General features: G+C 72.5%; 93 protein-coding genes, 2 pseudogenes and 1 riboswitch (1 of these 96 only partly in view). Of the genes and pseudogenes, 42 read left to right on the top strand and 53 right to left on the bottom strand.

The features are described 5' to 3' along the window. The 3 genes from ACZ6BG_RS25115 to ptsP form a co-directional block, all read left to right on the top strand. A partial coding sequence (locus ACZ6BG_RS25115) for a hypothetical protein (protein WP_469005301.1) occupies nt 1-195 on the top strand: 195 nt, incomplete at its 5' end. Between the two features lie 216 nt (nt 196-411). Further along, nucleotides 412-861: a PTS sugar transporter subunit IIA gene (locus tag ACZ6BG_RS25120; RefSeq protein ID WP_469005303.1), complete on the top strand. Its 450-nt coding sequence runs from the start codon at nt 412-414 to the stop codon at nt 859-861. 81 nt (nt 862-942) lie between these two features. Next, on the top strand, nt 943-2613 hold the full coding sequence (gene ptsP, locus ACZ6BG_RS25125; protein WP_468453461.1) for a phosphoenolpyruvate--protein phosphotransferase: 1671 nt from the start codon (nt 943-945) through the stop codon (nt 2611-2613). 103 nt (nt 2614-2716) lie between these two features. Here the strand turns inward: ptsP and ACZ6BG_RS25130 are convergent, their stop codons facing one another. Then, nucleotides 2717-3610 carry a hypothetical protein gene (locus ACZ6BG_RS25130; RefSeq protein ID WP_469005305.1) on the bottom strand — a complete coding sequence of 298 codons (894 nt, stop codon included), beginning with the start codon at nt 3608-3610 and terminating at the stop codon, nt 2717-2719. A gap of 79 nt (nt 3611-3689) precedes the next feature. Beyond that, nucleotides 3690-5672, bottom strand: coding sequence for an acetoacetate--CoA ligase (locus tag ACZ6BG_RS25135; RefSeq protein WP_469005307.1), 1983 nt, complete (start codon nt 5670-5672; stop codon nt 3690-3692). 341 nt (nt 5673-6013) lie between these two features. Here ACZ6BG_RS25135 and ACZ6BG_RS25140 point away from each other — a divergent pair, with 341 nt between their 5' ends. Beyond that, the gene (locus tag ACZ6BG_RS25140; RefSeq protein ID WP_469005309.1) at nt 6014-8371 is read left to right on the top strand and encodes a glycoside hydrolase family 31 protein; all 2358 of its coding nucleotides are present in this window, start codon (nt 6014-6016) and stop codon (nt 8369-8371) included. 91 nt (nt 8372-8462) lie between these two features. On the opposite strand, the gene ACZ6BG_RS25145 is transcribed toward ACZ6BG_RS25140, so the two are convergent. Continuing rightward, a complete protein-coding gene (locus tag ACZ6BG_RS25145; RefSeq protein WP_469005311.1) occupies nt 8463-8996 on the bottom strand; it encodes an NUDIX domain-containing protein in 534 nt (177 codons plus the stop codon). Between the two features lie 71 nt (nt 8997-9067). On the opposite strand from ACZ6BG_RS25145, the gene ACZ6BG_RS25150 reads away from it, so the two are divergent. The 5 genes from ACZ6BG_RS25150 (at nt 9068) to glpK (ending at nt 14269) form a co-directional block, all read left to right on the top strand. Further along, the gene (locus tag ACZ6BG_RS25150) at nt 9068-9880 is read left to right on the top strand and encodes a M15 family metallopeptidase (protein WP_469005313.1); all 813 of its coding nucleotides are present in this window, start codon (nt 9068-9070) and stop codon (nt 9878-9880) included. A gap of 32 nt (nt 9881-9912) precedes the next feature. Then, entirely contained in the window at nt 9913-10368 is a 456-nt protein-coding gene (locus ACZ6BG_RS25155; RefSeq protein ID WP_469005315.1) for a Zn-ribbon domain-containing OB-fold protein, read from the top strand. After that, a complete protein-coding gene (locus ACZ6BG_RS25160; protein ID WP_469006176.1) occupies nt 10365-11555 on the top strand; it encodes a lipid-transfer protein in 1191 nt (396 codons plus the stop codon). The genes ACZ6BG_RS25155 and ACZ6BG_RS25160 overlap by 4 nt, the downstream gene beginning before the upstream one ends. Nucleotides 11556-11971: 416 nt before the next feature. Further along, entirely contained in the window at nt 11972-12724 is a 753-nt protein-coding gene (locus tag ACZ6BG_RS25165) for an MIP/aquaporin family protein (protein WP_469005317.1), read from the top strand. Between the two features lie 24 nt (nt 12725-12748). Further along, a complete protein-coding gene (gene glpK, locus ACZ6BG_RS25170) occupies nt 12749-14269 on the top strand; it encodes a glycerol kinase GlpK (RefSeq protein ID WP_469005320.1) in 1521 nt (506 codons plus the stop codon). A 115-nt stretch (nt 14270-14384) separates the two neighbouring features. On the opposite strand, the gene ACZ6BG_RS25175 is transcribed toward glpK, so the two are convergent. The 5 genes from ACZ6BG_RS25175 to ACZ6BG_RS25195 are packed head-to-tail and all read right to left on the bottom strand — an operon-like array spanning nt 14385 to nt 22709. Continuing rightward, on the bottom strand, nt 14385-14990 hold the full coding sequence (locus ACZ6BG_RS25175; RefSeq protein WP_468453445.1) for a GTP-binding protein: 606 nt from the start codon (nt 14988-14990) through the stop codon (nt 14385-14387). A 42-nt stretch (nt 14991-15032) separates the two neighbouring features. Further along, a complete protein-coding gene (locus tag ACZ6BG_RS25180) occupies nt 15033-18683 on the bottom strand; it encodes a hydantoinase B/oxoprolinase family protein (RefSeq protein WP_469005322.1) in 3651 nt (1216 codons plus the stop codon). 25 nt (nt 18684-18708) lie between these two features. Then, entirely contained in the window at nt 18709-19110 is a 402-nt protein-coding gene (locus ACZ6BG_RS25185) for a DUF742 domain-containing protein (RefSeq protein ID WP_030360376.1), read from the bottom strand. Between the two features lie 9 nt (nt 19111-19119). Beyond that, nucleotides 19120-19560, bottom strand: a complete 441-nt coding sequence (locus tag ACZ6BG_RS25190; protein ID WP_469005326.1) for a roadblock/LC7 domain-containing protein — start codon at nt 19558-19560, stop codon at nt 19120-19122. Further along, nucleotides 19557-22709 carry a sensor histidine kinase gene (locus ACZ6BG_RS25195; RefSeq protein ID WP_469005329.1) on the bottom strand — a complete coding sequence of 1051 codons (3153 nt, stop codon included), beginning with the start codon at nt 22707-22709 and terminating at the stop codon, nt 19557-19559. The genes ACZ6BG_RS25190 and ACZ6BG_RS25195 overlap by 4 nt, the downstream gene beginning before the upstream one ends. 770 nt (nt 22710-23479) lie before the next feature. Between ACZ6BG_RS25195 and ACZ6BG_RS25200 the strand changes: the two genes are divergently transcribed. Next, nucleotides 23480-24103: a hypothetical protein gene (locus tag ACZ6BG_RS25200; protein WP_469006178.1), complete on the top strand. Its 624-nt coding sequence runs from the start codon at nt 23480-23482 to the stop codon at nt 24101-24103. Nucleotides 24104-24239: 136 nt separating this feature from the next. Here the strand turns inward: ACZ6BG_RS25200 and ACZ6BG_RS25205 are convergent, their stop codons facing one another. Together ACZ6BG_RS25205 and ACZ6BG_RS25210 are read right to left on the bottom strand one after the other, a co-directional pair. Continuing rightward, complete coding sequence (locus ACZ6BG_RS25205) at nt 24240-25679, bottom strand: NAD(P)/FAD-dependent oxidoreductase (RefSeq protein ID WP_469005331.1); 1440 nt, start codon at nt 25677-25679, stop codon at nt 24240-24242. Beyond that, nucleotides 25676-26101, bottom strand: a complete 426-nt coding sequence (locus ACZ6BG_RS25210; protein WP_469005334.1) for a bifunctional 3-phenylpropionate/cinnamic acid dioxygenase ferredoxin subunit — start codon at nt 26099-26101, stop codon at nt 25676-25678. Before ACZ6BG_RS25210 ends, ACZ6BG_RS25205 begins: the two co-directional genes overlap by 4 nt. A 330-nt stretch (nt 26102-26431) precedes the next feature. Between ACZ6BG_RS25210 and ACZ6BG_RS25215 the strand changes: the two genes are divergently transcribed. From ACZ6BG_RS25215 to ACZ6BG_RS25235, 5 genes are all read left to right on the top strand, one after another. Beyond that, a complete protein-coding gene (locus tag ACZ6BG_RS25215; protein ID WP_469006180.1) occupies nt 26432-27175 on the top strand; it encodes an IclR family transcriptional regulator in 744 nt (247 codons plus the stop codon). A gap of 603 nt (nt 27176-27778) precedes the next feature. Further along, nucleotides 27779-28864, top strand: a complete 1086-nt coding sequence (locus ACZ6BG_RS25220) for an S-(hydroxymethyl)mycothiol dehydrogenase (RefSeq protein ID WP_469005337.1) — start codon at nt 27779-27781, stop codon at nt 28862-28864. Between the two features lie 167 nt (nt 28865-29031). Further along, complete coding sequence (locus ACZ6BG_RS25225; protein WP_469006182.1) at nt 29032-31461, top strand: GcvT family protein; 2430 nt, start codon at nt 29032-29034, stop codon at nt 31459-31461. 5 nt (nt 31462-31466) lie between these two features. Then, nucleotides 31467-32654 carry an N-methyl-L-tryptophan oxidase gene (solA, locus tag ACZ6BG_RS25230; protein ID WP_469005339.1) on the top strand — a complete coding sequence of 396 codons (1188 nt, stop codon included), beginning with the start codon at nt 31467-31469 and terminating at the stop codon, nt 32652-32654. Nucleotides 32655-32738: 84 nt separating this feature from the next. Next, on the top strand, nt 32739-33857 hold the full coding sequence (locus ACZ6BG_RS25235) for an aromatic ring-hydroxylating oxygenase subunit alpha (RefSeq protein ID WP_469005342.1): 1119 nt from the start codon (nt 32739-32741) through the stop codon (nt 33855-33857). Here ACZ6BG_RS25235 and ACZ6BG_RS25240 read toward each other — a convergent pair. The 5 genes from ACZ6BG_RS25240 to ACZ6BG_RS25260 all read right to left on the bottom strand — a co-directional run bounded on the left by ACZ6BG_RS25240 (nt 33835) and on the right by ACZ6BG_RS25260 (nt 42117). Continuing rightward, complete coding sequence (locus tag ACZ6BG_RS25240) at nt 33835-38604, bottom strand: hypothetical protein (RefSeq protein WP_469005344.1); 4770 nt, start codon at nt 38602-38604, stop codon at nt 33835-33837. The two genes, ACZ6BG_RS25235 and ACZ6BG_RS25240, sit on opposite strands and share 23 nt — an antisense overlap. A 100-nt stretch (nt 38605-38704) precedes the next feature. Continuing rightward, nucleotides 38705-39607, bottom strand: a complete 903-nt coding sequence (locus ACZ6BG_RS25245) for a hypothetical protein (RefSeq protein ID WP_469005347.1) — start codon at nt 39605-39607, stop codon at nt 38705-38707. Further along, on the bottom strand, nt 39604-39738 hold the full coding sequence (locus ACZ6BG_RS25250) for a hypothetical protein (RefSeq protein ID WP_469005349.1): 135 nt from the start codon (nt 39736-39738) through the stop codon (nt 39604-39606). Before ACZ6BG_RS25250 ends, ACZ6BG_RS25245 begins: the two co-directional genes overlap by 4 nt. Continuing rightward, nucleotides 39738-41264, bottom strand: coding sequence for a hypothetical protein (locus tag ACZ6BG_RS25255; protein WP_469005351.1), 1527 nt, complete (start codon nt 41262-41264; stop codon nt 39738-39740). Before ACZ6BG_RS25255 ends, ACZ6BG_RS25250 begins: the two co-directional genes overlap by 1 nt. A gap of 148 nt (nt 41265-41412) precedes the next feature. After that, a complete protein-coding gene (locus ACZ6BG_RS25260; protein ID WP_469005354.1) occupies nt 41413-42117 on the bottom strand; it encodes a GntR family transcriptional regulator in 705 nt (234 codons plus the stop codon). A gap of 212 nt (nt 42118-42329) precedes the next feature. On the opposite strand from ACZ6BG_RS25260, the gene ACZ6BG_RS25265 reads away from it, so the two are divergent. From ACZ6BG_RS25265 to ACZ6BG_RS25285, 5 genes are all read left to right on the top strand, one after another. Beyond that, complete coding sequence (locus ACZ6BG_RS25265) at nt 42330-43631, top strand: MFS transporter (protein ID WP_469005356.1); 1302 nt, start codon at nt 42330-42332, stop codon at nt 43629-43631. Beyond that, a complete protein-coding gene (locus ACZ6BG_RS25270) occupies nt 43628-44410 on the top strand; it encodes a putative hydro-lyase (RefSeq protein ID WP_469005360.1) in 783 nt (260 codons plus the stop codon). Before ACZ6BG_RS25265 ends, ACZ6BG_RS25270 begins: the two co-directional genes overlap by 4 nt. A 114-nt stretch (nt 44411-44524) precedes the next feature. Continuing rightward, nucleotides 44525-45289, top strand: coding sequence for a LamB/YcsF family protein (locus ACZ6BG_RS25275; RefSeq protein ID WP_469005363.1), 765 nt, complete (start codon nt 44525-44527; stop codon nt 45287-45289). 53 nt (nt 45290-45342) lie between these two features. After that, on the top strand, nt 45343-45975 hold the full coding sequence (locus ACZ6BG_RS25280; RefSeq protein WP_469006184.1) for a 5-oxoprolinase subunit B family protein: 633 nt from the start codon (nt 45343-45345) through the stop codon (nt 45973-45975). Continuing rightward, nucleotides 45972-46859, top strand: coding sequence for a 5-oxoprolinase subunit C family protein (locus ACZ6BG_RS25285; protein WP_469005365.1), 888 nt, complete (start codon nt 45972-45974; stop codon nt 46857-46859). The genes ACZ6BG_RS25280 and ACZ6BG_RS25285 overlap by 4 nt, the downstream gene beginning before the upstream one ends. 85 nt (nt 46860-46944) lie before the next feature. Here the strand turns inward: ACZ6BG_RS25285 and ACZ6BG_RS25290 are convergent, their stop codons facing one another. The 5 genes and pseudogenes from ACZ6BG_RS25290 to ACZ6BG_RS25310 all read right to left on the bottom strand — a co-directional run bounded on the left by ACZ6BG_RS25290 (nt 46945) and on the right by ACZ6BG_RS25310 (nt 53120). Then, nucleotides 46945-47802, bottom strand: coding sequence for an SGNH/GDSL hydrolase family protein (locus ACZ6BG_RS25290; RefSeq protein ID WP_469005367.1), 858 nt, complete (start codon nt 47800-47802; stop codon nt 46945-46947). 362 nt (nt 47803-48164) lie between these two features. Further along, a pseudogene (locus ACZ6BG_RS25295) lies at nt 48165-49322 on the bottom strand (glycosyltransferase); the annotation flags it as partial. 14 nt (nt 49323-49336) lie between these two features. Further along, nucleotides 49337-50467 carry a glycosyltransferase family 4 protein gene (locus ACZ6BG_RS25300; RefSeq protein ID WP_469005369.1) on the bottom strand — a complete coding sequence of 377 codons (1131 nt, stop codon included), beginning with the start codon at nt 50465-50467 and terminating at the stop codon, nt 49337-49339. A gap of 515 nt (nt 50468-50982) precedes the next feature. Continuing rightward, nucleotides 50983-52401 carry a HEAT repeat domain-containing protein gene (locus tag ACZ6BG_RS25305; RefSeq protein ID WP_469005371.1) on the bottom strand — a complete coding sequence of 473 codons (1419 nt, stop codon included), beginning with the start codon at nt 52399-52401 and terminating at the stop codon, nt 50983-50985. Between the two features lie 299 nt (nt 52402-52700). Next, nucleotides 52701-53120, bottom strand: a complete 420-nt coding sequence (locus ACZ6BG_RS25310) for an ankyrin repeat domain-containing protein (protein WP_469005373.1) — start codon at nt 53118-53120, stop codon at nt 52701-52703. A 349-nt stretch (nt 53121-53469) separates the two neighbouring features. Between ACZ6BG_RS25310 and ACZ6BG_RS25315 the strand changes: the two genes are divergently transcribed. Both ACZ6BG_RS25315 and ACZ6BG_RS25320 read left to right on the top strand, forming a co-directional pair. Then, entirely contained in the window at nt 53470-53664 is a 195-nt protein-coding gene (locus ACZ6BG_RS25315; protein ID WP_030360399.1) for a hypothetical protein, read from the top strand. 46 nt (nt 53665-53710) lie between these two features. Further along, complete coding sequence (locus ACZ6BG_RS25320) at nt 53711-55282, top strand: P-loop NTPase family protein (RefSeq protein WP_469005376.1); 1572 nt, start codon at nt 53711-53713, stop codon at nt 55280-55282. A 21-nt stretch (nt 55283-55303) separates the two neighbouring features. Here the strand turns inward: ACZ6BG_RS25320 and ACZ6BG_RS25325 are convergent, their stop codons facing one another. Then, nucleotides 55304-56809, bottom strand: coding sequence for an SCO1417 family PLP biosynthesis transcription factor (locus ACZ6BG_RS25325; protein WP_469005378.1), 1506 nt, complete (start codon nt 56807-56809; stop codon nt 55304-55306). A gap of 97 nt (nt 56810-56906) precedes the next feature. On the opposite strand from ACZ6BG_RS25325, the gene yczE reads away from it, so the two are divergent. The 4 genes and pseudogenes from yczE to ACZ6BG_RS25345 all read left to right on the top strand — a co-directional run bounded on the left by yczE (nt 56907) and on the right by ACZ6BG_RS25345 (nt 59274). After that, nucleotides 56907-57596, top strand: a complete 690-nt coding sequence (gene yczE / locus ACZ6BG_RS25330; RefSeq protein WP_469005380.1) for a membrane protein YczE — start codon at nt 56907-56909, stop codon at nt 57594-57596. Continuing rightward, complete coding sequence (locus ACZ6BG_RS25335; RefSeq protein ID WP_469005382.1) at nt 57593-58360, top strand: glycerophosphodiester phosphodiesterase; 768 nt, start codon at nt 57593-57595, stop codon at nt 58358-58360. The genes yczE and ACZ6BG_RS25335 overlap by 4 nt, the downstream gene beginning before the upstream one ends. 82 nt (nt 58361-58442) lie before the next feature. Further along, a pseudogene (locus ACZ6BG_RS25340) lies at nt 58443-58643 on the top strand (MFS transporter); the annotation flags it as partial. Between the two features lie 256 nt (nt 58644-58899). Further along, entirely contained in the window at nt 58900-59274 is a 375-nt protein-coding gene (locus ACZ6BG_RS25345) for an RNA polymerase-binding protein RbpA (RefSeq protein ID WP_030360404.1), read from the top strand. 365 nt (nt 59275-59639) lie between these two features. On the opposite strand, the gene fxsA is transcribed toward ACZ6BG_RS25345, so the two are convergent. The 4 genes from fxsA to ACZ6BG_RS25365 all read right to left on the bottom strand — a co-directional run bounded on the left by fxsA (nt 59640) and on the right by ACZ6BG_RS25365 (nt 63815). Then, nucleotides 59640-60233 carry an FxsA family membrane protein gene (fxsA, locus tag ACZ6BG_RS25350; protein ID WP_469005385.1) on the bottom strand — a complete coding sequence of 198 codons (594 nt, stop codon included), beginning with the start codon at nt 60231-60233 and terminating at the stop codon, nt 59640-59642. A gap of 62 nt (nt 60234-60295) precedes the next feature. Then, complete coding sequence (locus tag ACZ6BG_RS25355; RefSeq protein ID WP_468453392.1) at nt 60296-61090, bottom strand: polyprenol monophosphomannose synthase; 795 nt, start codon at nt 61088-61090, stop codon at nt 60296-60298. A 591-nt stretch (nt 61091-61681) separates the two neighbouring features. Then, nucleotides 61682-63319, bottom strand: a complete 1638-nt coding sequence (locus tag ACZ6BG_RS25360; protein ID WP_469005389.1) for an amidohydrolase — start codon at nt 63317-63319, stop codon at nt 61682-61684. 55 nt (nt 63320-63374) lie between these two features. Further along, nucleotides 63375-63815, bottom strand: coding sequence for an Lrp/AsnC family transcriptional regulator (locus tag ACZ6BG_RS25365; protein ID WP_468453388.1), 441 nt, complete (start codon nt 63813-63815; stop codon nt 63375-63377). 320 nt (nt 63816-64135) lie between these two features. Here ACZ6BG_RS25365 and ACZ6BG_RS25370 point away from each other — a divergent pair, with 320 nt between their 5' ends. Then, a complete protein-coding gene (locus ACZ6BG_RS25370; RefSeq protein ID WP_469005391.1) occupies nt 64136-64591 on the top strand; it encodes a hypothetical protein in 456 nt (151 codons plus the stop codon). A gap of 51 nt (nt 64592-64642) precedes the next feature. Here ACZ6BG_RS25370 and ACZ6BG_RS25375 read toward each other — a convergent pair whose 3' ends face one another. After that, complete coding sequence (locus tag ACZ6BG_RS25375) at nt 64643-65743, bottom strand: phosphotransferase family protein (protein ID WP_469005393.1); 1101 nt, start codon at nt 65741-65743, stop codon at nt 64643-64645. Between the two features lie 32 nt (nt 65744-65775). Beyond that, nucleotides 65776-66903: an Rv3169 family protein gene (locus ACZ6BG_RS25380; RefSeq protein ID WP_469005395.1), complete on the bottom strand. Its 1128-nt coding sequence runs from the start codon at nt 66901-66903 to the stop codon at nt 65776-65778. Nucleotides 66904-67132: 229 nt separating this feature from the next. Here ACZ6BG_RS25380 and ACZ6BG_RS25385 point away from each other — a divergent pair, with 229 nt between their 5' ends. Next, nucleotides 67133-67765, top strand: coding sequence for a hypothetical protein (locus ACZ6BG_RS25385; RefSeq protein WP_469005397.1), 633 nt, complete (start codon nt 67133-67135; stop codon nt 67763-67765). On the opposite strand, the gene ACZ6BG_RS25390 is transcribed toward ACZ6BG_RS25385, so the two are convergent. Beyond that, a complete protein-coding gene (locus tag ACZ6BG_RS25390) occupies nt 67728-68900 on the bottom strand; it encodes an acyl-CoA dehydrogenase family protein (RefSeq protein WP_469005399.1) in 1173 nt (390 codons plus the stop codon). The genes ACZ6BG_RS25385 and ACZ6BG_RS25390 overlap by 38 nt on opposite strands. A gap of 455 nt (nt 68901-69355) precedes the next feature. On the opposite strand from ACZ6BG_RS25390, the gene ACZ6BG_RS25395 reads away from it, so the two are divergent. Beyond that, nucleotides 69356-70606: a glycoside hydrolase family 18 protein gene (locus tag ACZ6BG_RS25395; RefSeq protein WP_469005401.1), complete on the top strand. Its 1251-nt coding sequence runs from the start codon at nt 69356-69358 to the stop codon at nt 70604-70606. Between the two features lie 55 nt (nt 70607-70661). Here ACZ6BG_RS25395 and ACZ6BG_RS25400 read toward each other — a convergent pair whose 3' ends face one another. Beyond that, on the bottom strand, nt 70662-71330 hold the full coding sequence (locus ACZ6BG_RS25400; RefSeq protein ID WP_469005405.1) for a TetR/AcrR family transcriptional regulator: 669 nt from the start codon (nt 71328-71330) through the stop codon (nt 70662-70664). Between the two features lie 138 nt (nt 71331-71468). Here ACZ6BG_RS25400 and ACZ6BG_RS25405 point away from each other — a divergent pair, with 138 nt between their 5' ends. The 3 genes from ACZ6BG_RS25405 to ACZ6BG_RS25415 are packed head-to-tail and all read left to right on the top strand — an operon-like array spanning nt 71469 to nt 74077. After that, nucleotides 71469-72083, top strand: a complete 615-nt coding sequence (locus ACZ6BG_RS25405) for a DUF6230 family protein (RefSeq protein WP_469005407.1) — start codon at nt 71469-71471, stop codon at nt 72081-72083. Next, nucleotides 72074-73036: a DUF6114 domain-containing protein gene (locus ACZ6BG_RS25410; RefSeq protein WP_469005409.1), complete on the top strand. Its 963-nt coding sequence runs from the start codon at nt 72074-72076 to the stop codon at nt 73034-73036. Before ACZ6BG_RS25405 ends, ACZ6BG_RS25410 begins: the two co-directional genes overlap by 10 nt. 42 nt (nt 73037-73078) lie before the next feature. Further along, nucleotides 73079-74077 carry a hypothetical protein gene (locus ACZ6BG_RS25415; RefSeq protein ID WP_469005412.1) on the top strand — a complete coding sequence of 333 codons (999 nt, stop codon included), beginning with the start codon at nt 73079-73081 and terminating at the stop codon, nt 74075-74077. Here the strand turns inward: ACZ6BG_RS25415 and ACZ6BG_RS25420 are convergent. Continuing rightward, the gene (locus tag ACZ6BG_RS25420; RefSeq protein ID WP_469005414.1) at nt 74055-74198 is read right to left on the bottom strand and encodes an SCO1431 family membrane protein; all 144 of its coding nucleotides are present in this window, start codon (nt 74196-74198) and stop codon (nt 74055-74057) included. The two genes, ACZ6BG_RS25415 and ACZ6BG_RS25420, sit on opposite strands and share 23 nt — an antisense overlap. Nucleotides 74199-74404: 206 nt before the next feature. Between ACZ6BG_RS25420 and ACZ6BG_RS25425 the strand changes: the two genes are divergently transcribed. Then, nucleotides 74405-75892 carry a M1 family metallopeptidase gene (locus ACZ6BG_RS25425; RefSeq protein ID WP_469005418.1) on the top strand — a complete coding sequence of 496 codons (1488 nt, stop codon included), beginning with the start codon at nt 74405-74407 and terminating at the stop codon, nt 75890-75892. A gap of 50 nt (nt 75893-75942) precedes the next feature. Here the strand turns inward: ACZ6BG_RS25425 and ACZ6BG_RS25430 are convergent, their stop codons facing one another. Then, nucleotides 75943-77340 carry a peptidase C39 family protein gene (locus ACZ6BG_RS25430; protein WP_469005421.1) on the bottom strand — a complete coding sequence of 466 codons (1398 nt, stop codon included), beginning with the start codon at nt 77338-77340 and terminating at the stop codon, nt 75943-75945. 231 nt (nt 77341-77571) lie between these two features. On the opposite strand from ACZ6BG_RS25430, the gene ACZ6BG_RS25435 reads away from it, so the two are divergent. Beyond that, complete coding sequence (locus tag ACZ6BG_RS25435; protein ID WP_469005423.1) at nt 77572-78240, top strand: uridine kinase family protein; 669 nt, start codon at nt 77572-77574, stop codon at nt 78238-78240. 453 nt (nt 78241-78693) lie between these two features. Continuing rightward, nucleotides 78694-80565 carry an AAA family ATPase gene (locus tag ACZ6BG_RS25440; RefSeq protein WP_469005426.1) on the top strand — a complete coding sequence of 624 codons (1872 nt, stop codon included), beginning with the start codon at nt 78694-78696 and terminating at the stop codon, nt 80563-80565. Between the two features lie 82 nt (nt 80566-80647). Here ACZ6BG_RS25440 and ACZ6BG_RS25445 read toward each other — a convergent pair whose 3' ends face one another. The 10 genes from ACZ6BG_RS25445 to ribD form a co-directional block, all read right to left on the bottom strand. Beyond that, nucleotides 80648-81742 (bottom strand): hemolysin family protein, encoded by a 1095-nt coding sequence (locus tag ACZ6BG_RS25445; protein WP_469005428.1) that lies wholly within the window; start codon nt 81740-81742, stop codon nt 80648-80650. Beyond that, nucleotides 81739-83124 (bottom strand): hemolysin family protein, encoded by a 1386-nt coding sequence (locus ACZ6BG_RS25450; RefSeq protein ID WP_469005430.1) that lies wholly within the window; start codon nt 83122-83124, stop codon nt 81739-81741. The genes ACZ6BG_RS25445 and ACZ6BG_RS25450 overlap by 4 nt, the downstream gene beginning before the upstream one ends. Nucleotides 83125-83439: 315 nt before the next feature. Then, nucleotides 83440-83955: a PH domain-containing protein gene (locus ACZ6BG_RS25455; protein ID WP_469005432.1), complete on the bottom strand. Its 516-nt coding sequence runs from the start codon at nt 83953-83955 to the stop codon at nt 83440-83442. Between the two features lie 26 nt (nt 83956-83981). Next, nucleotides 83982-84830: an ATP phosphoribosyltransferase gene (gene hisG / locus ACZ6BG_RS25460; protein WP_468453350.1), complete on the bottom strand. Its 849-nt coding sequence runs from the start codon at nt 84828-84830 to the stop codon at nt 83982-83984. Between the two features lie 128 nt (nt 84831-84958). Continuing rightward, complete coding sequence (locus tag ACZ6BG_RS25465; protein WP_030360427.1) at nt 84959-85231, bottom strand: phosphoribosyl-ATP diphosphatase; 273 nt, start codon at nt 85229-85231, stop codon at nt 84959-84961. A gap of 13 nt (nt 85232-85244) precedes the next feature. After that, the gene (gene ribH, locus ACZ6BG_RS25470; protein WP_468453348.1) at nt 85245-85751 is read right to left on the bottom strand and encodes a 6,7-dimethyl-8-ribityllumazine synthase; all 507 of its coding nucleotides are present in this window, start codon (nt 85749-85751) and stop codon (nt 85245-85247) included. Between the two features lie 47 nt (nt 85752-85798). Then, nucleotides 85799-87124 carry a bifunctional 3,4-dihydroxy-2-butanone-4-phosphate synthase/GTP cyclohydrolase II gene (locus ACZ6BG_RS25475; protein ID WP_469005437.1) on the bottom strand — a complete coding sequence of 442 codons (1326 nt, stop codon included), beginning with the start codon at nt 87122-87124 and terminating at the stop codon, nt 85799-85801. Beyond that, on the bottom strand, nt 87121-87783 hold the full coding sequence (locus ACZ6BG_RS25480) for a nicotinamide mononucleotide transporter family protein (RefSeq protein WP_469005439.1): 663 nt from the start codon (nt 87781-87783) through the stop codon (nt 87121-87123). The genes ACZ6BG_RS25475 and ACZ6BG_RS25480 overlap by 4 nt, the downstream gene beginning before the upstream one ends. Continuing rightward, entirely contained in the window at nt 87780-88433 is a 654-nt protein-coding gene (locus ACZ6BG_RS25485; RefSeq protein WP_469005441.1) for a riboflavin synthase, read from the bottom strand. The genes ACZ6BG_RS25480 and ACZ6BG_RS25485 overlap by 4 nt, the downstream gene beginning before the upstream one ends. Beyond that, nucleotides 88434-89714, bottom strand: coding sequence for a bifunctional diaminohydroxyphosphoribosylaminopyrimidine deaminase/5-amino-6-(5-phosphoribosylamino)uracil reductase RibD (ribD, locus tag ACZ6BG_RS25490; protein ID WP_469005444.1), 1281 nt, complete (start codon nt 89712-89714; stop codon nt 88434-88436). A gap of 203 nt (nt 89715-89917) precedes the next feature. Further along, nucleotides 89918-90048, bottom strand: a riboswitch (FMN riboswitch). A gap of 279 nt (nt 90049-90327) precedes the next feature. Between ribD and ACZ6BG_RS25495 the strand changes: the two genes are divergently transcribed. Continuing rightward, a complete protein-coding gene (locus ACZ6BG_RS25495; RefSeq protein WP_469005446.1) occupies nt 90328-92652 on the top strand; it encodes a chitinase C-terminal domain-containing protein in 2325 nt (774 codons plus the stop codon). Between the two features lie 176 nt (nt 92653-92828). Here the strand turns inward: ACZ6BG_RS25495 and ACZ6BG_RS25500 are convergent, their stop codons facing one another. Beyond that, the gene (locus tag ACZ6BG_RS25500) at nt 92829-94001 is read right to left on the bottom strand and encodes an ROK family transcriptional regulator (protein ID WP_469005448.1); all 1173 of its coding nucleotides are present in this window, start codon (nt 93999-94001) and stop codon (nt 92829-92831) included. Between the two features lie 162 nt (nt 94002-94163). On the opposite strand from ACZ6BG_RS25500, the gene ACZ6BG_RS25505 reads away from it, so the two are divergent. Next, entirely contained in the window at nt 94164-95396 is a 1233-nt protein-coding gene (locus ACZ6BG_RS25505) for an MFS transporter (protein WP_469005450.1), read from the top strand. A 115-nt stretch (nt 95397-95511) separates the two neighbouring features. Here ACZ6BG_RS25505 and ACZ6BG_RS25510 read toward each other — a convergent pair whose 3' ends face one another. Then, nucleotides 95512-96810, bottom strand: coding sequence for an alginate lyase family protein (locus tag ACZ6BG_RS25510; RefSeq protein ID WP_469005452.1), 1299 nt, complete (start codon nt 96808-96810; stop codon nt 95512-95514). 182 nt (nt 96811-96992) lie between these two features. On the opposite strand from ACZ6BG_RS25510, the gene ACZ6BG_RS25515 reads away from it, so the two are divergent. From ACZ6BG_RS25515 to ACZ6BG_RS25525, 3 genes are all read left to right on the top strand, one after another. Next, nucleotides 96993-98408 carry a uracil-xanthine permease family protein gene (locus ACZ6BG_RS25515; protein WP_468453331.1) on the top strand — a complete coding sequence of 472 codons (1416 nt, stop codon included), beginning with the start codon at nt 96993-96995 and terminating at the stop codon, nt 98406-98408. A 51-nt stretch (nt 98409-98459) separates the two neighbouring features. Continuing rightward, nucleotides 98460-99197 (top strand): DUF5995 family protein, encoded by a 738-nt coding sequence (locus tag ACZ6BG_RS25520; protein WP_469005455.1) that lies wholly within the window; start codon nt 98460-98462, stop codon nt 99195-99197. Between the two features lie 89 nt (nt 99198-99286). Next, on the top strand, nt 99287-100192 hold the full coding sequence (locus tag ACZ6BG_RS25525; RefSeq protein WP_469006186.1) for an LLM class F420-dependent oxidoreductase: 906 nt from the start codon (nt 99287-99289) through the stop codon (nt 100190-100192). Between the two features lie 48 nt (nt 100193-100240). Here the strand turns inward: ACZ6BG_RS25525 and ACZ6BG_RS25530 are convergent, their stop codons facing one another. Together ACZ6BG_RS25530 and ACZ6BG_RS25535 are read right to left on the bottom strand one after the other, a co-directional pair. Beyond that, nucleotides 100241-101938: a flavin monoamine oxidase family protein gene (locus ACZ6BG_RS25530; RefSeq protein WP_469005457.1), complete on the bottom strand. Its 1698-nt coding sequence runs from the start codon at nt 101936-101938 to the stop codon at nt 100241-100243. Nucleotides 101939-102022: 84 nt separating this feature from the next. Next, nucleotides 102023-102817, bottom strand: coding sequence for a carbon-nitrogen hydrolase family protein (locus ACZ6BG_RS25535; RefSeq protein WP_469006188.1), 795 nt, complete (start codon nt 102815-102817; stop codon nt 102023-102025). 333 nt (nt 102818-103150) lie between these two features. On the opposite strand from ACZ6BG_RS25535, the gene ACZ6BG_RS25540 reads away from it, so the two are divergent. Beyond that, nucleotides 103151-103801, top strand: coding sequence for a Repetin (locus tag ACZ6BG_RS25540; protein WP_469005460.1), 651 nt, complete (start codon nt 103151-103153; stop codon nt 103799-103801). Nucleotides 103802-103913: 112 nt separating this feature from the next. On the opposite strand, the gene ACZ6BG_RS25545 is transcribed toward ACZ6BG_RS25540, so the two are convergent. The 7 genes from ACZ6BG_RS25545 to rpe all read right to left on the bottom strand — a co-directional run bounded on the left by ACZ6BG_RS25545 (nt 103914) and on the right by rpe (nt 110961). After that, a complete protein-coding gene (locus ACZ6BG_RS25545; RefSeq protein WP_030360443.1) occupies nt 103914-104369 on the bottom strand; it encodes an Lrp/AsnC family transcriptional regulator in 456 nt (151 codons plus the stop codon). A gap of 25 nt (nt 104370-104394) precedes the next feature. Continuing rightward, nucleotides 104395-105885: an amino acid permease gene (locus tag ACZ6BG_RS25550; protein WP_469005462.1), complete on the bottom strand. Its 1491-nt coding sequence runs from the start codon at nt 105883-105885 to the stop codon at nt 104395-104397. A 346-nt stretch (nt 105886-106231) separates the two neighbouring features. Next, nucleotides 106232-107674 carry a GuaB1 family IMP dehydrogenase-related protein gene (locus ACZ6BG_RS25555; protein WP_469005464.1) on the bottom strand — a complete coding sequence of 481 codons (1443 nt, stop codon included), beginning with the start codon at nt 107672-107674 and terminating at the stop codon, nt 106232-106234. A gap of 163 nt (nt 107675-107837) precedes the next feature. Further along, nucleotides 107838-108323, bottom strand: coding sequence for a barstar family protein (locus ACZ6BG_RS25560; protein WP_469005466.1), 486 nt, complete (start codon nt 108321-108323; stop codon nt 107838-107840). Nucleotides 108324-108458: 135 nt separating this feature from the next. Further along, nucleotides 108459-108914, bottom strand: coding sequence for a guanyl-specific ribonuclease (locus ACZ6BG_RS25565; protein WP_469005468.1), 456 nt, complete (start codon nt 108912-108914; stop codon nt 108459-108461). Nucleotides 108915-109088: 174 nt separating this feature from the next. Beyond that, nucleotides 109089-110141 carry a sugar-binding transcriptional regulator gene (locus tag ACZ6BG_RS25570; RefSeq protein WP_469006190.1) on the bottom strand — a complete coding sequence of 351 codons (1053 nt, stop codon included), beginning with the start codon at nt 110139-110141 and terminating at the stop codon, nt 109089-109091. 133 nt (nt 110142-110274) lie between these two features. Then, nucleotides 110275-110961, bottom strand: a complete 687-nt coding sequence (gene rpe / locus ACZ6BG_RS25575) for a ribulose-phosphate 3-epimerase (protein WP_469005471.1) — start codon at nt 110959-110961, stop codon at nt 110275-110277. A gap of 163 nt (nt 110962-111124) precedes the next feature. Between rpe and ACZ6BG_RS25580 the strand changes: the two genes are divergently transcribed. Then, the gene (locus ACZ6BG_RS25580) at nt 111125-113272 is read left to right on the top strand and encodes an MMPL family transporter (RefSeq protein ID WP_469005473.1); all 2148 of its coding nucleotides are present in this window, start codon (nt 111125-111127) and stop codon (nt 113270-113272) included. Nucleotides 113273-113302: 30 nt separating this feature from the next. On the opposite strand, the gene ACZ6BG_RS25585 is transcribed toward ACZ6BG_RS25580, so the two are convergent. Beyond that, a protein-coding gene (locus ACZ6BG_RS25585; RefSeq protein WP_469005475.1) for an RNA polymerase sigma factor crosses the window boundary here: on the bottom strand, nt 113303-114249 show its 3' portion. Its footprint extends 232 nt past the window's final position; 947 of the gene's 1179 nt are visible here — the last part of the coding sequence; its start codon lies beyond the right edge, outside the window — the gene reads right to left on this strand; its stop codon occupies nt 113303-113305.

The following is a 114249-nucleotide window of genomic DNA, read 5'->3' on the forward strand; positions in this document are numbered from 1 at the left end:
ACGCTGTTGAGTTCTCAAGGAACGGACGCTTCCTTTGTACTCACCCGCAGAACATTCTCTGGGGCTTTCCTCCGGGCGCTTCCCTTCGGTGTTTCCAAACTCTATCAGGTCTTTTTCGGCTCTCTGACCACGATGCTCTGTGGGCATGCAGAACCAAACCCCAAGATAGGATCTGACTCGATAGTTGCTGCCTGACCTCGACGCTGAGTGCGTCGTTCGGCGCTGGGCAGGAGTCCGACTCTACAACGACGTTCGGGTCGGCGCAAATCGTTTGTGCAGTGCTTCTACACCTGCCAACCGGGACCTCTCATGCGGAACCGGGACTTCCTATGACTTACCCTTCTGAACAGTGCGTCGTCCAGGACAGGTAGTGACGGCGGTAACGATTCTCCACCCCCTGGGAGGCTTGCCATGACCAGCGTTTCGTCCCCGCTTGCTGGACGCGCGATCGGACTCGCCGCGGTCCCTGACCCCGTCTTCTCAGGCGCGATGGTCGGCCCCGGCACGGCCATCGACCCGGTTCGTGAGCCCTCCGAGGCCGTCGCTCCCGTCGACGGCATCGTCGTATCTCTTCACCCGCACGCCTTCGTCGTCGTGGACGACCAGGGCCACGGCGTGCTGACGCACCTGGGCATCGACACCGTTCAGCTCAATGGAGAGGGCTTCGAGCTCCTCGTCAACAAGGGGGACACGGTGCAGCGCGGTCAGACCGTGGTGCGCTGGGACCCGGCCGCCGTCGAGGCCGCCGGCAAGTCCCCCATCTGCCCCATCGTGGCGCTCGAGGCGACGAGCGAGTCCCTGGGCGACCTCGTCGAGTCCGGCGATGTGAAGGCCGGCGACGCTCTCTTCAGCTGGAAGTGACGTCAGCGCCGTCGGCGACCGACGGCAGGTAGGACAACCACCGCGGCGGCTGGGCCCGTCGCACTAGCGGAGACGGGTGAAATGGAGACAACGCTGCGAGGCGTCGGCGTGAGCCACGGGGTGGCGATCGGCGAGGTTCGGCACATGGGCACGGCGGTCCTCGAGCCGCCGGCCAAGCAGATCCCGGCGGAGGACGCGGAGCGCGAACAGGGGCGCGCCCGCAAGGCCGTCGAGGCTGTGGCCGCCGACCTGATGGCGCGCGGCAACCTGGCAGGCGGCGAGGCCCAGGCGGTCCTCGAAGCCCAGGCGATGATCGCTCAGGACCCGGAGCTCATGGCCGACGTGGACCGACGCGTCGCCGTCGGCAGCACGGCCGAGCGCGGCATCTACGACGCGTTCTCCCACTACCGCGAGCTCCTCGCGGGCGCGGGTGAGTACATGGCCGGTCGCGTCGCGGACCTCGACGACGTGCGGAACCGCATCGTCGCGCGACTGCTGGGCGTTCCCATGCCGGGTGTGCCGGACAGCGACGAGCCGTACGTGCTCATCGCCCGTGACCTCGCGCCCGCGGACACCGCGCTGCTCGACCCGGCGCTCGTGCTCGGCTTCGTCACCGAGGAGGGCGGGCCGACCAGCCACAGCGCGATCCTGGCGCGGGCGCTCGGAGTGCCCGCCGTCGTCGCGCTGCCCGGCGCCGGTGAACTCGCCGAGGGCACGGTCGTGGCCGTGGACGGCAGCACCGGCGAGATCTTCGTCGACCCCAGCGCGGAGAAGCGTGCCGAGCTGGAGGCCGCCGCTGCCGCGCGCAAGGCCGCGCTCGCCGCGTCGACCGGTCCCGGCGCCACGTCGGACGGACACAAGGTGCCGCTCCTCGCGAACGTCGGCGGTCCCGCCGACGTACCCGCGGCAGTCGAGGCGGGTGCCGAGGGCGTCGGTCTGTTCCGTACGGAGTTCCTCTTCCTCGACGACAGCACCAAGGCGCCGACCGAGGAGAAGCAGGTCGAGGCCTACCGTCAGGTCCTCGAAGCCTTCCCCGAGGGCCGTGTCGTCGTGCGCGTGCTCGACGCCGGTGCGGACAAGCCGCTCGACTTCCTGACGCCGACCGACGAGCCGAACCCGGCGCTCGGTGTGCGCGGCCTGCGTTCGCTCCTCGACCACCCCGAAGTGCTGCGGACTCAGCTGACCGCGCTGGCCAAGGCCGCGGAGGGGCTCCCCGTCTACCTCGAGGTCATGGCTCCGATGGTCGCGGACCGTGCCGACGCCAAGGCGTTCGCCGACGCGTGCCGTGAGGCGGGGCTGCGGGCCAAGTTCGGTGCCATGGTGGAGATTCCGTCCGCCGCACTGCGGGCTCGCTCGATCCTGCAGGAGGTCGAGTTCCTTTCGCTCGGCACCAACGACCTCGCGCAGTACACCTTCGCCGCCGACCGGCAGGTCGGTGCCGTGTCCCGGCTCCAGGACCCGTGGCAGCCGGCGCTGCTCGACCTGGTCGCCCTGTCCGCCGAGTCGGCCAAGGCCGAGGGCAAGAGCTGCGGCGTGTGCGGCGAGGCCGCGTCCGACCCGTTGCTGGCCTGTGTGCTGACCGGTCTGGGTGTCACCTCCTTGTCGATGGGTGCGGCGTCGATTCCTTACGTCCGGGCGACGCTGGCCAAGTACACGCTGGCCCAGTGCGAGCGCGCCGCGGCTGCGGCCCGTGCCGCGGACAGCGCCGAAGAGGCTCGCAAGGCGGCGCAGGCGGTGCTGTCCGGCGAGTAGTCGGCTTCGGCTGTCTTGGGTTGCCGTTCGGCGGCTGTCCCGCGTCGGTCCGGCTCTGTGGAAGGGGCGCTCCACCCGCGTGGGTGGGGCGCCCCTTCGATGTTCAGTGGTGGTGTCCCCCTTCTTGCGTGGCCTCGCCGCCCAGGTCGGGTGCGGCGCAGTAGTCGACGCCGGACTCGGGGGCGATGAGGTCGCCGGAGAGCGCGTCGGTGCAGTAGGCGTCGAAGACTTCTGCGGCCGTGAGCGGGTGCAGGCGCTCGCCCTCCAGGCGCCAGCCTTGGACGCGGTCACGGGTGCCGTCGTTGGTGCGCATCACCAGGCCGCCCGCGCTTACGGTGGCGATGCCCACCGCCAGAACCGTGGTGAGCTCCAGGGCTTCCGTTTCGTCCAGTTGGGGATTGCCGTCGTCGTCGCACTCGACGTGCAGTGCGGCGAGGAGGGTCTGGCCCTCGCACGGGACGCTGCACACGAGGTGGCGGGCGACCGGGCCACCGCTGCTGATGGCGCGCATGAGCAGGTCGGAGGCCCTGGCGAAGGCGGCGCGTCCGATGTCGACACCGCAGTCCGCGCACGCGCCGATGCGGGCCAGGAGCATGGTCCCGTACTCCCAGGTGCTCTGCCGGACGGTCTCGTCGACGAGGTCGGGGACGATGTCGGCCAGGGCCTGGCCCTCGTACGGCATCGTCGGGCCCGTGGTCGCCAGTTCCGCGGTGAAGCGGGTGCGGCTCGCGGAGCTGTCCGGGGCGAGGCCCGTCTCGGCGCAGAACTCGATATACGCCTCCGGGTCGAAGAGGGCGACGCTGGTCAGCCTGCCCTGGGCGGACAAGGTCTTGAGCAGTGCCTCCACCTGCTGCAGATACGTCACGTGGTCGTCGAAGGTGAAGCTGCGATAGCGGCGCATCGCCGCGAAGTCCTCGGCGTCGGCCAGCAGGCCGATGGTGCCGGCGACTTCGCGGCGCAGGGCGCGTCGCATCGTGTCGTGCTGGGTGTGCCCCATGATTCCCCCTGCGGTCAGCCGATCAATGCTCACTCACCGTAACGGTAGGCACTGACAGTGACCGCTGAGAGTGCGGGTCTCAGTTTCGTTCGCGGGCCAGTTGCTCGTAGAAGCGGAGGAGTTCGGTGTTGTCGACGGAGCCCGCGTTGACCGCCTTCTCAAGCGGGGTGCCCTGGAGGAGGCGCTTGACCGGGACTTCGATGCGCTTGCCCGTGAGGGTGTGCGGGATGCCGGGGACTTCGATGATCTCGTCCGGGACGTGGCGGGGCGAGAGTTCCGCGCGGATGGTCTGCTTGATGCGGGCGCGCAGGTCGTCGTCGAGGGCGGCGCCCGGGGCGAGGTGGATGAACAGGGGCATCCAGTACCCGCCATCGGGCTGTTCGACGCCGATCACCAGGGATTCGCGGATTTCCGGGAGTCGCTCGACGGCTTCGTAGATGTCGGCCGAGCCCATGCGTACGCCCTGGCGGTTGAGCGTCGAGTCGGAGCGGCCGTGGATGACGACGGAGCCGCGTGACGTGAGGGTGATCCAGTCGCCGTGGCGCCAGACTCCGGGGTAGGTGTCGAAGTAGCTGTCGTGGTAGCGGCTGCCGTCGGGGTCGTTCCAGAAGCGGATCGGCATGGACGGCATGGGGTTGGTGACCACGAGTTCGCCGACCTCGTCGACGAGTGGCTTGCCCTGGGGGTCCCAGGCCTGCAGGTCGGTGCCGAGGCAGGGAGCCTGGAGTTCGCCGATGTGGACGGGCAGCGTCGGCACGGCTCCGGCGAAGCAGGAGCAGACGTCGGTACCTCCACTGACGGAGGCGATCCACACCTCCCCGGAGGCGTCGGCGAACTCGTCGTGCAGCCAGCGGAATCCGTCGGGCGGAAGGGGTGAGCCGGTGGTGGCGACGCACTGCACGCGCGAGAGGTCGAAGTCACGCGCGGGGTGCACGTCCGCCTTGCGGCAGGCCATGACGTACGCGGCCGACGTCCCGAAGAGTGTCGCTCCGGTGCGCTCGGCCACACGCCACTGGGCGGCCGTGTCGGGATAGCCGGGGCTGCCGTCGTACAGGACGATCGTCGTGCCCGTGAGCAGGCCGGAGACAAGGAAGTTCCACATCATCCAGCCGGTGGACGTGTACCAGAAGAACCGGTCGTCGGGGCCGAGGTCGCAGTGCAGGCCGACCTGCTTGAGGTGCTCGACGAGGATGCCGCCCTGGGACTGGACGATCGCCTTGGGCAGGCCGGTCGTGCCGGAGGAGTAGAGCACCCACAGGGGGTGGTCGAACGGCACGGCTTCGAAGACGGGGACCGTGTCGGCCGAGGTGAGCGCGGACCACTCCAGGGCGCCCTCGGGGGCCGGAGTGCCGAGTTGAGGGATGTGCACGACCGCGCGCACGGTGGGCAGTTCGCGGCGCAGTTCGGCGACGGTGTCGCGGCGGTCGTGCTCCTTGCCCCCGTAGCGGTAGCCGTCGACGGTGAAGAGCACGACCGGTTCCACCTGCTGGAAGCGGTCGAGGACGCTGCGGGCGCCGAAGTCGGGCGCGCAGGAGGTCCAGACGGCGCCGACGGCGGCGGTGGCGAGGAGGGCGACGACGGCCTCGGGGATGTTCGGCAGGTAGCCGCTGACACGGTCTCCGGGGCGCACGCCGAGACCGCGCAGCTCCGCGGCCAGGGAGCCCACTTGGCGGCGCAGTTCGGACCAGGTGAGCGGCGTCGGGCCGTGCGACTCGTCGACGTACAGGATGGCCGGGGTGTCGGCGCGCGCGGGGTCCTCGCCGGCGCGCAGGGCGTGCTCGGCGTAGTTGAGGGTGGCGCCCGGGAACCACTCGGCGCCCGGCATGGAGCGGTCGCCGAGCACGTGTGTGTAGGGCGTGGAGAAGCGCACGTCGAACCATTCGGTGACGGCTTTCCAGAAGGTGTCGAGTTCGTCGACGGACCAGCGGTGCAGGGCCTCGTATCCCCCTGCGGCGGGCGCTCCGTGGTGCTCGGCCGCCCATGCCTGGAAGCGCGTGACCTGTGCGCCGGCGATCCGCTGCTGGTCCGGCTGCCAGAGCGGCGAGGGGTTCGCTGAGGACATGGGGCTGCTCCTGGGCTGTGCGCGTCGTGGGCGGCTGTCGTGCGCACGGGCTGGGTGTGCGCGTGACACGGCTGACACGGACGATGCCATGTGATCGACTTCCGCACCAGGGTGTCCAGGCACAGAGGGGTCGGTGTCCGTGTGGGGCGGTGCACTACGGGGTGCACTACGACGTCTACGGAGAGGCGTGGTGGTGCGCTCCTGGGGACGCCGCGTGGGCTGTTTCCGGAGGGGCTTCACCGTGTGTCTACGGAGAGGGTTGGTAACGCTAGTCGGCGCTCGGGATGAACGGCAGTTGAACGCGGTCCTCCCGCTCCGCCTTCGATGGCAGGGTGAGCAGCATGAACGGTCGTGACCTGGTGCGTTCGGTGAAGACGGTCGGCCTGTCCGACACGGCCCAGAGGTTGCGCATGGTGCGCTCGGCGTGGCGGCGGCTCCGGACCGACGCCACGGGGCTGCCGCCCCGGGGCGCCGAGCGGGCCCGGACGCCCGGTCCCGTGACCCTCGTGGAGCCCGGTCCCGGCGGTGGCGTGGTCCGGTTCGCGCGGTCCGAGCTGCGGGTGCGGGTCACGTTGGGCGGGGCGGTGTTCTGGGGCTGGGACGGGGCCGAGCCCGAGCCGTCCTACGCCTTGGCGGGCGGCAGCCCCGAGGCGGATCCTCGCGCGGTGCTCGAGCCCGACAAGGCGGGTGGCTGGCGGGTGGTCTCGGAGCGGGCGACGGTGGTCGTCTCGCGGCACGGCGCGGTGGAGTTGCACACTCCGGGTGGGGTGATGCTGCGGCGCGATCTGCCGCCGCGCTGGTGGGAGCCGGTGGGCGGCGGGGCGGCCCGCTGGGTGCAGCGCTCCGAGGTGGCTCCGGACGCGCGGTTCTTCGGCCTCGGCGGCCGGGCGGCTGGGCCACGGCTGCGGAATGGGACGTACCGGTTGTGGAACACCGATCCCGGGGGCTCCTTCGAGCCCGGGGACGATCCGCTGTACATCACGATGCCGGTGCAGTGGGTGGTCGCCGACGTGGGGACCCACCTGGTCTTCCACGACAACACCTGGGACGGATCGGTGACCGTGCGCGAGGGCGAGGAGGGGGCCGGCTCCGGGCACGACAGGGCGGGATCGTGCGAGGTCCGTGTGGACGGCGGACCGCTGCGCTGCTGGGTCATGGTGGGCACCCCCGCGCGCGTGCTGCACTCCTGGGCGGCGCTCACCGGTGCGCCCGCGGTCCCGCCTGCGTGGGCGCTCGGCCACCATCACGCGCGGTGGGGATTCGGCAGTGAGCAAGAGGTGCGGCGGATCGTCGCGGGCTACCAGGAGCGTGGACTGCCCCTGGACGCAGTGCACTTGGACATCGACCACTTCGACGCCCACCAGGTGTTCACGGTGGACACGGAGCGCTTCCCGTCCCTGCCGAAGCTGGCCGGCGACCTGCGCGGCGACGGGATCCAGCTGGTGTCGATCGTGGACCCCGCGGTGAAGGCCGAGCCGGGCAACGCCGTGTACGACGGCGGAGTGGCCGCGGACGCGTTCGTGCGGGATGCGGCGGGGCGTACCGTTCGGGGCCTGGTGTGGCCCGGTGAGGCGGTGTTCCCGGACTTCACGGCCGGGCGGGTGCGCAAGTGGTGGGGCGGTCTCTACGACGAGCGTCTCACGCAGGGCTTCGCGGGGTTCTGGCACGACATGAACGAGCCGGTGTCGTTCGCGTCCTTCGGGGAGACCACCCTCCCCCGCTCGGCCCGGCACGCCCTGGAGGGCCACGGTGGCGATCACCAGGAAGCGCACAACGTGTACGCCCTGTGCATGGCTCGGGCGGGCTACGAAGGCATGCGCGAACTGCGCCCCGGTGAGAGGCCGTTCCTCTTCTCCCGCTCCGGCTGGGCGGGAATGCAGCGCTACGGAGGGACGTGGTCGGGCGATGTGGCCAGCACCTGGCCGGGGTTGCGGGCCTCGCTCGCGCTGGTGCTGGGGCTCGGCCTGTGCGGAGTGCCGTACTCGGGCCCCGACGTCGGCGGCTTCGACGGCAGTCCGTCGCCCGAGCTGTATCTGCGGTGGTTCCAACTCGGTGCGTATCTGCCGCTGTTCCGTACGCATGCGGCGCTGCACGCCGGTCGCAGGGAACCCTGGGAATTCGGCCCCGAGGCGTTGGAGCACGCGCGCGTGGCGCTCGTCGAGCGCGAACGGCTGCTGCCGTACTTCGTGACGCTCGCGCACTTGGCGCGGCTCACCGGTGCGCCGTACGCGCGTCCGTTGTGGTGGGGGTCCCCGGAGGACAGGGCTCTGCGGGACTGCGAGGACGCGTTCCTGCTCGGGGATTGTCTGCTGGTCGCGCCCGTGCTGCAGGAGGGGGCTACGCGGAGGGCCGTACGGCTCCCGCCGGGCCGGTGGTACGACACGGCCACCGAGAGGGCGTACGAGGGCCCTGGACGGGCCGTGCTCGACGCTCCGCTGTCCCGCATACCGGTGCTCGCGCGGGCGGGTGCGGTGCTCCCCGTCCGCGGCGAGGACGGGCAGCTCGCCCTGGAGGTGTGGGCGCCGGCGAAGGGACGTTCCGGCAGTGGTCTGCTGGTCGCGGACGCCGGTGACGGGTGGGAGGAGCCGGAGCTCCAGCGCTTCGGTGTGCGCTGGAGCGGTGAGCGGCTTGTGGTCGAGAAGGAGGGCGACGAGCAGGGGGCCGCCGTGGAGTACGCGGTGCGGGTGCGTGGCATGTGAGGCGAGGCCTCCTGTCACGCCACCGTGTGCCGCGCCCCCATCGGTCGTGGCGGAGCGCCCTGCGGGCGCGACCGGGCGGCGCCCCGCGGTCTCAGATGTAGCGCCCTTCGAACCATGCCCGCACCACCGACGTGTGCAGGGGGAAGGCGAGTTCGGCGGGCCGGTGCAGCAGTTCCCAGCCCTCGGTCTCGTCTGTCGGCGACGACTGCGGCAGGTCGGCCGCGGAGCGTTCCGGAAGCAGCCCGAAGAGGAGCACGTGGCCGTCGGGTGAGCTGAGCACCTCGACGATGCGCACGTCGTGGCTCGCCGCGCTGATGCCGGTCTCTTCCTTGAGCTCCCGGACGACGGCGTGCCGCCAGTCCTCCCGGTGGTCCACGTAGCCGCCGGGCAAGGCGGTGCCCCCGCGCGCGGGGGCGATGGACCGGGTCACGACGACGAGGCCGGTGCCCTTCGTGTCGTACACCGGTTGGAGGGCGATCGCGACGGGCAGCGGATTCCGGTAGGCCACTGTCTCGCAGTCCGGGCAGGTGCGGGGCCAGCCCGTGACGTGGTCTCCGTAGAGCGCGCCACAGCTCGAGCAGTGGGAGTCCGGGGCCGGGTCGGTGGGGTGCGGGGATGGGGACACGCGGCGGACTGTATCCGATCTCGACGCGGCGGTCTTCCGCGGAGTACCAACCTCCTGATAGATGCGGGTACATGACAGGATTCGCCCCAGCACTGCGGAACCTCACCGTTGCCGCCGCCACTCTGCTCGCCGTGGCCACAGCCCCGTCCCCCGCCCAGGCGGCCACCGGACCGCAGGCCCCGAGGGGCTTCGTGGCGTTGAGTGACGTCGACCCGACGATCATCCAAGAGATGCGTTACCTCACCCCGCACAACTTCGTGGGTGACCGCATCGACGGCTACCGCAAACCGATGTGCATCCTCACCGAACCCGCGGCGAAGGCCCTGCGCAAGGCTCAGCGCGGCCTCCTGCGCGCGGGCTACTCCCTGAAGGTGTACGACTGCTACCGGCCGCAGCGGGCGGTCGACCAGTTCGTGCGGTGGGGCGAGGATCTGCGCGACGAGCGCATGAAGGCCGAGTTCTACCCGAGGGTCGCCAAATCAAGGCTCTTCGAAGACGGCTACATCGCCAAGAAATCGGGGCACAGCAGGGGGTCGACGGTCGACCTCACGATCGTGCGACTGCCGGCCAAGCCGACACGGCCATACATCCCCGGAGAGCCACTCAAGCCCTGCTACGCGCCCCGTAGTGAGCGATTCCCCGACAACTCCGTGGACATGGGCACCGGATACGACTGCATGGACACGCTGTCGCACACCGACGACCCCCGCGTGACCGCCAAACAGCGCGCGAACCGGGACCGGCTGCGCGGCACCCTCGCGAAGACGGGCTTCGTCAACCTGCCCGAAGAGTGGTGGCACTTCACGTACAAGCCCGAGCCGTTCCCCGACACCTACTTCGACTTCCCGGTGTCGCGCCGGGCGCTGCCCATGGCACACTTCTGACGTTCCGTCAGATCCTGGGTGCGGGAGGGGACATGTCGCGAGTGCGTACGCCCGTGGTGGCGCGGTGGTTCGACGGCGAGGGGGAGGACTTCCGGCTGCTCGGCACGCGGTGCACACAGTGCGCGGCCGTCTTCTTCCCACGCGAGGACGGCCTGTGCCGCAATCCGGGCTGCGCCGGGGGCGAGCTGGTCGAGATGGCGCTGTCGCGGCACGGGCGGGTGTGGTCGTACACCGACGGGCGCTACCGCCCACCCGCGCCGTACCTCTCGGACCCGGAACTTCCCTGGGAGCCCTACACGTTGATCGCTGTGGAGCTCGCGGCGGAGCGCATGGTGGTGCTAGGGCAGGCGGCTCCCGGAGTGTCTGTCGCCGACCTGGAGGTCGGCATGGAGGTGGAGGTGGTGCCCGGCGTGCTCGGCGCGGACCCCGAGCATCCGTCGACGACGTGGACGACGTGGAACTGGCGACCGGTGGGGGTGACGACATGACCGGCGACGTGGCGGTGCTCGGTGTGGGCATGCATCCCTGGGGCAAGTGGGGACGCGGCTTCGTCGAGTACGGGACGGTGGCGGCACGAGCGGCGCTCGCCGACGCCGGAGTCGACTGGCGGGACGTGACATCCGTCGTCGGCGCGGACACCGTGCGGGGCGGCTATCCCGGGTATGTGGCGGGGGCGACCTTCGCGAAGGCCCTCGGCTGGCAGGGGGCGCGCGTGACGAGCGTGTACGCGGCCTGCGCCTCGGGGGCCCAGGCGATCGGCACGGCGCGCGCCCAGCTGCTCGCGGGTCTCGCCGACGTGGTCCTCGTGGTCGGCGCCGACGCCGCCCCGAAGGGGTTCTTCCGGCCCGCCGGAGGCGATCGGCCCGACGACCCCGACTGGCTGCGCTTCCGCGTCCTCGGCGCCACGAATCCCGCGTACTTCGCGCTGTACGCCCGCCGCCGCATGGCCGTGCACGGCGACACCCTGGAGGACTTCGCCCACGTCAAGGTGAAGAACGCGGCCCTGGGGGCGCTCAACCCGCACGCGCGTTACCGCAAGACCGTCACCCCCGAGGAGGTCGCCGGGTCCGCCGTCGTCGCCGATCCGCTGCGGTTGCTCGACATCTGCGCGACCTCGGACGGCGCCGCGGCGCTCGTGCTGTCCACCCTGAAGTTCGCCCGGCGGCACAGCACGGCCGCACCGGTGCGCATCCGGGCGGTGTCCACCGTCACGCCGACGTATCCGAACACGGTCCTGGACCTGCCGGACATCGCCACGGACTCCGCGGCGGCCGTGCGCCCCGCCGAGCACGCGTTCCGCGCGTCCGTCGCCCACGCCGCGTACGAGGAAGCGGGGATCGGCCCGGACGACCTCTCCCTGGCGGAGGTGTACGACCTGTCGACGGCCCTGGAGCTCCAGTGGTACGAGGACTTGGGGCTGTGCGGTGAGGGCGATGGGGCCAAGCTCCTGCGGGACGGGGCGACCGCGCCCGGCGGGCGCATACCCGTGAACACCAGCGGCGGCCTCGCCTCCTTCGGAGAGGCCGTCCCTGCCCAGGCCATCGCCCAGGTCTGCGAGCTGACCTGGCAGTTGCGGGGGGCTGCGGGCGTGCGGCAGGTCGAGGGGGCACGGGTGGGGATCACCGCGAACCAGGGGCTGTTCGGGCACGGCTCGTCGGTGGTGGCGGTGCGCTGACACCCGCGCGGGCACCGCGTCGGGGCATCGCGGGGCGCCCCGGGAGAGGCCGTACAGCGGCTCCCTGGGGCCTCCTGCTCGGAAGGCCTCACGCCGGTTAACCCGTGTCGTCCGCGACCTTGACGCTCCATCACCACCGGTGAACACTTCCCGGTGTCAGTCGGCATCGCCGCTCTTCGGCACTCCGCCGCTCAGGGCCCGTGCGCTCGATGGCTCCGCGCAACGAGCCAGTTCAACGGGCATCCCCCATGGGCGATTCGACTGTGACGGCACACTCGTCACCGAGGCCGGGCGGGGCGCGGGACTCCCCTGCCTTCGGCTGACGCGGCTGGCGATGGCCGGGCAGTAGTCGTGGGAAACGAACCCTGCACGGAGTACCGGGGCCCACCACCCCGGGCGAAGGCCTAGGAGCCGCCATGTACTCGAATGGGGACATCTTCGTCGGTGAGATCATCGGCACCGCGATTCTGATTCTCTTCGGCGCCGGCGTGTGTGCCGCCGTCACCCTCAACCACTCGAAGGCCAAGGCCTCCGGGTGGATCGTCATCGCGTTCGGCTGGGGCTTCGGCGTGATGGCGGGCGCGTACACCGCCGCGCCGCTGTCCGGCGGCCACCTCAACCCGGCCGTCACCCTCGGCATCGCCGTCGACACCGACAAGTGGGACAAGGTCTGGATCTATCTGGCAGGGCAGATGATCGGCGCCGTGCTGGGCGCCGTTCTCGCGTACCTGGCCTATCTCGCGCAGTTCAACGCCAACGTGACGCGCGGGACCAAGGACGCGCCGGGCACGGACAGCCCCACGCCGACCCTCGGCATCTTCTCCACCATCCCGGAGATCAGGAACCCGGTGGCGAACCTGCTGACCGAGATCATCGGGACCGTCGGCCTGGTCCTGCCCATCCTCGCCTTCGGGCTCACCAAGGGCCTCGGCACCTCCGGCACCCAGATCCTGATCGTCTCGTTCCTCGTCGTCGGCATCGGTCTCTCGCTCGGCGGGCCCACCGGCTACGCCATCAACCCCGCGCGTGACCTCGGCCCGCGCATCGTGCACCACTTCCTGCCGATCCCCAACAAGGGCACGTCCGACTGGAGTTACGCCTGGGTTCCGGTCGCCGGGCCGCTGATCGGCGGGCTCCTCGCGGGACTCATCTACAACGCAGCCTTCTGAGCAGCCTTCCTCCAAGGGGTAGCCATGACGGACAGCTCCGAGAAATTCGTCGCCGCAATCGACCAGGGCACCACCTCGAGCCGCTGCATCATCTTCAACAGGGACGGCGCGATCGTCGCCGTGGACCAGCGCGAGCACCGGCAGATCTTCCCCAAGCCCGGCTGGGTGGAGCACGACGCCACCGAGATCTGGTCCAAGGTGCAGGCGGTCGTCGCGGGCGCCATCGCCAAGGCCGGGCTGCGCGCGGACCAGCTGAGCGCGCTCGGCATCACCAACCAGCGCGAGACGACGGTCCTGTGGGACCGCTCCACGGGCAAGCCGGTCCACAACGCGATCGTCTGGCAGGACACCCGGACATCGGCGCTCTGCAACGAACTGGGGGGCACCGACGGCCAGGACCGCTTCCGGGAGCGGACGGGACTGCCGCTGGCGAGCTACTTCTCCGGGCCGAAGGCGGCCTGGCTGCTCGACAACGTCCCCGGGCTGCGGGCCCGCGCCGAGCGCGGCGACATCGCCTTCGGCACCATCGACTCCTGGCTCATCTGGAACCTCACCGGCGGCACCGACGGCGGTGTGCACGTCACCGACGTCACCAACGCCGGACGCACGATGCTGATGAACCTGGAGACCCTGCAGTGGGACTCCTCGATCCTGTCGGCGATGAACGTCCCCGAGGGGGTCCTGCCGGAGATCAGGTCGTCGGCCGAGTGCTACGGGACGGCCGTCGGGCAGCTCGCGGGCGTGCCCGTCGCCTCCGCGCTCGGCGACCAGCAGGCGGCGATCTTCGGACAGGCCTGCTACGACACCGGGACGGCCAAGAACACCTACGGGACAGGCAGCTTCCTGCTCCTCAACACCGGCAACCGACCCGTGCCGTCCAAGAGCGGCCTGCTCACGACCATGGGCTACAAGATCGGCTCCGAGGCTCCCGTGTACTGCCTGGAGGGCTCCATCGCGATCACCGGGGCCCTGGTGCAGTGGTTCCGCGACCAGCTCGGCATCATCCGCAGCGCCGACGAGATCGAGTCGCTGGCCGCGAGCGTGGACGACAACGGCGGCGCGTACATCGTGCCCGCGTTCTCCGGCCTCTTCGCGCCGTACTGGCGCTCCGACGCGCGCGGTGTCGTCACCGGCCTCACGCGCTACGTCACCAAGGCCCATCTGGCGCGTGCGGTCCTGGAGGCGACGAGCTGGCAGACCCGTGAAGTCGTCGACGCGATGTACCAGGACTCCGGGGTGCGCATCACCACCTTGAAGGTGGACGGCGGCATGACCAAGAACAATCTGCTGATGCAGCACCAGGCAGACGTCCTCGGTGTGCCCGTGATCCGGCCGCGGGTGTCCGAGACGACGTGCCTGGGCGCCGCGTACGCCGCCGGGCTCGCCACGGGCGTGTGGAACGACCTGGACGAGCTGAAGGCCCACTGGCAGCGCGACGCCGAGTGGACGCCGCAGATGGCGGACACGGAGCGCGAGCGCGAGTACCGCAACTGGCGCAAGGCGGTCGAGCGCAGCTTCGGGTGGCTCGACGACGGCGAGGGCTGAGCCGCTTGCCGCGCGGCCGAGGCCCTCGCCCCGGCCGAGGCACACGCGGCAGGCACGCGCGCGTGGAGCGCCGCACGGCCCTCCACGCGCGCGTGGCCGGTGCGCGGTCGTCGTATCAGGTCGCGACCGGCTGCCTGGCCGCCGCCCCGACCGCCATCGCGTGCTCCACCACGTCGATCAGGACATCCTTCACGGACTCCTTCTCGCGCGCGTCGCACAGCACCACGGGAGTGCTCTCGTCGAGGTCCAGGGCGTGGCGTACCGCGTCGGACGGGTAACGCGTCGCGCCTTCGAAGCAGTTGACGCCGACGACGAAGGGTATGGAGCGGCGCTCGAAGTAGTCGACGGCGGCGAAGCAGTCCTCCAGGCGGCGGGTGTCGGCGAGCACGACGGCCCCGAGCGCACCGGTCGCCAGCTCGTCCCACAGGAACCAGAAACGGTCCTGGCCCGGGGTGCCGAAGAGATACAGGACCAGGTCCTCGCGCAGGGTGATCCGGCCGAAGTCCATGGCCACGGTGGTGGTGTTCTTGCCCGGGACGCCGTTGGTGTCGTCGACGGGCCGGCCGGCCTCGCTGAGGGCTTCCTCCGTGCGCAGGGGCTTGATCTCGCTGACCGCGCCGACGAGGGTCGTCTTGCCGACGCCGAAACCGCCCGCGACCAGGATCTTCAGCGTGACCGGCTCGACAGGGGCCGTACCGCGCTCAGAACGCTTGAAGATCATTGCTCTCTTCTCCTGCATCAGTCATCAGTGGTGTCGCGTGCGTCAGTTGGGGTGAGGTGATTCGGGAGCGGCCGGTGGGCCGGACGGTGCGTGGGACGGCGAGCCGTACCCTCCGCCCCCGGGAGTTTCGATCACGAGTACGTCGCCGGGGCCCGCGTCGGCGGAGTCGCTGCCGGCGAGCCGTACGACGCTGCCGTCGGCGCGCTCCACGCGGCCCGCGCCGAGCGCGCCCGGCTCGCCGCCCGCCATCCCGTAGGGCGGCACCACGCGGTGCTGGGACAGCGTGGAGACGGTCATGGGCTCGCGGAAGCGGATGCGGCGTACGGCGCCGTTCCCGCCACGCCAGCGGCCGTCGCCTCCGCTGCCGGCACGCACCGCGAACTCCTCCAGGACGACGGGTAGACGCCATTCGAGGACTTCGGGGTCGGTGAGCCGGGAGTTGGTCATGTGGGTCTGCACGACGGACGCGCCGTGGAAACCGTCGCCCGCGCCGGAGCCTGAGGCCACGGTCTCGTAGTACTGGTACCGGTCGTTGCCGAAGGTGACGTTGTTCATGGTGCCGGAGCCCTCGGCCTGGACGCGCAGCGCTCCGTAGAGGGCGCCGGTGATCGCCTGTGAGGTCTCCACGTTGCCCGCGACGACGGCGGCGGGCGGTCGCGGCGACAGGAAGGTCCCCGTCGGCACGATGATGCGCAGCGGCCGCAGACAGCCGTCGTTGAGGGGGATGTCGTCGGCGACCAGGGTGCGGAAGACGTACAGGACGGCGGCGTTGACCACGGCGAAGGGGGCGTTGAAGTTGGTGGCCAGCTGGGGTGACGTGCCGGTGAAGTCGACGGCCGCCGTTCGTTGTTCGCGGTCTACGGAGACGCGCACCCGGATCACGGCACCGGAATCGGTCTCATAGGAGAACGCGCCTTCCTCCAGGGTGTCGATGACGCGGCGTACGGAGTCCTCGGCGTTGTCCTGGACGTGCCGCATGTAGGCCTGGACGACGTCGAGCCCGAAGTCGTCGATCATGCGGGCCACTTCGTCGACGCCCTTCTGGTTGGCCGCGATCTGGGCCCGCAGGTCGGCGAGGTTCGTGGCGGGGTTGCGGGAGGGGTAGCGGGTCTCCGTCAGCAGGGCCAGGGTCTCGGCCTCGCGGAAGCGTCCGGCCTCCACGAGCAGCCAGTTGTCGAAGAGGATGCCCTCCTCGTCGATGGTGCGGCTGTGCGCGGGCATGGAGCCGGGCGCGATGCCGCCGATCTCCGCGTGGTGGCCGCGCGAGGCCACGTAGAAGAGGATCCGCTCTCCGGGGGTGTCGAAGACGGGGGTGATGACGGTGACGTCCGGGAGGTGCGTCCCTCCGTGGTAAGGGTCGTTGACCGCGTAGGCGTCGCCCGGCCGCATGGTGGTGCCGCGGCGGCGGATGACCTCCTTGACGCTGGTGCCCATGGAGCCGAGGTGGACGGGGATGTGCGGGGCGTTGGCGACGAGATTGCCGTCCGGGTCGAACAGGGCGCAGGAGAAGTCGAGCCGCTCCTTGATGTTGACCGACTGGGCGGTGGACTCCAGGCGGGCGCCCATCTGCTCGGCGATGGACATGAAGAGGTTGTTGAAGACTTCGAGGAGGACCGGGTCGGCCTCCGTTCCGGCGTCGGAACTCGCGGGCGCCGCCACCCGTTCCATGACCAGGTGCCCGTCGTCGGTCATGGCCGCGCCCCAGCCCGCGTCGACGACCGTGGTGGCACTGGCCTCCGTGATGATCGCGGGTCCGGTGACCCGCTCGCCTGGAGGGAGTTCCTCGCGCCGGTGCAGGGGCACCTCGCGCCAGGAGCCGCCCGTGTGCAGGCGCACGGTCCGCGCGGGGCCGCGCACGGTGGTGGCGCCGAGCACCGACAGGTCCGGGGGTTCGGTGCGGCCGGTGGCCTCCACGGAGAGGGCTTCGACGACGACGGGACGGTCCAGGGTGAAGGAGTAGGTGGCGCGGTGCTGTTCCTCGAAAGCGCGGGTCATGGCGGCGGGGTCGGTCAGCTCGACAGTGAGAGCGGTGTCCGTGCCGTCGTAGCGCAGGTGGGCCCGGCGCCTGACGTGCACGCGGTCGGCCGGCACGTCCTCGGCGGTGAGCTGGGCGCGGGCGGCGGTCTCCAGGTCGTCGGCCGTCTTGTGGACCTGGGGCATCGCGGAGGCCTCCAGGGGCGCCTCCACGGACTGTTCACGCATGGCCGTCGTGTCGGCGAGGCCGATGCCGAGCGCGGACAGGACGCCCGCCATGGGAGGTACGAGGACGGTGCGGATGCCGAGCGAGTCGGCCACCATGCACGCGTGCTGGCCCCCCGCGCCGCCGAACGTCGTCAGGGCGTAGCGCGTGACGTCGTGGCCCTTCTGGACCGAGATGCGCTTGACGGCGGCGGCGATGTTGGCGACGGCGATCTGGAGGTAGCCCTCGGCGACCTGCTCCGGGGTGCGGTCGTCCCCGGTCCGCTCGGTGATCTCCCGCGCGAGTTCGGTGAACCTGCGGCGCACCAGCGCGTCGTCGAGCGGCTGGTCGCCGTCGGGGCCGAACACCCGGGGGAAGTGGGCCGCTTGGATGCGGCCGAGGGCGACGTTGGCGTCGGTGACGGTCAGCGGGCCGCCGCCGCGGTAGCTCGCGGGCCCCGGGTCCGCGCCCGCCGAGTCGGGGCCCACGCGGTAGCGGCTGCCGTCGAAGTGCAGCACGGAGCCGCCGCCCGCGGCGACGGTGTGGATGTCGAGCATGGGGGCACGCAGTCGTACGCCCGCGATCTGCGTCGTGAAGACCCGCTCGTACTCCCCGGCGTAGTGCGAGACGTCCGTCGACGTGCCGCCCATGTCGAAGCCGATGACCCGGTCGAACCCGGCGAGCTTCGACATGCGGGCCATCCCCACGATGCCGCCGGCGGGCCCGGAGAGGATGGCGTCCTTGCCGCGGAACTGTCCGGCGTCCGCGAGCCCGCCGTTGGACTGCATGAACATCAGCCGCACGCCCTGGAGTTCGGCGGCGACGTGCTGGACGTAGCGCCGCAGGACGGGCGACAGATAGGCGTCGACGACCGCGGTGTCGCCGCGCGGGACGAGCTTCATCAGGGGGCTGACCTCGCTGGAGAGCGAGACCTGCGGGAATCCGGTGCGGCGCGCGAGGTCACCGGCCGCCTGCTCGTGGGCCGGGTAGAGATGGCTGTGCACGCACACGACGGCGACGGCGCGGATGCCGTCGTCATGGGCCTGCCGCAGGGCTTCGGCGAGGCCGTCGAGGTCGGGGGCGCGCAGGACCTCGCCGTCGGCGCCGACCCGCTCGTCGTACTCGATGACGCGATCGTATAGCTCTTCGGGGAGAACGATGTCACGGGCAAAGATCTGCGGGCGGTTCTGGAAGGCGATGCGCAGCGCGTCGCGGAAGCCCCGGGTGATGACGAGGGCGGTGGGCTCGCCCTTGCGCTCCAGGAGGGCGTTGGTGGCGACGGTGGTGCCCATGCGGACGGCGTCGATGCGTACGTCGCCGACTCCGCGCGCGGTGTCGGCGGCCGGGACGCCCGCCTCGGCGAGGAGTTCACGGATGCCCGCGACCGCCGCGTCGGCATAGCGCGCCGGATTGTCCGACAGGAGCTTGTGGGTGAGCAGTCCGCCGTCCGGGCGGCGCGCGACGACGTCCGTGAACGTACCGCCCCTGTCGACCCAGAACTGCCAGCCTGTCACGTCTCAATCCCCGCTTTCGCGCTGTTCAGAGCGCCCGGAGGCCGTTGATCACGTCGCGCAGAATACTCTCGTCCGGCAGCTCGGCGGGGGGTACGGGGCGGGTCACGTGCACCAGTTGGTCGTCCACCAGATCACCGATGAGCACGCGGATCACGCCGATCGGAAGATCCAGTTCCGCCGCGAGTTCCGCGACGGACTGCGGGGTGTCGCGGCACAGGCCGACGATGTCCACATGCTCCGGGGACAGCGTCTGGTCGGCCTCCGTCTCCTCGGCGTGCGACTCCGCGATCACGACCGCGATCAGGTCGAGGCGGTGCTGGGCGGGGCTGGTGGTGCGGCCCCGAGTCATGGCATACGGGCGCACCACCGGACCGGCGTCGTCGTCGAACCAGTGAGGCATAGCGGCCTGACCGTCGTCGTCGCTCATGCCCTCCCACTACCCTCCCGTGGGCAGGTCGGTGCGTGGCGCCGAACCCAAGTGCACACCCACCCTCTTGACCAGCAGCGTCATCTCGTACGCCACCAGGCCGACGTCGGAATCGGCGTCCGCGAGGACGGCGAGACAGCTGCCGTCACCCGCCGCCGTGACGAAGAGGAAGGCGTCGTCCAGCTCGACCACCGTCTGGCGGACCCTGCCCGCGTCGAAGTGACGCCCCACGCCCTTGGCCAGGCTGTGGAATCCGGACGCGACGGCGGCAAGGTGCTCGCTGTCCTCTCGGGTCAGGTTCTTCGACACGCCCGTGGGCAGGCCGTCCCCGGAGAGCACGAGTGCTTTGCGGATGCTGGCGACGCGCTCCACCAAGTCGTCGAGGAGCCAGTTCAGCTCTCCCGATCCCCCGGTCGCGGTGGTGCGTGCGTCGGCCTTCGGTGCGGTCATCGACCGTCCCCCTCAGATGTCGTTCCTGGTGCTGCGCCGTCCGGGACGTCATCGCCCACGGCGTTCTCTTCACGGCCGCGCTGCCAGCCGCGCTGGAGCGAAGCCATCCGGCTGCGTACCTCGTCGGCGTCGCGCTCCTCCGCTCCGGCCCTCGCCGGGGTCGTGTCCAGCTCTGTGCGGCGGTCCGGGCTGTCCTTCAGCTGGGGGGCGAGATTCGCCTGCCTGACCCTGCGGGGCAGCCCGCCGAGGGCGGCCGCACTCTGATCGTTGCCCGCCGTCCGGGGCGGCGTGTCCGTGCTGCCTGCGGCCCGGTCCATGGGTCCTCTGTCCGTCCTTGCCGCCCGGTCCGCACCGGGCGCTGTCTCGGTGCGGGTGGTGGCGCGCGGCGCGCCCGTGATCGGGCGGCGCCGGGGCAGGAGCGGCTGCGGGTCGGCCGGGGTGTCCGGGCCGAGGGGGCGCGGCGGAGTGAGGTCGGGCCAGCCCGCGTCCGGCCTGGGGCGGCGCGGCAGGTCGACGCCCGTGCCGCCGGAGGGGTCCGTGGTGTCCCGGGGGGCGCGCGCCGGGGTGCCGAGCCCGTCCCTTACGCGCTTGTCTAGTGCCCCGCGCGCGGGGCCGACGTCGGACCGGGTGTCTGTGGGCGCCTGCCCCATGGGCCGGGAGTCCCGGGCGGGGCCGCGGCCGGGCCATCCGGCGCCGGTGTCGCGGCGGGCGCGGGCGCCGTCGCTGTCCGGGTCTGCGGTGTCGGTGTCGCGGGTGAGGGCGGGGCCGACGTCCGTGTCACGGGTGCGGGCCGGGCCCACACGGCGGCCGTGCGAGGAGACCAGCTTCGGTGTGCGGCGGCGCGCCAGGGGTACGGTGCCGCCCGGCGCGGGCTCGTCGTCCAGAGGCTCATCGGGGTGCAGGGCGTCGTGGCCGACGGAGTCGGCGACACGGACGGGCTCGCCGAGGTCGGGCTCGCGCGCGTCGCGGGCCTGCTGGTGCTGTTCCCCGGCGGTCTCGCCGACGCGGCGGCGCGGGCGGAACAGGCCGCCGCGCTCGCTGTCCTCGTCCTCCAGGGCGCCCGGGAAGCCGTCGAGTCCTGCCATGCCGACGGGCGCCTCCAGCTCGACCGGCCCGTCCAGGAGGGACGCGGGCAGGCCGGGCAGTTCGACGGGCGTCTGGGCGAGGGCGGCATCGCGGTCGTTCGCGGTGCCGCCGCCCACGGACTTCTGCGGCTGCGGCCGGTCGAGGCGGAAGCCGACGCCTCCGGTGTCGGGCACGTCGTCGGTGAGCAGCGACTCCGGTACGAACACGACGGCGGTGGTGCCGCCGTACGGGGAGGGCTGCAGCGAGACGCGGACGCGCTGGCGCTGGGCCAGGCGGCTGACCACGAAGAGGCCGAGGCGGTCGGTGTCGGACAGCTCGAACTCGGGGGTCTCGGCGAGGCGGAGGTTGGCGTCCAAGAGGGCTTCGGAGGCCATGCCGAGGCCGCGGTCGTGGATCTCCAGGGTGAAGCCGTTGGCGACGTGCTCCCCGAGGACCTGCACCGCGGTGTGCGGGGGCGAGAACACCGTGGCGTTCTCCAGGAGTTCGGCCAGCAGGTGCGTGAGGTCGGCGACCGCGGGGCCGGTGACGGCGATGCGCGGCAGGCGGCGCACCTCGATGCGTTCGTAGTCCTCGACCTCGGCGACGGCGGCGCGGACGACGTCCATGAGCTGGACGGGCTTGCGCCACTGCCGCGAGGGAGCGGCGCCGGAGAGGATCACGAGGCCCTCGGCGTGCCGCCGCATGCGGGTGGTGAGGTGGTCGAGGCGGAAGAGGTCGGCGAGCTCGTCGGTGTCCTCGGTGCGGCGCTCCATCGTGTCGAGGAGCGTGAGCTGCTTGTGCAGCAGGACCTGGCTGCGGCGGGCGAGGTTGACGAACACCTCGGAGACACCGCGGCGCAGGTCGGCCTGCTTGACGGTGGCCTCGACCGCGGCGCGCTGCAGGGTGTTGAGGGCCTGGCCGACCTGCCCGATCTCGTCCTTGTCGTAGGTCAGGCGCGGTGCTTCGGTCTCCACGTCGACCTGCTCGCCCGCCGCGAGACGGCGCAGCAGTCCGGGCAGCCGCACGCCGGACGCCTCGTGGGCCTCCAGGCGCAGCCGGCGAAGGTCGCGGATGAGGCTGCGGCCGATGCGTACGGAAAGGAAGATGGACAGGAGCACGGCGACCAGCCCGAGCACTCCGGCGATGGCCAGTTGCACGATGACGCTGATGGCCTGGGGGCGGGCGCGGTCGCGGAGCCGGTCGACCGCGTCGTCGGTCCGGTCGGCGAGGCCGGTGAGGACCTTGTCCGACTCGCGGTCCCAGTCGCTGGACGTGACCGCGCGAGGGGTGCCTCCGCCGGATTCCATCAGGGACTGCTCGGCGTCGCGCAGACGGCTCGTCTCGACGCCGTTCCAGTAGCGCTCGAAGCGGGCCCGCTCGCTGTCGGGGAGCTGGGTGAGGCTGTTGTCGAGGAGCAGACCGCGCTGCGCCACGAGGTCGGAGACCTGGCGGACCTCGCCCTTGGTGACGGTGCCCGCGACCAGGGCGGAACCGATCAACGCGTCCTCACGGGACAGCAGTTCACGAGCCTGGCCGACACCGACGAGCGCACGGCCCTCCGCGGTGACGCCCACGTCGTCCAGGGCGTTGAGCGTCATCAGGAAGCCGAAGCAGGGGTCGGTCAGGCGCGTGTACATCTTCAACGCCTTGTCCCGGCTGATCGTGCCTTCCTCGACCGTACGGCGCAGCGCGTCGAGCCCCTTGAAGGCGTCCAGGGCGACGCTCAGGCGCTCCTCGGACTGGCCGTCCAGGACCTCACGGGCGTCGGAGTTCCGGGCCTTGGACTCGATCTTGGCGACGAGCTTGTCGGTGGCCCCTCGGCTGCGGCGCAGCGCGGCGAGCGCGTCCGACGCACGGGGGTCGGCCAGATAGACGAGGGTCTGGCGCCGCTCCTCCTGCACCACTTCGACGGTGTCCTGGAGCGGTTTGGCCAGGTCGTCGAGGATGTACGCCGTGTCGATGAGCTTGTTCGCCTCGCGCCCGGTGAGGAAGGTGGCAAAGCCCCAGATCGCCGTGAGGGACACGAGCGGCACGAGCAGCAATGCCACGATCTTCCGGCGGATTGACTTCCCGCGAAAGCGCATGGCCTCCCCCAGATCGGGCCCCTCACAGCCGCGTGTTCGGCCAGGGGCACGCATGTGCGTCAACAAACGGCGCGAGCCTACTACTGAGACACGCGCAACTCGAAGGCACATCCGGACGCTTTTCAGCCGTGACGCGAAAGGTGCATCCATAGTTGTCCGCCCATTGGGGGAGATTGTCTCCCGCATGCGGCACACGCCAGAGGACCCCATCACCCTTACCAGCAGGCCCAGTTGGCCTGAACTGTTCGCTGCGTGGAACCGATCGCACCGGATCGGGATCTCTCATGCGGGGGGATCTGTCGTCGGGGGCGGGAATCTTCCGCGGCGCCCATTCGTCGATCAGTACGAGAGCGGGTGCGAGCGGGGGCTGAGTAGTGCGGGCGCCGGACGGTGCGAGGCGCGAGGGTCAGGCAGGGGCGACAGGAGCGGGGACGGCGAACGGCTGCACGGCCGGGCCCTGGCGGCCCGACGTAAAGCAGCGTAAAACGGGCAGCAGGCGGAGAGTCGGACATGAGAGCTCTCGATCAGCCGGCCGCGAGGCACGGGCAGGGCAGCGGTCGGCGCAGAGGCAGGACATCGGGGGGAGTGACGAGTTGATGGGTACGACGGAACGCCAGCGGACGTCGGCGAACAGGACGTCCGAGAAGTCCGCGAGCGCCGAAGCGGCGGACAAGAACAAGGAGTCGGCGGGGCGGTGGGCGACGGGGGCGGCCTCCACCACGGGGCTCGCGGAGAGAACGGATGGCGACTCTCGGGACGGCGGGACAAGAGTGGCCGAGGGGCGCGGGGAGTCAGGGGCTTCGGGCCGGCGTGCCGGAGCCAAGGCTCTGGGCCGGCGTGCGGAGTCGAAGGCCACGGATCGGCGTACGGCGTCGCGGGCCGCGGATCGGCCTGCGGGGTCCGGGAGTTCGGGCGGGCGGGAGTACGCGGACGGCCGCGACTCCGAGGAGGCATCGGAGCAGTGGGGGCACTTCGAGGCCCCGGACGACGGTGAGTACGCGGAGCGGCGGCCCCTGTGGGTCGACGAGCCCGCGCGTCGGCCGCGACTGCCCGACCCGGTGCGCAGGGCGGCCGTGCGGGCCGTGCTGATTGTGTCCTTGACGCTCATCCAGGCGATGACGGCCTTCTTCTGCGCGATGGCCGAGTCCTGGCTGGCCTTCCCCATGGTGTTGAGCAGCGTGGCCAGCACGGTCGTGGCGACGTGGGGCGTGTGCGACGTCTGGGTGACCCGCCAGGTGTGGAACCAGCGCAACGGCGTGGTCTCGATGCCCAGCAGCACGGCACGCAGGCTCCGGCGTGAGCGGCGTCGCGCCCGCCGCCAGGCGCGCGTGGCCGCCCGCGCCAAGGAGGGCATACGCAGCCGGGGCGGACAGGGGCAGCTGTCGCACTCCTGAGCGCCGCTGGGTCGGCGGGTCGGCGGGTCGGCGGGTCGGCGGGTCGGCGGGTCGGCGGGTCGGCGGGTCGGCGGGTCGGCGGGTCGGCGGGTCGGCGACAACGGTCGGGGACTGTGGGTGGTTGTCGGGGCCGGGGTCAGGCAGCGGCTGCCTGACGGGCCCGCAGCTCCCGTCGCGTCCTCATGAACGGGCGAGGACAGTTGACCGCCAGCGCGGCCGTCACCCGGCCCGCCCGTTCGTACAGCGCGAGGAAACCGCCTTCGTCCGGACTGCCTTCCGCGATACGTACGGTGGCGTCGGCGGGGCGGTGTCCGGCGAACTGGATACGGGAGCCGTACTGGTCGGACCAGAAGTACGGCAGCGCGGCGACGGACTCCACGGTCCGGGCGGCGAGCAAGTTGCGGACGGCGACGCGGGGTTGCTCCGTCGCACTCGTCCAGTGTTCGGCGCGGACGCCGCCGACGCGGGCCACGTCTCCCACGGCGACCACCTGCGGGAGAGCGGTGACGCAGCCGTCGTCGCACAGGACGCCGTCGCCCACCGCGAGCGACGTGCCGGAGAGCCAACCGGTGTTGGGGGTGGCGCCGATACCGACGACGACCACGTCGGCGGGGAGGATGCGGCCGTCGGACAGCTCGACTGCGGTGACGCGGCCGGAGGTGTCGGGGTGGCCGGAGGCGTCAGGACGGCCAGAGGCGTCGGGGCTGGAGCTTCCGGGCCGGGGGTTCCCCGGGGCGACGGCACCGGACAGGTCGGTACTGGACAGGTCGGCGGCGCCGGACGGGTCGGCGGGGGCCATGCGGTGCAGGCCCGCCACACCCGTTCCGGTGAGCAGCCGGGCGCCGCCCTGTCGGTGCAGGTCGGCACAGAACAGGGCCATGTCCGGGCCGAGTTGGGGAATCAGGGGCAGCGGGGCGGCCTCGACGACGGTCACGTCATGGCCGAGGGCGACGCACGATGACGCGGTCTCCGCGCCGATGAAGCCACCGCCGATCACCACGACGCGGCGCGGGCCCCGGGTCAGGTCGGCGCGCAGGGCGCGGGCGTCGGCGAGCGTCCGTAGGGTGTGGACCCCTGCGGGCTGTGGGCCCGGCAGGCGGCGGGCCGACGCTCCGGTCGCGACGACCACGCCGTCGGTGACGACCATGCGGCCGTCGTCGAGGAGGACGGCGCGGCCGTGCTGATCGAGGCCGGTCGCGTGGCCGCCGAGCAGCCATTCGGCGGCCAGGTCCGCGAGCTCTTCGGGGTCGGTGAGGGCGAGTTGGTCTTCTGGGGCGGATTCGTACGCTGTGTGGGCGGCGGCGCCGGTGAGGGAGGCCGCGCCGCCGGTCGTGGGGCCAGACTTCACGCCCGCGCCGGTGCCGATGCCGGTACCCCTGGCGCTGTCCGTGACAGTGGTCGTGGTGGTGGTCGTGGCCGCGTCCGTGAGGAACGACTTGGAGAGGGGTGGGCGGTCGTACGGCAGGTGGGGCTCGGCGCCGACGATCACGAGGCGGCCGTCGAAGCCCTGGGCGCGCAGTTCGCGCGCCGCGTAGAGCCCGGCGAGGGAGGCACCTACGACGGTGACGGTGTTCATGCGGCGGATCCCTCACCGGTCAGCGAGCCTCGCCCGGGCCCGGAGGCGGCGAGGGAGGCGGGGGCGGACAAGGAGGCAGCGGCCGTGAGGGGAGCGGAGGCCGGGACGGGGGTCGCGGTCGGGTCGGTCAGGTGGACATGGATGGTTCCGTCGACCACGCTCACGCGGTGGGTGCGCACCGGGCGGCGGGCCGGCAGGCACGTCGGCTCTCCGGTCCGGAGATCGAATGAGGCGGCGTGCAGCGGGCATTCGACCAGACAGCCCTCCAGCCAGCCCTCGGAGAGGGAGGCGTCCTGGTGACTGCAGGTGTCGTCGACGGCGTACAGCGCGCCGTCGGCGTTGAACACCGCGACGGGGGGTGTGGTGTCGAGACGGACGGACTCGCCCGCAGGGAGGTCTTCAAGGCGGCAGACGGGAATCACGGGCCCTCCTCTGGATCTGTCAGCCCGGTCCGGGACCGTTCGGGCCAAGGACTCTTCGGTAGCATGAAGTTTCATATGGCGCACCAGAGAGCGCTATGCGCAACAGAATCCGGTGGGATGCCCATCGCGTCAAGGGGCTCCCTGGGACGCGGCTCCGAGAGGCCGCCGAGTGGTGAGAGTTGAGATATGACCCGCACGCGGAAACAGCCTGGCCAGAACGAGGAGCCGCAGCAGGGAGCAGCCCAGGAGGAGCGCCGGGAAGGGCGCGCGGAGGAACCCGACAAGCCCCGAGGGGCGCGCGAGCCGCAGGCCAAGGCTCCCGCTGGTTCCGTGCAGTCCGTGGACCGCGCGGTGAGCGTCCTCGAGATCCTCGCCCGGCACGGCGAGGCCGGGGTCACGGAGATCGCCGACGAGCTGGGGGTGCACAAGTCGACGGCGTTCCGGCTGCTCGGCGTGCTGGAGAACCGAGGTCTTGTCGGGCAGGCGAAGGACCGCGGCAAGTACTTCCTCGGCGCGGGCGTCCTGCGCCTCGCCGGGGCGGCGGCCGTGCGGATGGACATCTCCCAGGAGGGCGGCCCGGTCTGCCGCGAACTGGCGGACGAGCTGGGCGAGACGGTCAACATCGCGGTCCTCGACGACGACGCCGCGGTCAACATCATGCAGGCCCGCGGCCCCGCGTCCGTGACCGCCCAGAACTGGCTCGGCCGACGCACCCCGCTGCACGCCACCTCCAGCGGGAAGGTCCTGCTCGCGCACCTGCCGACGACCCTGCGCGAGGGCCAGATCGCCCGCACACTGCCCCGTATCACCGAGCACACCGTGACCGGGACGGTGGCGCTGCGCCGCGAACTGGAGGCCGTCGTCCAGCAGGGTTTCGCGATCGCCGTGGAGGAGCTCGAGGTCGGGCTCGCCGCCGTGGCGGCCCCGGTGCGGGCCCACGACGGCAAGGTCATCGGGGCGCTGAGCGCCTCCGGGCCGGTGTATCGGCTGACGGAGGACCGGCTCACCGAACTGGCCAAGCGCACGGTCGCGGCGGCGGTGGAGCTGTCGCGCCGGATGGGCTACGGGTTCTGACGGCCTCGGGGGCTAGGGGCGCGCAGGAGCGCGGCCCGCCCCCGGCCGCCCTGCGTTCCGCCGCACGCCCTGCCCGTCCTCCTTGCCGCCCCCGTCGTGCCGCCCCTCCTCGGGGCTCGGGCGCCACACCCCCCCTTGCACCGCACCGCCGCGTCCCGCGTCGCCGCACCCGCACCAAGCCGCCGCGGCCGCGTGACCTCGCCGAACGGCCCTCCACCAGCGCGCCGAACAACCCACCCGCGACCTCGCCGGAGGTCTGCCCGGCGCCCCGCCGGACGGCCTGCCACACCTCACCGAGCCGCCCCGCAGCCGCACCCCGGCAGGACCGCCCACGGCCTGCCCTCAGCTCACCGATCGGGCACCGAACCCCAGGCCCCCCCGGGCCACACGCCCCCGAACCCCCACACCCCCAGCACGCGGAATCAGACCTTCCCGACCCCGCACGCGCCCTCCGCCGGACCCGTTTCGCGACACCCATAGCGTTTTGCCGAGGGTTCACTCCGGCCCCTTGACGGCTCCTTGATGTCGCTCTCACGATGTCTCTCATAGCGCAACCGATCGTGGAGTACGCAACAAGACGACCCAAAGTCGAGGAGCCTGGCCGTGCCACACGAGGTCCGTGGCGTCGTCGCCGCGAAGAAGGGCGCACCCGTCGAGGTGCAGACGATCGTCGTGCCGGATCCCGGACCGGGAGAGGTACTTGTCTCCGTGCAGGCCTGCGGGGTCTGCCACACCGATCTGCACTACCGGGAAGGCGCGATCTCCGACGACTTCCCGTTCCTGCTCGGCCACGAGGCCGCCGGTACCGTCGAGGCGGTCGGCGCCGACGCCGGGGGTCTGGTACCCGGCGACTACGTGGTCATCGCCTGGCGCGCCCCCTGCGGAACCTGCCGGTCCTGCCTGCGCGGACGTCCCTGGTACTGCTTCGACTCCCGCAACGCGGCACAACCCATGACCCTGCTCGACGGCACTCCCCTCAGCGCCGCGCTCGGCATCGGCGCCTTCGCCGAGAAGACGCTCGTCGCCGCGGGCCAGGCCGTGAAGGTGGACCCGGCGGCCCGGCCGGAGGCGGCGGGACTGATCGGCTGCGGCGTGATGGCCGGGTACGGGGCCGCCGTGAACACGGGGAACGTGGGCCGTGGCGACACGGTCGCCGTCATCGGCTGCGGCGGCGTCGGCTGCGCCGCGATCGCCGGAGCCTCGCTCGCCGGAGCCCGGCGCGTGATCGCCGTCGACATCGACGACGCCAAACTCGACGGGGCCACCCGCTTCGGCGCCACGCACACGGTCAACTCGCGGGGCACCGACCCTGTCGAGGCGGTGCGCGGCCTCACGGGCGGCTTCGGCGTCGACGTCGCCATCGACGCGGTCGGGGTCCCTGAAACGTACAAACAGGCCTTCTACATGCGCGACCACGCGGGCGCGCTCGTCCAGGTCGGCGTGCCCGACCCGGAGATGGCCGTCGAACTGCCGCTGATCGACCTGTTCTCGCGCGGCGGCGCGCTCAAGTCCTCGTGGTACGGCGACTGTCTGCCCACGCGGGACTTCCCCCTGCTCGTCGACCAGTACCTCAGCCGCAGGCTCGACCTCGGCGCCTTCGTGACGGAGAAGATCGCCCTCGACGAGGTCGAGGAGGCGTTCGCCAGGATGCAGCGCGGCGAGGTGCTGCGATCGGTGGTGGTCCTGTGACCGGCGTACGACCCGACCCGCACTCCCCCGAAGTGCGCGATGACACCCCGAGCCAAAGCGACACCTCCACCCACGCGCCAGCTCCAGCGCAAGCGCCAGCCACGACACCCGCACCCGCACCCGCACCCGCACCCAGCGAAAGCGAAACGCCCACCCCCCAAGTCGTCATCATCGGCGCCGGAATCGTCGGCTGCTCCCTCGCCGACGAGTTGACCGCCCGGGGCTGGACCGACGTCACCGTCCTCGAACAGGGGCCGCTGCCCACCCCGGGCGGCTCCACCTCGCACGCGCCCGGTCTCGTCTTCCAGACCAGCCCGTCCAAGACGCTCAGCGAGTTCGCCGCCTACACCGTGCGGAAGTTCGGCAAGCTCACCGTGGACGGGCTCTCCTGCTTCAACCCGGTCGGCGGCCTGGAGCTGGCCACCACTCCGGAACGCTGGGCGGACCTGCACCGCAAGGCGGGCCTCGCCGCGTCCTGGGGCATTCGCGCCGAACTGGTCGACGCCGCGCGCTGCAAGGAGCTGTGGCCGCTGCTCGACACCGGCCAGGTGCTCGGCGGCCTGCACACCCCCGACGACGGCCTCGCCCGCGCCGTGCTCGCCTGCCGTGCGCAGCTCGACCGGGCGACCCGCCGGGGCGCCCGCTTCCTGGAGCGGCACACGGTCACCGGCATCGAGCGCGCGGAGGGCCGCGTCACCGCCGTCGTCACCGACCGCGGCACCTTCCCCGCCGACCACGTCGTGTCAGCCGCGGGCTTCTGGGGGCCGGTGATCGGCCGGATGGCGGGCGTCGACGTACCGCTGCAGCCGCTCGCCCACCAGTACGCCCGGACCCGCCCCCTGCCGGAGCTCGCGGGCCGCAACGACCCACGGACCGAGGCGTCGCGGCCCATCCTCCGCTTCCAGGACCGCGACCTGTACTTCCGTGAGCACACGGACCGCGTCGGGATCGGCTCGTACGCCCATCGCCCGCTGCCCGTGGACCCGTTCGCCGTGCCCGCGTACGACGACGCGACGGCCCGCGGTCTGGCCATGCCGTCCTCGTGCCCCTTCACCGAGGAGGACTTCGCGCCGAGCTGGCAGGACTGCTGCGGGCTGCTGCCCGCGCTCAAGGAGTCGGCCGTCGAGGAGGGCTTCAACGGTGTCTTCTCCTTCACGCCGGACGGGATGCCGCTGCTCGGTGAGGTCCCGGTGCTGCGGGGCTTCTGGCTCGCCGAGGCCGTATGGGTCACGCACTCCGCGGGCGTGGCGAAGGCCGTCGCCGAGTGGATGGTCGACGGCAGGCCCGCCGTCGACGTGCACGACTGCGACCTGACCCGCTTCGAGGACGCCCAGCGCTCCCCCGCCTACGTCGCCGAGCGCGGCGCCCGGCAGTTCGTCGAGGTGTACGACGTCATCCACCCGCATCAGCCCGTGGACGAGCCGCGCCCCTTGCGTGTCAGCCCCTTCTACGCACGCCAGCAGGAGCTGGGCGCGATCTTCCTGGAGGGCGGCGGCTGGGAGCGGCCCCACTGGTACGAGGCCAACACCGCGCTCGCCGCCGACGTGGACGTGCCCGAGCGGGACGGCTGGTCCAGCCGGTACTGGTCGCCGGTCGCCGCCGCCGAGGCGCGCGCCACCCGCGAGCGGGTCGCGCTGTACGACATGACGCCGCTGCGCCGCCTGGAGGTCACCGGCCCCGGGGCCCTCGGCTTCCTTCAGCGCATGACCACCAACAACCTTCGCAAGAAGCCCGGTTCGGTCACCTACACCCTCCTTCTCGACGATGCGGGCGGCATCCGCTCCGACCTGACCGTGGCACGGCTCGCCCCCAGCCGCTTCCAGGTCGGCGCCAACTCCCCCGCCGATCTCATCTGGCTACAGTCGCACGCACCCGACGACGTGCACATCAGGGAGATCACCCAGGGGACGTGCTGCGTCGGCGTCTGGGGTCCGCTGGCCCGCGCCCTCGTCCAGCCGCTGACCCGCGACGACTTCTCGCACGAGGCCTTCGGCTACTTCAAGGCGCGCGAGACCCACCTCGGCCACGTCCCGGTGACGGCGCTGCGCCTGAGCTACGTGGGCGAGCTGGGCTGGGAGCTGTACACCAGCGCCGACCTCGGCCTGCGCCTGTGGGACACGCTGTGGGAGGCGGGGCGGGACCTCGGGGTCGTCGCCGCCGGGCGCAGCGCCTTCAACAGCCTGCGCCTGGAGAAGGGCTACCGCGCCTGGGGCCAGGACATGACCGCCGAACACGACCCCTACGAGGCGGGCGTCGGCTTCGCCGTCCGCATGGACAAGGGCGACTTCATGGGGCGCGCGGCGCTGGAGCGGCGCGGCCCCCTCACCCGCAGGCTCACCGCGCTCCTCCTGGACGACCCGGCCGCCGTCGTCCTCGGCAAGGAGCCGGTGTACGCGGCCCCGGGCGACGCCGCGCCCGCCGGATACGTCACCAGCGCCGCGTACGGCTACACGCTGGGCCGCTGCGTCGCGTACGCCTGGCTGCCGCCGCTGGCCGCGGGGGCGAGCACGCACATCGAGTACTTCGGCGAGAAGGTCTCCGCGACCGTCACCGACGAACCGCTCTTCGACCCCGAGATGACCCGGATCCGGAGGTGACCGTCATGTCTCCCACCACCCCCACCTACGACGTGATCGTGATCGGCCTGGGCGGCATGGGCAGCGCCGCCGCCCACCATCTGTCCGCGCGCGGAGCCCGCGTCCTCGGTCTGGAGAAGTTCGGTCCCGTGCACCAGCGGGGCTCCAGCCACGGCGGTTCCCGGGTCACGCGGCAGTCGTACTTCGAGGACCCCGCGTACGTACCGCTGCTGCTGCGCGCGTACGAGCTCTACGAAAAGCTCGAACAGGACACCGGCCGTGACATCGCCACCCTGTGCGGCGGCGTGATGGTCGGCAGCCCGGACGGGCGGGTGGTCTCCGGGGCGCGGCTCTCCGCCGAGACCTGGGGGCTTCCGCACGAGATGCTGGACGCCCGGGAGATCCGCCGCCGCTTCCCGACACTCACACCGCGCGACGACGAAGTGGCGCTCTACGAAGAGCGCGCGGGTCTCGTCCGGCCGGAGAACACAGTCGCCGCGCATCTGCAGCTCGCCACCCGCCAGGGCGCGGACCTGCACTTCGAGGAACCGGTGACGCGCTGGGAACCGTACCGGGACGGGGTGCGCGTGCACACGGCCGAGGACACGTACACGGCGGGCCAGTTGGTGATCTGTCCGGGCGCGTGGGCGCCGGGGCTGCTCGCGGACCTGGGGGTGCCGTTCACCATCGAGCGGCAGATCATGTACTGGTTCCAGCCGACGGGCGGGGTCGGTCCGTTCTTGCCGGAGCACCATCCGATCTACGTGTGGGAGGACCGGGCGGGCGTCCAGGTGTACGGCTTCCCCTCGATCGACGGCCCCGACCTCGGGGTGAAGGTCGCGTTCTTCCGCAACGGCAGTGTGTGCACTCCGGAGACCATCGACCGCACGGTCCATCCGCACGAGGTCGCGGCGATGGCCGAGCACATGGAACGGCACATACCGCTGCTCCCGGGGCGCCTGTTGAAGGCCTCCACCTGTATGTACACGACGACGCCCGACGAGCACTTCGTCATCACGCGCCATCCGGCGCACCCGGAGTCGGTGACAGTGGCCTGTGGCTTCTCCGGGCACGGCTTCAAGTTCGTGCCGGTGGTCGGCGAGATCGTCGCCGACCTGGCACTCGACGGCACCACGGAGCACCCCATCGAGCTGTTCGACCCCCGCCGGATCACGGGCCCGCTGGATGCGGCGCCCGCCACGGCGCCGGTCTGACCGAACCCGCGCCCTGCGGGGCGCACGTCAGAGCGAACCGCGCCCGCCGCGGTGCCCGTCTGAGGAGTTCTGAGGAGTACGGACGTGACGACAGAGGTCTCCGCGAGCCTCATCGCGACGCTGCCCGGCCACTACTACACCGACCCCGATGTCTTCCGCCAGGAGCAGGAGCGCCTGTTCGAGGCCCTGTGGTGCTGCGCCGTGCGCTCCGCGGACCTCGACCGTCCCGGCGCGTACCGCACCGTCCAGGTCGGCCGGGAGAGCGTCCTGATCACCCGCGCCCGCGACGGCGGCCTGCGCGCCTTCCTGAACGTGTGCCGTCACCGCGGCGCCCGCCTGTGCGCGGACGAGGCGGGCCAGGTCCGGCGCAGCCTCCAATGCCCGTACCACGCCTGGACGTACGACCTCGACGGCCGTCTGATCGCCGCGCCGAACCTGACGCGGATGCCGGACGTCGACCGCTCCGCGTACGGCCTGGTCGAGGTCGCGCTGCGGGAGTGGCTCGGCTACGCCTGGGTGTGCCTGGCCGACGCGCCGCCGTCCTTCGAGGACACGGTGATCGGCGAGGCCAGGGAGCGCCTGGGCGATCCCGCGTCCATCGAGCGCTACCGCACCCAGGACCTGGCGCTCGGCCATCGCGTCCGCTACGAGGTGCGCGCCAACTGGAAGCTGATCGTCGAGAACTTCATGGAGTGCTACCACTGCGCGACCATCCACCCCGAGCTGACGGATGTCCTGCCGGAGTTCGCCGACGGCTTCGCGGCGCAGTACTACGTAGGGCACGGTGCCGCCTTCGGGGATGACGTCAGCGGCTTCACTGTGGACGGTTCCCCGGGCTTCGGGCGGCTGCCCGACGTCGCCGACGACCAGGACCGCCGCTACTACGCCATCACCGTCAAGCCGGCCGTGTTCGTCAACCTCGTCCCGGACCATGTGATCCTGCACCGCATGTTCCCGCTGGCCGTGGACCGCACGGTCGTCGAGTGCGACTGGCTGTACGCACCCGACGTCGTCGCCTCCGGAGCGGATCTGTCGAAGTCGGTCGAGCTGTTCCACCGGGTCAACGAGCAGGACTTCGCGGCGTGCGAGCGCACCCAGCCCGCGATGGGCTCACGCGCGTACCGGCGGGGCGGTGTGCTCGTGCCGACCGAGCATCACATCGGGGTGTTCCACCACTGGCTCATCCAGCGGCTGGCTTCTTGAACATCCGGGTCGCCGTGATCTCCCCGTGCACCGTCTCCCCGGCCGGTGCCTGCTGCTCCTGCGGCAGGCCCGGCCGCAGGTGCTCCTCGACGCTGATGTACTTCAGGCCCGCGCGCAGGTCCGCGTCGTTGCGCAACCGGATGACCAGTGGGAACTCCGCGAGCGCCGTCGTGTCGAACAGGCCGGTGGTGTAGAGCAGCTGGACGCCGAGGGCGTCCGACACGGCGCGCTGGAGCTCCAGGAGGTACGTGGCGTTGGCGCGGCCGATGGGGTTGTCGAGGAACAGCGTGCCCGCGTGCCGGTGCTTGTCGCGGCCCCGGTCGTTCGAGCGCAGGGCGGCCATCGTGCAGTACAGGGCGATGGCGGCGGTCAGGAGCTGGCCTCCGGAGAACACGTCGCCCATCTGCCCCACCGGCACGCGCTCGGCGCGCAGGACGGCGTCCGGCTTGAGGATCTCCACGGCGATGCCGCGCGGTTCGAGGGCGGCCTGAACTCCCCTGAGCAGCAGGGACATGCCGTCCCTGCGCAGATCGGAGTTCTTCTTCACGGCCGCGCGGGTGGCCTCGTCGATGACCTCGCCCAGGCGCTCGGTGAGCGTCGCCTGGTCGGGCTCGTCGAAGCGGACCCGCAGGAACTCCTGGCCCGACCACTCCCCCAGGCCCTCGGGCAGCCGGGACAGGCGTTGGGCGGAGCGGAGCGTGGCGAGGGACGACTCGACAAGGCCGCGCAGCCGGTCGACGATGCTGTCGCGGTTGCGCTCCAGTTGCTCCAGCTCGTCGGTGAGCACGCGCAGGCGCGGCGCGAAGGCGTCGGCCCACTTCTTGGCGTGCTCGGGCAGGGCGGACGCGGGCAGTTCGCGGATCTGCTGCCGGGCGGGGGTGCGGACCTGTTCGTACCGGGTGGAGTTGGCGTGCCGTACGAGGACGTCGCTGGCCTCGCGGACGGCCGACTCGGCGGCGGACAGGTCGGCGGCGCAGCCGCGCAGGGAGCGGCGGGTCTCTGCGGCGGCCTGGCGGGCTTCCTCCAGGGTGCCGGGGTGGGGCGCGGGCTGCTCGTAGTCCTCGGTGTCGTGGTGCTCGCGCAGCAGGTCGCGCAGGAGCGCCGCCGTCTCGTCGAACCCACCGGCCGCGTCCTCGGTGGCGCGGTGGGTGTGCAGGAGCGCGGCGTGCGCCTCCTTGGCCAGGCTCAGGGCCTCGGTGTGGGTGGCGAGTTCGGTCGTGGCCGTGCGCAGCAGGGTCTGGGCCTGCTCGGCGTCGGCCGGGACGAGTTCTTCGGGGAGGTCGGTGTGTGCTTCGCCGTCCTCGGGGGCGTGTCGCTCGGCCTCGCCGCGCAGTCGGCCGAGCTGTTCGCTGGCGGTGGAGGCACGCGACTCGATGAGCTGGACCTGGGCCTCCGCGCGGGCGGCGGCGGCCTGCCGGGACGGCCCGTCGGCGCCGTCGGTGCCTTCGAGGAGCTGGGCCGCGCGGGTGCGCACCTTGTTGCTGAGCCGGTCGAGTTCGGCGAGCGCGGCGCTCTCGTCGCTCTCCGCGCGGGCCTGCTCGGCGCGCAGGTCGGCGCCGACGCCGACCTTCTCGTACAGCTGCGAGGCCGCGCGGTAGGCCTCGCGGAGGGCGGGCAGGGAGGTCTTGGGGCCGTCCTGGTCCAGTGGTACGTCCTCGGGGGCGCCGGCGATCTCGGCGCGCTCGGCACGCAGGGCGCGCGCGGTGCGGCGGGCGTCGTCGGCGGCGCGCTGGGCGGCGCGGCGGTCCTCGTCGGCGGCGCGGGCGCGGTCCAGGCAGGACTGGGCGCGGGCCTCCGACTCGACGGCGTCGTCGGCCAGTTCGCGGAGCTTGGTCTGCCAGCCCGCGCGCTCGCGCAGCCGGAACGCGAGCCCGGCCAGCGCATCGGCGGCGCGGCGGGCGCGCTGGGCGCCCTCCTGGCGCTCGTCGCGCACGCGGGCGGCGTCGGCCGCGGCCTCGTCGGCCTCGGCGCGCGCGGTGCGGGCCTCGGCCAGCTCGGCCTCCGCCTCCTCGGCGAAGGCGCGCGCGTCCCGGGCGGCGGTGGCCAGCTCGGCGAGGCGGCCCGCGGGGCAGCCGGAGCGCCAGGAGGCGAGCCGCGCGGCCAGCTCCCGGTCCTTGGCGAGGCGCAGGGCGAGCGCGCGGATCTCCTCGTCGCGCCGGGTGGTGCGCGCCCGCAGGGTCTGCCGCTCCTCGTCGGCGGCGTGCTCGTCGTGCATGGCGGGGTTCGGCGGTACGAGGAAGACGGCGCCCGCGTCCTCGGCGTCGCTGTCGGCATGCGGCACCGGGGCGAGCAGCGCGGCGGCGGTGCCGACGGCGACCGTGGAGCGCGGCAGCAGCGCGGCGCCGGTGAGCGCTTCGCGCGCGCGGGCGTGCGTGTCCGGGTCGGTGATGACGACGCCGTCGACCAGCTCGGGGCGCGCGGCAAGGACGCGTGCGTGGTCCGCCGGGTCGACGGCCTGGGCCAGATACCGCCATCCCGGGAGGGCCGGAATGCCGTGCTCCCCGAGGAATTCGACGGTGGCGAGGACGTCGGGCCCGGGCGGCAGCAGCCCGCCGTCGCCGAGCGCGCCGAGGATGCGGGAGTCGTCGGCGGCGGCGGTCCGCAGCTCGAACAACTGCCGTTCGGCGGCGGCCACTCCGTCGTCGAGCAGGGTCTTCAGGTCGTCGGCGCCGCGGTCGAGCTCCGCGGCGGTGAGGCCGGGGGCGAGGGTCTGCCCGGGTGCGGTCGGGGTGGCAGTGCCCGGCGCGGAGCCGTCGTGGACGTCGCCCGCGGTGCTCGCGCCTCCGTACGCACCCTGGGCCCCCTCGGCGGCGGCCCCCGCCCCGTCGTCGACGCCCTCGCCCGCCCCGGCGCCGGCAGGCCGGGGCTGCGGCACCCCGCCGCGCCCGCTGCCGCCGGATCCGCCCGGCAGACCCAGGAGTTCGGCGACGCGCTCGTCTCGCGCGAGGGAGTCGGCGGTGCGGCTCTCCGCGTCGTGCGCCTGCTCGGCGGCCGTTGCCGCGTCCTCCGCGCGGGCCGCAGTCAGCTCGGCGCGGGCCTCCGCGGCGGCGGCCTCCTTGGCCTGGTCGGCGGCCCGGCGCGCGGACTCGCGGGCCTCGTCCCAGGCGGCGACCGCCGTCTTCTCGGCGTCGCTGGCGGCGAGCGCCGCGCGGGCCGGGTCGGCGTCGGGTGTGCTGTCGTCGAGCCAGCCCGCGCGGACGGCCTCGGCGGTCTCCTGCTCGACCTCGGTGAGGCGCTGGCGCAGGTGTCCGGCCTCGCTGCGGGCGCGCTGCGCCTCGGTCGCGGCGGTGGTGGCGTCGCGGTGCGAGGCCTCGCCGGTCTCCTGGAGGGCGGCGGAGCGCTCCTCCTCCTCGTTGGCGTGGGACTCGGCGTCCTCGGCTGCGGTGTGCAGGGCGCGGACGAGGTCGGCGGCGGCCTTCGCGCGGGCGGCGAGCGCGGGGGCGGCGTCCCGCTCGGCCTCGCGGATGGCGACGGCCACGCGCGCGGAGCGGTCGGCGGCGGCGCGGTGGCGCAGGACGGCTTCGGCGGCCTGCCAGGCGGAGTGCAGGGTGCGGGCGTCGGCCAGCTCGCGGCGCTGGGCTGCGGCGGCCTTCTCGGCGACGGTGAGGGCCAGCGAGGCGTGCCGGTAGGCGAGTTCGGCGGCGATGAGCGCGGAGCGGCCGCGGGCCTGCTCGGCGGCCGTGACGGTGTGCGCGGCGGCGGTGACCTGCTCGGCCAGTTCGGCGGCGCGGCCCCGCTCCTCGACGGCGCGGGCCGACAGTCGGCGGGCCAGGGTGCGGGTGCGGCGTTCGGCGCCCGCGTGCACGTCACGCGCGCGTGCCCGGGTGTCCGCAGCCTCCACGATGCGGCCGAGGAGGTCCACGGAGCCCGCGGTGAAGTCGCGCTCGGCGATCAGCTCGGCACGCCGGCCCAGCTTGTTGCCGAAGCCGTGCACGAGGTCGGCGAGGCCGTCCGTGTCCCGGGTGTCGGTGACGGCGCGCAGCAGCAGGTCGGTGAAGTCGGAGTCCTTCTTGACGGCGAAGAGGCCGGCGGCCTCGCCCTCGTCGGCGTTCATCTCGCGCTGGTAGCGGAACAGTTCGGGGTCGAGGCCGAGGTCCCCGAGGTGTTCGTTCCAGCGGTCGTGGATCTCCTCCCAGTGCACTTCGAGGTGCGGGTAGGCCTTCGTGGCCTCCATGAGGGCGTCCCGGAAGCCCTTCATGGTGCGCCGCCGCCCCTGTGCGCCGGACGCGCCCTCGACGGACGGCCGCACGGCGGTGGACTCGGCGACCGGCAGCGAGTCCAGGCTGAGCCCGGGGCCGGGGCGGAAGGAGTACCAGGCCTCCGCGAACTTCCGCGGGTCGTTGGAGACCTGCCGTCCGCGCCACTCGCTCACCTTGCCGACGACGACGCACTCACCGGTGAGCGTGTGCTGCCACTCCAGGGCGACGTGTCCGCAGTCGTCGGCCAGGAGGAACTTGCGCAGCACTCCGGAGCTGGCCCCGCCCAGTGTGTTCCGGTGGCCCGGCAGCATCACCGAGAAGATCAGCTTGAGCAGGACGGACTTGCCGCCGCCGTTCTCCAGGAAGAGCACCCCGGCGGGCGCCGGGCGGCGCGGCGGGCCGACGGGCTCCTCCTCGAAGAACTCCGCCTGCGCGGGCGCGGGGTCGGGCACCACGTCGCCGACACCGCGCAGGTCCAGCACGGTGTCGGCGTAGCGCGCACCGGCGGGGCCGATGGAGTAGAGGCGGACCCGGGACAGCTCGTACATGGCGGCGGACTCTCGTCGTAAGTCGTGCGGGACGAAGAAACGGAACGTGGCGGAACGTCGGTGGACGCGGGCGGGGCGGCCGGATGCCGTCCCGCGCGGGTCAGGAGTGGAACGGCAGGCCGGCGTCGGCCGCCAGCTCCAGGTCGTCGGTGTCGTCGGGGGGCAGCAGTGTCGCGGAGCCGTCGGTGACGGGCACGACGCCGAGTTCCAGGAGCTCGGCCATGGCCGCGGTGCCCGCCATGTCGCGGACCTGGAGCTGATAGCGCGCGGTGGTGCGGTAGGTCCCGCCGGAGTCGTCGCCGGTGCGCTGGAGGAACCCGGAGTCGGTGAGGAACGCGGCGGCCTTGCCCACGATGCCGGTGGTGGAACCGGCGAGCCTGCGCGCGTCCTTGGTGGCGCCGGTGGAGCTGCGGCGCGCCCAGATCCGCCAGGCGGACTCCAGGCCCGGCGCGTCCGACGCCGGATCGGTGTTCTCGCCCTGCTCTTCGGCGCGCTCCTCAAGGCGGCGACAGGCCTGTCGTACGAAGGCGTCGACGCCGTTGACCGTGACGCGGCCGATGTACCCGTCGTCGGCCAGGTCCTCGGGGCGCGGGAAGGCCATGGCGGCGACGGCGAGGTGGGCGAGGCCGTGCAGGAAGCGGTCGGTGGAGTCGGCGGCGGCGCGGCGCGCGTAGTCGCCCATGCGGACGGCGAACACGGAGTCCTCGGCGGCGGTCACCGCCATCCCCGCGCGCGGGGACACCTCGAGGACCACGAGGCCGAGCCCGGCCGCGACGGCGTCGGCGAGGCGGGCGAAGGGCGGGTCCTCGCGGTATCTGCGGAGCAGTTCGCCGTACTCCTGGTCGCGGGCGGGCTGGAGCTTGGGCTGGAGTCCGAACGCGACGAGGCGGGCCGCGTCGGCGGCGTCGGCCGGGGTGACGGCGGCGCTCGCGGGCGCCGCCGCCGGGGCCGCGGCGGCGTCCGGCTCGCCCCACGCGGCGTGCTCTGCGGGGTGATCGGTCACGGCTGGGGCTCCTTGGTGCGGTCGGTCGGTCGTACGTGTTCGGGGGCGTGGCCCGCGTCGTCGGGGGCCGTGCGCACATCCCCGGGGGCGGCCGGGCCGAGGGCGGCGCGCCGCCTTGTGGGAGGCGTCATCAGGCCGCCTCCGTCCGGTCGGCCGCCATCCCCACCGCGTCGAGGAGTGCCGTGCCGACGATGAGGTCGGCGCCGCCGAACTCCGGGTCGTCGAGGTCGGTGCCGTCGTCCACGGCGAACAGCAGTTGCTGCTCGCCCTGGCGGTAGGCCGTGCCGACCGGCGGGCTCGCGGCGTGGACGGCGAGGAGGGCGACCAGGTAGGGCAGTTCGGGGTCGCGGCGGCGGGCGTCGGCGAGCAGCCCGGAGAGCCTGCGCGGCGCGTCGGGCGGCAGCGCGAGCAGTTCCATGGCGCTCGCCAGCTGCTCCTCGCTGAAGCGGCTGTCGTCGGGCGTGGCGATGAGGTCGGGCTCGGGCATCTCCGCGCCCAGGTGCTCGCGCTCCTGCGGCGGCGTGAGGAGTATGTCGACGAGGTCGCCGACCCGCACCGACACCGGCGTGCGCAGGCCCGTCCCGCGCGCGAAGAAGGCGTCCGTGACCCGGATCGCCTGCTCGGCGGGGAGCGGCAGGATCGGGGCGACCAACTGGCCGTACAGGTCGAGTCCTGTGCGCGCGGTGGGGGTGGCGAAGGCCTGCCGGTCCTGCTCGGCTCGGAACAGGGGGCCTGCTTCGAGGAGGCGGGACTGGAGCTGGGTGTGGCGGCGGATGCAGTCCTTGACGATGTCGACGAGCTCGGCGGCGCGGCGCTTGTGCTCGGGGTCCTCGGACTCGTCGCGCGCCTTGCGGATGTTCGTCAGGATCGCGTTCTCGTGGCGGTACCGGTCGGCCACGTGGTCCAGGGCTTCGGTGATCATGTCCGGCACGGACTGGAGCCAGTCCACCGCGCGGACGTTGCGCCGGGTCGCGTCGAGGGCCCTGCGGAGGGTCTCCGAGTACTGCACGGTGCGGTACCGCGCCTGTTCGGCGGCGAGCTGGGCGTCGGCGAGGCGGCCGCGGCTGATCAGGACCTCCAGCTTCACCTCGGCGGCGATCTGGGCGCTGGTGACGTCCGTGTCGAGGGCGCCCACGAGGACGTTCACGGCCTCGTCGGTGGTGCGCAGGCAGACACCGCCGCCGTAGCCGGGGACCTCCTCGATCAGTTTGAAGTCGTAGTCCCGCCGGACGTAGGTGCCGTCCGGGTCGAAGGTGCCGTACACCGCGCGGAAGCCGCGGTCGACGCTGCCCACGTTGATCAGGTTCTCCAGGACCCAGCGGGCGACGCGCTCGTGCTCGGCGGTGGGGCGGCGCGGGGCCTGGGCGGCGACGCGGGGCAGCAGCCGGGCGACGACCTGGTCGTGGTCGGCGCCCGTGTCGAAGTCCATGTTCAGCGTGACGAGGTCGATGGCGGACAGGGCCACCTCCGCCATCGCGTACACCGAATACTCGCCCGCGAGGTTCGCCTTGCGGGCGTCCAGGTCGTGCAGCGGGGCCGTGCACGCGAGCGCGCGCAGGCGCCGTGCCAGGCCCTCGTCGGCGGCCGGGCCCGGTGCGGGCCGCGGCCCCGCGCTGAGCTGGGACGGAACGGAGTCCGGTACGGCAGGCGAAGTCACGGTGCACAGACTAGGTCCTCGGTCTGACAACGGTCGAAACGACGCAGATGCCCCGCCACCCCGACATGCCCCGGGAACTCGGCCCGCCCCTCGGACCGGCGCACCCCACGACCTCGACGCGCCCCGCCGACGAGCGAGTCCCGCGACCTCAGCCCGCCCCGGCCCCGCCCGCCGCGACCCGGCGCGCGTACGTGTCGACGAGCCCCTGCAGCGAGTCGTCCAGGTAGATCCCGAGCAGCCGCTCGGCCTTCGGGCCGAGGCCCGCCTGCAGGGCGTCCAGAATCTCCTGGTTGCGCACCAAGTAGGGCTCGTGGAGGCGGCGCGGGTCGTCCACCACGTGGAAGGCGAGCCGCAGTTCGGCGAAGACGCTGCGCATCAGCTCGTCGGTGCGGGCGCTTCCGGCGAGCGCGACGAGCTCCCGGTGGAAGTGGATGTTGGCCGTGGAGACGCCTTTCCAGTCCCGGCGGCCGGCCGCGACCCTGCCCGCGGCGACGGCCGCGGCGAGCGCGTCCACGGCGAACGGCGGGCGGCCGAGGCCGTGCACGACGGCGCACTCCACCAGGCGCCGGGTGCGGTAGATGTCCTCGACGTCCTCGACGGTCAGGACCCGCACGAAGACGCCGCGGTTGAGTTCGTGGACGAGCAGCCGCTCGTGGGTGAGCAGCCGGAAGGCCTCGCGGAGGGTGTTGCGGGAGACGCCGAGCGCGCCGCCGATGCTGTCCTCCGACAACCGGGTGCCGGGTGGGAAGTACCCCTCGGCGATGCGGCTCCGGAGGATGTCCGCGACCCGCTCCGCGGTGCTGGTGCGCCCCAGGAGCGCGCGGTCGTCGGCGAGACCGGTCAGTTCAGCCATGATCAGCCATCCCCTCAGCCATGCCCGGATTCAACCGCAGATACAAGAACGAGACAACATGGGTATTGAGGGATCGTTGAACAATCCTCTACGTTGTCCGGCAGGCGTCACCCCGCCCCCCGTCCCCAGAGGGCACCGGCCACGCGCCGGTCAGCACACCCCCGCTCCTCAGAAGCACCCTCCAGCTCCGCCGACTCCTCTGCGAGGTGCCCATGAGCACGACTCCCCCGCCTTCCGCCATAGAGCTGGACGATCAGCCGCGCGGAGATCAACCACCCGACGACGACGGCGCATTCGGCTGGCTGCGCGCGCTCGGCCCGCGCGGCCGCCGCGCGTTCGCCGGTGCCTTCGGCGGGTACGCGCTCGACTCCTACGACTACTTCACGCTGCCGCTCAGCATGGTCGCGCTCTCGGCCTACTTCGGCCTGAACAGCGGCCAGACCGGTCTGTTCACGACCGTCACGCTGGTCGTGTCCGCGGTGGGCGGCGCCGTCGCGGGCGTCGTCGCGGACCGCATCGGCCGGGTGAAGGCCCTGATGATCACCGTGATCACGTACGCGGTGTTCACGGTGGCCTGCGGCTTCGCGCCCAACTACGAGACCCTGCTGGTCTTCCGCGCCCTCCAGGGGCTCGGTTTCGGCGGCGAGTGGGCGGTCGGCGCGATCCTGGTCGCCGAGTACGCGACCGCCAAGAACCGCGGCCGTACGCTCGGCGCGATCCAGAGCTCCTGGGCCGTCGGCTGGGGGCTCGCCGCGATCGTCTACACCCTGGTCTTCCAGTTCATGGACGACGACATCGCCTGGCGCGTCATGTTCTTCACCGGGGCGCTGCCCGCCCTGCTCGTGATCTACGTACGCCGCAATGTGCACGACGCCCCCGAGGCGGCCGCCGAACGCGAACGGAGCACGGAGAAGGGCTCGTTCACAGCGATCTTCAAGCCGGGTCTGCTGCGCATCACCCTGTTCGCGGTGCTGTTGTCCACCGGTGTCCAGGGCGGCTACTACACGCTCGCCACGTGGGTGCCGACGTACCTCAAGGAGGACCGCGGGCTGACGGTCGTCGGCACGGGCGGGTACCTGACGTTCCTGATCTCCGGCGCCTTCATCGGCTATCTGACGGGCGGCTACCTCACCGACAAGCTGGGCCGCAAGCGCAACATCACGCTGTTCGCGTTCCTGTCCGCGGCAAGCATCGCGGCGTACACGAACATCCCGGACGACGCCAACGGCCTTCTCCTGGTGCTCGGTTTCCCGCTGGGCTTCTGCATGTCGGCGATCTTCAGCGGCTTCGGTTCCTTCCTGAGCGAGCTGTACCCGGCCGCCGTGCGGGGCACGGGGCAGGGCTTCACGTACAACACCGGCCGCGCGGTGGGCGCCGTGTTCCCCACGACCGTCGGTTTCCTCGCGGACAGCTGGGGCGTCGGCGGAGCGCTCATCTTCGGAGCGTTCGGTTACGCGCTCGCCGTGATCGCCCTGTTCGGCCTGCCCGAGACGCGCGGAAGGGAACTGCTGTGAACCCCGAAGCCGTGAACCCCGTAGAGGCACGCTCGGCGTTCCGTGCGGGCCACAGCGCGCCGACGACCGGCTGGGCGCCCGGACACACCCAGGCGAACCTGGTGTCCGTCCCCGCCGACTGGGCGTACGACATGCTCCTGTTCTGCCAGCGCAATCCGAAGCCCTGCCCGGTCCTCGACGTGACCGACGCGGGTTCCTGGTCGACACCGCTGGCCCCAGGGGCCGATCTGCGCACGGACCTGCCGCGCTATCGCGTGTGGGAGAACGGCGCACTGGTCGACGAGCCCACCGACGTGCTCGGGCACTGGCGCGGTGACCTGGTGTCGTTCCTCATCGGCTGCAGCTTCACCTTCGAGTGGTCGCTCGCGGCGGCCGGTGTGCCGCTGCGCCATGTCGCGCAGGGCCGCAACGTCGCCATGTACGTCACCGACCGCCAGTGCCGTGCCGCGGGGCGGCTGCGCGGCCCCCTGGTGGTGTCCATGCGCCCGGTGCCGCCGGGCGACCTGGCCACGGCGATCCGGGAGACCTCCGTGCTGCCCGCGGTGCACGGCGCGCCGGTGCACTGCGGCGACCCGGCCGGACTCGGCATCGCCGACCTCGCCGAGCCCGACTTCGGCGATCCGGTGGACGCAGAGCCCGACGACATCCCGGTGTTCTGGGCGTGCGGGGTGACACCGCAGGCGGCCGTGATGGCGTCGCGGCCGCCGTTCGCGATCACGCACGCGCCGGGCCGGATGTTCATCACCGACGCGCGCGACGAGCAGTACCGCGTCGCCTGACCGACTCCGGCGCGGCGCGGACCACGTCCCACGCGCGCGGGCCAAGAATCCCACCGCGCAGGACACGCGCCGCCACGCGCGCGGAGCACCCGAATTCACAGGAGCGATACGCACATGACCTCGGCCTCGATCGACCTCAACGCCGACCTCGGCGAGGGCTTCGGGCGGTGGCGGCTCACCGACGACGAGGAGCTGCTGTCCGTCGTCACCAGCGCCAATGTGGCCTGCGGCTTCCACGCGGGCGACGCGGCCACCATGCGGCGCGTGTGCGAGCGCGCGGCGGAGCGGGGGGTGCGGATCGGCGCCCAGGTGTCGTACCGCGACCTCGCGGGGTTCGGGCGGCGCGCCATGGATGTGCCGGCCGCCGAGCTCGCGGCCGAAGTGGCGTACCAGATCGGTGCCCTGGAGGTGTTCGCGCGCGCGGCGGGCGCCGGTGTGGCGTACGTGAAGCCGCACGGCGCGCTGTACAACCGCGTGGTGCGCGACGGGGAGCAGGCGTCCGCCGTCGTGGACGGCGTGCTCCTCGCCGACGCCGGGCTGCCCGTCCTCGGCCTTCCCGGATCGCGTCTCCTGGAGGCGGCGGAGAAGGCCGGACTCCCGGTCGTCACGGAGGCGTTCGCGGACCGGGCGTACACCGATGAGGGCACGCTGGTGCCGCGCGGCACCGACGGCGCCGTCGTCACGCAGCCGGACGCCGTCGTCGAACGGTCCCTCGGCATCGCCCGGTTCGGCACCGTCGCCTCGCACGGCGGGCGGCGCATCGACGTGCGGGCCCGCTCACTGTGCCTGCACGGCGACACCCCCGGAGCGGTGGAGCTCGCACGGCGGGTCAGAGCGCGCCTCGAAACGGCGGGCGTGCGGGTGGAGGCGTTCTCATGAGCATCCACCCGACGGCACCAGCACCGGCATCACCGCCGATGCCGACGCCGCCCATGAAGGTCCTGCCCATGGGCGAGCGCGCCCTGCTCGTCGAACTCGCCGACGGAGCGGCCGCCGCGGCCCTGCACGCCGAGTTGCTGCGCCGCCGCGCGGCCGGAGACCTCGTCGTGCGCGAGATCGTGCCCGCGGCCCGCACGGTGCTCCTGGACGGCCTCGACGGACCCGAAGGACCCGACACCCCGCTCCGGCTCGCCGCGCGCCTGCCGACCTGGGAGATCCCGCCGCTGCCCGCGCGCGCGGACGACGTCCTGGAGATCCCGGTGCGGTACGACGGCCCGGACCTGGCCGACGTGGCGGCGCTGTGGAACGTGCCGGTGCGGGACGTGGCACGGATCCACGCGGCGGCCGAATTCCGCGTCGCCTTCTGCGGGTTCGCGCCCGGGTTCGGCTATCTGACGGGCCTCGACGGGGTGCCCGACGTGCCGCGCAGGGCGACGCCGCGCACGGCGGTGCCCGCGGGCTCCGTCGGCCTCGCCGGGCCGTACACGGGCGTGTACCCGCGCTCCTCGCCCGGTGGCTGGCAGCTGATCGGGTCGACGGACGCCGTGCTGTGGGACCACGCGCGCGTACCGGCGGCACTCCTGTCGCCGGGCGCGCGGGTCCGCTTCGTGCCGGAGGGCCGATGACCGACCGGGCCTTCGCGGTCGTACGGGCCGGGGCGCTCACCACGGTGCAGGACGAGGGCCGTCCCGGGCACGCCCACCTCGGGGTGCCGCGCTCCGGCGCCCTCGACCGGCCCGCCGCCGCCCTGGTGAACCGTCTCGTCGGCAATCCGGCCGCCGCGGCCGTCCTGGAGACCACCCTCAACGGCTGTGCGCTGCGGCCCCGTTGCGACGTCACTGTCGCCGTCGGCGGCGCGCCCTGCCGGGTGACGGTCGACGGGCGAGCGGTGGCCTGGGGCGCGCCGGTGCGGGTGCCTGCCGGTGCTCTCCTGGAGGTGGGTACCGCTGTCTCCGGAGTACGCGGTTACGTCGCACTCGGTGGCGGCGTGGCCGTCGAGCCGGTCCTCGGCAGCCGCTCCACCGACCTGCTGTCCGGGCTCGGCCCGCCCCCGCTGACGGACGGCGCGGTGCTGCCACTGGGTGCCGCACCCGTCGCCCACGCGCGCGTGGACACCGCCGCGCAGCCCGGGCCGCCGCGCGAGCTGATCCTTCGGGTGGCGCCCGGACCCCGCACCGACTGGTTCACGGTCACGGCCCTGCGGACGCTCACCACGCGCGCGTACCGCGTGTCGTCGGCGAGCAACCGCATCGGCCTGCGCACCGACGGGCCGCCCCTGGAGCGCGCGGCGAGCGGCGAACTGCCCAGCGAGGGCATGGTCCTGGGCGCGATCCAGGTGCCGCCGGACGGCAGGCCCGTGGTGTTCCTCGCCGACCATCCGACGACGGGCGGCTACCCGGTCGTGGGCGTCGTCAGGGAGCGCGACCTCGCAGCGGCGGCGCAGGCGGTGCCGGGGACGGTGGTGCGGTTCGTGGGGGTGGGGGGCTGGCCGGGGGTGGGCCGCGGGTGAGGTGCGGATGGGCCGCGGGTCAAGCGCGGGTGGGCCGCGGGTCAAGCGCGGGTGGGCCGCGGGTCAGGCGCGGAGGCGCCGCAGGTTACGCCGCCTCCGCCTGCCGCTCGGCGGTCCCGAGCCCCGCGAGTGCCGCCGCCGCGGCGTGCGCGTCCCGGACGTCGAGCCCTCCGCTCGTGCCCCGCACCTGGTGCTGCACCTCCTCCACGGCGAGGCCGAGCAGCTGCGGCAGCAGATCGGTGCAGCGCCGGGCAATCCAGCCGGTACCGGCCGTGGCCAGCCACAGCAGGCTCGCCGACGGGGCGGGCGGCGGCAGTTCGGGCTCGACGGCGGGGGCGGGGCCGGGTGCCAGACCCTCCGCGGCGAGCAGCGCGTGGAAGCGGGCCGCGAACACCCGGTGCCCGCGCTCCCCGGGGTGCAGCCGGTCCGCGCTCCACAGGGCGCGGTCGGCGACCCACTGCTCGTCGGCCGCGTGCAGGTGGACGGCGCCGTGGCGTTCGGACAGGGCGTGCACGACGGCGTTGACCGCGCGCTGCCGCCGGGCCAGCGGGCGGCCGAGCGCGCCGGGCAGGCCCAGCATGGCGCCGGGGTCGGGCATGCAGGCGGTGAGCAGCACCGCGCCGTCCGCCGTGACGGCGCCGTACACCTCGTCGAGGCGCGCGGCGACGGCACGGATGTCGAAGGTGCGGCGCAGGGTGTCGTTGACACCGACGACGACGGACACGATGTCGGGCCGCAGGACCACCGCCCGGGGCGTCTGGCGGCCGTGCACGTCGCAGGTCTGCGCCCCGCTGACGGCCAGGTTGTGGAATGCCACGGGCCGTTGGGACGTCCCGAGGCCCGCGGCGAGCAACGCCGCCCAGCCCCGCCACGCGCCGCCCACGGGGTCCCCCACTCCCTGCGTGAGCGAGTCCCCGAGCGCCACGAACGTCACCGGCCTCATCCGCCACCGCCCCCGTCCGGCCCGCCGCCGGGCCCCACCACGAGGCGCAGTGCCCGGACCCCGTCCCCGGCCGGTGCCGTGTCCCCGGCCGCGGCGGCCGCCACCCGTGCACCGCCCTGGCCGGAGTCAGAGCAAGGCCCGTGACTGACAGCCGCACCCGAGCCGTCCCCCGCAACAGACCTGCCCCCCACAGCCACCCCACTCCTCACAGCGGCCCCGTTCCTGACAGTCGCCCTATCCCCCACACCCAGACCTTTCCTGACAGCCGCCCCATCCCCACCAGCCCCACCGTTCCTGACAGCCACCCCACCCCCACCAGCCGCCCCATATCCCGCATCAACCGCGTCCACCCCACTCGCCCTATCCACTCCATGCGCCGCCAAAAACGCCCCCACCGCCGCATCCCACCCAAAGCACTCCGCACGCGCGCGTGCCATCGCCCGTCGGATGTGCTCCGGGCGTTCGAGGACCGCCCGCACCGCGTGGGCGAAGGTGCGGGGCGTGTCGGCCGCGGCCGCCCCCGCGCCGCCCACGATCTCCGGCAGCGCGGACGAGGCGCTGGCCACGACCGGGGTGCCGCAGGCGAGCGCTTCGAGCGCGGCCAGGCCGAAGGTCTCGCAGGGGCCAGGGGCCAGGCACACGTCGGCCGAGGCTTGCAGGGCGCCGAGCGCGGCGCGGTCCCCGACATGGCCGAGGAACGTCACCGGAAGCCGCCGCTCCCGTGCCCGCTGTTCGAGCCGCGAACGCAGCGGCCCGTCGCCCGCGACGACGAGCACGGCCGGTACGCCACGCCCACGCAGCGTCTCCAGCGTGTCGAGCGCCATGCCGGGCCGCTTCTCCACGGAGAGTCGGGAGCACAGCACCAGGAGCACATCGTCGTCCCCGCGCGCGTAGCGGTGCCGCGTCCGCCGGTCCCACAGCCCCGGGTGGCGGTCAGCCAGATCGACGCCCAAGGGGGCGCGTACGACATTGCCCGCCCCGACGCGTACGAACTCGCGCTCCGCCCAGGCCGTGGTGCACACCACGCGCGCGTAGGCGTGCGCGGTACGGGTGTTGAGCGCGTCGGCCGCGCGGCGCGCCAGGCCCGGCGGCAGCCCCCAGGTGCGCATCACGGCGTCCGCCGCCTCGTGGGAGACCATCACGGCCGGGACTCGGGCGCGGCGCGCCCACTCGCCGGTCCAGCGCAGGGTGGTGCGGTCGGAGACTTCGAGGCGGTCGGGGGCGAGGCGTTCCAGGAGGCGGGTGAGGCGCCGCCGGTCGGCGATGACGCGGTAGCCGCCGGTGCCGGGCAGTTCGGGCCCGGGCACGGTGATGACGAGTCCCTGCTCCGTGCGGACGGTGTCGGCGCGCTCTCCGGGGACGATCAGTACGGGGTCGTGGCCCGCGGCCAAGTAGCCGCGGCCCAGTTCCCGCAGGGCGGTGCGCAGTCCGCCGGACGAGGGCGTGACGAAGTTGGCGAGGCGCACGATGCGCAGCGGCCCGGCCGTGCGCGCGGCGCGTGCCGCGGCGAGGGGGTTCATGCCGAGGGCCGCGCTCATGCCGCCACCGCCGTGCGCTCGGCGAGCACTTCTTCGTAGTGCGCGATGAGCTGGTCGCCGATGGCGTCCCAGGTCCGCCCCTGGACGGCGGCGCGCCCCGCGGCCCCGTACGCGGCCCGCAGCACCGGGTCGGCGGCCATGACCCACACCGCGTCCCGCACGGCGGCAGCGTCACCGGGCGGGACGAGGATCCCGGTGCTCCCGGGGACCACCAGGTCGAGCGGTCCGCCCACGGCGGGCGCGATGACGGGAACGCCGCTGGCCATGGCTTCCTGCACGGTCTGACAGAAGGTCTCCAGGGGCCCTGTGTGCACGAAGACGTCCAAGGAGGCGAAGATCCGGGCGAGTTCGCCGCCGGTGCGGCGGCCGAGGAGCGTGGCTCCGGGCAGCGCCGTGCGCAGGGTGCCCGCGCTCGGTCCGTCGCCCACGACGACGACCCGGACGCCGTCGAGGCCGCACACCTGCGCCAGGAGTTCGACGTGCTTCTCGGGGGCGAGCCGCCCGACGTAGCCGATGATCAGTTCGCCGTCGGGGGCGAGTTCGCGGCGCAGGGCGGGGTCGCGCAGCGTCGGCCGGAAGCGCTCGGTGTCCACGCCGCGCGGCCACATCCGCACGCGGGGTACGCCGTGCGCGACGAGGTCGGTGAGGGCCGCGGTGGAGGGCGCGAGGGTGCGGTCGGCGGCGGCGTGCACCGCGCGGATGCGCCGCCAGGCGGTGGCCTCGCCCCGGCCCATGTACGTCCGCGCGTAGCCGCCGAGGTCGGTCTGGTAGACGGCGACCGTGGGCAGGTGCTTGCGGGTCGCCGCGGCCATGCCGCGCGCACCGAGCACGAAGGGGCTGGCCAGATGGACCAGGTCGGCTTGGTGCGCGCTCAGCGCCGCCGCCAGCCGTCGACTCGGCAACGCGACCCTGACCTGCGGATATCCGGGGAGCGGCAGGGAGGGTACGCGCACGACGGGGCACGGGGAGAGAGGGTCGGCGTCGGCGTCGGCACCTGCCGCGGTGGCGGGGGCGACGACAAGGGGCTCGTGACCGCGCGCGACGAGTTGCCGGGCGGTCTGCAGGGCGCAGTGCGACACGCCGTTGATGTCGGGCGGGAAGGATTCGGTGACGATGACGACACGCATACCCGTGTTGTCGTCAGACGGGGCGTGCCCACGTCAACGTGGATCTTTCCTGACGAGGAACGTCCCATGAGCGTTGCGCTCCGGGGGTCCGTCCAATTCACCGCAGGCGGGGCGTTCCGCACTGGGCGGGGGCGGGGGCCGGGCCTTCGAGGGACGGGGGCTCTTCGAGCGCGGGGGGGGCGGCCCAGCCCACGTCGCCGCCGTCCACCGGCGCGGCTCTCCTTGACAGCAATCCGTGCAGAGGCCCTGCTCAGAACCGTACGGCGGCGAGGGAAGGCGAACTCCGCGAACGACCGGCCGAGAGCACAGCCAGGGCACACCCGGAGCCCATCGGGAGGGCACCCGGAACCCATCCGGACCTCGCCCGGAGCACATCCGGAGCCCACCCGGGACCCCATCCGAAGCCCGCCCGGCGCATCCAGCACCCGCCGACTTCCCAGGCCCCGGCCATCAGCACGGCACCGAAAGGGCACCGACCGGGCACCGCCCCGACGCTTTCCCCCGTCGCCCCAATCTCACACGGCAGGCGCGTCCGGCCCGATCCGGCTCCGTACCGCCGACTGCACGTCGTCCTCCTCGGCGGGATCCGCGGCGAGCCTGCGGAGGCGGTTGACCACGCGGGCGTCGCCGGTCTCGGCGTGGCGGGCGGCGACTTCGCGGGTGGATTCCTCGCAGTCCCACAGGCACTCGACGGCGAAGCCCGCGGCGAAGGAGGGATCGGTGGCGGCGAGCGCGCGAGCGGCGCGGCCTCTGAGGTGGGAGGAGGCGGTCTCGCGGTAGACATGGCGCAGGACGGGCGCCGCGCAGCCGATGCCGAGGCGGCCCGCGCCGTCGACGAGCGGCCACAGGGTCGGCGCGTCCGGGCCTTCGCCGCGCACCGCCTCGCGCAGCGCGGCGAGCACCAGCTGGCTGTCCTGGGCGCCGCCTCTGCAGGCGAGCACGCGGCCGGCGGCCGCGCCGAGCGCGTCGGGGCGTCCGGCCCACTGCCGGGCCCGCTCGACGGCGGCGACGGAGCGCATCCGCTCGAACGTCTCAGCCGCGATGTCGGCGACGGCGCGCGACGGGCTCTGCGCCGCTTCTTCCAGGAGGTCGAGTACGCCGGGGTCGTTGGCGTCGGCCAGATAACACAAGGCCGTTCCACGCTCGGCGTCCGCGCCGTGGCGGGCGGCCTCGACGATCTCGGCGCGGTCCTCGGGTCCGGCGACGGCGGTCAGGCAGCGGGCGGCAGGCACATGCAGTGCGGCGCCACGCTCCAGTCCTTCCTGGGCCCAGGCGAGCACGGCCCGCACGCTCCAGCCGGGGCGTGGCCCCGCGGGTGCGAGCTGGCGCTGCCAGCGGTCGAAGGAGCCGCGCTCGGCGGCGGCGCGCACGCGGCCGCCGATCTCGGGCCGAGGATCCTCCGCCCACAGCCGCCAGGGACGGGGCTCGAAGGCGTCGCGCACGGCCTCGGTGAGCGCGGCCTCGCCCTCCGCGTCGGTGGGGAAGCGGGCCAGGACGGGAACGGCGAGGGCGCGTAGGCCCGCGTCGTCGTCGCGCAGGGCCAGTTCGTCCAGGGCCCAGGCCCAGTTCGCCCCGTACTCGGCGTAGCTGCGCAGCAGGCGCAGGGCGTCCAGCCTGTCGTACGAGGCGAGGTGGCCGAGGACGGACAGCGCGAGCCCGGTGCGTGAGTCGTCCGGGTCGAGTGTGTCGTCGGGGTCGAAGAGATGGCGCTGGATCGCGCCGAGCCCGCCGTTCAGATCGAGGTAGAGCCGCGCGTAGTACAGCGAGCGGTTCTCCACCTGCCAGTCGTGCCGCGGGTCGTGCAGCACACAGTGGTCGAGGGCGGAGAGCGCCTCGGACCGAGGCGCGGTGAGTGCGTGCAGGGTGCCGTCGCCGCGGCCCCGCTGCAGCAGGCCGAGCAGCGTACCGCTGGGCGCTATGACCGGTTCGAACATGGGAAACAGCCTCACATCAAGCGTCGACGCAACCGGGAATCCGCACTACCTGGCCGCGCGCCAACACGTCGGGCCGCCCCACGTCTCTTGCTTGCTGAAGACCATCTTCCTCTGCCTCTCGTCGGTGACCCGGAGGGTCCCGGACGCCATGTCCGGGGTCGGGCCGCTCACGGTCCGCGCGCTGCGGCAACACCTGCCCCGACGTCGCGTCCGTGAATCACGTCGTCATGATGACCCAGCGGTTCAACCCGCCGCGACCACATTTCCGGCGCCCCCGTGCTGCCGGACCGCCTACCCGCTCAGGCGGCGCCGAACAGTGCGAGCAGTTCGGCCTTCTCGAACATGCGCGCGGTGTCGATCGCCGACGGCGTGCCCGCGGCAGGATCGGCGCCCCCGTCGAGCAGCGCCCGGACCACGTCGTCGGAGCCCTTGAAGACGGCACCCGCGAGCGGCGTCTGGCCCTTGTCGTTGACGCGTCCGACGTCCGCGCCGCGCTCGATCAGGACCCGGACGGTGGCCACGTGGCCGTGGTACGCGGCGAGCATGACGAGCGAGTCGCCGCTGTCGTTGGTGAGGTTCGCGGACACGCCCGCGTCGACGTACGCGGCGAGCGCGTCGGTGTCACCGGCTCGGGCCAGGTCGAAGATCTTGCCCGCCAGCGCCACGACCTCCGGGTCGGGGACGGCCGCGCTCCCCGTGTCGGGGACTTCATCGCTCACAGTGATGATCGCCTTTCGTGTTCCGCGTGCACAGGGCCGAAACGAATGCGCGGCCGGTCCGGATCGTTCCCGGTGTCCCAGCCGTGCAGCCGTACGAGTGAATCGACAGGGTACTGCCCGTCACGGCACATGACCGACCGCGTCCACGGCAAAGATCACGTCGGGTGACGACCCCCACCCCGGTCCCCGCTCCGAAACCGCCTCCGACGCGCACAGTCGGCCCATCAGGCCGCCGCCATTCGGGGTAAATATCGGAAATTTACCCCATTTGCACCCTTTATCGTATGGATACATGCTGTGAGTCTGGAAGAACTCATGGTGACTGTCCCCATCGACCAGGAGAAACCTCATGATCCTGTCCATCTCAGGTGTCGTGCTGCTCGGAGTCATCGTCTTCCTCTTCTTCCGCAAAGACGGACTGAAGGCCTCCCACGCGCTGGTGTGCGCGCTCTTCGGCTTCTACCTCGCGGGCACCGCCATCGCCCCGAGCATCAAGGCCGGAGGCGCGAGCCTCGCGAGCTTGCTCGGCGGCATCAAGTTCTGACGGTTTCCGACGGTTCACCGCTCACCACCACCCCCAGGAGAACGACGTGGCTCGGCGCCCTCTCCCCCGCATCCTGAGCAACGGCACCGCCCAGATCGCCCGGAGCCGGGAGCACATCGCGCGCAGTCGCGAACTCGCCCGGTCGGCCGCCGACAGTGCCACCGACGTCCTCCACCCGCTGATCACGATCACGCGCGGGCTGCGCCGCCTCGCCGGAGCCGGGCGGCGCAAGTGGTCCGAGACCCCCAAGGACCGCCGGGGCCCCCTGCTGTTCCTGGTGGCCTCCGTGGTCCTCGTCGTGGCGCTCATTCCCTACGGTCCGCTGCTCGCCGCCATCAGCCTGATGGCGGCCGCCGCCTGGACCGGCCGTGAGCGCACCGCGCCGGCCCCCTCCGGCCCGGACGACGCCCAGGTCCAGCGGTTGCAGTCGCTCTACGAAGCACTCGTGCCGTACTTCTCCGTCCCCGACGATCCGAGCCCGCTGTTCGCGCACGGCGGCGAGTGGGACAAGGCCTTCAGCGACTACACGTTCGACGACGACGGCCGCGTCTCCCATCTGGTGCTGCGCTACCCCGCGTACTTCACCGACGGCGAGGCCGAATCCCGCGCGCGCATCGAGCAGTTGCTGCACGCCAAGTCGGGGCGCGGCCGGGAGTACCACTTCACGTGGGACGAGGAGGGCAACACCCTCACCGTGACCGTGCTGCCGCCGCTGCCCACCGACATCGCCGCCCAGCGCTTCGTCACCGCCCCCGGCGAGACCGTGCTCGGCTTCACCGACCCGTCCGCCGTGCAGCGCACCCTGCCCGTGGCGGACGGCGACGAGCAGCGCGACGTACCGCCCGTCGTGTGGCGCACCGGCGGCCGCTCCACCGAACCCCATCTGCTGGTCCTCGGCCACCCAGGCAGCGGCACCACCACACTGCTGCGCTCGGTGGCCCTGCAGGCGCTCCAGTACGGCGACGTCGTCATCATCGAGGGCGGCGGCACCGGCGACTTCGCGTGTCTGACGGGGCGCGACGGCGTCCTCGCCGTCGAGTGCGGGCTCGCCGGGGCGCTCGCCAGCCTGGAGTGGGCGGCACACGAGACGGAGCGACGGCTCATCGCCGCGAACCGCGCCCGACAGACGGGCCACCCCCCGCCCGACGACATCAAGCGGCCCCTGTGGATCCTCCTCGACCGCCCCAGCACCCTCGGCCACCTGGCCGCCGCCGACGGCCACCGCGATCCGCAGACGCTGCTCCAGGTGCCGCTGCGGCACGGGCGCGCCGCGGGCGTCACCGTCGTCGTGGCCGACCAACTCGACAGCGCGGACGCCCTCACCGACGCCGTGTACCAGCACACCCGCGCGCGCGTGGTGCTCGGTCCGGCCACACCCGGCCAGGTCGAGGAGGTCCTGGGCGCGCGTCCGCACACGACCCCCGCGGCGGACCTGCCTCCCGGGCGCGGCTACGCCCGTCTCGGCACCGGCCCCGTGCACCGCCTCCAGGTCCCGGCGACCCCCGACCCGTACGACGACGCCACGAGCGACGCGCACCGGCGGGCCGTCCTCGACCTGCTCCCCGCCCGCACGACACCGGCGGACGCGGCGCTGGCCCCCGCGGTCGCCGAGGGCTGAGCGCGCCGGGCGGAGGGACCCTCACGCCACGAACGTGTGCGGCCCCTCCGCCCCGGATCCCGCGCCCGTCCCCGACTCCACCAGCCGGGCAGCCGCGGCGAGCCGCACCGCGGCCTCCTCGGCGACGGCCCCGCCCACGGTGAACGGCAGGCGCACGTAGCCCTCGAAGGCGCCGTCCACGCCGAAGCGGGGGCCCGACGGCACCCGCACGCCCACGCGTTCGCCGACCTCGGCGATGCGCGAGCCGGAGAGCCCGCCGGTGCGCACCCACAACGTGAGCCCGCCGTGCGGCACTTCGAACTCCCAGCCGGGCAACTCGCGGCGCACGGCGGCGACCAGCGCGTCACGGTTGTCGCGGGCCTGCTCCCTGCGCACGTCCACGGCCTGCTGCCAGCCCCCGGTGCTGAGCAGCCAGTTGAGGGCCAACTGCTCCAGGACGGGGGTGCCGAGGTCGGCGTACGCGCGCGCGGCGACCAGGCTGCGGATCACGTCGGGCGCGGCGCGCACCCAGCCGATGCGCATGCCCGCCCAGAAGGCCTTGCTCGCCGAGCCGACGGTGATGACGGTGGAGCCCGCGGGGTCGAACCCGCAGACGGGGCGCGGCATGGCGAGACCGTCGTCGAGTCGGAGTTCGCTCATGGTCTCGTCGACGACCAGGACCGTGCCCGCGTGCCGGGCAGCGTCGACCAGGCGGCGGCGCTGGTCCTCGTCGGCGAGCGCGCCGGTCGGGTTGTGGAAGTCGGCGACGACGTACGCGAGCCGGGGCGCGGCGTCGCGCAGGACCTGGCGCCAGCGGTCCATGTCCCAGCCGCCGAGGCCCTCAGCCATCGCCACGGGCACCAGGCGCGCGCCCGCCTCGCGCATCAGCTGGAGGATGTTGGCGTAGCTGGGCGACTCCACGGCGATGCGCTCGCCGCGGCCCGCGAAGAGGTGGCAGATCGCGTCGATGGCTCCCATGGCGCCGGTGGTGACCATGATCTGTTCCGGCATGGTGGGTATGCCGCGCGCGGTGTAGCGCTCGGCGAGCATGGCGCGCAGGGCGGGGAGTCCGGCCGGGTAGTCGCCGTGGGTGTGGGCGTAGGGCGGGAGCTCCTCGAGTGCGCCCTGCACGGAGCGGGTGAGCCAGGGCTCGGGCGCGGGCAGGGCCGCGCAGCCGAGGTCGATCATGGAGCCGAGCGCTTCCGGGGGCAGCGGTTCGAGGCCGCGCGCGGGCAACGGGTTCCCGGCGGGGACCGCCGTCCAACTGCCCGCTCCCCTGCGGGACTCCAGGAAGCCCTCGGTGCGCAGCGCCTCGTAGGCGGCGGCGACGGTCGTCCGGCTGACGGCGAGCGCGACGGCCAGCTCGCGCTCGGCGGGCAGGCGGGCGGCCACGGGAACGCGTCCCTCCAGGACGAGGAGGCGGATACCGTCGGCAAGGGCGCGATAGGCGGGCGGGCGGCGGGTGCCGGCGCCCGCGGGGCGCGCCTGCTGGGAGGTGAGCAGTCGGGCGAGCTGGGTCGAGCCCACCGCTGATGTCCACTGAGGCATGATCCCAGTCCACCTTCGTCGAATTGGCCATGGTTGGCGTCCGCCACCAAGCCACAGAGTGTCATGTGTCAGGCCACTACCACCACGGGGGCTTCTCTTGTCCAGGGCGAAATCAGGTCGGCCCACTACGGGATCGCACGGCGGGCGCCACCTCACACGGCGGCTGTGCCAGCTGTACGTCGGTCTCGCCCTGTACGGCGCCAGCTCCGCACTCCTGGTGCGCTCGGGGCTCGGCCTGGAGCCCTGGAACGTGCTTCACCAGGGCATCGCCGAGCGCACCGGGATGTCGATCGGAGTCGTGTCGATCTTCGTGGGTGCCGCCGTGCTGCTTCTGTGGATCCCCCTACGCCAGCGCCCAGGCCTCGGGACGGTCTCGAACGTCTTCGTCGTCGGCCTGGCGATGGACGGCACCTTGGCCCTCGTACCGGACGCGCACGCCCTGGGCATCCGCATACCGCTCCTGGTGGCGGGGATCGTGTTCAACGGCGTGGCGACGGGTCTCTACATCGCGGCCAAGTTCGGTCCTGGACCGCGCGACGGCCTGATGACGGGTCTCAACGAGCGCACCGGGCGCTCGATCCGCCAGATGCGGACCCTCGTGGAGGTGGCGGTCGTCGTCACCGGCTTCGTGCTCGGCGGCACCGTGGGCGTGGGGACGGTCCTCTACGCCCTGTGCATCGGCCCCCTCGCCCAGTTCTTCCTGCGCTTCTTCGCCGTCCCCGCATCCACCGCGGGCCGCGTCGTGGCCTCCGGAGAGCCATCGGAGCAGGCGATACTGCAACGGTGACCACGCGCGTACGCCACCCCTACCTCGACCACCCCGGCCCGCTCGCGTTCGCCCACCGCGGCGGCGCGGCCGACGGCCTGGAGAACACCGCGGCCGCCTTCCGCCGCGCCGTGGACGCGGGCTACCGCTACATCGAGACCGATGTGCACGCCACGGCGGACGGCAAGCTGGCCGCGTTCCACGACGCGACGCTCGACCGGGTCACGGACGCGTCGGGCCGGATCGCGGACCTTCCCTGGAGCGAGGTGAGCCACGCGCGCGTGGCGGGCACCGAACCGGTCCCCCTCTTCGAAGAGATGCTGACGGCCTTCCCCGACGTGCGCTGGAACGTGGACGTCAAAGCGGAGTCCGCCCTCCTGCCGCTCCTGGAACTGATCGAGCGCACCCGCACCTGGGACCGGGTGTGCGTCGGCTCCTTCTCGGAGGGCCGCGTCGCGCGCGCCCAGCGCCTGGCGGGGCCGCGACTGGCCACGTCGTTCGGCACACGCGGCGTCCTCGGACTGCGGCTGCGCTCTCTGGGGGTGCCGACGACACCGCGGGTCTCGGCGGTGTGCGCCCAGGTGCCGGAGGCGCAGTCGGGGGTCCGGGTGGTCGACCACCGCTTCGTCCGCACCGCCCACGCGCGCGGGCTCCAGGTCCACGTGTGGACGATCAACGACGCCGATCGCATGCACGCCCTGCTCGACCTGGGCGTCGACGGCATCATGACGGATCACATCGAGACCTTGCGCGACGTGCTCAAGGACCGGGGCACCTGGGTCTGAGGACCCGGCGTTTTCCCGTATCCGGTGCTGCGGGCCACGAAGAGGAAAGAAACGGAAAAGAAGCCGAGTACCGCCGGATGCTTCCACGTACGAGTTCGGCGACCGGGGCGCGGTGCGGCTCGGGCGGCTGCCTTTCGGACTGACGTACCAGCTCACAGGGCCGTACCGGGACACGATCCCGTCGCTCGTAGCGCCCTTCGCGCTCGGGCGCGGGCCGCTCGCGCGGGTTCCGGTACGGCGCGCGGCGCGCGACGCGGGCCGTTTCGGACCCGGCCGGATTTAGCACCGAGCGGCGAAGGCCGGTAGTGTACGCGTTTGGCCTGCCAGGCGGACCGTTACTGCGCGCTGAGGATTCAGAAACGCTGGGTGACATCTGCTGCCAGATGTGACAAACCGGGCGCTGGTGGGTACAACAAGGGGCGGCATACGACGGCGACGCATGACCCTGAACGGGAATCTTTACCGCCGACCGGACGTTGACCGGATGACGACGACAGCGACACCTGTCCTGTGGGCGACAAGCCCGGGAGGCACGATTCATGAGTGAGCGAGCTCTTCGCGGCACGCGCCTCGTGGTGACCAGCTACGAGACCGACCGCGGCATCGACCTGGCCCCGCGCCAGGCCGTGGAGTACGCATGCCAGAACGGACATCGATTCGAGATGCCGTTCTCGGTGGAGGCGGAGATCCCGCCCGAGTGGGAGTGCAAGGTCTGCGGGGCCCAGGCACTTCTCGTGGACGGCGACGGACCTGAGGAGAAGAAGGGCAAGCCCGCGCGTACGCACTGGGACATGCTCATGGAGCGCCGTACTCGAGAAGAGCTCGAGGAGGTCCTTGAGGAGCGCCTGGCGGTTCTCAGGTCCGGTGCGATGAATATTGCGGTGCATCCGCGTGACAGCCGCAAGTCCGCGTAAGCGCGCGGACCGCGGAGCGGAGTAACGACGAGGGCGGGCCCGCTGCTTCGGCAGTGGGCCCGCCCTCGTTTGTGCGGATGGGCAGTGCCCTCGCGGGGGCGCCCCAGTCCCGCCCCTTCTCCGAAACCGGGGGCTGCCGCCCCCTGGACCCCCGCTGTCGGCGCTCCGCGCCTCGTCCTCAAACGCCGGACGGGCTGGGACTCACCGGCACATCTTCAGCCCCTCGTGGGGGTCCCCCCTGCTCCTTAAGAGCTTGGGGGAGTTTGAGGAGCGGGGGTCTGGGGGCAGCGCCCCCACGCGGCGGAGCCGCAAATCGACACAGCCGGGAAGGGGCGGCGCTGGGGCGCACCCGCGAGGGCCAAGCCTCAGCGCGGCAGCTGTGGGTCCTCCGGCCCCCGCGACGGCCCGTGCGGCGCCGAGGGCCCGTCCTCGCGGATCACCTCACCCTGGACCACCTTCCCGCCGGGGTGCTGCATCCGAGCCTGTTGGAAGGCGTCCCCCAACCCCCCGGGCGCCGCGGCCGCGGCCGCACGCACCTTGCGCTCGAAGGCCCGCTCGGCACTGCGACTGAGAACCTTCTGCAACGGCGGCACGAGCAGCAGCAGCCCGACGGCGTCGGAGATCAGACCGGGCAGGATCAGGAAAAGACCGCCGAGCATCGTGAGGGCACTGCCGCCCCCGGAGTCAGGCGTGGCCGCAACCCCCCGCTGCTGCTGTTGCACCGCCTCGCTGAGGTTTTTGAAGGCGCGCCGCCCGGCCCGCTTGATGACGAAGGAGCCCAGCACCAGGCCGCCCACGAGGAGCAGGAAGACGGTGAGCCCGCTGGTGGCCCCGGCGACGACGGTCAGCAGCCAGATCTCCAGGACCAGCCAGGCGGCGAGTCCGAGCGGCAGGAACCTGAGGACGCGCGAGCGCCGGGGCCGGGCGGGCTGGGTGGGAGGCGGTGCGCCAGTCGTCATGCCCCCAGTGTGCCTGGGCGCGGCTCAGACCGGCATAAGGGGGTGATCAACAACGTACGGGATCAGGGAGAGGATTTGCGGCCCAGGACCTTGCCGACCCGCTCCCCCACGCCCCACGCCGTGACCCGCCACAGCGCCTCGGCGACGATGTCGCGGCTCATCTTGCTGTCGCCGAGCTCCCGCTCGACGAAGGTGATGGGCACCTCCACGACGTGGTAGCCGGCCTTGATGGCGCGGCGGGCCAGGTCGACCTGGAAGCAGTAGCCCTGGGAGGCCACGTCGCCCAGGCCGAGGCCCTGGAGGGTCTCGCCGCGGAAGGCGCGGAAGCCGCCGGTGACGTCGCGGATCGGCACGTCGAGGAGCAGCCGCGAGTACGTGCTGCCACCGCGGGAGAGGAACTCACGGGACCGGGGCCAGTTGACGACCCGCCCGCCGGGCACCCAGCGCGAGCCGAGCACGAGGTCGGCGCCCTTGAGGGCAGTGAGCAGCCGCGGCAGTTCCTCGGGCTGGTGGGAGCCGTCGGCGTCCATCTCGACGAGGACTCCGTAGCCGTGCTCCAGGCCCCAGGAGAAGCCGGCGAGGTAGGCGGCGCCGAGGCCTTCCTTGCCCTTGCGGTGCAGGACGTGGACCTGGTCGTCGTCGGCCGCGAGTTCGTCGGCGATCTTCCCGGTGCCGTCGGGGCTGTTGTCGTCGGCGACGAGGACGTGCGCCTGCGGCACGGCGGTGCGCACCCGGCCGACGATCGCCTGGATGTTCTCCGCCTCGTTGTAGGTCGGGATGATCACCAAGGCCTCGCCGAGCGGGCCGAACTGCCGCTCCGCGTCCGCTGCTTCGCTGATCCCGCCGCCGTTGCTCACTACTGCCCCTTCGTTCGTACGCAGGGAACCACCATAGTGGCCCGGGCCTGGGGTGTTGCGACGCCACGGACCGTCGGCCCGGCAGGGACGCGGCGGGGAGGGCGACAGTGTCCGGAGCGCGACTTTCGTCCCCCCGGGGATCACGCAGGAGCGATCCTGCGGATCGGGCCCGGCGCCCTTCGGGCCGGCCTGGGACCCGCTGGCTGCGGATCGACCGAGAGCCGTTGTCTACTGAGCGGCCGGGCCCTACCCGGGTCGCACCTCCCCCGAGCTCCTGGGAGCAGGAGGGACGACCCCCTTCCGGCGGATGCGTTCCCGCGCCTGAGCGTCGTGGGCGCTGGACCTGGCTCCCGGTGGCGGTGCGCCGGGGTGGCACACCGACCATGATCCAGCGGCGGTCGACGGTTGTGCGCGGGTTCGCCGGTCGGACGTCCTGTGGTGGACGCGGCCGAAACTACCCGCCGACGGCCGCCGTCTGTCAATAGCCCTCTGACCTGCGTCTTTTGCGCAGATCAGCAGGTCAGTGGCGAGCGCCGCAGGTCGCGCGACGCGCCGTGTGGCCCCGTTCGGAGCCGCGCCGCACCGGTGACATCACTCGTTAGGCCGTACGAATACCGGCTGTCCGCCCACCACGGTCCGCAGGCAGCGGGGCAGTTCGGCGCCGGGGCCGAGGTCGGGAAGGCCGGGGGTGCCGGAGCGCGGGTCGGTGGACCAGCGGGCGACCCGGTCGTCGGGTGCCTGGACGACGAGTTCGCCGGTCCGCCACACGGCGTAGTCGGCGGGGGCGCCGGGCACCAGGACGCCCGCGTCGTCGCGGCCGATGGCACGCCAGCCGCCGCGCGTGTGGGCGGTGAAGGCGGCGCGCACGGACACCCGGTGCTCGGGCGTGCGGTGGAAGGCGGCGGCCCGGACGGTGCCCCAGGGGTCGAGGGGGGTCACGGGGCTGTCGGAGCCGAAGGCCAGCGGGACACCGGCGCGCAGGAGGGCCGCGTACGGGTTGAGGGCACGAGCCCGTTCGGCGCCCAGGCGCTGGACGTACATGCCGTCCTCGCCGCCCCACAGCGCGTCGAAGGCGGGCTGCACGGACGCGGTGAGGCCGAACTCGGCGAACGCGGCGACCGTCTCGGGGGTGAGCATCTCGACGTGCTCGACGCGGTGCCGCGCGGCCCGCACCCGGGCCAGGCCGACCTTCTCCGCGGCGGCGCGCATCCCGTCCACGACGGCCCCGACGGCGGCGTCCCCGATGGCGTGGAACCCGGCCTGAACGCCCGCCTCCGCGCAGGCCACCACGTGCGCGGCGACGTCGGCGGCGGTCAGGTAGGCGTTGCCGGTGCCGGGGGCCTCGTCGGCGTAGGGCTCGCACAGCCACGCCGTGTGCGAGCCGAGCGCGCCGTCCACGAAGTGGTCACCGGCAGCGCCGATGGCGCCCAGCTCGCGCGCGCGGGCGACGCCTTCGGCGCCCTGCTCGGCCCAGTACCCGACGACCCGGGGCCCGGCCTCCTCGTCGGCCAGGCGCAGCAGTGAGGTGAAGTCGTCCTCGCCGGAGATCACGGGGCCCGCGCACTCGTGCACCGAGCCGATGCCGAGCGAGGCGGCGTGCCGGAGCGCGGCGCGCTGGGCGGCGGCCCGCTGCTGGGGCGTCACGGCGGCGTGGGCGGCGGTGCGCACGGCGTGGTGGGCGTCGGCGGTCAGCGGCGCGTCGGCGTGGAACCCGGCGGCGTCGGCGACCCCGGGGACGAGGTCGAGGAGGGCGGTGCTCGCGACGGCGGAGTGCACGTCGATACGCGACAGGTAGAGCGGGCGGCCGCCGGTGGCCTCGTCGAGTTCCCTACGGGTGGGCGGACGGCCGCCGGGCCACCGGGCGGCGTCCCAGCCGTGGCCGAGCAGCACGCGGTCGTGTGGGTGCGCGGCGGCGTGTTCGCGTACGAGAACGAGCGCGTCGTCGAGGCTCCGGGCGCGGGACAGATCGAGTCCGGTGAGCGTGAGCCCGGTGGACGTCATGTGCACATGGGCGTCCGTGAACGCCGGGGTGACCAGGTTCCCTTCGAGGTCGACGATCTCGTCGACACCGTCGGCGAAGCCGTCGGCGGCGCCCTCGGAGCCGACCCAGGCGATGTGCCCGCGCTCGACGACCATCGCGGTCGCGAAGGGGTCGGCGGGGCTGTGGACTTCGCCGCCGCGCAGCAGGACGGTGCGATGCCCGGTTTCGGGGGTGATGCGCTCACTCATGGGGAACAGTCTCGCGCCTGCGCGCGAGGCTCCGGTTCGCGGGGCCCCCGCCGGGTCAGATCCGGGGCGGCCGCGACTCGTAGGGCGTCGAGAGGACCACCGTCGTATGCGTGGAGACCCCGGCGAGCGTGCGCAGCCGGGCCAGCAGGTTCTCCAACTCGTGCGGGGTCGCCACGCGCACCTTGAGCAGGTAGTTCTCGGCGCCCGCGACGCTGTGGCAGGCCTCGATCTCGGGCACTCCGGCGAGCCGCTCGGCGATGTCGTCGGGGGCGCTGGGATCGAACGGCTTCACCGCGATGAAGGCCGTGAGCGGCAGGCCGACCGCTTCGGGGTCCACGACGGCGGCGTACCCGCGGATCACTCCTCGCTGCTCCAGCCTGCGCACCCGCTGGTGCACCGCTGACGTGGACAGGCCCGTGGCCTTGCCCAGGTCGGTGTAGCTCATCCGCCCGTCCTTGACGAGCAGCTGCACGATTTGTCGGTCCAGCTCCTCCATGCGCCGAACCTACAGGCCTCTTGATCCTCACCGATACCTGAGAGACGCAAGGGATGAGGCAAAACGCGCGCCCCGGCCCCCGGAGGGCACGCACGCCGGCCCGAAGGCGCCCGCCCCGGCCCCTGGAAGGCGCGCACCCCGTCCCGGCGCCCCGGCGGCCACCCCGCGCGAAGCGGCATCTCCATCTGGCATGTGACGAACACCACAGACATATGACCGTGTCCGTCGGGCAGGAGCGATTACCCCCCGGACCGGACGGGAAGTGCTTGCTGTGGTCGAGGCCGCAGCGCCTTGTCGGCCCACCCGAGGGGGAGATTCCCATGCAGAACCTGAAGCGCCCCGGTCGTTCCACGCGCCGCAAGCAGCAGCCCGTCGAGCTCGAGCCCGCCCCGGAGGGCGTCGAACAGACCGTCACCGACGACGGCACGGCGGACGAACCGGACGCGTACGACACCTACGAGATGTACCGGGTGATCTGCCCGGACTGCCGGCAGCCCATCGCGCTCCTCGCGGACGAGGACGCCCTGCCCGAGCACGCGCTGTGCCCCACTCCGTGGAACCCGTTCGGGCTCACCGTCTGCGCCGGCACGGGCCGCGCCGCGTCCGAGGCCAGTGCCGCCGACGAGTCCCTCGAGGCCCAGGAGCAGGACACCGCCCTGCTCCTGACGCTGCCTCAGGGCCTGGACTGGCGCACCCAGCCGTTCTCGCACGTGGGCGGGCCCGGCTCGCGTCCGATCCGGGTGCCCCGCCAGGCCACCCGTCGCGCGGCCGCCTGAGACGCCTCGGACCCCGGATCGCGGCACCGCCGGGCCGGGCCCGGCACACCGTCACTCATAGCTGCCCTGCACCATCGCCGCGAGGCTGGCGTGGTGCAGGATCAGCGTGTCCGGGTCCGCCGGTACCGTCGCCTCCCCGAAGTGCACCTGCCGGTAGGCGACCCGCAGCATGACGATGGCGTGCCGCAGCGCCGCGTACAGCGTGTAGAAGTCCATGTCGCGGGGCCGGTGCCCGGTGAGTTCGGCGTACCGCTCCTCGATCCGCTCGCGGCGCAGGAAGTCGGGCAGCCCGCTCTGCCCGAAGCTCACCGTGAGGTCCTGGAAGAACCGGTGCAGGTAGACGGTCCAGCCGAGGTCGACCTCGCGGGGCGCCAGGCACGCCATCTCCCAGTCGAGCACGGCGGCGGGCTCGAAGCCGTCGTAGATGATGTTGCCGATGCGCGCGTCGCCCCAGTTGAGCACCGGCGCGCCTTCCTCGCGCGGCCAGAGGTCCACCAGTTTCGCGAAAGCGCTCTCGATGAGCGGAGAGCGCGGGAGTCCGGTCACCACCCAGTCGTAGTAGGCGCGTTGTGAGGCGACATGGCGGCGTAGCGCGCCGCCCTCGCCGGGCAGCGCGAGGAACGCGGCGTCGGCGGCCGGGACTTGGTCGTGCAGGCGCGCGAGGACGGAGACGGTGGCGTCCTCCAGGTGCGCGCGCTCCGCGTCGCTCGCCTCGTACAGCCAGTTCCCCTCGTACGTATAGGGCATCACGTCGGGCGGCACCCGCCCCGCGACCCGCTCCATGACGAAGAAGGGCGCGCCGAGCGGCCCGGGGTCCCGTTCGAGCCACAGCACGCGCGGCACGGGTACGTCGGTGTACTCGGCGACCAGGCGCATGGTGCGGTGCTGGCGCTCCATGTCGTACACGGGGAAGATCGTGTACGCGGCCGGGTCCGCCGCGAGGCGCAACGCGCACCGCGCGAGCGGCGGTTCAGGGTGCTCGATGTCGAAGAGGAGCGTCTCGCTGGACATGCCGTTCGACTCGGGCACGGACACATGGACGGTTTTGGCGCCCGGCAGTTGGCCGCCGAGCCAGGTCGTGAGGCGCCGGGCGAGGTCGTCCGGTGCACGGGTCGTGGTGCGCAGTCGGGGCCGGTCGGATTCCGTTGCCATGTCCGTACTCCTCCCTCGGGGCGCCCGGACGCTCAGGGCGCCATGGAGCCGAAGTCCGCGAAGCCGCTCGGGTCGTGGCGGCCGAACGTGCCGTGCTCGAAGATGCCGTGGCCGACGCGGCCGTCCAGGGTGAAGCGGGCCGCGTGGTCGATGACCCCGTACGCGGCCAGCGGGTGCGCGGCCGGGTCGGAGAGGTCGTAGGTGCGCCGGTCGACCCAGTCGCGGCCGCGCCAGGTGCCGTGCTGCCAGTCGTCGGCGGGCGGATACCCGGCGCCGACGGCGAGCGGCAGGGACGTCAGCGTCTCGACGCCCAGCTCCAGGGGCTTGCGGGTCTCGGGGTCCATGAGGTGGACGACGGCACGTTCGGGGTGGCGGGTGCCGGAGCGGTAGCTGATGTCGGCCTGGGGCCAGCCGAGTTGGCGGTCGGGGTGGCCCGGACGGACGAGCGTGGCGTCGTTGAGGGTGCGGTAGCCGTCCGCGTCCTCCTGGGTGATGACCATCAGGAAGCGGTCGTCGAAGCGCACCGGGCACCAGATCCAGTGGAAGCCCTCGGTCGGGAAGTCCTCTTCGAGACGGCCCGCCTCCTCGCCCGGAATGGGCCGCACCCCCCAGCTGCGGTCCCGGGTCGCCGTCCACTCCCCCGCTGTCACCGCGATCTCCGCCCCACCCGCGCGGATCACCCCGGCGCAGCCGCCCGCCTGCACGAACCGGCGGCCTTCGAGGGTGAGCCTGCCGCCGCGGCGCTGGATGTGGTGCGGCTCCCACAGCGCCGGGAAGTCGGCGCTCCACTCGATGTCGTACGCGAGCGAGTCCGCGTCGTCCGGGTCCGCCGCGCAGGTCAGGCGCAGCCTGCGCAGGGGCTCCTCGACGGTGATGCGCAGCGGGCCGACGGACAGGTTCGACCGGTCGTCGCCGAGCGCGTCGGAGGCGCGGACGGCGTGCAGGGTGTCGCCGGTGCGCAGGGTCGCGTAGGCGTCGATGACACCGGTGTTCGGGTAGACGCCGAGGCCGAGGATGAGCAGGGCGCGACCCTGGTGGTCGAAGAGGTGGAAAATACAGCGGTCGTAGGCGTTCCGGTCGCCGGTCGCCACGTGCTTCATCGACAGTGGCACCTGGTGGACGGGGTACTCGTCGAGCGGTACGGGGCGGTCGTCCGACACGGCACATCTCCCTGGACTCCGGGGAGTTGACGTCGCCCGGTGTGCGGCGGACCCCGGCGTGGAGGTGACGGTACGTCAGTTGCCGTGCCGGGGCCAGACACGTGCCAGGTCGCGTTCACCCGGTGGCGCGGGCGCCGAGCGCCGTGCGCGCCGCGGCCGGACGGGGCATGAACGCACGCACGATTCGACCCGGGGGTGACCTGGCCTCCGCGCCGACCGTTGGCCCGGCATGACCACCCCCACCCACGCTCCGGCCGGCCACCGCAGGCGCCCCCTCGCGACCACGCCCGCCGCCACCGCAGAATCGGTTCCTCACCGGCCCCAGTACACCCACTACCCGCAGCCGAACCCGTACGCACAGCCGTCCCAGTACCCCCAGCAGCAGCCGTATTCACAGCAGACCCAGTACCCGCAGCAGACCCCCACGGTCCCGCCCCCGCCGCAGCCCGTCCCGGTGCAGGACCCGCCGATCTACCGCGCCCTGCTGCGCCTGTGGGCCGAGCGCGGCCGGACGCTGCCGGGCCGCCACGACCCGGAGTGGGTGCGGCTCGCGGCGCCGACCGTGCGCGGCGGCCAGTTCGGCGGGCAGTACGGGGCGGAGCGGCCGTTCGGGACGGACGGGGGGTTCGGCTCGGAGGGGGCGTTCGGTTCGGGCAGGGACACGCGGTACGGCATGGACCGGGAGGCGCGTTTCGGCACGGACCGGGACACGTCCTTCGGCGTGAACCGGGACACTCGGTTCGGCACCGACCGGGACGCGTGGTTCGGTACGGACCGGGACAACCAGTTCGGCCCCGTCCCCGGCGCTCCCCCCGACCCGCGGCTCAGCGCGAGTCGGGACCCGCGAGATGGCGGGCGATGACCATGCGCTGGATCTGATTCGTGCCCTCGACGATCTGCAGCACCTTGGCCTCGCGCATGAAGCGCTCGACCGGGAAGTCGAGGGTGTAGCCGTAGCCGCCGAGCACCTGCACGGCGTCCGTCGTGACCTTCATCGCGGTGTCCGTGCACAGCAGCTTGGCCATCGCCGCCTGCTTGGAGAACGGGCGGCCCGCGTCCCGCAGCCGGGCCGCCGCCAGGTACAGCGCCCGGCCCGCCTCGATCTGCGTCGCCATGTCCGCGAGCATGAAGCGCAGGCCCTGGAAATCGGCGATGGGGCGGCCGAACTGCTTGCGCTCGGTCGCGTACGCCACCGCCTCGTCGAGCGCCGCCTGGGCCACGCCGATCGCGCACGCCGCGATGCCGAGCCGCCCCGAGTCGAGCGCCGAGAGCGCGATCGCGAAGCCCTGCCCCACGTCCCCGATGCGGCGGGCGTCGGACACCCGGACACCGTCGAAGTGGAGCTGCGCCGTCGGCGAGCCCTTCATGCCCATCTTCTTCTCCGGCACCGCGGCCGTGAGCCCCTCGGCGTCGCCCGGCACCAGGAAGGCGGTCACGCCGTGGGCGCCCTCGCCGCCGGTGCGGGCCAGGACGGTGTAGAAGTCGGCGATGCCGCCGTGGGTGATCCACGCCTTCGTACCCGTGATGACCCAGTCGTCGCCCTCGCGCACGGCTTTGGTGCGCAGCGACGCGGCGTCGGAGCCGGAGGACGGCTCGGACAGGCAGTAGGCGCCGAGCAGGCCGCCGCCGAGCATGTCGGGCAGGTGCTCGGCCTGCTGTTCCTTGGTGCCGTACCCGGCGAGCCCGTGGCAGGCGAGGGAGTGGACGCTGACGCCCAGGCCGACGGTCAGGCGCGCGGCGGCGAGTTCTTCGAGGACCTGGAGGTAGACCTCGTACGGCTGGTCGCCGCCGCCGAACTCGGAGTCGTAGGCGAGACCGAGCAGGCCCGATTCGGAGAGCAAGGTGAAGAGTTCGCGCGGGAAGCGTCCGGCCTCCTCCTCGGCGGCCGCGTGCGGCGCGATCTCGCGCTGGACCAGTTCACGCACGAGCGCGAACAGATCCCGGGCCTCTTCGGTGGGCAGCTGACGCTCGACCGACTGTGCGGCTCCCTCGGGCATGGCGCTCTCCTCTCCCTGTCGGGCGCTGCGACGGGCTCGCGCACGGGGTGTGGCGCCGCCGTCGGGGACACTGCCAAGCCGATGCTGCCCTTCCGGGTCTCGGAAGCGGCTGACCAGCGACTGTGGCGGGTTGAGTATGCCCGATCGGCGGCATGGCGTCACGGGTTCACGGGCCGTGCGACTGATCTTCACCGGCCTGTGTCCGGCACGGCCGCGCCGGGCACCACGGAGCGGGAATTGGTCCGAACCATTGACGCAATGGTCTAGTCCTCCTAGAGTCCAGCGGCACAAGACGTCTTCGCGTTCATGCCAATTCAACACGCGACTACGTAGGGGACGTTGACGCGCCCCCTGCCCGGTCGCGCGGCCCTGCCCGCAGGGGCGCGAAGTGTCCGCAGGTCAGTAGGTCAGCACCACCCCCACATGCTCCCCTCTCCCCCCACGAGGAGACAGCGATGCCACGACCGAACCGTCCCCGCGCCCGCTTCAGGGCGCTCCTGGCCACCGCTTGTTGCGCCGTGCTCGGCGCGGGCCTGCTCGCCGGCGCGGGCACCGCGGCCGCCGACCAGAACACCGGCACCCCCGCCGAGGCAGACGCCAAGGCGGGCTCGCGCGTGGTCGGCTACTTCACCGAATGGGGCGTCTACGACCGGAACTACCACGTCAAGAACATCGAGACGTCCGGCTCCGCCAACAAGCTCACGCACATCAACTACGCCTTCGGCAACGTCCAGGGCGGCAAGTGCACGATGGGCGACGCCTACGCCGCGACGGACAAGGCGTACACCGCCAGCCAGAGCGTCGACGGCGTCGCCGACACCTGGGACCAGCCCCTGCGCGGCAACTTCAACCAGCTGCGCAAGCTGAAGAAGAAGCACCCGAACCTGAAGGTCCTGTGGTCCTTCGGCGGCTGGACCTGGTCGGGCGGCTTCACGCAGGCCGCCCAGAACCCGGCGGCCTTCGCCCAGTCCTGCTACGACCTGGTCGAGAACTCCAAGTGGGCGGACGTCTTCGACGGCATCGACATCGACTGGGAGTACCCCAACGCCTGCGGTCTGACCTGCGACACCAGCGGCCGCGCCGCCTACAAGAACCTGATGTCCGCGGTGCGCGCCAAGTTCGGCTCCAAGAACCTGGTGACCGCCGCCATCCCGGCTGACGCCTCCTCCGGCGGCAAGATCGACGCCGCGGACTACGCGGGTGCCGCACAGTCCGTCGACTGGTACAACCCGATGACGTACGACTTCTTCGGCGCCTGGGACGCCAAGGGACCGACGGCACCCCACTCGCCGCTCAGCTCCTACTCCGGCATCCCGAAGGCCGAGTACCACTCGCAGGCGACGATCGCCAAGCTCAAGGGCCTCGGCATCCCCTCGGACAAGCTGCTCCTCGGCATCGGCTTCTACGGCCGCGGCTGGACGGGCGTCACCCAGAAGGCGCCGGGCGGCACCGCGACCGGCCCCGCCCCGGGCAAGTACGAGCAGGGCATCGACGACTACAAGGAACTGAAGACCAAGTGCCCGGCCAACGGCACCGTCGGCGGAACCGCGTACGCGCACTGCGGCAACAACTGGTGGAGCTACGACACCCCGGCCACCATCGCCGGGAAGATGAACTACAAGAACCAGCAGGGCCTGGGAGGCACGTTCTTCTGGGAGCTGAGCGGTGACACCAGCAACGGTGAGCTGATCAAGGCCATCAACTAGCGGTCGCCGTACGACAGTCGCGGGGGGCGGGAGCCGGCGGGCTCCCGCCCCTTCGTCATGCGGCCGGCGGGGCGGGGAAGGCGGGCTCGAACTCCTCGATGACGCCCAGCGTCTCGCGCAGCATGCGCACCAGGTAGTCGCGCACGGTGTCGCGCTCCAACACGTCCGCCGCCCCGATCCAGTCGAGCGTGACGCCCTCCACGCTGCACAGCCAGCCGAGCAGCGCCGTGCGCACCAGGGCCGGGATGTCACGCCGTCCGTACGCCCCGTCGGCGATGGTGCCGATCATCGCCTCGCGCACGCCGTCGCGTATGGCGTGCACCTCGGCGTCGAAGCCGACGCCGCCGCTGACGATGGTGCGGTAGGCCTCCTGGTGGTGCTCGGCGTAGCGCAGATAGCCGTCGATCGTGCGGTGCACCCGCTCCGTGGGCGGCAGTTCGGTGCCGCTGGCCGCGCGTTCGACCAGGTCGGCGACCGAGTCCTCGATGATCGCGAGGTAGTAGCCGCGCTTGGACTTGAAGTAGTAGTAGATCAGCCCCTTGGCGACGCGTGCCTGTCTCGCGATGTCGTCCATCGACAGCGCGTCGTAGGACGTGTCGGCGAACAGCTTCCGGCCGATGACGATGAGTTCGGCGCGGCGCGCCACGGATCGGTCGGTGCCGCGCGCCTGCGGGCGGGCCGCTCCTCGGGAACGATCGGTACCGCGCTGTTGACTATTATTCAATTTCGGCCCTAGTCTCCAACTGCCTCGGGATCAGCCGCAGTATGGCAGACCCACGTCGCCTGCCCGGACGGGCGCGACCCGCGACGGCGCTCTGCCACGCACTCCCCTTACGCACCGGACGACGTACGGGAGGAACCAGTGAGCACGGCGAGAAGAGCATTGCGCGAGGGCAGAACCAACTGGAAGAAGACGGCTGTTGTCGCGCTGCCCGCGGTCCTCGCGGTCGGCGCGATGGCATCCGTGATGGCCGAGGGCGCGCTCGCCGCGTCCTTCGCGGTCAGCGGCACCAGCTTCCAGGTCTCCTCGGGCAAGCTGACCAGCCAGGGCCTGGCGAGCTACGTCCAGGTCGACCGGGACGTCGACGGCAAGGGCCACCCGGTGGCGCTGCTCGGCATCGGCGACGCCACGCTGTCCGACATCTGCCAGGCGGCCGAGGTCAAGACGCCCGTCGGCACGGTGGTGTTCAAGCTGACGGCGGGCGGCGACGCGGGCAACGTCACCGCGAGCAACCTGATCATCGACGGCGAGGACCTGGTGGGCGACGCCCGCTTCGGCACCGCGCAGATCGGCCGGGACGCCTCGACGCTCGACGAAGTCCCCGGCGTCAAGGGCGAGAAGGGCAAGTTCGGCCTCCAGGCCGGCGACATCGAGGTGGCCAAGGTGCGCTCCCACGCCTGGTCGGCCACCGGCGGGAACTTCCGCCTCAAGGGCATGAAGGTCGACGTCAGCCTCGGCGGCAAGAAGTGCTTCTGAGCGGGCCGGGAGCCCCGCGCGCCGGGGGCTGGCTCGATGACCGGCTGCCGCTGCGGGACCTGCGGCGCGGCCTGCGCAAATGGCGGCGCACGCGGCCGTTCTGGGGCGGGCTGCTGCTGGTCCTGGGCGGGGCGGAGCTCCTTGTCGTGCCGCTGTCGCCGCTGACGGTCCTGGTGAGCCTCGGGCTCGGCGGGATCGCCGCGATCGGCATCGGGATCGCACTGATGGCCGCCGGGTTGTTCCTGTGGCTCCTGCCGCACGCCCATCACTACGTGTCCGTCAACGCCCTGATCCTGTCGGTGCTCTCGTTCGCGGCGACGAACCTCGGCGGGTTCCTGATCGGCATGCTGCTCGGCATCGTCGGCAGCGCGATGGGCTTCGGCTGGACGCCGGTACCGGACGACGACCAGGAGCGGGCGGGGCGACCGAAGGCGCGCGACGGGCAGGGCACGCGGACGCTGGCCGTGCTCCTTCCGGTGGTGCTCGCCGGGACGGCGCTGTGGGGCGCCGTCCCGGCGAGGGCGGCGCCCGGGGACGACTCGATCGTGGCGGCACGGACGCCGCCGACGATCACGACGACGCTGTTCGCCCCGCAGGGCTTCATCGTCGCGGGCGTCACCGACATCCCCACCGCCGACGGTCCGCTGAAGGTGATGGTGCTGCGCATGAAGGCGGCCTCGCTCACCGACTACCGCCTGACGACCCGCGACGGCAGCCGTGAACTCTCCCTCGGCGCCGACACCTTGGACCTCAGCGGGGCGGTCACGCTCTATCTGACCAAGTTCAAGGGCTGCATCGAGGGCATCCTCTGTCTGACCTTCACGCCCGACAAGCTGCCGGTGCCGCCCCTCGTCCCGCCGTTCGTCTTCATGACGGAGGTCAGCGCCGAGCAGGCCCTCGTCACCTCCGACTCGATCGTCGCGGGCGGGCTGAAGCTGGGGGCGCGGGCGTGATCCGGGCAGCCTGGGCCCCGTGATCCGGAAGGGAGCGCCGCCATGATCCAGATCCAGGCCGCGCTGTTCTGGGCGTACGCGGTGGGCGCGACCTTCGCGCTCGCCGCGGGCCGCCAGCTCCAGGTGTGGGAGCGGATCAACGCGGGCGAGGGCCCGCGCACCCGCAGCCGCGCCGCCAACCCCTATCTGGCCCTCACCGTCCTCTTCGCGGCCGTCCTGATGGTGCCGACCGGACTGTTCCTGCTCTGGCAGAACCCGTCCTGGGCGACCATGCACGTCGCCGACAGCCACGAGGGCGTGTGGGCGGGCTTCGTCCTCTTCTACGCGGGCGGGATCCCCGTCGCCGCCGTCCTCGGGTTCCTCGCCGCCCAGGTGCTGGTCCTCGTGGGCGCGGGCTACTGGGCGTACCTGAATTGCGTGGGCGGCTACTTCCTGCTCTTCGGCACGCTCGTGCACGGCTGGGACGGCAGCGGCTACGAACGCTTCCTGTCCCCCGGGGCGCGCGACTGGGCGGACTGGCCGCGCGACAGCGTCGTCAACAACGCCCTGGACTTCCTCACGTCCGGCACGTTCCTCGCGCTGCTGGTGTTCGGCGCGGCCGTCATCGGCACGATGCTGATGACGGAGGTCGGCTGGCTCATGGAAGGCTGGTCGCTGCCCGGCGCCGACGAGGACCGCAAGGTGCACCCCGTGCTCGCCGTCGCCATCGCGGGTGCCGGGGTCTACGGCCTGCCGTTCCTCGGCGCGGTCACCGCGAGCGTGCTGGTGCGGCTGCTCGGCGGCTGGGTGGGGCTGCCGCTGTTCGCGGTGCTCGCGGGGGTGGTGCTGCTGCCGGGGCGGTCGCCGGTGCGGCGGCTGTACGACCTGGTGGGGGTGCCTCATCGGCACTGGCGGGCGGACCTGGACCTGGCCGCCGGGCCCGGTACGGGCGACTCGGCCGATCCCGGCGGCGGACCCGACCCGGGCGATACGCCACCTGGCCCCTGCGGCCCGTCCGACCCCGGCGGTGAGACTCAGCTCACAGAAGGCCGACCTGGCTGACGAGCATCGCGAGCACGACGACGAGGGTCCAGCCCGCGAGGTGCTCCAGGACGTTCGGGCCGTCCTTGGGGCCGCCCGTGCGGGCCTGGGAGCGGACTGCGGTGGCAGAGGTCGCGGTCATATGGCTTCTCGCTGACGTTTTCCGGCCGACGGCGGCCTCCCCCGGCCGCACTGGCAGTGGACATTCCCCCCACTGGCGTCTTCCACCATGCCAGCCATGCCCGGAAATGTGGGAGAGACGTTGGTCACCCGTCACCACAACTGCCGCGGATCGCCGTGCGTCTAAGACGGCGTACGTCCGCGCAGCATCCGACCGAAAGGTTTCCGATGAGCACGATCAGGACGCCCCGCCGCAGAAACACCGGAGCGCGACTCGCACTCGCGGCAGCCGTGACGGCGGCGGCCGCCCTCACCGGACCGGTCTCGTACGCGACTCCCGCGGCAGCGGAGAAGCCCTCCCCCGGAGCCCCGGGGCTCGGCGACCCGATGTTCCCCCTCGACGGCAACGGCGGATACACCGTCGACCGCTACCTCCTGGACTTCGACTGGCAGGCCCCCAAGACCCCGTTCGCGGCGTCGGCCACCATCAAGGCGACCGCCACCCAGTCCCTGTCCCGCTTCAACCTCGACTTCGGCGGCAACACGCTGCACTCGGTCACCGTCGACGACAAGACGGCCGCCACCACGCGCGACGGCGACGAACTGACCGTGACACCGAAGTCACCGATCGCCAAGGGCCGCGCCTTCACGGTCAAGGTCACCTACACCGCCGACCCGACCCAGACCCGGCACCGCGACGACGCCATCGAGGACTACGGCTGGATCCCCACGCCCGACGGCACGGTGGTCTACCCCCAGCCCAACGGCGCCCGGCTGATCTTCCCGGCCAACGACCACCCGAGCCAGCGCGCGCCCATCACCTTCCGGATCACCACGCCGAAGGACCGCACGGCCGTCGCCAACGGCAAGCTGACCAGCAAGAAGAAGGTGTCCGGCGACCGGGTGCGGTGGACGTACGACTCCGAGCAGCCGCTGTCCACGCAGCTCGTGCAGCTCGCCGTCGGCAAGTTCACGATGGTCGACAGCACCGGACCCGGCGGCCTGCCCCTGCGCGACATCGTCCCGGACGCGCTGGTCGAGCCGACGGCGAAGTACCGCAAGCTCACCCCGGACCATCTGACGTGGCTGGAGAAGAAGCTCGGCAAGTACCCCTTCAACCGGTACGGCATCCTCGTCGGCGACACCGACCTCGCCGTCGCCCTGGAGACCCAGACGCTCTCCCTCGTCCCCAAGGCCGACCTGCTCGGCACGCAGGTCGACGCGGAGCGGAACCTGGTGCACGAGCTGACCCACCAGTGGTTCGGCGACAGCGTCGCCCTCGCGGGCTGGTCCGACCTGTGGGTCAGCGAGGGCCACGCCCGCTTCTACGAGCGGATGTACTCCGAGGAGCACGGCGGCGACAGCTTCGAGGCCGCGATGAAGGCCGCGTACAAGGCCCACGACCAGTGGCGCCGCGACTTCGGCGCGCCCGCGGAGCCCACCGAGCCGAACCTCTTCAAGCGCATGCGCTACGACGGTTCGGCGCTCGTGCTCTACGCGCTGCGCGAGAAGGTCGGGGACGCCACGTTCCAGAAGATCGAGCGCGCCTGGATCGCCGAGTACAAGGGCAGGACGGCGAGCACCCAGGACTACATCGACCTCGCGTCGAAGGTCTCGGGCCAGGACCTTCAGGGCTTCCTGAAGCCCTGGCTGTACGGCGCGAAGACCCCGCCGATGCCGGGCCACCCGGACTGGGTGGTGGACCCGGCGACCTGAGCCGAGGAGCCGTGCGCAGGGCCCCGTCCCGCCGGGGCGGGGCCCTGTCCTCAGCGCACGCCGACAGCGGCGAGCGCGCGTGTCTGCTCCTTCGTGGGACGCACGGGGAAGTACAGATAACAGACCCCGCCGGTCCCGGAGACCACCGTCCCCTGGGCGTTCTTGCGCTTGGTGCGGAGCCAGATGTTCTCCCACTCGCGCCGCTTGTAGACGCGGCGCACCGCCGGGTTGCTCGGCGAGGCCGGGTCGTTGGCGATCACGTCGCCGCTCTTGGTGAAGCCGATGACGGTCATGAGATGACCCGCGGTGCCGTAGCCCGCCCCGGTCAGCTCCTCCTTGAGGAAGGACTGCGAGGTGATCGCCGGGATGCCCGCCCGGATCAACGTCTCCAGGTCGGTCAGCGAGCCGAGCCGGGTGACGACGCCCTGCATGTCCTTGTACGTCGCCGCGTAGGCCGCGTTGAACGGCCAGTTTCCGCAGCCTCCGTACTGGTAGTCGTAGGTGAACCGGGCCGCGTGGCACACCTGCGGGTCGGCGAAGGCGGGGTCGACCCAGTCGAGGTCGGCCGCCGTCGGCTTGCGCCCCCAGTACTCCAGGATCATCTGCGAGGACGTGGGGCTGCACCAGGCCTCGCCGCCGTTGTCGTACTCCGGGTACTGGCCCTTGTGGATCTCCTGCGAATAGCGCGGCACCTTGAGCTCCTTGGCGAGCCCGGGCGCGGCGGCGGGCACCGTGAAGCGGTCGGGCACCGCGGAGGCCATCGCGCCGAGCCGCCACACCGTGGGCGTGAGCGCGCTGCCCGGCGTCCGGTAGAGCGTCAGCCGCAGCCGGTACGCGACCACGCGCAGGCCGCTCGTCGTGTCGTCGACGGACAGCGTGTCCGTCCAGACGGACGTCTTGCCGTCGGACTGGTCGTCCACCGAGGTGCGCCGGATGACGGCCGCCTCGGCGTCCTCCCGGTCGTCGCCCGAGTTCCACCGGCCGAGGACGTACCAGGGAGACGTGGCGCCGTCCGAGTACGTCGCCTCCAGCTCGACCTGGATCCAGGTGCCGGTGGGAGTGCGGGCGTTCCAGGAGGCGATGGCCTCCGTGGCGGGGGCCGCGGGGTGGTGCGCGGGCCCGGTCCACTGGGCGTACTCCCAGGTGGAGGCCCTGCCGGTGTGCGGGTCGGTGTAGTCGGCCGTCCCCGCGGGCTCGGCCATCTCGACCCCGGCGCGGCCCTTGGCGACGACGCGGGTGCCGTGCGCCGTTCCGGAACCCCAGTCCTTGCGGGAGACCCAGAAACGGTTCTCCACGAGCCGCTCCGCGCGGGGCGGGCGGCGCCGGGGCGCGGGGGCGGCGCCCGCCGGGGTCACGGTGGCGGCCGTCGCGGCGACGGCCGCCACGGCCGCGGCTCCGGCCGCCGTGGTGAGGATTCTTCTGCGGGACATGCCTTCAGCTTGGTCCATGGACGGGGACTCCCAGTCGATGGGTTCCGGCCGCGGCCGGAGAGCGATGGTCAGGTGCACGACAGTGCGCCAACTATGGCTGTACGTCGACGGGTTCTGCCAGCGATCCGGACCCGGAAGGGGCGACCAATATTGGCCTCTACCTCTGGTATGACCTGCGAGAGCGCACTGAACCGCGCCCGCGCCCCACGATCCGCGCCCCGCGCGCCCCTGCCCGTAGGCTGGCCCGCGATGACCGATACCCGCCGCCCCACCCCCCTCCCCGGCCGCCCGGGCCTCTCCCGCCTCGCCCGCGCCGTGCGCCACCTGCCGCCGTCCTGCGGTCCGGTCCGGCTGGTCGCCGTCGACGGACACGCGGGCTCCGGCAAGTCGACCTTCACCGCGCGGCTCGCCGAGGCGCTCGGCGGCGCCCCGGTGCTCCACCTCGACGACATCGCGAGCCACACCGACCTGTTCGACTGGACGGACCGGCTCCTGCGCCAGGTCGTGGAGCCGCTGTCCCGAGGCGAAACGGCGCACTATGCGGCGTACGACTGGCACGCGCGCCGCTTCGGTCCTGCCGACCGCCCGCTGCCCGCCGCCCCCGTCGTCCTGATGGAGGGTGTCGGCGCGGGCCGCCGGGTGCTGAGGCCGCTCCTGGCGGGCCTGCTGTGGATGGATCTGCCCCGCGACACCTCCTGGGCGCGCGGGCGCCGAAGGGACGGGCCGGCCCTGAGTGGCTTCTGGGACGGCTGGGAAGCGGCCGAACGACGTCATTTCGCCGAGGACCCGTCGCGGCCCTTCGCCCAGTTGCTCGTACACGAGTTGTCTGTGGGGTACGAGTTGCTGGCGGGGTCCGACGAGACGGCAGCACTGACCCAAATCGTCACTCAGGGTGAAGGTCCGTCGGCAGCGAGCTGAACCTGCCGAAGGCGGCTTCAGGACCGCGTGGCCAGTTTCCGTGAGTGCCTCAACTCGGCTTGACCCAGGGGCCTTACAGGACTTACGTTCTCAATGTGCGGCCTTTCGGGTCGCCCGCAGACGCGAAGCCCCCGGTTGTTCCCCCGTGATCGGGGGCTTCGTTCTGCCCTGCATCCGCTTTTTCCCAGCGCCATGAGCCGCCGATCGCTCACCCTGGGTCACCATCGGGCCTCTCCTCGTCGACCACCCCCGGCAGGCCCCCGCCGGAGATCCAACGCTGCGGCACCCTACGGCCGAGCACTGCCACGCAGGTACGATGCATCTTGGTGCGACTTCGGACGGCTGCTACGCGCACCGCGTCAACTCCCGTCCGCAGCACGGCGGTTCAGCTCAGTTGCCGGCGGGCACCGGCCCGGTGGTACACAAACGGGGGCACGGTTTGTGGGGGACGTGATGGACTTCGGCACCCAGGGCTCTACGGCCCCGGCCGACCTCGCCTGGCTGCGGGGCGTCGACGCCTACACCATGGGCGCCTATCCGCAGGCCGAGGAGGAGTTCAGGGCCGCGGTGCGCATGGACCCGGGCATGGCGGACGGCTGGCTCGGGCTGCACGCGCTGCGCATCGACACAACGACCGCGCTGCTCAGGATGTTCCAGCACCGGGACCGCTTCGGCGAACAGCGCGCCCGGCATGTGCGCACCCTCAACTCCTGGTACTGGCTGGGCTGGTGGGTGCAGCCCGTCCTCGAGTCCACCCGCGACCTGCTGCTCGCGCACGCCTCGCACTGGCTGGACGGCCGCCATGTGCCGGAGCTCGACCGGGCGCTCGCCGGGCTGCCGCCGGTCGACGCCGACGCACAGGTGCGTTTCCTGCACGCCTGCCGCGCCTACCTGGTCAAGGACTGGGAGCAGTTGGTGCGGCACACCGACCCGCTGATCGACGACGCGATGCTCGGCATCGAGGCGGGCCTCTTCGGCGGCATGGCGCGGGTGCGCCTCGAGATGTACGGACAGGCTGAGCCGCTGCTCTCGGCCGCGCTGATGCGCTGCCGCAGCGAACAGCCGCAGCGCAAGGAGCTGCGCTACTGGCTGGCCCGCGCGCATGAGGGCACCGGCCGGTCCGCCGCCGCGCTGCCGCTGTACCGCGCGGTGCACCGCGTCGACCCCGCCTTCATGGACACCTCGGCTCGGCTCGCCGCGATCGCCGAGGGCGACGGCTACGACGACGCCGCCGACCTGGCCGCGATCTCCCTCACCGGCGTCGGCCAGGACGCCCTCGACGGACCCGACGGCGTGGACGCGCTGTTCGGCACCGAGGGCCGCGACCTGAAGGTGACCGAGCCCGAACTGCCGCCCGGCGGCGGCCCGCCCGACGCCGACACGGTGCGCGAGAAGGCCGTGATCCCCATCAAGCCCGCGCCCCGCAAGCCCCCGCCCGGGCCCACCGACCCGGCCCTGCTTGAGCAGGCGCTCGCCGAGCTGGAGCGGATGGTCGGCCTCGAACCCGTCAAACGCCAGGTCAAGGCGCTCTCCGCGCAGCTGAACATGGCCCGCTTCCGGGCGGCGCAGGGCCTTCCGGTGCAGCCGCCGAAACGACACTTCGTCTTCTCCGGCCCCTCCGGCACCGGCAAGACCACCGTGGCCCGCATCCTCGGCCGGGTCTTCTACGCCCTCGGGCTGCTCGGCGGCGACCACCTCGTCGAGGCCCAGCGGGCCGACCTGGTCGGCGAGTACCTGGGCCAGACCGCCGTGAAGGCCAACGAGCTGATCGACTCGGCGATCGGCGGCGTCCTCTTCGTCGACGAGGCGTACTCCCTGTCCAACTCCGGCTACGGCAAGGGCGACGCGTACGGCGACGAGGCCCTCCAGGTGCTCCTGAAGCGCGCCGAGGACAACCGCGACCACCTCGTGGTGATCCTCGCGGGATACCCCGAGGGCATGGACCGGCTGCTCGCCGCCAACCCCGGGCTCTCCTCCCGCTTCACGACGCGCGTCGACTTCCCCTCGTACCGGCCCCTGGAACTCACCGCGATCGGGCAGGTCCTCGCCGCCGACAACGGCGACCTGTGGGACGAGGAGGCCCTGGACGAACTGCGCTCCATCAGCGGACACGTGGTCGACCAGACGTGGATCGACGAGCTGGGCAACGGCCGCTTCCTGCGCACCCTGTACGAGAAGAGCTGCGCCTACCGCGACCTGCGGCTCTCCGGCTACCCCGGGGCGCCGACCCGCGCGGACCTGTCGACCCTGCGGCTGCCGGACCTCATGCAGGCGTACGGGGAGGTCCTTTCGGGCCGGGGGCCGGCCGACCCGGCCGGTGCCTGAGCCGACCGTGGGGCCGGGCGCCTGAGGCGGCGGCCAGGCCGAGGCGGCACGGGTCCTCACCGCCCGCCCCGGCCCACCGGCCTCAGCCGACCAGCTCCTTCCCGCGGACGTCCCCCGCGCCCCGGCTCCGCGCCGCGCGCGACGCCGGAGGCACCGCCACCCGGTGCGCCGGGTCGCGGACCTCGCCGACCAGGAGTTCCAGGACGTCCTCCAGGGCGACGAGGCCGAGCACCTTGCCGGACGCGTCGGCGACCTGTGCCAGGTGCGTCGCGGCGTGCCGCATCACCGTCAGGGCGTCGTCCAGGGGGAGTTCGGCGCGCAGGACCGTCATCTGGTGCCAGACGTGCTGGGGCACCGCACGGTCGGTTTCCTCCAGGTCCAGGACGTCCTTCACATGCAGATAGCCCATGAAGGCGCCGGTCTCCGCACGGACCGGGAAGCGGGAGTAGCCCGTGCGCCCGGTGAGTTCGACGACCTGCGCCGGGGTGACCGAAGGACCGACCGTGACCAGGGAGGCGCGGTCGAGCAGGACGTCCGTCACCGGCCGCGACCCCAGCTCGAGGGCGTCCTCCAGGCGCTCCTGCGCCCGCGGGTCGAGGAGGCCCGCCTGCCCCGCGTCCTCCACCAGACGGCCCAGCTGCACGCTGGTGAAGACCGCCTCCACCTCGTCCTTGGGCTCGACCTTGAACAGCCGCAGGATCAGCTGGGCGCAGGCGCCGAGCGTCACCGTGACCGGCCGGCACAGGCGCGCGAACGCGACCAGGCCGGGGCTGAGCCAGAGCGCGGTCCGCTCGGGTGTCGCCATCGCGAGGTTCTTCGGGAGCATCTCGCCGATGACGAGGTGCAGGAAGACGACGACGGCGAGCGCGATCACATAACCGAGGGGGTGGATCATGCCCTCGGGCAGGTGCACCGCGTGGAAGAGCGGTTCGAGCAGACGCGCCACGGTCGGCTCCGCGACGGCGCCGAGCGTCAGCGAGCACACGGTGATGCCGAACTGGGCGGCCGCCATCATCTGCGGCAGATGCTCCAGGCCGTACAGGACCTGGCGGGCCCGCTTGGAGCCCAGCGGCTCGATCTGGCTGCGGCGCACGGACACGAGCGCGAACTCGGCCCCCACGAAGAAGCCGTTGGCGAACACGAGGAGGACGGCGAGCAGGAGTTGCAGGGCGCTCATCGCACGGCCTCCGCGACCGCGGCGCCCACCCGGTCCGCGGCCCCGTCGGCCGCTTCGCCAGGAGGCCCGGCCGGCCCCCCGGTCCGCACCAGGCGCACCCGCTCCGCGCGGTAGTGCCCGACCTGGCGGACCGCGAGCCGCCAGCCCGGGAGTTCGGCGCGGTCGCCGGGCGCCGGAATGCGGCCGAGCAGATCGGCGACCAGCCCGGCCACGGTCTCGTACGGCCCCTCGGGCACGTCGAGTCCTATGCGCCGCAGGGTGTCGACGCGGCAGCCGCCGTCGGCGTCCCAGGCGGGTCTGCCGTCCTCGGGCGGGGCGTCGGCGAGGTCGGGCAGGCCGTCCTGGTGGTCGTGCTCGTCGCGGACCTCGCCGACGAGTTCCTCGACGATGTCCTCCAGGGTGACCACCCCGGCCGTGCCGCCGTACTCGTCGACGACCACCGCTATCGGCTGCTCGCTGCGCAGCCGCTCCAGGAGGGGCTGCACGGGCAGCGTCTCCGGGACGAGCAGCGGGGACTTGGCGATCCGGCCGACGGGGGCGCGCAGCCGCTCGTGCGCGGGGACCGCGAGGGCGTCCTTGAGGTGGACCATGCCGACGACCTCGTCGATCCGCTCCCGGTAGACCGGGAAGCGGGACAGGCCGGTGGCCCGGGTCAGGTTGACCACGTCCTCCGCGGTGGCGGAGGACTGCAGGGCGCTGACCTTCACGCGGGGCGTCATCACGTGCTGCGCGGTGAGTTCGCCCAGGGAGAGCGTGCGCACGAACAGGTCCGCGGTGTCCTGCTCCAGCGCTCCGGCGCGGGCCGAGTGCCGGGCGAGGGAGACCAGTTCACCGGGGGTGCGGGCGGAGGCGAGCTCCTCGGCGGGCTCGACCCCGAGGAACCGCACCAGGCGGTTCGCGACGGAGTTGAGCCCGGCGATCACCGGCCGGAACAGCCGCGAGAAGGCATGCTGCGGGCCCGCGACGAACCGTGCGACCTGCAACGGCCGGGACACCGCCCAGTTCTTGGGCACCAGCTCGCCGATCACCATCTGCACCGCGGACGCCAGGAGCATGCCGACGGCCACCGCGACCCCGGAAACAGCCCCTTGTGGTATGCCCGTCGAGGTGAGCGGGCGGGCGAGGAGGCGCGCGAGGGCGGGCTCGGCGAGCATGCCGATGACCAGTGAGGTGATGGTGATGCCGAGCTGGGTGCCCGACAGCTGGAAGGACAGCTCCTTCAGGGCGCCGACGACCGTGCGCGCCCGGCGGTCGCCGTCGGCGGCGGCCTTCTCGGCGTCGGGCCGTTCGACGGTGACGAGGCCGAACTCGGCGGCCACGAAGAAGCCGTTGGCGAGGATCAGCAGGAAAGCCGCTCCGAGGAGCAGCAGGGGGATGGTCATGATGCCGCCGCCTCGCCCGGTGCTCGGGTACCCGTATGTCGGGAGGGGGCGGCGCAGGTACTACAGGACGATCCGTCCATCGCCGGAGAGGGTCACTCCTCGGTTAGCAGGAGCCCCGTACCGGCCGCGCCGGCCGTCCGGGGCGGGGCGGCACGTGGAGTCCGCCCCGCATCCAGATTAATCAAGACAGGCGCCGACGCGTCAGTTCGGGATCCCCCGAGTCCTCCCGGATTCCGGCCCCGAGAAGATCCCCCGGTCCGTGCCGGTGTTCCCGTAGGGGCTGTCAGCCCGGCGTCGGTGCTCCCGGAGGGGCCGTCAGTCGGTGTCGGCGTTCCCGGAGTTCCCGTCCGCGCCCGCGGAGCCGTCGGCCTCGCGGCCGGAGCGCGCGTCGACCAGGTCCCGCAGCGCGCGGGCGTCGCTGATGGCGCGCTGCTTGGCGATGCCCGGCTGGATGCCGAGGGCGGGCAGGCTGGTGCCGTCGGTGAGGTCGAGGAACACCCAAGGGTCGCCGGGGCGCAGATTGACGCGGACGATCTCGGCCCACTCCAGGCGGCGGCTCGTGGCGATGTTGACGACGGTCACGCCCGTCTCGTCGGCGACCACCTTGGGCCTGCTCAGCAGGACGAGCACGCCGAGCAGCAGCGCGCCGGTGAAGACGAAGCTGGTTCGCTCCCCCGGGCTGAGGTTGGGGAGCAGCACGGAGATCACGGCGAGGGCGGCGAAGACCGCGGCCCCGGCGGCGAGCAGCACCGCCCGGGTGCGGGCGGGCCGGAACGTGACGGGCAGGGCCTGCGCCGGGGACCCGGTGGGCTGATCGGACTTGGCAGTCATGGCAGACATGTCGGGGGCTGGCGCCGTCAGAGGCGGCAGGCGTGGATGGCCGTGGTCAGGATGGCGCGCGCCCCGATGGCGTACAGGTCGTCCATGACCCGCTGTGCGTCCTTGGTGGGGACCATGGAGCGGACCGCGACCCAGCCTTCGTTGTGCAGCGGGGAGATGGTCGGCGACTCCAGGCCGGGGGTGAGTGCCACGGCCTGTTCGAGGTGCTCGGCGCGGCAGTCGTAGTCCATCATCACGTACGTCCGGGCGACCAGGACGCCCTGGAGGCGGCGCAGGAACTGCTGCACCTTGGGGTCGTCGGCGGTGGCTCCGGTGCGCCGGATGACGACCGCCTCGGACTTCATGATCGGCTCGCCGAAGACCTCGAGACCCGCGTTGCGCAGGCTGGTGCCGGTCTCGACGACGTCGGCGATGACCTGCGCGACACCCAGCTCGATGGCGGTCTCGACGGCGCCGTCGAGGTGGATGACGGAGGCGTCGATGCCACTGTCGGCGAGGTGCTTGGCGACGATGCCCTCGTAGGAGGTGGCGACGGTGCGCCCGGCCAGGTCGTCGATGCCCTGTGCGGTGCCGGGCTTGGCGGCGAAGCGGAAGGTGGAGCGGGCGAAGCCGAGCGGCAGGATCTCCTCGGCGTTGGCGCCGGAGTCGATCAGCAGGTCGCGTCCGGTGATGCCGATGTCGAGCTTGCCGGAGGAGACGTAGATCGCGATGTCGCGCGGGCGCAGGTAGAAGAACTCGACCTCGTTCTCGGGGTCGACGAGGACGAGTTCCTTGGACTCCTTGCGCTGCTGGTAGCCGGCCTCATGGAGCATCGCCGACGCAGGTCCGGACAGTGAACCCTTGTTGGGGACGGCGATGCGCAGCATGAGGTCTGATTCCTTTGCGTGAGGAAGGTGCGTGCGGACGTACGGAAAGGGAGTCGGGAAGAGGCGTTCGGTGCACGGGACGTGCGCTCCGGAGCGGCGCACCCGGCGCGCGCTCCGGAGAACGCGCTCTAGAGATGGGCGTACACGTCGCTGAGGGAGATGCCGCGGGCGACCATCATCACCTGCACGTGGTACAGGAGCTGGGAGATCTCCTCGGCGGCGGCTTCCTTGCCCTCGTACTCGGCGGCCATCCACACCTCGGCGGCCTCCTCGACGACCTTCTTGCCGATGGCGTGGACGCCCTTGTCCACCAGCTCCGCGGTGCGGGAGGTGGCGGGGTCACCGTTGGCTGCCTTGTGCTGGAGCTCGGTGAAGAGTTCCTCGAAAGTCTTCTTGGACATGATGTCGTTCACTCTACGCGCCCGCGCCCCGCCCCTGCCGCCAGGGTTCGGAGATCGTGCGGAGCGTGGCAGCCGTGGCCACCGCGGCGGTGACCGCTTCGTGCCCCTTGTCCTCGGTCGAGCCCTCGATGCCCGCGCGGTCCAGGGCCTGTTCCTCGGTGTCGCACGTCAGCACGCCGAAGCCGATGGGCACGCCGGTGTCGACGGACACCTGGGTGAGGCCCTGGGCGACGCCCTGGCACACGTACTCGAAGTGCGGGGTGCCGCCCCGGATGACCACTCCGAGCGCGACGATCGCGTCGTAGCCGCGGCCCGCGAGGACCTTGGCGACGACGGGCAGCTCGAAGCTGCCGGGCACGCGAAGGAGCGTCGGCTCGTCGATGCCGAGCTCGTGCAGGGCGCGCAGCGCGCCGTCGACGAGACCGTCCATGATCCGCTCGTGCCACAGGGCGGCGACGACGGCGACGCGCAGGTCGCCACAGTTCTTCACGCTCAGTTCGGGGGCACCCTTGCCGCTCACGCGCTTCTCCTCGGGGGTGTGTCGGGGCTCTGTTCGGATGGCTTGTGCTACTGGTTGCCGCAGGCGGACATCTCCGGGGTGTCCAGCCAGGGCAGGTCGTGGCCCATGCGGTCCCGCTTGGTGCGCAGGTAGCGCAGATTGTGCTCGCCGACGGTGACCGGCATGGGCTCGCGCGCGGTGACCTTCAGGCCGTGCCGGGCGAGGGCTTCGGTCTTGTCGGGGTTGTTGGTGAGCAGGCGCAGGCTGCGTACGCCGAGGTCCTCCAGGATCTGGGCGCCGGCGCCGTAGTCGCGGGCGTCGGCGGGCAGGCCGAGTTCCAGGTTGGCGTCCAGGGTGTCACTGCCGCGCTCCTGGAGTTCGTAGGCGCGCAGTTTGGAGAGCAGTCCGATGCCGCGGCCCTCGTGGCCGCGCAGATAGACCACGACGCCACGCCCGGTGTCGGTGACGCGCCGCATGGACTCCTCCAGTTGCGGCCCGCAGTCACAGCGCAGGGAGTGGAAGACGTCGCCGGTCAGGCACTCGGAGTGGATGCGTACGAGGACGTCCTCGCCGGTGCCGATGTCGCCGTGGACGAGCGCGACGTGCTCGACCCCGTCGACGGTGGAGCGATAGCCGTACGCGGTGAACTCGCCGTAGGACGTGGGCAGGCGGACCTCGGCCTCGCGGCGGACGGTGGGCTCGGCGGTGCGGCGGTAGGCGATCAGGTCCTCGATGGAGATGATCGTCAGGCCGTGCCTGCGGGCGAACGGCACCAGTTCGGGCAGCCGCAGCATCCGGCCGTCCTCACCCGCGATCTCGACGATGGCCCCGGCGGGCCGCAGCCCCGCGAGCCGTGCGAGGTCGACGGCGGCCTCGGTGTGGCCGTCGCGCACGAGGACGCCGCCCGCCTTGGCGCGCAGCGGGAAGATGTGGCCGGGGCGGACGAAGTCGCCCGCGTCGGCCTTGCCGCCGGCGAGGAGCTGGAGGGTGGTGGCGCGGTCGGCGGCGGAGACGCCGGTGGTGACGCCGTGCGCGCCGCTGGCGTCGACGGAGACGGTGAAGGCCGTGCTCATCGACTCGGTGTTGTTCTCGACCATCTGCGGCAGGTGCAGGCGTTCGAGCTCGTCGCTCTCCATGGGTGCGCAGATCAGGCCGCGGCACTCGCTCATCATGAAGGCGACGATCTCGGGGGTGGCCTTCTCGGCGGCGATGACGAGGTCGCCCTCGTTCTCGCGGTCCTCGTCGTCGACGACCACGACGGGGCGGCCGGCCGCGATGTCGCGGATGGCCATCTCCACCGGGTCGAGGGCGAGGCCCTCGGCGCGGGCGGCCGGAGCGGGGGCCGCGGGCGACGGCTCCTGGTCCACGGGCGTGGGAGTGGGCTGAGCGGTCATGCCGGGGCTCCTTCCAGAGCGGGCCGCTGCTGGGTGGCGGGCTGCCGGGAGCGCAGCCACCAGTCGCGCAGGCCCCACAGGACGAGGGCGAGGTAGACGACGTACACGAACCCGGAGAAGGCGAGTCCGCTGGAGAAGGCGAGGGGGACGCCGACGATGTCGACGAGCAGCCAGGCGAACCAGAACTCGACCAGGCCGCGGGCCTGGGCCACCATCGCGGCGAGCGTGCCGACGAAGATGTAGGCGTCCGGCCAGGGGTTCCAGGACAGGTCGGGCAGGGCGGTGAAGAGCGCTCCGACGGCGAGGGTGCCGACGGCGGTGCCCGCGAGCAGGACGCCGCGCTCCTTCCAGGTGGCGAAGCGCACGGCGATGGAGCCGTCCTGCGCGGCGCGGCTGCCCCGCGTCCACTGCCGCCAGCCCCACAGGGCGACGCCGATGACGAGGAGCTGCTTGCCGACGCCGCCGGAGAGCTGCGCGGAGGCGTACGCGGCGACGAGGACGACGCCGGACAGGAACTGGGCGGGCCAGGTCCAGATGGAGCGGCGCCAGCCGAGCGCGAGGGCGATCAGGCCGATGCTGTTGCCGACCATGTCGGACCACATGATGTGCTGGCCGAAGGCGGTGAATGCCTCGGAGTTCAGCCAGTCGAACGTGCTCACTTCGACGCCTCCTGGTCCGGTTCCCCGGCCTTGGCGGCCGCGGCCTGTGCGGGCGTCACGGCGCCGGCGGCGAGCAGCCGCTCCACGTACTTGGCGATGACGTCGACCTCGAGGTTGACCGGGTCGCCGGGCTGCTTGATGCCGAGCGTGGTCAGGGCGAGGGTGGTCGGGATCAGACTGATGGTGAAGAAGTCGGCCCCGGCCTCGACGACGGTCAGGCTGACGCCGTCGACGGTGATGGAGCCCTTCTCCACGACGTAGCGGGCGAGTCCTTCGGGCAGGGAGATCTTGACGATCTCCCAGTTGTCGGACGGCTTGCGGTCGACGATCGTGCCGGTGCCGTCGACGTGTCCCTGCACGATGTGGCCGCCGAGGCGGGCGCCGACGGCGGTCGGGCGCTCCAGGTTGACCCGGGAGCCGGGGACGAGGGCGCCGAGGCTGGAGCGGTCGAGCGTCTCGGCCATCACGTCGGCGGTGAACTCGTCGTCCTCGTGCTCGACGACCGTCAGACACACGCCGTTGACGGCGATGGAGTCGCCGTGCTTCGCGCCGTCGGTGACGACGGGGCCGCGCAGCCGGAAGCGGGACGCGTCGCCCAGGTTCTCCACGGCGGTGACTTCGCCCAGCTCTTCGACGATTCCGGTGAACACTCAGTGCTCCTTCGTTCCGGGGCCCGCGACGGTCGCGGTGATACGCAGATCGGGTCCGAGCGCGACGCACTCGCGCACGTCGAGGCGCAACGCCTCGGTGAGGGTGGTGATTCCGCCGCCGGTGAGGGCGGCGGGGCCCGCGCCGAGCAGCGTGGGCGCGAGATAGCCGATGACGCGGTCGACGGCACCGGCGGCCACGAAGGCACCGGCGAGCGTCGGCCCGCCTTCGAGGAGCACGGATCGCACACCGCGGGCGTGCAGTTCGGCGAGCAGCGCGTCGATGTCGAGGCCGCCCGGGGCGCTCGACGGCGCGCGGTGCGCGGCGGGGGCGGCCGGGCGCTGCGCGCGGTAGGCGCCGCCGCTGGCGGTGAAGCGGTGTTCGAGGCGGGCCTCTTCGTCGTCGGCGTCCGGTCGCCCGGACGGCGCCGACGCGTCGGCGCCGTTCCCGGCCGCGCGCGGGGGGCGCGGGGCGCGCTCGACGTACGGCAGGTTCTCGGCGTCCGCGTGCTCGTCCGCGTACGGCAGATGCACCGTCTCCACGCCGGGCAGCGGCTCCACGCCCTCCGCGACGGCCACCAGCGTGGGCGCCGCGTCGTCCAGGACCCGGGCGCCCGGCCGCACGGCGGTGCCGTGGGTGTCGACGACGACCCGCAGCGGCTGGGCGGCGCCCTCGACGCCGCGCACCGCGAGGTGCGGGTCGTCGGCGCGCTGGGTGCCGGAGCCGACGACGACGGCGTCGCACTCGGCGCGCAGCCGGTGCACGTCGGCGCGGGACGCGGCGGAGCTGATCCAGCGGCTGGTGCCGTCGGCGGCGGCGATGCGGCCGTCGAGCGTGGCCGCGTACTTCCAGGTGACGTGCGGGCGGCCGGTGCGGACCGAGGTGAGCCAGGCGGCGTTGACCGTCTCGGCCTCCTCGGCGAGCAGGCCGGACTCGACGTCGACGCCGGCCGCGCGCAGGGTGGTGGCGCCGCCGGTCGCGTCGGGGGTGGGGTCGTCGACGGCGTACACGACGCGGGCGATCCCGGCGTCGAGGAGGGCCTGGGCGCAGGGGCCGGTGCGGCCGGTGTGGTTGCAGGGTTCGAGGGTGACGACGGCGGTGCCGCCGCGGGCCTTCTCGCCGGCCGCGCGCAGGGCGTGCACTTCGGCGTGCGGTCCGCCCGCGCGCTGGTGGTAGCCCTCGCCGACGGTGTCGCCTCCCGCGTCGAGGATGACGCAGCCGACGACGGGGTTGGGGCTCGTGAACCCGAGTCCGCGCGCGGCGAGCGCGACGGCGCGTCGCATGGCGATTGTTTCGGCTGCGGTGGCCACCGGGTCCTCCTGCCTCTTCGGGCACGGACTCCGGGGCTGTCGATGACGACGACACGTACGAGCGGAGAACACCGGCATGGATCGTCGCCGGGGTCGCCGGACGTCGAAAGAGACCGGTCCTCTGAGGAACCGAGCCATTACGACGAGGCGACACACATGACACATGTGTCCGCTCGCCGCGCACTGCCTCCCATCCGGACTTTCACCGTCGGTCCAGGAGTTTCACCTGGTCAACCGACCGCTGGAGGCGGCCGGGTCGCGGACTGTAACCGCCGGTTCGGAATTACACCGACCCCGGAGTGCGCTGCTACTGGTACCCGACCAGTGTGCCACGCCTGGTCACAGCCGTGCAGGGGAGATCCTGTGGGCTGGCTCACAGGCATCCACCCCCTCCCGCGACCCCTCCTTACCGCACCCCCGGGCGCATCGGGTCCCGAAAAGAGGATTGGTACATACCTATTGACGCACTGGTCTAGTCCTCTTAACGTCTGCGTCACTCCGAGGAGAGGCCCGCCCGGTGTGCGCACGCCGTGGGCCGCCGTCCCCGTTCGTTGTGCGACACCGAGCCTCCCCAGGAGGAACCGACGTGCCCACCCCCACCCGAGCGAGAGCCACGCTCCTGGCAGCCGGCGCAGCGGTCGCCGGACTGCTGATGAGCACCCTCGCCGCGACCACCTCGCACGCCGCCGACAACGAGTCCTGCCGTCCCGACGGCCTCTACAAGACCCCCGGCGTCGACGTCCCCTACTGCTCCGTCTACGACGCCGACGGCCGCGAGAAGATGGGCGCCGACCACCAGCGCCGCGTGATCGGCTACTTCACCGGCTGGCGCACCGGCAAGAACGGCGAGCCCGCCTACCTCGCGTCCGACATCCCCTGGGACAAGGTCACCCATCTCAACTACGCCTTCGCGCACATCGGGAGCGACAACAAGATCTCCGTGGGCGGTGACGGCGAGAAGAACGCCGCCACCGGAATGACCTGGCCGGGCGTCGCGGGTGCGGAAATGGACCCCGCGTACTCCTACAAGGGTCACTTCAATCTGCTGAATAAGTTCAAGAAGAAGCACCCGAACGTCAAGACCATGGTCTCCGTGGGCGGTTGGGCCGAGACCGGCGGCTACTTCGGCGACGACGGCAAGCGCGTGGACTCCGGCGGCTTCTACTCGATGGCCACCAACGCGGACGGCTCGGTGAACCAGGCGGGCATCGAGACCTTCGCGGACTCCACCGTCGCGTTCATCAAGAAGTACGGCTTCAACGGCGTCGACATCGACTACGAATACCCGACGACGATGAAGGACGCGGGCAACCCGCTGGACTGGCAGCTCGCCAACGGCCGCCGCGCGGGCCTGGTCAAGGGCTACGCGATCCTCATGAAGACGCTGCGCGAGAAGCTGGACCGGGCTGGTGCCGCCGACGGCAAGCACTATCTGCTGACCGTGGCCGCGCCGTCGTCCGGATACCTGCTGCGCGGCATGGAGACCTTCCAGGTCCAGAAGTACCTGGACTACGTCAACATCATGTCGTACGACCTCCATGGCGCCTGGAACGAATACGTCGGCCCGAACGCCTCCCTCTACGACGACGGGAAGGACGCCGAACTCGCTGCGGCGGGGGTGTACGGCAGCCAGCAGTACGGCGGGGTCGGATATCTCAACACCGACTGGGCCTATCACTACTTCCGCGGTTCGATGCCCGCGGGCCGCATCAACATCGGCCTGCCGTACTACACCCGCGGTTTCAAGAATGTGCAGGGCGGCACGGACGGGCTCTGGGGCAAGGCGGCGTCGACCGACTGTCCGGCCGGTTCCGGGCTGACCAAGTGCGGTGACGGCGCCGTCGGCATCGACAACCTGTGGCACGACAAGGACGACAAGGGCAAGGAGTCGCCCGCCGGGTCGAACCCGATGTGGCACGCCAAGAACCTGGAGAAGGGCGTCGTCGGCGACTACGTCACCAAGTACGGCTTCCCCGCCGACACCAAGCTCACCGGCACCTACGCGCGCAAGTACGACTCGACGCTCGTCGCGCCCTGGCTGTGGAACGCCGAGAAGAAGGTGTTCCTGTCCACCGAGGACGAGCAATCGGTGAAGGCCAAGGCCGACTACGTGGTCGACAAGGGCATCGGCGGCACGATGGTGTGGGAACTCGCCGGTGACTACACGTACAACTCCGCCAAGGGGCAGTACGAGATCGGCGACACGCTGACCACGGCAATGTACGACAAGTTCAAGTCGGCATCCCCGTACGGCGCGAAGGTCGCGGGCAAGGACCTGCCCGCCAAGGCCGTCGACATCGGCGTGGAGTTCGGGGACTTCAAGCTCGGCGACTCCAACTACCCGATCACGCCCAAGCTGAAGATCACCAACAACACGAAAACGACCCTCCCGGGCGGCACAGAGTTCCAGTTTGACTACTCGACCTCGGCTCCCGCCAACGCGTCCGACCAGTCCGGCTTCGGCACGAAGGTGATCAGCACCGGGCACACCGGCACCAACGTCGGCGGCCTCAAGGGCGACTTCCACCGGGTCTCGCTGAAGCTGCCCGCCTGGCAGACGCTGGCGCCCGGGGCGTCCGTGGACCTGTCGTTCAACTACTACCTGCCGGTGTCGACCCCGTCGAACTGGACGGTGAACATCGCCGGGACGACCTACGGGCTCGCCGGTGACCTGGCGCGCGGCACGACCGTGGTCGAACCCGGCACGGGCACCGGGCCCACCGACCCGCCGGACCCGACCGATCCGCCCGGCAAGTGCACCGCGCCCGCGTGGAGCACGTCGTCCGAGTACGGCTCCGGGACGACCGTGTCCCACAAGTCGCACACCTGGAAGTCCAAGTGGTGGACGAAGGGCGAGGAGCCCGGCACCACCGGCACCTGGGGCGTGTGGCAGGACCTCGGCGCCTGCTGACCCTCCGACCGGCGACCGCCCGGCCACGGCCCCGCGGTGCCCCGGACGGCTCCCCCCACGAACGCCCGGCGGCGGGTGAACCTGCCCTTGCCCCGCCGCCGGGCCCCGGCAAGCCCGGCCCGGACCGCCCCGAAGGCGGCCGGGCCGGTGGGCGTTCCTGGCGGCCCGGGCCCCCGTCACCCCCCAGGCGCGAAGAGTTCGTCCTGGGCCGCGTCCCGTGCCGTAAGCAGTGCGCCCCGCAGCACCGCCGCGCCGCCCAGCGCGCTGGCCCGGACCTCGGTCGGCAGGGGGGACATCGCGGCCACCCGCTCCCCCACCCGCCCCGCGAGGACCTCGCCGCCCGCGCGCCCCAACTCGCCGCCGAGCACCACGCATCCGGGGTCGAGGACGGCCACGACGGACGCCGCGCCGATGGCCACGCGGTCGGCGAGGGCGTCGAGGAACGGGGTGTGGCCGGACGCGACGGCGTGCCGGACCAGCGCGGCCGCGGGCAGTTCGCCCGGCTCGGGCGTCACCTTCAGGCCGTGGTCGGCGGCCAGGTCCTCGACCGCCGCCGACCCGGCCAGCGAGTGGAAGCCGCCGTCGCAGGCGGTCGCGGACGGCAGCCCTCCGGTGCCGGGGACGGGCAGGAAGCCGATCTCGCCGGTGCCGCCGGAGGCACCGCGGCGCAGGGTGCCGTCGAGGACGACGGCGGCGCCGGTGCCCGCGCCGAGCCAGAGCAGCACGAACGTGTCGCGGTCGTGCGCGGCGCCGTCGCGCTGCTCGGCGCGGGCGGCGAGGTTGGTCTCGTTCTCCACCAGGACGCGGGCGGGCAGCCGTTCGGTGAGGGCGGCGACGAGGCTCCGGTGCCAGGTGGGCAGGCCCGCCGAGTCGCGCAGGTCGCCGGTGGCCGGGTCGATGAGGCCGGGCGCGCCGACGCCCACCGTGTGCAGCCTGCTCGCGCCGCCCGCCCGCGCCGTGCGCTCGACGAGGGCCACGGCCCGCTCGACGGCGGGGCCGGTGCCGGTGCCGCCGCCGATCGGCACGGTCGCCTCGGCGAGCTGCGCGCCGAGCAGATCGGCCACGACCACGGACACGCTCTCGGTGCGCACGTCGAGCGCGGCCAGATGGGCCCGGTCGGCGACTATCCCGTAGAGGCGGGCGTTCGGGCCGCGGCGGCGCTCCCCGGTCTCGCCCACCACCGTGATCAGACCGGAGCCCTGGAGCCGTTCGACGAGGTCGGCGACGGAGGGCCGGGACAGGCCGGTGAGCTGCTTCAACTGTCCCGCCGTCAAGGGCCCTTCGCGCTGCAGCAGACGCAGCGCGAGCCGGTCGTTGATGGCCCGAGCGGTGCTCGGAGATGCGGGCATGGCGGGATCCTTCCACAGCGCTCCGGTCGGTCCGCCCTCCATCGAGGAGAGGCCACTTTCCGGACGCGCGCGATATTCGGTTCCCCGGCCCTCTTTTATCAGGCAGGGTTCCTGATAGTTTACTGCGGCGGTTCCGAACGGGACCGTGGAGGGGTGGAGCGGATGAGTGAGCAGCACCAAGTGGGGCAGGAGAAACGGCGGTTGAGCCGGGCCCGGATCGCCGTCGCGGTGATCTTCTGCGTGCACGGCTCGGTCGCCGGGTCGTTCGCGACTCGGGTGCCGTGGATCCAGGACCACACGGACATCAGCGCGGGCCTGCTCGGCCTGGCGCTCGCCTTCCCGGCGATCGGCGCCTCCGTGGCGATGCCGCTCGCGGGCTGGGTGAGCCACCGCTTCGGCGCCCGGACGGCGCTGCGCGGGCTGCTCGCCCTGTGGACGCTCGCGCTCACCCTGCCGTCGCTCGCGCCGAACCTGGTCACGCTCTGCGCGGCGCTGTTCGTGTACGGCGCGACATCGGGCATGGCGGACGTCGCCATGAACGCGCTCGGCGTCGAGATCGAGCAACGCATGGACAAGTCCATCATGTCCGGTCTGCACGGCATGTGGAGCGCGGGCGCCCTGATCGGCTCGGCGGGCGGCACGATCGCCGCCCATCTGCACGTCGACGCCCGCGTGCACCACGTCTTCGCCGCAGCGGTGCTCACCGTGCTCGGCCTGATCGCCTGTCAGGGCGTGCTCGACCTGCGCAGCGCGCCCGAGGAGGAGGCGCCGCCGCGGTTCGCGCTGCCGCCGAAGTCGGCGCTGCTCATCGGCGCGGTCGGCTTCTGCGCGGTGTTCGCGGAGGGCGCCAGCCTGGACTGGTCGGCGGTGTACCTCAAGGACGTGCTCGACTCCTCCGCGGGCCTGGCCGCCGCGTGCACGACCGGCTTCACGCTCACGATGGCCATCGCGCGGTTCGCGGGCGACAAGGTGGTCGACCGGTATGGCGCGGTCCGCACGGTGCGGGCGGGCGGGGCGTGCGCCGCGCTCGGCGGGCTGCTCGTGGTGACGGCGCAGCACGCGGCGATGGCCATGACCGGGTTCGCGCTCATGGGCCTCGGCATCGCGGTCGTCGTCCCGCTGGCGTTCGCCGCGGCCGGGCGCAGCGGCACGAACCCCAGCCAGGCCATCGCGGGCGTCGCCACCATCACGTACACCTCCAGCCTGGTCGCCCCGTCGGCGATCGGCGCGCTCGCCGACGCGACCAGCCTGGTGGCGTCCTTCTGCCTGGTCACGGCGCTGGCCTGTGGGCTCATGGCGTTCGCGGGGGTGCTGCGCACGGAGGGCCGCCCGGCGCCGTCGGTGCGGGCCGGTTCGGCGGAGGCGGAGGCGGCACCGGCGGACCGCAAGTCCTGACGGGCCCGCGAGTCCCCCCAGCCTCGCCATCCCCGCGAGCCCCGGAGCACTCAACCGGGCGCCCCCGGGCGGGAGTCGACACTCCCGCCCGGCGCCACCCCGCGGCCCCCGCGCCTCACCCCGCGATCGAGTCCAGTTGCTCGGCCGCCGGACGCAGCTCCCACAGGTCCCCGCCGGGCGGCCGCTCCAGCTTCGGCACGGCGGCCTTCGCTGCGGCCGACCCCGCGTCGGCGGCGGCGCGCACGACGTCGCTCGCCGCGTAGCGCAGGAACCCCAGCTCCGGGTGCGGCCACTTCGCCGCGCCGGTCGCGGCGGGCAGCAGATAGTCGACCGCCTTGACGAGGCTCTGCCCGTCCGGGCCCCGGTACGCCCACAGGTCCACGCCCACGTGCCTGCCGATGTCGGCGAGGCGCGTGTACGCCACCAGGTCGAACGTCGAGTAGTGCCAGCTGCGGGTGCGCGTGAGCTCCTGCGGCTGGCTGCCGTCGGCGGCGATCTGCGGGTCGATGCGCTGGGCGCGGGCGTTCAGGACGGTCCTGCGGGCCAGCGCCTTGTCGCCGTTGGCGTAGGCGAGGGCGGCGAGCTGCATGTCGTAGAAGGTGCCGTGGTTGTTCTTCGCGGCGGCCTCGTCCTTGCCGAACTGGCTGTCCACCAGCCACTTCTGGAAGCTCTTGGTCCAGGAGCGCATCTTCGCACGGTCCGACGAGGTCCAGCCCGGGGCGCCCGTGCCGAGGATCGCGAGGGCGTCGACGACGGAGGTGTACGACTGCGAGAAGTCGATGATGCCGATGGCGCGGCCGTCGTACTTGCAGGGGATGAACTGCCCGTGGTTCAGGTTCGGGTTCATCCGCGTCGCCGGGTCGAGGAACCAGGTGCGCAGGACCTTCGCGGCGTGCTCGGCGTACTTCCTGTCGCCCGTGTAGTACCAGGCGAGGGACAGCTCGTAGGCCGAGTCGAAGACGTTTTCCACGTCTCGGCGGTCGGTGCCGGTGTCGACCTCCGGGTTGCGCTCGCCGTCGCGCTGCTCGTACGGACACCCCCAGGGGTTGTCCGGAGTCCTCGGCTCGGTCGGCCACCAGTAGGGGGCCTGGCTCAGATAGTCGTGCGGGTCGCCGCTCGGTGCGGGCTTCGGCTTGTCGACGACCGTCCAGGGGCCCTTGCCGAGCCACTTGTCCGCGCGTGCCGTCAGGTGGCCCAGGGCCTCGCGGAGTCGCGGGTCGCCCCGGTCGAGCCGCCGCTTGGCGTCGGCCAGGCGCTCGCCGTCCAGGACGGCGGTGTCAGGGGCCTTCGGCTTCGCGGCCGCGGCCACCGGAGGCGGGCCTTGAGCCGGAGTCGCCGGCAGTGCCGTCACCAGGACGGCGGCGACGGCGGCCGTGGCGGTGAACAGGGCGCCTATGCGGGTACGGGCGCTCATCACGCTCCCATCAGATATGTGAACTCTGTTCAGTGACTTGGCCATGCCAACGTACCGGAAGCGCGCCGGAAAGGAGCCACCCTTACGTCGCACTAACATGTCGACGCTGATCGTCGACATGACGACACGGCCCGTCCCTGCGACGACACGGCTCGTCCCCGCGCACAGAAAGCGAACTCACCATGGATCTCGGCGTGCGCTGGAGACTGCACGGCGACGGGCGCACCCCCGCGCCCGGAGCCGTCGTCCGCCCCGATGAACGGCTCTCCTGGCCCCGCACCTTCGGGCTGGGTGCCCAGCACGTGGTCGCGATGTTCGGGGCGTCGTTCGTCGCGCCGGTCCTGATGGGCCTCGACCCGAACCTCGCGATCATGATGTCGGGCGTCGCGACGGTCATCTTCCTGCTCGCCACGCGCGGCCGGGTGCCCAGCTACCTCGGCTGTTCCCTGTCCTTCGTGGGCGTGGCCGCGGTGATCCGGGCGCAGGGCGGGTCGAGCGCGACCGTCACGGGCGCGGTGCTCGTGGTCGGCGCGGCGCTGTTCGTCGTGGGGCTCGCGGTACAGCGGTTCGGCGCGCGGATCATCCACGCCGCGATGCCGCCGATCGTCACGGGCGCGGTGGTGATGCTGATCGGCTTCAACCTGGCGCCGGTCACGGCCGCGACCTACTGGCCGCAGGATCAGTGGACCGCGCTGTGCGTGATGCTGTTCACCGGTCTGGCCGTGGTGTGCCTGCGCGGATTCTGGTCGCGCGTCGCGATCTTCCTGGGCCTGATCTTCGGGTATGCGCTGTCCTGGGTGCTCGACTCCGTCTTCGGCAAGATCCACTCGCAGGACGGCTCCGGCCAGGTCACCGACCACTGGCGCCTCGATCTGTCGGCCGTCGGGAACGCGGACTGGATCGGTCTGCCGTCCTTCCACGGGCCGAGCTTCGAGTGGTCGGCGATCCTGGTGGCGCTGCCCGTCGTGATCGCCCTGGTCGCCGAGAACGCCGGACACGTCAAGGCCGTAGGCGAGATGACCGGCGACTCCCTGGACGACAAGCTCGGCACCGCGATCTCCGCCGACGGTGCCGCGTCCGTGCTCTCCACCGCGGTCGGCGGCCCGCCCAACACGACGTACTCCGAGAACATCGGCGTGATGGCGGCGACCCGCGTCTACTCCACCGCCGCGTACTGGGCGGCCGCCGCCTTCGCCCTGCTCTTCGGCCTGTGCCCGAAGTTCGGCGCGGTCGTGGCCGCGATCCCCGGCGGTGTCCTCGGCGGCATCACCGTCATCCTGTACGGCATGATCGGGCTGCTCGGCGCGCAGATCTGGATCAACGCCGACGTGGACCTGCGCAATCCGCTGAACCTGGTCCCGGCCGCCGCGGGCATCATCATCGGCGTCGGCAACGTCTCGCTGAAGTTCACCGACAACTTCTCGCTCAGCGGCATCGCGCTCGGCACGATCGTCGTCATCACCGGCTACCACGTGCTGCGGGCGTTCGCCCCCGCCCACCTCAAGTCCCAGGAACCGCTGCTGGATTCGGGCACGTCCACGTACGACGACGCGGACGACACGCACAAGGACTCGGACGGGTTCCCTCGTTCTGGGTAAGCGCGAGCCCGGCGCGCCCGGGTGCCGCGCCGGGGCTGGGACCCTGCCCCCATGGCCCAGTCCGAGCGGATCGCCGAGCGCGCCCACCCCGTGCGCGAGGACAGCGGAACCGGCCGCCTCGCCGAGGGCGGCGTCGACGGCGTCCTCGCGCGGATGCGCGCCCTCGACGCCACGTGGCCGCGCCGCGACGGCGTCGCCGTCTTCAACCGCGTGTATCTGGCGGTCACCCAGGAGGTCGGCCGGAGCGTCGCGGCGGGCGCGTTCGACGACGTCAGGGCGGCGGTCACCCTCGACGTCCGGTTCGCCGAGCGCTATCTGCGGGCCGTGGACACCGCGGCGGCCGACGGGCACCCGCCCGCCTGCTGGCGCCCCCTGTTCCAGTTGCGCCGCCACCCCGGCGTGCGCGGCCTGCAGTTCGCGCTCGCGGGCATCAACGCCCACATCGGCCACGACCTGGCCCTCGCCGTCGTGGACACCTGCCACAGCCTCGGCTGCGCGCCGACCGACCTGGAGGACGAGTTCGACCACGTGGGCGACATCCTGGTCTCGCTGGAGGAACGCATCCGCGAGGACCTGATGCCGGGCCCCGACCTCTTCCAGGTCGCCGACCCCCTCACCCACCTGCTCGGCTCCTGGAGCCTGGACCGCGCCCGCGACGGGGCGTGGTCGGCGGCGCGCGCCCTGTGGGCCCTGCGCGACTTCCCGGGCGTGGCGGAGGAGATGCGGGCCCGCCTGGACGACACGGTGGGGCTTGTGGGCCGGATGCTGCTCACGCCTCTGCCGGACTGATCCCGCGGCGGGCTAGCGTGTGCGGGACCTGCCCCGGACCCCCAGGAGCTGTCGTGCCCTCTTGCCGACTCGGCCTCGGCCTGCCGCAGATGAAGCACTTCACCATCGGACGCGATGTCCCGCAGGTGGCGCGCGCCGCCGAGGAGACCGGGTTCGACAGCCTCTGGGTCTTCGAGCGCGTCCTGTTCCCCGATCCCCCGACCCAGGGCCTGTGGGGCATCCCGGGCAGGCCCTGGCCGGACACCTACCGCTCGGTCGCCGACCCCCTGGTCACGCTCACGCTCGCCGCCGCCGTCACCGAGCGGGTGCGCCTCGGCACCAGCGTCCTGGTGGCGCCCCTGCACGTGCCGTTCCAACTGGCCCGCTCCCTGGCCTCGTTGGACGCGGCGAGCGGCGGCCGGGTGGTCGCGGGCCTCGGCACGGGCTGGTCCCTCGACGAGTACGCGGCGGCGTCGGTGGCGCCGTACGAGCGGCGCGGCGCGGTCCTCGACGAGACGCTCGACGTGTGCCGGGCGGTGTGGGGCCCGGACCCGGTCGCGTACGAAGGGCCCGAGGGGACGCTGACGACGATCGCCCCGTCCGAGGTGGGCCCGAAACCGGCCCGCCCGATCCCGGTCCTGCTGCCCGCCAACAGCCCGCGCTCCGCCCGCAGGCTCGTGGACCGCGCCGACGGCTGGATGCCGGGCGCCGCGGGCCCCGCGCGCCTCGCCGAGGAGTGGCGGCGGCTCACGGACCTGGCCGCCGAGCGCGGCCGCACGGCCCCGATCCAGAGCGTCCTGCGGGCGAACGCGCGCTATACGCCGAAGCCGTACGACGGCCCCGACCGCGCCCCCTTCCTGGGCAACGCCGAGCAGATCGCCGAGGACCTGGTGGCGCACGCCGCGGCCGGGGTGGAGGAGATCCTCGTCGACCTCCAGGCGAGCGCCCGGGACGCGCGGGAGCTGACCGACGTGGCCGCCGCGGTGCACGCGGCGGCCAGGGAGGCCGGGCTCTGAGGGCTTCCCTCAGCCTCGCGGGCTGAGGGCTCCCCCTCCGCCTCGCGGTCAGTCCTCCGGCAGCTCCACCGGCGCGATCTCGTCGTACAGGTCGCCGGGGCCGGGGTTGGTCGCGTCGGTGGCGCCGCCGAAGTGGTGCATGACGCCCCACACGGCGTTGAGGGCGGTCTGGATGGCGCCCTCGGCCCAGCCGGCCGTCCAGGAGATGTCGTCGCCCGCGAGGAAGATGCCGCGCTTGTCCGCGGGCAGGTGCTCCTGCATGAAGTGGGTGAACAGCCGCCGCTGGTAGCGGTAGTGGCCCGGCAGGTTGGCCTTGAAGGCGCCCATGAAGTAGGGCTCGTTCTCCCAGGAAACGGTCACCGGATTGCCGATGATGTGCTTCCTGATGTCGACCTTCGGGTAGATCTCGCCGAGCGACTTGAGCATGACCTCCATGCGCTCGTTCGCCGACAGCGGCAGCCACTTCAGGCTGTCGTCGCACCAGGTGTAGGAGAGGCAGATGACGGCGGGCTTGTCCGGGCCGTCGTCGAGCAGGTAGGTGCCGCGCGTCATCCGGTCGGTGAGCGTCATCGACATGACGTCACGGCCGGTCTGCTCGTCCTTGTCCAGCCAGAACGGCCGGTCGACCGGCACGAACAGCTTGGAGGACTCCATGTAGTGGGTCCGCTCCATCGCCGTCCAGTGGTCGATGGGGAACAGCGAGTCGTCGCACTCGATCTTGGAGAGCAGCAGCCAGGACTGGGCAGTGAAGATCGCCGCCCGGTAGGTGCGGATGTCGCCGGAGGCGTCGGTGACCGTGACACGGTTGCCCGCGGTGCGGTGCAGCCGGGTGACGGCGGGCTTGGGCTCGCCGCCCTCGTGCAGCGCGCTCAGGGAGGTGCCGAGCGGCCAGTGCACGATCTTCTGCGGCTCGCGGTCCCACAGGCGCAGCGGGAGCTGCTGGGAGCCGCCGACGATGCCGCGGTGGTGGTCGTCGGCCTCGGTGTAGACGACGCGCAGGATCTCCAGGATGGAGTTCGGGAAGTCGGTGTCCCAGCCGCCGGTGCCGAAGCCGACCTGGCCGAAGATCTCGCGGTGCCGGAAGGACTTGAAGGCCTCGGACTCGCAGAGGAAGCCGTAGAAGGTCTGGTTGTCGAGCTTCTCGACGAGCTTCGACCAGATCTCCCGGATCTTCGGCACATCGCGCTCGCGCAGGGCGCGGTTCATGTCGGAGAAGTCCGCGCCCTCCTCGAGACAGGCGTTCCAGGCGTGCATCACGTCGCGGTAGACCTGCGGCAGGTCGTCGACGGTGGTGGCGTAGTGCGACTCGCCCTTGAGGTCCACGACCGTCGAGGGGGTCGCCTCGGCGAGCGGATTGGGGAACGCCTTGGTCTCCAGGCCCACCAGGTCGATGTAGTGCTGGAGCGCCGTCGAGGACGGCGGGAAGCGCATCGCGCCCATCTCGGCGGTCAGCTCGTCCGTGCCTGTGCCCTCGAAGCCGACGGTGCGCAGCCGCCCGCCGATCTGGTCGGCCTCGTAGACGACGGGCTTGAGGCCCATCTTCATCAGTTCGTACGCGGCCACGATGCCGGAGAGGCCACCGCCGATGACGGCGACTTCGGCGCCGTGCTCGGTCGCGGGTATCTGGCCGAGGCCCGCGGGGTGCGCGAGGAAGTCGTCGTACGCGTAGGGGAAGTCCGGCCCGAACATGGTGATGGGCGGCTGGGCGTCGGTGTGCTGGACGGCTGTGGGCACCGTGGACGTCATGGGGTACGGACTCCTTGCACAGTACGGAAGAGGTGGTGCGGGCGGGCTTCGCCCTCGGCGGCCTCGCGGCCCGGCCGGTGCGGGTCAGGCCTGGACGAGGGGTCCGTACAGGCCGGGGCGGCGGTCGCTCAGGTAGGGGTTGGCCTCGCGGGACGCGGCGAGGAAGGCGGGGTCGGCGTCGGCGAGCACCAGTTCCTCGCCGCGCCCGGCTCGCGCCCGGGCGATCCCGTCGGGACCGGCGAGCGTGGACAGGCCGACGAACTCGAACTCGCCCTCGGGGCCGACGCGGTTCACGTAGGCGACGTACATCTGGTTCTCGAAGGCGCGCACCGGCACGACGGACTCGGCGACGAACTGGAACGGGTGCATCTGCGCGGTCGGGACGAGCAGGAGGTCGGTGCCCGCGAGGGCGTGGGCCCGTACGTTCTCCGGGAACTCCACGTCGTAGCAGATCATCAGGCCGATCCGGACGCCGTCGAGGTCGGCCTGGACGACGGCCTGCTCGCCGGGCGTGAAGTGGTCGCGCTCGAAGCAGCCGAAGAGGTGGGTCTTGCGGTAGTTCGCGAGGCGGGTGCCGTCCGCGCCGATGAGCTGGACGGAGTTGAAGACGTCGGCGTCCGCGCGCTCCGGGTAGCCGTAGGCGACGGCGAGGCCGTGGCGTACGGCGATGTCGGCCACCGCGTCCGCCGCGTCGCCGTCGGCGGGCTCGGCGAGGCGGGGCACGTCGTCGCCGATCGCGTACCCGGTCAGGAACATCTCGGAGGTCACGAGCAGCCGTGCCCCGGCCGCCGCGGCCCGCTCCGCCGCCTCGTCCAGGACCTTGAGGTTGGCGGCTACGGAGCCGGGACGTCCCGAGCTCTGGAGCAGGGCTGTGCGCAGCGGCGACATGGCTGACCTCGGGGCGTGCGTAGGGAGACGGGCGGGCGTCAGGGGTTCGCAAAGACGGTACGTTCCGCGGCCGTGACCGGGCAAGGCGCGACCGTTGCACCCCTCTGGGCGATTTGTTGCGCGTGCGGCGGCGGAGGCGACGATTCGTTGCGTGCCGCGCCGGGCGGCGTGTCCACCTGCGGGCGCACCCCGCGCCGCGGTCCCTCCCCCGCGCGGCGGAAGGACAGAGCAGCCCGTGGCCGGACGCCTCCGACCCCCCTGCCACGGGATCGTGATCTCACCCGGAAACGCCGGGAGAACGGCCTGAACGAACGGAGGCTCCCCGTGAGCCGCAACGCCTTCACCCCCACCCGTGTCGCCGTCCTGGGCGCCGCGCTCCTGCTCACCGCGGGCGCGGCGGGCGTCGCCGTGGCATCCGGCGAGGACGTGACGCACCCCGGCCGGCGGATCGCCGCTCAGGACGCCCCCGCCGCGAAGGGCTCGGCGGCGGCCGAGGCGAAGACGCGCGAGGCGGCCGCGCTGACCGGCAAGGCCAAGATGTTCCGCAAGACCACCGAGGACGTGACGTTCACGTTCGACGCGCATCTGGCCAAGCGGCACAACGGCGACCCGCGCAAGGCCACCGGCACCTTCGAGTTCGTGCACCTGGACAAGCCGGGCGGCAAGGGCGGCTGGGCCAAGGGCCGGATCGACTGCCTGGTGACGGGCGGCAAGGTGGCGTCCGCGACCGGCATCATCACCGAGACCAGCGACGGCCTGATGGAGAAGGTCAAGGGCGGCCGCGTCGGCTTCAGCGTCCACGACAAGGGCCCGGGCAAGCTGGACCGCCTCGGCTACAGCTGGGGCGCGACGGGCGGCCCCACCGGCGACAAGAAGCTGCCGAAGTGCAACAGCCTGGCCCCCTTCGAGACGGTCAAGAAGGGCACGGGCGACTTCCGCGTGACGCCGTGGAACCTGCCGTACCCCACGAACTAGGCCGGTCCGGCCACCTCCACGGGGGTGGGGTGGCCGCTCCCCCATGAACGGGCCGCCCGCTCTGCCACGGACAGAGCGGGCGGCCTGCTCGCGTCGGCCCGTCGGACAGGCCCTAGGCGGGCGACCCGGAGGAGAACCTCCGCATGAGCGGCGAAAGCACAAGGACGGACTTGGTCCGCTCCACGAACGGCTCCCCCGCGATCCGCTCCAGGACCCGCTCGAAATGCCGCATGTCCGCGGCGAAGACCTGGACGATCGCGTCCGCCTCACCGGTGACGGTGGAGGCGGACGCGATCTCCGGGTACCGCTCCAGACCCCGCTGGATCGCCTCGGGCGAGGTGTTCCGGCGGCAGTAGATCTCGATGAACCCCTCGGTCTCCCAGCCGAGCGCGGCCGGGTCCACCCGGACGGTGAAGCCGGTGATCGCTCCGGTGGCCCGCAGCCGGTCCACGCGCCGCTTCACGGCGGGCGCGGACAGGCCGACGAGCTGGCCGATGTCGGCGTAGGAGCGGCGGGCGTCCTCGGCGAGGGCGTGCACGATGCGTTCGTCGAGATCGTTCAGTCGCACAGGGGGTCGTTCACTTCTCTGCGTGTCACTTCACCGCGGGGACCTCGGGGGTCTCGGCGGTCTCCAGACGGGAGCGGCGCATCCCGTACAGGAAGTAGAACACGAGGCCGACGGCCATCCAGACACCGAAGACGACCCAGGTGACCGAGTCGAGGTTGAACATGTTGTACGCGCAGAAGCCGAAGCCGAGCACCGGGAAGAGCCAGCCGAAGGGCACCCGGAACGTGCGGTTCATGTCGGGCCGGGTGCGGCGCAGCACGATCACGGCGATGTTGACCAGGCCGAAGGCGAAGAGCGTGCCGATGCTGGTGGCGTCGACGAGCTTGCCGAGCGGGATCACCGAGGCGAGCGCGCCGCAGAAGAGGGACACGATGACGGTGTTCACGCGGGGCGTGCCGGTCTTGCCGCTGACCTTGGCGAACTTCTTGGGCACGAGGCCGTCGCGGGACATCGCGAAGAGCACGCGGGTCTGGCCGTAGAGAACGGTCAGGACGACGCTGGCGATGGAGATGACGGCGCCCGCGGCGAGCAGCGTGCCCCAGACGGTCTGACCGGTGACGTCGTTCATGATCGCGGTCAGCGACGCCTCGGAGCCCTCGAAGTCCTTCCAGTTCCAGGCGCCGACGGCGACGGCGGCGACCAGGACGTAGAGCGCGGTGACGATGATCAGCGAGAGCATGATCGCGCGCGGCAGGTCGCGCTGCGGGTTCTTGGCCTCCTCACCGGCGGTGGAGGCGGCGTCGAAGCCGATGTAGGAGAAGAACAGGCTCGCTCCGGCGGCGCTGACCCCGGCGACGCCGAGGGGCATGAAGTCGGAGTAGTTGCCGGACTTGAAGCCGGTGAAGCCGACGGCGCAGAAGAGCACGAGGGCCGCGATCTTCACGACGACCATGATCGTGTTGGCGCGCGCGGACTCCTTGGCGCCACCGAGCAGGAACACCATGGCCAGCAGCACGACGATCAGGCCGGGCAGGTTGATGATCGCACCGTCGACCTCACCGGGGGCCGCGGACAGCGCGTCCGGGATGGTGACGCCGATGGTGCCGTCGAGCAGTTCGTTCAGGTACTCGCCCCAGCCGACGGCGACGGCCGCCACCGACACGCCGTACTCAAGGACCAGGCACCAGCCGCACACCCAGGCGACGAGCTCGCCCATGGTTGCGTACGCGTACGAGTACGAGGATCCGGCGACCGGGATGGTGCCGGCCAGCTCCGCGTACGAGAGGGCCGAGAAGAGGGCGGTGAGACCGGCGATCACGAAGGAGATCGTCACGGCCGGACCGGCCTTGGGAACGCTCTCGCCGAGCACCACGAAGATGCCGGTGCCGAGTGTCGCACCGATGCTGATCATGGTCAGCTGCCACATGCCGAGGGTGCGCCGCAGCGAGCCGCCCTCACCCTGGCCGCCCTCCGCGACCAGGCGTTCCACCGGCTTGCGCCGCATCAGTCGAGTGCCGAGACCCACCGAGCCCTTGGGGCTTTGGCGGGTCTGCGGGGGTGCGCCCTGGTCGAGCACGCGCTGGCTCCTTCATCGCTGCCGGTAGAGGTGGCAGGAAGCCGCGGCAGCCCACAAGCGAAGAACGGGAGCCACCGAGCAGGCAGTCCCCGCCACGCCACGTACAGCGCCCGACTCTACGAGGCGCTGGTTCCCAACCGTAATGCAGCAACGTTGCGCATCGGCACAAGATCGTTGCGTGCGACGCGGCGATGCGCCTGTTCGTTGCGCCGTCCGTTTCGTCCGTTGCGTCGTGTCTGTTTTGTCCTGGGTTGGATGGGGAGTCGCGGAGGTGCCTCCGGTGGCCGGAAAACGCGGACGGCCCCCGCGATGAACTCGCGGGGGCCGTCCGGGCGTTGGGGTCGGGCTAGCTCCAACTGGCGTGCAGCGGCTTGCCCTCGGCGTATCCGGCGGCGCTCTGGATGCCGACGGTGGCCTTCTCTGCGAACTCCGCGAGGGACGCGGCGCCCGCGTAGGTGCAGGAGGAGCGGACGCCCGCGATGACCGAGTCGATCAGGTCCTCGACGCCCGGGCGGACGGGGTCGAGGAACATGCGGGAGGTGGAGATGCCCTCCTCGAACAGCGCCTTGCGGGCGCGGTCGTAGGCCGACTCCTCGCTGGTGCGGTTGCGCACGGCGCGGGCCGAGGCCATGCCGAACGACTCCTTGTACAGACGGCCGTTGGCGTCCTGCTGGAGGTCGCCCGGGGACTCGTAGGTGCCCGCGAACCAGGAGCCGATCATGACGTTCGACGCGCCGGCGGCCAGCGCCATGGCGACGTCGCGCGGGTGCCGGACGCCGCCGTCGGCCCACACGTGCTTGCCGAACTTCGCGGCCTCGGCGGCGCATTCGAGCACCGCGGAGAACTGCGGGCGGCCCACGCCGGTCATCATCCGGGTGGTGCACATGGCGCCGGGGCCGACGCCGACCTTGATGATGTCGGCGCCCGCCTCGATCAGGTCCCGCACGCCCTCGGCGGCGACGATGTTGCCCGCGACGATCGGCACCTGCGGGTCGAGCGCGCGCACGGCCTTGACCGCGGCGATCATCGACTCCTGGTGGCCGTGCGCGGTGTCCACGACGAGCGTGTCGACGCCCGCTTCGAGGAGCTGCTTGGCCTTGCCCGCCACGTCGCCGTTGATGCCGACGGCGGCGGCGACGCGGAGCTTGCCGTTCGCGTCCACGGCCGGGGTGTACAGCGTCGCGCGCAGGGCGCCGGTGCGCGTGAGGATGCCCGCGAGGCGGCCTTCCTTGTCGACCGCGGGCGCGTAGCGGCGGTTGGCGCCGTCCAGCTTGTTGAAGGCGTCGCGCGGGTCGATGTCCGCGTCGAGCAGCAGGAGGTCCTTGGACATGACCTCGGACAGCTGCGTGAAGCGGTCGACGCCGCTGAGGTCGGCGTCGGTGACCACGCCGACCGGCTTGTGGTCCGCGTCCACCACGACGCCCGCGTTGTGCGCCCGCTTGGGCAGCAGCGCGAGGGCGTCCGCGACGGTCTGCGTGGGGGCCAGCACGATGGGGGTGTCGAGCACGTGGTGGCGCGTCTTCACCCAGGAGATGACCTCGGTGACGACGTCGATCGGGATGTCCTGCGGAATGACGACGAGCCCGCCGCGGCGGGCGACGGTCTCGGCCATGCGGCGGCCAGCGATCGCGGTCATGTTGGCGACGACCAGCGGGATCGTGGTGCCCGTGCCGTCCGGCGACGTGAGGTCGACGCCCTGGCGCGAGCCCACGGCGGAGCGCCTCGGCACCATGAAGACGTCGTCGTACGTCAGGTCGTACGCGGGCTGGATGTCATTGAGGAAACGCACGTGCTGCTCATCCCAGTCGATCAGAGGTGGCCCCCGAACAGGACAGCCGGGGGAAAAGCACGTACTTCATTGTCCCATGCCGCGGGGATTGCGCCGCCTGGGACGATCACCCAGACGCCCCCGAACCCCCTGGTCGGATCCTCCAAGCCGGGCGCGCTCCGCTTCAGCCCGACAGCGGCCCCACGACCAGCACGACCTCAAGGCCCCGCTCCCGCCCCTGCCAGTACGTGACCGCGTCGGCGAACACCTCCTGCGCGACGGCCCAGTCGCCCGGCGCCGCCTCGGCGTACTCCCGCCACCCGGAGACGACGAGCAGCCGTCCCGGCGCCTCGGTCGTCCAGGACAGGTCGGTGAGGCAGTCCGCGAGCGCGTCCCAGTTGCGGCCGAACCAGTCCGGCAGCGTCAGCGCCCGCGCGCACCGGTCCATGAAGGCGTCCTTGTCGAGCACGCCGGTCAGATCGAGCGCGAGCGTGGCCCAGCCACTGCCGCGCACGGCGTCGAGCACCGACACGGGCACGGGCCCGAGCGACTCGCCCCCGCCCTCTCCGTCGGCGTCCCGCGTGCCCACGCCCTCCTGATCCACGCCCCGCGTGCCCGTGTGCCCGTCCACGCCGTCCGCGTGGACCCGCTCCATGTCCTCACCCGCCATCACGCCCTCGCCTCCCTCATCACGTCCGCCGGACCGACCACGTCCACCACTCCCGCCACCGTCGTCACCGTGCCACCCCGCCTTCCCGGACCGCGCCGCCCCATCCCCGTAACGCCGCCGTCGTCTCCGCCGCCGTCATCTCAGCACCGCCCTGAACGACGCGTAGTGGTCGTCCGTGTAGTACGTCTCGTGCTCGCGGCCGGTCACGATGCGGCGGGCGCCGCGGTTGCGGGCGCCGGGGGTGGGGACGGTGTACTCGCGGTAGTAGCCGCGTGCGTGCCGGGGCAGTTCGCCCTCGAAGTTGCCGAAGACGGTGCCGTCCTTCTCGTACGGGAAGGGCCCGCCGTCGTCGATGAGGCGCAGCGTCCGTCGCGCCTCGGCGGGGAGGCGGGCGGCCTCGACGGTCTCCATGCCGCGCGCCCAGGCGGGGGTCTCGGCCGCGGCGCCCGGACTGCTCCGCCGGTCGGCGGCGCTCTGCCGGTCGGGGGTGTCGTTCCCCTCCGTGCCGCATCCCGCGAGCAGCACCGCGAGACAGGTCAGCAGCGCGCTCAGGAGCGCTCTGCGCAGTTGGCCGGAGGCCCGGAAGATCATGGGGCCGATGCTGCCAGCTTCCGCGCGTCGGCGCGCGCCGACGTCCACGCGCCGTCGGTCACCACCCCTGCCGTCGGCCCCCGGCTGCCCCGCCGGTATCCGACCGTCCCCGTCCCCCCGGCCCCCCGGCCGCCCCGCGTGCGCCGTACACCCCGAGCGCCGCGCGGCCCCGCGCTACTCCCCGTCCGGATCCGCCCGGTCGAGGGCCGGCCGCGGTGCCGAACCGGCGACCAGGAGCTGGTCCGCCGCCGCCGTGTCCGTGACGAGGCTCGTGACCAGGCCGGAGCGGAGCACCGCGTCGATCGCGGCCGCCTTGCGCTGGCCCCCGGCGATCGCGACGACCTCGGGGATGCGGCGCAGCCGGTCCGCCTCGACGGTGATGCAGCGCTCGCCGAGGTCGCGGCCGACCCTGCGGCCCTCGGCGTCGAAGAGGTGCGCCGACATCTCCGCGGCGACGCCGAGCGAGGCGTAGTGCGCGCGCTCCTCGTCGGTGAGCATGTCGTGGACCGTGGAGATGCCGGGCTCCCAGGAGCCGATGGACACCGCCGCGACGGTGACCTTGTCGAAGTACTCGAAGGCCCGCGCGATCCCTGTCTGATGGCGCAGCGCGGCGGCGGTCGCCGCGTCCGGAAGGAGCATCGGGGCGTAGATCGGGTGGGCGTCGCCCCCGGAGACCTGCGCGGCCCGCCGGACCGCCTCCACCGAGCCGCGCTCGGCGGTCCCTGCGTCGTACACGCCCGTCAGCTGCACGACCGTGCAGGGCGCCAGCGCGTCGAGCGCCGCCGCCATGTTGATGGTCGAGCGCCCCCAGGCGAGGCCGAGCACATCGCCCTCGTTGACCAGCTCGCCCAGGAGTCCGGCCGCGACCTCGCCGAGGTTCTCCGGGTCCGGGGAGTCGTCGATGTCCTCGGTCGCCGCCGGGGACTCGACGACGACGGCGTGCCGCAGGCCGTAGCGGGCGCGCAGCGCGTCGGAGCGCTCGGCGTCCAGCTCCGCGGGCACGCGGATCTCGATCCGTACAAGATCACGTTCGAGAGCCGTCTCCAGGACCCGCGCCACCTTGAAGCGGCTGACGCCGAACTCCTCGGCGATCTGGATCTTGGACTTGCCCTCGAGATAGAAACGGCGGGCCATGGCCGCCGCCTGCACCAGCTCCGCGGGTCCCATCCGCATGGCTGACCGACCCGCCGACATGGCCGACACGGCGCTCTCCTCACTGCTGTTCACCACATACGTACACCTGGATTCGCTGTTCATCCTTGCAGATCCGGCGTACTTGATCAGCCCTGATGGGCCGCGTTCACGTTCCCGTGGCCAAGCCGTTGGCCAAGCGGCGGCCCCGTTGTGCCCGGCCCGCGCCTCAGTGGGCGCACGCCCACCCTGCGGCACCGGTGGCCTCCTCGGCCTGGGTGCGCAGTGCACGTACCGCCTCCGCCGGGTCGTCCGCGCCGTACACCGCCGATCCGGCGACGAAGACGTCGGCGCCGGCCTCGGCGCAGCGCTCGATGGTGGTGGCCGAGACGCCGCCGTCGACCTGGAGCCACATCTCGAGTCCGTGCTTGGTGATGAGCTCACGGGTGCGGCGGATCTTGGGGAGCATGATGTCGAGGAAGGCCTGGCCGCCGAAGCCCGGCTCGACGGTCATGATCAGGAGCATGTCCAGTTCCGGCAGCAGGTCCTCGTACGGCTCGATCGGCGTCGCGGGCTTCAGCGCCATGGACGCGCGGGCGCCCTTCGCGCGGATCTCGCGCGCGAGCCGGACCGGCGCCGCGGCCGCCTCGGCGTGGAAGGTGACGGATCCCGCGCCCGCTTCGACGTACTGCGGGGCCCAGCGATCGGGGTCCTCCATCATCAGATGGCAGTCCAGCGGCGTGTCCGTCGCCCGTGCCAAAGACTCTACGACCGGCACCCCCAGGGTCAGGTTCGGAACGAAGTGGTTGTCCATGACGTCGACATGGAGCCAATCTGCGCCCTGAACGGCGCGCGCCTCCTCGGCGAGGCGGGCGAAGTCGGCGGAGAGGATGCTGGGGTTGATCTGCACGGCCATGCCCCAAGACTGCCATGCCGCGCGGCGGTTGCCCGCCCCGGTCCCGCCAAGGCCACCGCGGGGCGCCGGCCGGGGGTGAAAGCGACCTCCCCGGCCCGCGCACCGCGTGCCATGCTGTCCGTCCACCGCCAGCGCGTGGGGCAGCAGGGGGACAACCATGCCCATGTCTCGGTCTGGGACGCGGTCCGACAACAAGCGCCGGGAACGCCGAGGGGTGGCCTGGCTGGTCTGCGGGCCACGCGCCAAGTGGCTGGTCCTGGTGTTCTGGCTGATCGTGCTTGTCCTCGCCGCGCCGCTGGCCTCGAAACTCGCCGACAAGCAGGACAACACGGCGTCGTCCTGGGTGCCGCGGTCCGCGGAGTCCACCCGGGTCCTGGACACCTCGGAGGGGTTCCGGCCCGAGACCATGCCGATGGTGATCCTGTTCGCCCGCGAGGACGGCCCGCTCACCGAGCGGGACCGGTCGCGGATCGCGGACGGTGTGAGCGAGGTCAAGCAGTTGCGCTCGCACTGGATCCGCGGCGACGAGACCCGCGGCCCGACCTTCGACGAGCCCGGCGCCAGGGCGCAGGCGGCGCAGGTGTACGTGCCGCTGACGATGAGCAACGACCTCTGGAACGACCTGCCGGAAGCCGTCGACGACGTCAAGGACAAGGTGGGCGAGGGCGAGGACGGCCTGGAGGTGTACGTCACCGGGCCCGTCGGTGTCTCCGCCGACTTGTCCGAGGCCTTCGCGGAGATCGACTCGACGCTGCTGCTCACGGCGGGCGCGGTCGTCGTGGTGGCCCTCCTGATCACCTATCGCAGCCCGATCCTGCTCTTCGTTCCCCTGCTCTCGGTGTTCGTGTCCCTGTACGCGGCGCAGGCGCTGATCTATCTGCTCGCCGAGTACGCCGACCTGACCGTCAACGGCCAGAGCGCGGGCATCCTCACCGTCCTCGTCTTCGGCGCGGGCACGGACTACGCGCTGCTGCTCGTCGCCCGGTACAGAGAGGAACTGCGCCGCCACACGGACCGGCACGAGGCGATGGCCCTGGCCCTGCACCGGGCGGGTCCTGCCGTGCTCGCCTCCGGCGCCACCGTCGTCCTGAGCATGCTGGTGCTGCTGGCCGCCGAGATGAACTCCACCCGCGGGCTCGGGCCCGTCGCGGCGATCGGTGTCGCGGTCGCGGTGCTCGCGATGCTGTCGCTGTTCCCCGCGATGCTCGTGGTCTGCGGCCGCTGGCTGTTCTGGCCGCTGGTCCCCCACGAGGGCAGCGCCGACCCGGCCGACCAAGGCCTGTGGGCGCGCATGGGCCGCCGGATCGCCGCCCGTCCCCGCAAGACCTGGATCGTCACCTCGCTGGCGCTCGCCGCGCTCTCCCTCGGCCTGCTCCAGATGCGCGCGGCCGGGGTCAGCAACGAGGACTCCTTCATCAACAAGCCGGACTCGGTCACGGGCCAGGAGGTGACGGCCGACTACTTCCCCGCGGGCACCGGTGACCCGATGGTCGTCATCGCGGACAAGGCACAGGCCGACGAGGTCAGCAGCACCGTCCAGAACACCCGCGGTGTGCAGAAGGGCAGCGTCTCGGTGCCTCCGGGCACCAAGGCCGAGCACGACGGCAGGGTGCTGGTCGAGGCGATCCTCACCGACCCGGCCGACGGGAAGGCGGCCAAGGACACCGTGGAGCGGGTCCGGGACGCGGTGCACGCCGTACCGGGCGCGGACGCGCACGTCGGCGGCGGCACGGCGACGCTGCTCGACATGGACAAGGCGACCATCCGCGACGACAAGCTGGTCATCCCGCTCGTCCTGCTGGTGGTGCTGCTCATCCTCTGCGCCCTGCTGCGCGCCGTGGTCGCCCCGCTGCTGCTGATCGCGACGGTGATCCTGTCGTTCTCGGCGGCCCTCGGCATCAGCGCGCTCGTCTTCCGCCACATCTTCGACTTCCCGGGTGAGTCCACGGACTTCCCGCTGTTCGTCTTCGTCTTCCTCGTGGCGCTCGGCATCGACTACAACATCTTCCTGTCGACCCGCATCCGCGAGGAGGCCGCCCGCCAGGGCACCCGTGCCGGTGTGCTGACCGGCCTCTCCGCGACCGGGGCGGTCATCACCTCGGCGGGTCTGGTCCTCGCGGGCACCTTCGCCGCCCTCAGCACGATCCCGATGGTGCCGTTCGTCGAGATCGGCTTCGCGGTCGCGCTGGGCGTCCTGTTGGACACCTTCATCGTCCGCTCGGTCCTGGTCACGTCCCTGTTCCTGGACGTGGGCCCGAAGGTGTGGTGGCCGCACGCGCTGGCGCGCGACGAGGCCCACCAGCGGCGATGACCGGCCTCGCTGACAGGCGTTGAACCGGCCTCACCGGCGGGCGTTGAGCCGGGCGGCCTGCCGCGTCAGGTGGTCCCGCTCGGCGAGGTTGGACGCCTGGTGGGCCGCCTCGGCGTACAGCCGTGCCGCCGTCGTCAGGTCGCCGTCGCGCTCGTGGAGGTACGCGGCCACAGCGGCGTGACGCGGGACCGACTCTTCCAGCTCCTTGAGCGCCGTGAGCCCGGCGCGCGGCCCGTCGGCCTCCCCGACGGCCACCGCGCGGTTGAGCCGGACGACGGGGCTGTCGGTCAGGCGGGCGAGCTCGTCGTACCACTCGACGATCTGCACCCAGTCGGTCTCCTCGGCGGTGGGCGCGTCGGCGTGCAGGGCGGCGATGGCGGCCTGGGCCTGGAACTCGCCGAGGCGGTCGCGGGCGAGGGCCGCCTGGAGGATCCCGATGCCCTCCGCGATCGCCGTGGTGTCCCACCGGGAGCGATCCTGCTCGGCGAGCGGCACCAGGACCCCGTCGGGTGTGGTCCGGGAGGCGCGCCGGGCGTGGTGGAGCAGCATGAGGGCGAGCAGCCCCGCCACCTCGGGGTGGTCGATGGCTGCGGCGAGCTGCCGGGTGAGCCGGATGGCCTCGGCGGCGAGGTCGATGTCCCCGGAGTAACCCTCGTTGAACACCAGGTAGAGGACGCGCAGCACGGTGGCGACGTCTCCGGACCGGTCGAGCCTTCCCCAAGCTCTCGGCTTCGCTCCAGCAGGGGAGACTCCGATACCGGAGAGCGTGCGCTTGGCCCGGCTGATGCGCTGCGCCATGGTCGCCTCGGGTACCAGGTAGGCCTGGGCGATCTGGCGGGTGGTGAGGCCGCCGACGGCGCGCAGGGTGAGCGCGACGGCGGAGGACGGCGTAAGCGACGGGTGGGCGCACAGGAAGTAGAGCTGGAGCGTGTCGTCCACCGCGGTCGCGGGCCCGGGCGGGGGCTCCTCGTCGACGA

Source organism: Streptomyces sp. NPDC041205 (assembly GCF_055591765.1).

Bases quoted from the DNA above. Each gene is read 5' to 3' on its own strand.
- ACZ6BG_RS25120 (WP_469005303.1), top strand. From the start codon at position 412: ATGACCAGCGTTTCGTCCCCGCTTGCTGGACGCGCGATCGGACTCGCC.
- ptsP (WP_468453461.1), top strand. From the start codon at position 943: ATGGAGACAACGCTGCGAGGCGTCGGCGTGAGCCACGGGGTGGCGATC.
- ACZ6BG_RS25130 (WP_469005305.1), bottom strand. From the start codon at position 3,610: ATGGGGCACACCCAGCACGACACGATGCGACGCGCCCTGCGCCGCGAA.
- ACZ6BG_RS25135 (WP_469005307.1), bottom strand. From the start codon at position 5,672: ATGTCCTCAGCGAACCCCTCGCCGCTCTGGCAGCCGGACCAGCAGCGG.
- ACZ6BG_RS25140 (WP_469005309.1), top strand. From the start codon at position 6,014: ATGAACGGTCGTGACCTGGTGCGTTCGGTGAAGACGGTCGGCCTGTCC.
- ACZ6BG_RS25150 (WP_469005313.1), top strand. From the start codon at position 9,068: ATGACAGGATTCGCCCCAGCACTGCGGAACCTCACCGTTGCCGCCGCC.
- ACZ6BG_RS25155 (WP_469005315.1), top strand. From the start codon at position 9,913: ATGTCGCGAGTGCGTACGCCCGTGGTGGCGCGGTGGTTCGACGGCGAG.
- ACZ6BG_RS25160 (WP_469006176.1), top strand. From the start codon at position 10,365: ATGACCGGCGACGTGGCGGTGCTCGGTGTGGGCATGCATCCCTGGGGC.
- ACZ6BG_RS25165 (WP_469005317.1), top strand. From the start codon at position 11,972: ATGTACTCGAATGGGGACATCTTCGTCGGTGAGATCATCGGCACCGCG.
- glpK (WP_469005320.1), top strand. From the start codon at position 12,749: ATGACGGACAGCTCCGAGAAATTCGTCGCCGCAATCGACCAGGGCACC.
- ACZ6BG_RS25175 (WP_468453445.1), bottom strand. From the start codon at position 14,990: ATGATCTTCAAGCGTTCTGAGCGCGGTACGGCCCCTGTCGAGCCGGTC.
- ACZ6BG_RS25185 (WP_030360376.1), bottom strand. From the start codon at position 19,110: ATGAGCGACGACGACGGTCAGGCCGCTATGCCTCACTGGTTCGACGAC.
- ACZ6BG_RS25190 (WP_469005326.1), bottom strand. From the start codon at position 19,560: ATGACCGCACCGAAGGCCGACGCACGCACCACCGCGACCGGGGGATCG.
- ACZ6BG_RS25195 (WP_469005329.1), bottom strand. From the start codon at position 22,709: ATGCGCTTTCGCGGGAAGTCAATCCGCCGGAAGATCGTGGCATTGCTG.
- ACZ6BG_RS25205 (WP_469005331.1), bottom strand. From the start codon at position 25,679: ATGAACACCGTCACCGTCGTAGGTGCCTCCCTCGCCGGGCTCTACGCG.
- solA (WP_469005339.1), top strand. From the start codon at position 31,467: ATGTCTCCCACCACCCCCACCTACGACGTGATCGTGATCGGCCTGGGC.
- ACZ6BG_RS25240 (WP_469005344.1), bottom strand. From the start codon at position 38,604: ATGTACGAGCTGTCCCGGGTCCGCCTCTACTCCATCGGCCCCGCCGGT.
- ACZ6BG_RS25250 (WP_469005349.1), bottom strand. From the start codon at position 39,738: ATGACGCCTCCCACAAGGCGGCGCGCCGCCCTCGGCCCGGCCGCCCCC.
- ACZ6BG_RS25260 (WP_469005354.1), bottom strand. From the start codon at position 42,117: ATGGCTGAACTGACCGGTCTCGCCGACGACCGCGCGCTCCTGGGGCGC.
- ACZ6BG_RS25265 (WP_469005356.1), top strand. From the start codon at position 42,330: ATGAGCACGACTCCCCCGCCTTCCGCCATAGAGCTGGACGATCAGCCG.
- ACZ6BG_RS25275 (WP_469005363.1), top strand. From the start codon at position 44,525: ATGACCTCGGCCTCGATCGACCTCAACGCCGACCTCGGCGAGGGCTTC.
- ACZ6BG_RS25280 (WP_469006184.1), top strand. From the start codon at position 45,343: ATGAAGGTCCTGCCCATGGGCGAGCGCGCCCTGCTCGTCGAACTCGCC.
- ACZ6BG_RS25285 (WP_469005365.1), top strand. From the start codon at position 45,972: ATGACCGACCGGGCCTTCGCGGTCGTACGGGCCGGGGCGCTCACCACG.
- ACZ6BG_RS25290 (WP_469005367.1), bottom strand. From the start codon at position 47,802: ATGAGGCCGGTGACGTTCGTGGCGCTCGGGGACTCGCTCACGCAGGGA.
- ACZ6BG_RS25300 (WP_469005369.1), bottom strand. From the start codon at position 50,467: ATGCGTGTCGTCATCGTCACCGAATCCTTCCCGCCCGACATCAACGGC.
- ACZ6BG_RS25305 (WP_469005371.1), bottom strand. From the start codon at position 52,401: ATGTTCGAACCGGTCATAGCGCCCAGCGGTACGCTGCTCGGCCTGCTG.
- ACZ6BG_RS25315 (WP_030360399.1), top strand. From the start codon at position 53,470: ATGATCCTGTCCATCTCAGGTGTCGTGCTGCTCGGAGTCATCGTCTTC.
- ACZ6BG_RS25325 (WP_469005378.1), bottom strand. From the start codon at position 56,809: ATGCCTCAGTGGACATCAGCGGTGGGCTCGACCCAGCTCGCCCGACTG.
- ACZ6BG_RS25345 (WP_030360404.1), top strand. From the start codon at position 58,900: ATGAGTGAGCGAGCTCTTCGCGGCACGCGCCTCGTGGTGACCAGCTAC.
- fxsA (WP_469005385.1), bottom strand. From the start codon at position 60,233: ATGACGACTGGCGCACCGCCTCCCACCCAGCCCGCCCGGCCCCGGCGC.
- ACZ6BG_RS25360 (WP_469005389.1), bottom strand. From the start codon at position 63,319: ATGAGTGAGCGCATCACCCCCGAAACCGGGCATCGCACCGTCCTGCTG.
- ACZ6BG_RS25365 (WP_468453388.1), bottom strand. From the start codon at position 63,815: ATGGAGGAGCTGGACCGACAAATCGTGCAGCTGCTCGTCAAGGACGGG.
- ACZ6BG_RS25370 (WP_469005391.1), top strand. From the start codon at position 64,136: ATGCAGAACCTGAAGCGCCCCGGTCGTTCCACGCGCCGCAAGCAGCAG.
- ACZ6BG_RS25375 (WP_469005393.1), bottom strand. From the start codon at position 65,743: ATGGCAACGGAATCCGACCGGCCCCGACTGCGCACCACGACCCGTGCA.
- ACZ6BG_RS25385 (WP_469005397.1), top strand. From the start codon at position 67,133: ATGACCACCCCCACCCACGCTCCGGCCGGCCACCGCAGGCGCCCCCTC.
- ACZ6BG_RS25390 (WP_469005399.1), bottom strand. From the start codon at position 68,900: ATGCCCGAGGGAGCCGCACAGTCGGTCGAGCGTCAGCTGCCCACCGAA.
- ACZ6BG_RS25395 (WP_469005401.1), top strand. From the start codon at position 69,356: ATGCCACGACCGAACCGTCCCCGCGCCCGCTTCAGGGCGCTCCTGGCC.
- ACZ6BG_RS25415 (WP_469005412.1), top strand. From the start codon at position 73,079: ATGATCCAGATCCAGGCCGCGCTGTTCTGGGCGTACGCGGTGGGCGCG.
- ACZ6BG_RS25420 (WP_469005414.1), bottom strand. From the start codon at position 74,198: ATGACCGCGACCTCTGCCACCGCAGTCCGCTCCCAGGCCCGCACGGGC.
- ACZ6BG_RS25425 (WP_469005418.1), top strand. From the start codon at position 74,405: ATGAGCACGATCAGGACGCCCCGCCGCAGAAACACCGGAGCGCGACTC.
- ACZ6BG_RS25430 (WP_469005421.1), bottom strand. From the start codon at position 77,340: ATGGACCAAGCTGAAGGCATGTCCCGCAGAAGAATCCTCACCACGGCG.
- ACZ6BG_RS25435 (WP_469005423.1), top strand. From the start codon at position 77,572: ATGACCGATACCCGCCGCCCCACCCCCCTCCCCGGCCGCCCGGGCCTC.
- ACZ6BG_RS25440 (WP_469005426.1), top strand. From the start codon at position 78,694: ATGGACTTCGGCACCCAGGGCTCTACGGCCCCGGCCGACCTCGCCTGG.
- ACZ6BG_RS25445 (WP_469005428.1), bottom strand. From the start codon at position 81,742: ATGAGCGCCCTGCAACTCCTGCTCGCCGTCCTCCTCGTGTTCGCCAAC.
- ACZ6BG_RS25450 (WP_469005430.1), bottom strand. From the start codon at position 83,124: ATGACCATCCCCCTGCTGCTCCTCGGAGCGGCTTTCCTGCTGATCCTC.
- ACZ6BG_RS25455 (WP_469005432.1), bottom strand. From the start codon at position 83,955: ATGACTGCCAAGTCCGATCAGCCCACCGGGTCCCCGGCGCAGGCCCTG.
- hisG (WP_468453350.1), bottom strand. From the start codon at position 84,830: ATGCTGCGCATCGCCGTCCCCAACAAGGGTTCACTGTCCGGACCTGCG.
- ACZ6BG_RS25465 (WP_030360427.1), bottom strand. From the start codon at position 85,231: ATGTCCAAGAAGACTTTCGAGGAACTCTTCACCGAGCTCCAGCACAAG.
- ACZ6BG_RS25475 (WP_469005437.1), bottom strand. From the start codon at position 87,124: ATGACCGCTCAGCCCACTCCCACGCCCGTGGACCAGGAGCCGTCGCCC.
- ribD (WP_469005444.1), bottom strand. From the start codon at position 89,714: ATGCGACGCGCCGTCGCGCTCGCCGCGCGCGGACTCGGGTTCACGAGC.
- ACZ6BG_RS25500 (WP_469005448.1), bottom strand. From the start codon at position 94,001: ATGCCCGCATCTCCGAGCACCGCTCGGGCCATCAACGACCGGCTCGCG.
- ACZ6BG_RS25505 (WP_469005450.1), top strand. From the start codon at position 94,164: ATGAGTGAGCAGCACCAAGTGGGGCAGGAGAAACGGCGGTTGAGCCGG.
- ACZ6BG_RS25510 (WP_469005452.1), bottom strand. From the start codon at position 96,810: ATGAGCGCCCGTACCCGCATAGGCGCCCTGTTCACCGCCACGGCCGCC.
- ACZ6BG_RS25515 (WP_468453331.1), top strand. From the start codon at position 96,993: ATGGATCTCGGCGTGCGCTGGAGACTGCACGGCGACGGGCGCACCCCC.
- ACZ6BG_RS25520 (WP_469005455.1), top strand. From the start codon at position 98,460: ATGGCCCAGTCCGAGCGGATCGCCGAGCGCGCCCACCCCGTGCGCGAG.
- ACZ6BG_RS25525 (WP_469006186.1), top strand. From the start codon at position 99,287: ATGAAGCACTTCACCATCGGACGCGATGTCCCGCAGGTGGCGCGCGCC.
- ACZ6BG_RS25530 (WP_469005457.1), bottom strand. From the start codon at position 101,938: ATGACGTCCACGGTGCCCACAGCCGTCCAGCACACCGACGCCCAGCCG.
- ACZ6BG_RS25560 (WP_469005466.1), bottom strand. From the start codon at position 108,323: ATGGCGGGTGAGGACATGGAGCGGGTCCACGCGGACGGCGTGGACGGG.
- ACZ6BG_RS25565 (WP_469005468.1), bottom strand. From the start codon at position 108,914: ATGATCTTCCGGGCCTCCGGCCAACTGCGCAGAGCGCTCCTGAGCGCG.
- rpe (WP_469005471.1), bottom strand. From the start codon at position 110,961: ATGGCCGTGCAGATCAACCCCAGCATCCTCTCCGCCGACTTCGCCCGC.
- ACZ6BG_RS25580 (WP_469005473.1), top strand. From the start codon at position 111,125: ATGTCTCGGTCTGGGACGCGGTCCGACAACAAGCGCCGGGAACGCCGA.